The 115,343-nt window shown below is 62.6% G+C and carries 99 protein-coding genes, 5 tRNA genes and 1 riboswitch (2 of these 105 cut by a window edge); of the genes, 34 read left to right on the top strand and 70 right to left on the bottom strand.

What is annotated here, in order from left to right; all coding sequences use genetic code 11:
• The 5 genes from ACIQH5_RS09725 to ACIQH5_RS09705 form a co-directional block, all read left to right on the top strand.
• Nucleotides 1-1,030, top strand: partial view of a PucR family transcriptional regulator gene (locus tag ACIQH5_RS09725; RefSeq protein WP_400402478.1) — the 3' portion only. The gene continues 215 nt to the left of window position 1, outside the view; 1,030 of the gene's 1,245 nt are visible here — the last part of the coding sequence; its start codon lies beyond the left edge, outside the window; the stop codon is at nt 1,028-1,030.
• Between the two features lie 88 nt (nt 1,031-1,118).
• A complete protein-coding gene (locus tag ACIQH5_RS09720) occupies nt 1,119-2,048 on the top strand; it encodes an ACP S-malonyltransferase (protein ID WP_400402476.1) in 930 nt (309 codons plus the stop codon).
• Nucleotides 2,045-3,106 (top strand): beta-ketoacyl-ACP synthase III, encoded by a 1,062-nt coding sequence (locus ACIQH5_RS09715; protein WP_024817140.1) that lies wholly within the window; start codon nt 2,045-2,047, stop codon nt 3,104-3,106. Before ACIQH5_RS09720 ends, ACIQH5_RS09715 begins: the two co-directional genes overlap by 4 nt.
• 116 nt (nt 3,107-3,222) lie before the next feature.
• Nucleotides 3,223-3,468, top strand: a complete 246-nt coding sequence (locus ACIQH5_RS09710; protein ID WP_011692310.1) for an acyl carrier protein — start codon at nt 3,223-3,225, stop codon at nt 3,466-3,468.
• 132 nt (nt 3,469-3,600) lie between these two features.
• A complete protein-coding gene (locus tag ACIQH5_RS09705) occupies nt 3,601-4,836 on the top strand; it encodes a beta-ketoacyl synthase (RefSeq protein ID WP_062069116.1) in 1,236 nt (411 codons plus the stop codon).
• A gap of 136 nt (nt 4,837-4,972) precedes the next feature.
• On the opposite strand, the gene ACIQH5_RS09700 is transcribed toward ACIQH5_RS09705, so the two are convergent.
• The 17 genes from ACIQH5_RS09700 to ACIQH5_RS09620 form a co-directional block, all read right to left on the bottom strand.
• On the bottom strand, nt 4,973-5,476 hold the full coding sequence (locus ACIQH5_RS09700; protein WP_018776197.1) for a DUF3145 domain-containing protein: 504 nt from the start codon (nt 5,474-5,476) through the stop codon (nt 4,973-4,975).
• Between the two features lie 272 nt (nt 5,477-5,748).
• Entirely contained in the window at nt 5,749-6,684 is a 936-nt protein-coding gene (locus ACIQH5_RS09695) for a tyrosine recombinase XerC (RefSeq protein WP_400402474.1), read from the bottom strand.
• A 52-nt stretch (nt 6,685-6,736) separates the two neighbouring features.
• Complete coding sequence (gene dprA, locus ACIQH5_RS09690; protein ID WP_400402472.1) at nt 6,737-7,969, bottom strand: DNA-processing protein DprA; 1,233 nt, start codon at nt 7,967-7,969, stop codon at nt 6,737-6,739.
• Between the two features lie 22 nt (nt 7,970-7,991).
• Nucleotides 7,992-9,533, bottom strand: a complete 1,542-nt coding sequence (locus tag ACIQH5_RS09685) for a YifB family Mg chelatase-like AAA ATPase (RefSeq protein WP_400402470.1) — start codon at nt 9,531-9,533, stop codon at nt 7,992-7,994.
• Nucleotides 9,533-9,898 carry a YraN family protein gene (locus tag ACIQH5_RS09680; RefSeq protein ID WP_400402509.1) on the bottom strand — a complete coding sequence of 122 codons (366 nt, stop codon included), beginning with the start codon at nt 9,896-9,898 and terminating at the stop codon, nt 9,533-9,535. The genes ACIQH5_RS09685 and ACIQH5_RS09680 overlap by 1 nt, the downstream gene beginning before the upstream one ends.
• A 110-nt stretch (nt 9,899-10,008) precedes the next feature.
• Nucleotides 10,009-10,353 carry a DUF2469 domain-containing protein gene (locus ACIQH5_RS09675; protein WP_018776202.1) on the bottom strand — a complete coding sequence of 115 codons (345 nt, stop codon included), beginning with the start codon at nt 10,351-10,353 and terminating at the stop codon, nt 10,009-10,011.
• 66 nt (nt 10,354-10,419) lie between these two features.
• Complete coding sequence (locus ACIQH5_RS09670; RefSeq protein ID WP_400402466.1) at nt 10,420-11,214, bottom strand: ribonuclease HII; 795 nt, start codon at nt 11,212-11,214, stop codon at nt 10,420-10,422.
• A 17-nt stretch (nt 11,215-11,231) separates the two neighbouring features.
• Entirely contained in the window at nt 11,232-12,059 is an 828-nt protein-coding gene (gene lepB, locus ACIQH5_RS09665; RefSeq protein ID WP_400402463.1) for a signal peptidase I, read from the bottom strand.
• Nucleotides 12,060-12,737: a signal peptidase I gene (gene lepB, locus ACIQH5_RS09660; protein WP_400402461.1), complete on the bottom strand. Its 678-nt coding sequence runs from the start codon at nt 12,735-12,737 to the stop codon at nt 12,060-12,062.
• Nucleotides 12,738-12,817: 80 nt separating this feature from the next.
• Nucleotides 12,818-13,171: a 50S ribosomal protein L19 gene (rplS, locus tag ACIQH5_RS09655; RefSeq protein WP_014922079.1), complete on the bottom strand. Its 354-nt coding sequence runs from the start codon at nt 13,169-13,171 to the stop codon at nt 12,818-12,820.
• Nucleotides 13,172-13,437: 266 nt separating this feature from the next.
• Complete coding sequence (gene trmD / locus ACIQH5_RS09650) at nt 13,438-14,238, bottom strand: tRNA (guanosine(37)-N1)-methyltransferase TrmD (protein ID WP_400402459.1); 801 nt, start codon at nt 14,236-14,238, stop codon at nt 13,438-13,440.
• Complete coding sequence (rimM, locus tag ACIQH5_RS09645) at nt 14,239-14,793, bottom strand: ribosome maturation factor RimM (protein ID WP_400402456.1); 555 nt, start codon at nt 14,791-14,793, stop codon at nt 14,239-14,241.
• A gap of 129 nt (nt 14,794-14,922) precedes the next feature.
• Nucleotides 14,923-15,165, bottom strand: a complete 243-nt coding sequence (locus tag ACIQH5_RS09640) for an RNA-binding protein (protein ID WP_011775119.1) — start codon at nt 15,163-15,165, stop codon at nt 14,923-14,925.
• 1 nt (nt 15,166) lies between these two features.
• Nucleotides 15,167-15,589 carry a 30S ribosomal protein S16 gene (gene rpsP, locus ACIQH5_RS09635; protein ID WP_024817151.1) on the bottom strand — a complete coding sequence of 141 codons (423 nt, stop codon included), beginning with the start codon at nt 15,587-15,589 and terminating at the stop codon, nt 15,167-15,169.
• A gap of 237 nt (nt 15,590-15,826) precedes the next feature.
• Nucleotides 15,827-16,264 carry a hypothetical protein gene (locus tag ACIQH5_RS09630; RefSeq protein WP_400402452.1) on the bottom strand — a complete coding sequence of 146 codons (438 nt, stop codon included), beginning with the start codon at nt 16,262-16,264 and terminating at the stop codon, nt 15,827-15,829.
• A gap of 122 nt (nt 16,265-16,386) precedes the next feature.
• Nucleotides 16,387-17,259 carry a VOC family protein gene (locus ACIQH5_RS09625; protein ID WP_400402449.1) on the bottom strand — a complete coding sequence of 291 codons (873 nt, stop codon included), beginning with the start codon at nt 17,257-17,259 and terminating at the stop codon, nt 16,387-16,389.
• Nucleotides 17,260-17,337: 78 nt separating this feature from the next.
• On the bottom strand, nt 17,338-18,420 hold the full coding sequence (locus ACIQH5_RS09620) for an amidohydrolase family protein (protein WP_400402447.1): 1,083 nt from the start codon (nt 18,418-18,420) through the stop codon (nt 17,338-17,340).
• A gap of 82 nt (nt 18,421-18,502) precedes the next feature.
• Nucleotides 18,503-18,610, top strand: a riboswitch (TPP riboswitch).
• Here ACIQH5_RS09620 and thiC point away from each other — a divergent pair.
• Complete coding sequence (gene thiC, locus ACIQH5_RS09615; protein WP_400402444.1) at nt 18,606-20,465, top strand: phosphomethylpyrimidine synthase ThiC; 1,860 nt, start codon at nt 18,606-18,608, stop codon at nt 20,463-20,465. Its footprint overlaps the riboswitch before it by 5 nt.
• Here thiC and ACIQH5_RS09610 read toward each other — a convergent pair.
• Nucleotides 20,448-21,170 (bottom strand): alpha/beta fold hydrolase, encoded by a 723-nt coding sequence (locus tag ACIQH5_RS09610; RefSeq protein WP_400402441.1) that lies wholly within the window; start codon nt 21,168-21,170, stop codon nt 20,448-20,450. The genes thiC and ACIQH5_RS09610 overlap by 18 nt on opposite strands.
• 69 nt (nt 21,171-21,239) lie before the next feature.
• Nucleotides 21,240-22,820, bottom strand: a complete 1,581-nt coding sequence (ffh, locus tag ACIQH5_RS09605; RefSeq protein WP_400402439.1) for a signal recognition particle protein — start codon at nt 22,818-22,820, stop codon at nt 21,240-21,242.
• Nucleotides 22,821-22,988: 168 nt separating this feature from the next.
• Here ffh and ACIQH5_RS09600 point away from each other — a divergent pair, with 168 nt between their 5' ends.
• Nucleotides 22,989-24,389 (top strand): glucose-6-phosphate dehydrogenase, encoded by a 1,401-nt coding sequence (locus ACIQH5_RS09600; RefSeq protein ID WP_400402436.1) that lies wholly within the window; start codon nt 22,989-22,991, stop codon nt 24,387-24,389.
• 87 nt (nt 24,390-24,476) lie between these two features.
• Here the strand turns inward: ACIQH5_RS09600 and ACIQH5_RS09595 are convergent, their stop codons facing one another.
• Nucleotides 24,477-24,815 carry a P-II family nitrogen regulator gene (locus ACIQH5_RS09595; protein WP_011775128.1) on the bottom strand — a complete coding sequence of 113 codons (339 nt, stop codon included), beginning with the start codon at nt 24,813-24,815 and terminating at the stop codon, nt 24,477-24,479.
• Nucleotides 24,812-26,143: an ammonium transporter gene (locus tag ACIQH5_RS09590; protein WP_400402434.1), complete on the bottom strand. Its 1,332-nt coding sequence runs from the start codon at nt 26,141-26,143 to the stop codon at nt 24,812-24,814. Before ACIQH5_RS09590 ends, ACIQH5_RS09595 begins: the two co-directional genes overlap by 4 nt.
• Nucleotides 26,144-26,419: 276 nt before the next feature.
• Between ACIQH5_RS09590 and ACIQH5_RS09585 the strand changes: the two genes are divergently transcribed.
• Nucleotides 26,420-27,658: an MFS transporter gene (locus ACIQH5_RS09585; RefSeq protein ID WP_400402432.1), complete on the top strand. Its 1,239-nt coding sequence runs from the start codon at nt 26,420-26,422 to the stop codon at nt 27,656-27,658.
• On the opposite strand, the gene ftsY is transcribed toward ACIQH5_RS09585, so the two are convergent.
• A complete protein-coding gene (gene ftsY / locus ACIQH5_RS09580; protein ID WP_400402430.1) occupies nt 27,651-28,856 on the bottom strand; it encodes a signal recognition particle-docking protein FtsY in 1,206 nt (401 codons plus the stop codon). The two genes, ACIQH5_RS09585 and ftsY, sit on opposite strands and share 8 nt — an antisense overlap.
• Nucleotides 28,857-28,876: 20 nt before the next feature.
• The gene (gene smc, locus ACIQH5_RS09575; protein WP_400402507.1) at nt 28,877-32,455 is read right to left on the bottom strand and encodes a chromosome segregation protein SMC; all 3,579 of its coding nucleotides are present in this window, start codon (nt 32,453-32,455) and stop codon (nt 28,877-28,879) included.
• A 350-nt stretch (nt 32,456-32,805) separates the two neighbouring features.
• Between smc and ACIQH5_RS09570 the strand changes: the two genes are divergently transcribed.
• Nucleotides 32,806-37,722 (top strand): DUF4082 domain-containing protein, encoded by a 4,917-nt coding sequence (locus ACIQH5_RS09570; RefSeq protein ID WP_400402428.1) that lies wholly within the window; start codon nt 32,806-32,808, stop codon nt 37,720-37,722.
• A gap of 16 nt (nt 37,723-37,738) precedes the next feature.
• On the opposite strand, the gene ACIQH5_RS09565 is transcribed toward ACIQH5_RS09570, so the two are convergent.
• The 8 genes from ACIQH5_RS09565 to coaD all read right to left on the bottom strand — a co-directional run bounded on the left by ACIQH5_RS09565 (nt 37,739) and on the right by coaD (nt 44,150).
• Nucleotides 37,739-38,767, bottom strand: coding sequence for a TolB family protein (locus ACIQH5_RS09565; protein WP_400402426.1), 1,029 nt, complete (start codon nt 38,765-38,767; stop codon nt 37,739-37,741).
• On the bottom strand, nt 38,764-40,005 hold the full coding sequence (locus ACIQH5_RS09560; RefSeq protein ID WP_400402505.1) for an MFS transporter: 1,242 nt from the start codon (nt 40,003-40,005) through the stop codon (nt 38,764-38,766). Before ACIQH5_RS09560 ends, ACIQH5_RS09565 begins: the two co-directional genes overlap by 4 nt.
• Nucleotides 40,006-40,085: 80 nt before the next feature.
• The gene (locus tag ACIQH5_RS09555; RefSeq protein WP_400402424.1) at nt 40,086-40,826 is read right to left on the bottom strand and encodes a hypothetical protein; all 741 of its coding nucleotides are present in this window, start codon (nt 40,824-40,826) and stop codon (nt 40,086-40,088) included.
• A 180-nt stretch (nt 40,827-41,006) separates the two neighbouring features.
• Nucleotides 41,007-41,978 carry a bifunctional DNA-formamidopyrimidine glycosylase/DNA-(apurinic or apyrimidinic site) lyase gene (gene mutM, locus ACIQH5_RS09550; protein WP_400402422.1) on the bottom strand — a complete coding sequence of 324 codons (972 nt, stop codon included), beginning with the start codon at nt 41,976-41,978 and terminating at the stop codon, nt 41,007-41,009.
• Between the two features lie 6 nt (nt 41,979-41,984).
• Nucleotides 41,985-42,695, bottom strand: coding sequence for a ribonuclease III (gene rnc / locus ACIQH5_RS09545; RefSeq protein ID WP_062068954.1), 711 nt, complete (start codon nt 42,693-42,695; stop codon nt 41,985-41,987).
• A gap of 23 nt (nt 42,696-42,718) precedes the next feature.
• On the bottom strand, nt 42,719-42,922 hold the full coding sequence (rpmF, locus tag ACIQH5_RS09540) for a 50S ribosomal protein L32 (protein WP_011775139.1): 204 nt from the start codon (nt 42,920-42,922) through the stop codon (nt 42,719-42,721).
• A gap of 33 nt (nt 42,923-42,955) precedes the next feature.
• The gene (locus ACIQH5_RS09535) at nt 42,956-43,483 is read right to left on the bottom strand and encodes a DUF177 domain-containing protein (protein WP_017199628.1); all 528 of its coding nucleotides are present in this window, start codon (nt 43,481-43,483) and stop codon (nt 42,956-42,958) included.
• Nucleotides 43,484-43,649: 166 nt separating this feature from the next.
• A complete protein-coding gene (coaD, locus tag ACIQH5_RS09530) occupies nt 43,650-44,150 on the bottom strand; it encodes a pantetheine-phosphate adenylyltransferase (protein WP_062068952.1) in 501 nt (166 codons plus the stop codon).
• A 35-nt stretch (nt 44,151-44,185) separates the two neighbouring features.
• On the opposite strand from coaD, the gene ACIQH5_RS09525 reads away from it, so the two are divergent.
• Together ACIQH5_RS09525 and ACIQH5_RS09520 are read left to right on the top strand one after the other, a co-directional pair.
• The gene (locus tag ACIQH5_RS09525) at nt 44,186-45,451 is read left to right on the top strand and encodes an aminotransferase class I/II-fold pyridoxal phosphate-dependent enzyme (RefSeq protein ID WP_400402418.1); all 1,266 of its coding nucleotides are present in this window, start codon (nt 44,186-44,188) and stop codon (nt 45,449-45,451) included.
• Between the two features lie 80 nt (nt 45,452-45,531).
• Nucleotides 45,532-46,242 (top strand): spermidine synthase, encoded by a 711-nt coding sequence (locus ACIQH5_RS09520; protein ID WP_400402416.1) that lies wholly within the window; start codon nt 45,532-45,534, stop codon nt 46,240-46,242.
• A 12-nt stretch (nt 46,243-46,254) separates the two neighbouring features.
• Here the strand turns inward: ACIQH5_RS09520 and rsmD are convergent, their stop codons facing one another.
• From rsmD to ACIQH5_RS09500, 4 genes are read right to left on the bottom strand one after another with little or no spacing between them, the layout of a single operon-like run.
• A complete protein-coding gene (gene rsmD / locus ACIQH5_RS09515; protein WP_400402412.1) occupies nt 46,255-46,821 on the bottom strand; it encodes a 16S rRNA (guanine(966)-N(2))-methyltransferase RsmD in 567 nt (188 codons plus the stop codon).
• A gap of 33 nt (nt 46,822-46,854) precedes the next feature.
• The gene (locus ACIQH5_RS09510) at nt 46,855-49,110 is read right to left on the bottom strand and encodes an ATP-dependent DNA helicase RecG (protein WP_400402409.1); all 2,256 of its coding nucleotides are present in this window, start codon (nt 49,108-49,110) and stop codon (nt 46,855-46,857) included.
• Nucleotides 49,100-50,176, bottom strand: coding sequence for a DAK2 domain-containing protein (locus tag ACIQH5_RS09505; RefSeq protein WP_400402406.1), 1,077 nt, complete (start codon nt 50,174-50,176; stop codon nt 49,100-49,102). Before ACIQH5_RS09505 ends, ACIQH5_RS09510 begins: the two co-directional genes overlap by 11 nt.
• 22 nt (nt 50,177-50,198) lie before the next feature.
• Nucleotides 50,199-51,212, bottom strand: a complete 1,014-nt coding sequence (locus tag ACIQH5_RS09500; protein ID WP_400402405.1) for a thiamine-phosphate kinase — start codon at nt 51,210-51,212, stop codon at nt 50,199-50,201.
• 183 nt (nt 51,213-51,395) lie between these two features.
• On the opposite strand from ACIQH5_RS09500, the gene ACIQH5_RS09495 reads away from it, so the two are divergent.
• Nucleotides 51,396-51,905, top strand: coding sequence for a DUF3515 family protein (locus ACIQH5_RS09495; protein ID WP_400402403.1), 510 nt, complete (start codon nt 51,396-51,398; stop codon nt 51,903-51,905).
• Between the two features lie 27 nt (nt 51,906-51,932).
• Here the strand turns inward: ACIQH5_RS09495 and ACIQH5_RS09490 are convergent, their stop codons facing one another.
• The 6 genes from ACIQH5_RS09490 to leuC form a co-directional block, all read right to left on the bottom strand.
• Complete coding sequence (locus ACIQH5_RS09490) at nt 51,933-53,069, bottom strand: D-alanine--D-alanine ligase family protein (protein WP_400402400.1); 1,137 nt, start codon at nt 53,067-53,069, stop codon at nt 51,933-51,935.
• The gene (locus ACIQH5_RS09485; RefSeq protein ID WP_400402397.1) at nt 53,069-54,121 is read right to left on the bottom strand and encodes an NAD(P)H-dependent glycerol-3-phosphate dehydrogenase; all 1,053 of its coding nucleotides are present in this window, start codon (nt 54,119-54,121) and stop codon (nt 53,069-53,071) included. The genes ACIQH5_RS09490 and ACIQH5_RS09485 overlap by 1 nt, the downstream gene beginning before the upstream one ends.
• Nucleotides 54,118-54,891: a lysophospholipid acyltransferase family protein gene (locus tag ACIQH5_RS09480; protein WP_400402395.1), complete on the bottom strand. Its 774-nt coding sequence runs from the start codon at nt 54,889-54,891 to the stop codon at nt 54,118-54,120. Before ACIQH5_RS09480 ends, ACIQH5_RS09485 begins: the two co-directional genes overlap by 4 nt.
• A gap of 11 nt (nt 54,892-54,902) precedes the next feature.
• Nucleotides 54,903-56,228 (bottom strand): UDP-N-acetylglucosamine 1-carboxyvinyltransferase, encoded by a 1,326-nt coding sequence (gene murA, locus ACIQH5_RS09475; protein ID WP_024817180.1) that lies wholly within the window; start codon nt 56,226-56,228, stop codon nt 54,903-54,905.
• Nucleotides 56,229-56,436: 208 nt separating this feature from the next.
• On the bottom strand, nt 56,437-57,045 hold the full coding sequence (gene leuD, locus ACIQH5_RS09470; protein ID WP_400402393.1) for a 3-isopropylmalate dehydratase small subunit: 609 nt from the start codon (nt 57,043-57,045) through the stop codon (nt 56,437-56,439).
• Between the two features lie 9 nt (nt 57,046-57,054).
• Nucleotides 57,055-58,506, bottom strand: a complete 1,452-nt coding sequence (gene leuC, locus ACIQH5_RS09465) for a 3-isopropylmalate dehydratase large subunit (RefSeq protein WP_400402390.1) — start codon at nt 58,504-58,506, stop codon at nt 57,055-57,057.
• A gap of 123 nt (nt 58,507-58,629) precedes the next feature.
• On the opposite strand from leuC, the gene ACIQH5_RS09460 reads away from it, so the two are divergent.
• Complete coding sequence (locus ACIQH5_RS09460; RefSeq protein ID WP_024817183.1) at nt 58,630-59,349, top strand: IclR family transcriptional regulator; 720 nt, start codon at nt 58,630-58,632, stop codon at nt 59,347-59,349.
• A gap of 1 nt (nt 59,350) precedes the next feature.
• Nucleotides 59,351-59,887: a DUF1697 domain-containing protein gene (locus ACIQH5_RS09455; RefSeq protein ID WP_400402386.1), complete on the top strand. Its 537-nt coding sequence runs from the start codon at nt 59,351-59,353 to the stop codon at nt 59,885-59,887.
• A 27-nt stretch (nt 59,888-59,914) separates the two neighbouring features.
• Here ACIQH5_RS09455 and ACIQH5_RS09450 read toward each other — a convergent pair whose 3' ends face one another.
• The 10 genes from ACIQH5_RS09450 to ACIQH5_RS09405 form a co-directional block, all read right to left on the bottom strand.
• Nucleotides 59,915-61,534 (bottom strand): GTPase, encoded by a 1,620-nt coding sequence (locus tag ACIQH5_RS09450; protein ID WP_400402383.1) that lies wholly within the window; start codon nt 61,532-61,534, stop codon nt 59,915-59,917.
• On the bottom strand, nt 61,531-63,312 hold the full coding sequence (locus ACIQH5_RS09445; protein ID WP_400402381.1) for a dynamin family protein: 1,782 nt from the start codon (nt 63,310-63,312) through the stop codon (nt 61,531-61,533). The genes ACIQH5_RS09450 and ACIQH5_RS09445 overlap by 4 nt, the downstream gene beginning before the upstream one ends.
• A 106-nt stretch (nt 63,313-63,418) precedes the next feature.
• Nucleotides 63,419-63,494, bottom strand: a tRNA-Glu gene (locus tag ACIQH5_RS09440).
• A gap of 127 nt (nt 63,495-63,621) precedes the next feature.
• Nucleotides 63,622-63,693, bottom strand: a tRNA-Gln gene (locus ACIQH5_RS09435).
• 137 nt (nt 63,694-63,830) lie between these two features.
• A complete protein-coding gene (locus ACIQH5_RS09430) occupies nt 63,831-64,559 on the bottom strand; it encodes an HAD family hydrolase (RefSeq protein WP_400402378.1) in 729 nt (242 codons plus the stop codon).
• Between the two features lie 14 nt (nt 64,560-64,573).
• The gene (gene gltX / locus ACIQH5_RS09425) at nt 64,574-66,094 is read right to left on the bottom strand and encodes a glutamate--tRNA ligase (protein WP_400402376.1); all 1,521 of its coding nucleotides are present in this window, start codon (nt 66,092-66,094) and stop codon (nt 64,574-64,576) included.
• A gap of 123 nt (nt 66,095-66,217) precedes the next feature.
• Nucleotides 66,218-66,994 carry a fumarylacetoacetate hydrolase family protein gene (locus tag ACIQH5_RS09420; RefSeq protein WP_400402373.1) on the bottom strand — a complete coding sequence of 259 codons (777 nt, stop codon included), beginning with the start codon at nt 66,992-66,994 and terminating at the stop codon, nt 66,218-66,220.
• 23 nt (nt 66,995-67,017) lie between these two features.
• A complete protein-coding gene (locus ACIQH5_RS09415) occupies nt 67,018-67,818 on the bottom strand; it encodes an MBL fold metallo-hydrolase (RefSeq protein ID WP_400402503.1) in 801 nt (266 codons plus the stop codon).
• Between the two features lie 298 nt (nt 67,819-68,116).
• Complete coding sequence (locus ACIQH5_RS09410; RefSeq protein ID WP_400402370.1) at nt 68,117-69,229, bottom strand: branched-chain amino acid aminotransferase; 1,113 nt, start codon at nt 69,227-69,229, stop codon at nt 68,117-68,119.
• Between the two features lie 118 nt (nt 69,230-69,347).
• The gene (locus tag ACIQH5_RS09405) at nt 69,348-70,400 is read right to left on the bottom strand and encodes a 3-isopropylmalate dehydrogenase (protein ID WP_400402367.1); all 1,053 of its coding nucleotides are present in this window, start codon (nt 70,398-70,400) and stop codon (nt 69,348-69,350) included.
• 125 nt (nt 70,401-70,525) lie between these two features.
• Here ACIQH5_RS09405 and ACIQH5_RS09400 point away from each other — a divergent pair, with 125 nt between their 5' ends.
• The 4 genes from ACIQH5_RS09400 to ACIQH5_RS09385 all read left to right on the top strand — a co-directional run bounded on the left by ACIQH5_RS09400 (nt 70,526) and on the right by ACIQH5_RS09385 (nt 75,806).
• Entirely contained in the window at nt 70,526-71,710 is a 1,185-nt protein-coding gene (locus ACIQH5_RS09400) for a sensor histidine kinase (RefSeq protein ID WP_400402364.1), read from the top strand.
• A 4-nt stretch (nt 71,711-71,714) separates the two neighbouring features.
• Nucleotides 71,715-72,428, top strand: a complete 714-nt coding sequence (locus ACIQH5_RS09395; protein WP_400402362.1) for a response regulator — start codon at nt 71,715-71,717, stop codon at nt 72,426-72,428.
• 111 nt (nt 72,429-72,539) lie between these two features.
• A complete protein-coding gene (locus ACIQH5_RS09390) occupies nt 72,540-73,334 on the top strand; it encodes an ABC transporter ATP-binding protein (protein ID WP_400402360.1) in 795 nt (264 codons plus the stop codon).
• 3 nt (nt 73,335-73,337) lie between these two features.
• Nucleotides 73,338-75,806: an ABC transporter permease gene (locus ACIQH5_RS09385; protein ID WP_400402357.1), complete on the top strand. Its 2,469-nt coding sequence runs from the start codon at nt 73,338-73,340 to the stop codon at nt 75,804-75,806.
• Nucleotides 75,807-75,923: 117 nt separating this feature from the next.
• Here the strand turns inward: ACIQH5_RS09385 and metG are convergent, their stop codons facing one another.
• The 9 genes from metG to ACIQH5_RS09340 all read right to left on the bottom strand — a co-directional run bounded on the left by metG (nt 75,924) and on the right by ACIQH5_RS09340 (nt 89,688).
• Nucleotides 75,924-77,483 (bottom strand): methionine--tRNA ligase, encoded by a 1,560-nt coding sequence (gene metG / locus ACIQH5_RS09380; RefSeq protein ID WP_400402354.1) that lies wholly within the window; start codon nt 77,481-77,483, stop codon nt 75,924-75,926.
• A gap of 35 nt (nt 77,484-77,518) precedes the next feature.
• Nucleotides 77,519-78,274, bottom strand: coding sequence for an ABC transporter ATP-binding protein (locus ACIQH5_RS09375; protein WP_400402352.1), 756 nt, complete (start codon nt 78,272-78,274; stop codon nt 77,519-77,521).
• Nucleotides 78,271-81,081, bottom strand: a complete 2,811-nt coding sequence (locus ACIQH5_RS09370) for an FtsX-like permease family protein (protein WP_400402350.1) — start codon at nt 81,079-81,081, stop codon at nt 78,271-78,273. Before ACIQH5_RS09370 ends, ACIQH5_RS09375 begins: the two co-directional genes overlap by 4 nt.
• Before the next feature lie 209 nt (nt 81,082-81,290).
• On the bottom strand, nt 81,291-82,886 hold the full coding sequence (gene serA, locus ACIQH5_RS09365; RefSeq protein WP_400402347.1) for a phosphoglycerate dehydrogenase: 1,596 nt from the start codon (nt 82,884-82,886) through the stop codon (nt 81,291-81,293).
• Between the two features lie 307 nt (nt 82,887-83,193).
• Nucleotides 83,194-84,219, bottom strand: coding sequence for a ketol-acid reductoisomerase (gene ilvC / locus ACIQH5_RS09360; RefSeq protein ID WP_024817201.1), 1,026 nt, complete (start codon nt 84,217-84,219; stop codon nt 83,194-83,196).
• A 76-nt stretch (nt 84,220-84,295) separates the two neighbouring features.
• On the bottom strand, nt 84,296-84,808 hold the full coding sequence (ilvN, locus tag ACIQH5_RS09355; RefSeq protein WP_011775174.1) for an acetolactate synthase small subunit: 513 nt from the start codon (nt 84,806-84,808) through the stop codon (nt 84,296-84,298).
• A gap of 2 nt (nt 84,809-84,810) precedes the next feature.
• The gene (locus ACIQH5_RS09350; RefSeq protein ID WP_062068894.1) at nt 84,811-86,715 is read right to left on the bottom strand and encodes an acetolactate synthase large subunit; all 1,905 of its coding nucleotides are present in this window, start codon (nt 86,713-86,715) and stop codon (nt 84,811-84,813) included.
• 292 nt (nt 86,716-87,007) lie between these two features.
• On the bottom strand, nt 87,008-88,729 hold the full coding sequence (ilvD, locus tag ACIQH5_RS09345) for a dihydroxy-acid dehydratase (protein ID WP_400402343.1): 1,722 nt from the start codon (nt 88,727-88,729) through the stop codon (nt 87,008-87,010).
• A gap of 38 nt (nt 88,730-88,767) precedes the next feature.
• Nucleotides 88,768-89,688 (bottom strand): LysR family transcriptional regulator, encoded by a 921-nt coding sequence (locus ACIQH5_RS09340; protein ID WP_400402340.1) that lies wholly within the window; start codon nt 89,686-89,688, stop codon nt 88,768-88,770.
• A 181-nt stretch (nt 89,689-89,869) separates the two neighbouring features.
• Between ACIQH5_RS09340 and ACIQH5_RS09335 the strand changes: the two genes are divergently transcribed.
• From ACIQH5_RS09335 to ACIQH5_RS09320, 4 genes are all read left to right on the top strand, one after another.
• Complete coding sequence (locus tag ACIQH5_RS09335) at nt 89,870-90,886, top strand: hypothetical protein (protein ID WP_400402338.1); 1,017 nt, start codon at nt 89,870-89,872, stop codon at nt 90,884-90,886.
• Nucleotides 90,887-90,945: 59 nt separating this feature from the next.
• The gene (locus tag ACIQH5_RS09330) at nt 90,946-92,124 is read left to right on the top strand and encodes a PQQ-dependent sugar dehydrogenase (RefSeq protein ID WP_400402335.1); all 1,179 of its coding nucleotides are present in this window, start codon (nt 90,946-90,948) and stop codon (nt 92,122-92,124) included.
• 117 nt (nt 92,125-92,241) lie between these two features.
• Nucleotides 92,242-92,317 (top strand) — tRNA-Lys (locus ACIQH5_RS09325).
• A gap of 195 nt (nt 92,318-92,512) precedes the next feature.
• Nucleotides 92,513-92,588 (top strand) — tRNA-Lys (locus ACIQH5_RS09320).
• A 94-nt stretch (nt 92,589-92,682) separates the two neighbouring features.
• Here the strand turns inward: ACIQH5_RS09320 and ACIQH5_RS09315 are convergent.
• Complete coding sequence (locus tag ACIQH5_RS09315) at nt 92,683-93,150, bottom strand: MarR family winged helix-turn-helix transcriptional regulator (RefSeq protein WP_400402333.1); 468 nt, start codon at nt 93,148-93,150, stop codon at nt 92,683-92,685.
• An 84-nt stretch (nt 93,151-93,234) separates the two neighbouring features.
• Between ACIQH5_RS09315 and bcp the strand changes: the two genes are divergently transcribed.
• The 7 genes from bcp (at nt 93,235) to ACIQH5_RS09280 (ending at nt 102,293) form a co-directional block, all read left to right on the top strand.
• Entirely contained in the window at nt 93,235-93,708 is a 474-nt protein-coding gene (gene bcp, locus ACIQH5_RS09310) for a thioredoxin-dependent thiol peroxidase (protein ID WP_400402330.1), read from the top strand.
• Nucleotides 93,709-93,771: 63 nt separating this feature from the next.
• Nucleotides 93,772-93,853 (top strand) — tRNA-Leu (locus tag ACIQH5_RS09305).
• Between the two features lie 167 nt (nt 93,854-94,020).
• Nucleotides 94,021-95,688 carry an ABC transporter substrate-binding protein gene (locus ACIQH5_RS09300; RefSeq protein ID WP_400402327.1) on the top strand — a complete coding sequence of 556 codons (1,668 nt, stop codon included), beginning with the start codon at nt 94,021-94,023 and terminating at the stop codon, nt 95,686-95,688.
• A gap of 79 nt (nt 95,689-95,767) precedes the next feature.
• On the top strand, nt 95,768-97,273 hold the full coding sequence (locus ACIQH5_RS09295; protein ID WP_400402324.1) for a malate:quinone oxidoreductase: 1,506 nt from the start codon (nt 95,768-95,770) through the stop codon (nt 97,271-97,273).
• 66 nt (nt 97,274-97,339) lie between these two features.
• Nucleotides 97,340-100,558 carry an efflux RND transporter permease subunit gene (locus tag ACIQH5_RS09290; RefSeq protein WP_400402322.1) on the top strand — a complete coding sequence of 1,073 codons (3,219 nt, stop codon included), beginning with the start codon at nt 97,340-97,342 and terminating at the stop codon, nt 100,556-100,558.
• A gap of 149 nt (nt 100,559-100,707) precedes the next feature.
• Entirely contained in the window at nt 100,708-101,832 is a 1,125-nt protein-coding gene (locus ACIQH5_RS09285; protein ID WP_062068875.1) for an LLM class flavin-dependent oxidoreductase, read from the top strand.
• Nucleotides 101,832-102,293 (top strand): MarR family winged helix-turn-helix transcriptional regulator, encoded by a 462-nt coding sequence (locus ACIQH5_RS09280; RefSeq protein ID WP_400402320.1) that lies wholly within the window; start codon nt 101,832-101,834, stop codon nt 102,291-102,293. Before ACIQH5_RS09285 ends, ACIQH5_RS09280 begins: the two co-directional genes overlap by 1 nt.
• Here the strand turns inward: ACIQH5_RS09280 and ACIQH5_RS09275 are convergent.
• Nucleotides 102,290-103,096: a transglutaminase family protein gene (locus ACIQH5_RS09275; RefSeq protein ID WP_400402317.1), complete on the bottom strand. Its 807-nt coding sequence runs from the start codon at nt 103,094-103,096 to the stop codon at nt 102,290-102,292. The genes ACIQH5_RS09280 and ACIQH5_RS09275 overlap by 4 nt on opposite strands.
• A 70-nt stretch (nt 103,097-103,166) precedes the next feature.
• Nucleotides 103,167-104,033 (bottom strand): hypothetical protein, encoded by an 867-nt coding sequence (locus tag ACIQH5_RS09270; RefSeq protein WP_400402315.1) that lies wholly within the window; start codon nt 104,031-104,033, stop codon nt 103,167-103,169.
• A 54-nt stretch (nt 104,034-104,087) separates the two neighbouring features.
• Between ACIQH5_RS09270 and ACIQH5_RS09265 the strand changes: the two genes are divergently transcribed.
• On the top strand, nt 104,088-104,756 hold the full coding sequence (locus ACIQH5_RS09265) for a DUF1684 domain-containing protein (RefSeq protein WP_400402312.1): 669 nt from the start codon (nt 104,088-104,090) through the stop codon (nt 104,754-104,756).
• On the opposite strand, the gene ACIQH5_RS09260 is transcribed toward ACIQH5_RS09265, so the two are convergent.
• Entirely contained in the window at nt 104,753-105,949 is a 1,197-nt protein-coding gene (locus ACIQH5_RS09260; protein ID WP_400402310.1) for an SLC13 family permease, read from the bottom strand. The genes ACIQH5_RS09265 and ACIQH5_RS09260 overlap by 4 nt on opposite strands.
• A 134-nt stretch (nt 105,950-106,083) precedes the next feature.
• Between ACIQH5_RS09260 and ACIQH5_RS09255 the strand changes: the two genes are divergently transcribed.
• The 3 genes from ACIQH5_RS09255 (at nt 106,084) to ACIQH5_RS09245 (ending at nt 108,157) form a co-directional block, all read left to right on the top strand.
• Nucleotides 106,084-106,674 (top strand): DM13 domain-containing protein, encoded by a 591-nt coding sequence (locus ACIQH5_RS09255; protein WP_400402308.1) that lies wholly within the window; start codon nt 106,084-106,086, stop codon nt 106,672-106,674.
• Nucleotides 106,675-106,774: 100 nt separating this feature from the next.
• The gene (locus tag ACIQH5_RS09250) at nt 106,775-107,653 is read left to right on the top strand and encodes a fumarylacetoacetate hydrolase family protein (protein WP_400402306.1); all 879 of its coding nucleotides are present in this window, start codon (nt 106,775-106,777) and stop codon (nt 107,651-107,653) included.
• Nucleotides 107,654-107,671: 18 nt separating this feature from the next.
• Nucleotides 107,672-108,157, top strand: coding sequence for a GtrA family protein (locus ACIQH5_RS09245; RefSeq protein WP_400402304.1), 486 nt, complete (start codon nt 107,672-107,674; stop codon nt 108,155-108,157).
• 7 nt (nt 108,158-108,164) lie between these two features.
• Here the strand turns inward: ACIQH5_RS09245 and ACIQH5_RS09240 are convergent, their stop codons facing one another.
• The 6 genes from ACIQH5_RS09240 to ACIQH5_RS09215 form a co-directional block, all read right to left on the bottom strand.
• A complete protein-coding gene (locus ACIQH5_RS09240) occupies nt 108,165-109,334 on the bottom strand; it encodes a cysteine desulfurase family protein (RefSeq protein WP_400402302.1) in 1,170 nt (389 codons plus the stop codon).
• Nucleotides 109,335-109,341: 7 nt separating this feature from the next.
• On the bottom strand, nt 109,342-110,214 hold the full coding sequence (nadC, locus tag ACIQH5_RS09235) for a carboxylating nicotinate-nucleotide diphosphorylase (RefSeq protein ID WP_400402300.1): 873 nt from the start codon (nt 110,212-110,214) through the stop codon (nt 109,342-109,344).
• The gene (locus ACIQH5_RS09230) at nt 110,207-112,063 is read right to left on the bottom strand and encodes an L-aspartate oxidase (RefSeq protein ID WP_400402298.1); all 1,857 of its coding nucleotides are present in this window, start codon (nt 112,061-112,063) and stop codon (nt 110,207-110,209) included. Before ACIQH5_RS09230 ends, nadC begins: the two co-directional genes overlap by 8 nt.
• Before the next feature lie 68 nt (nt 112,064-112,131).
• Nucleotides 112,132-113,439 (bottom strand): quinolinate synthase NadA, encoded by a 1,308-nt coding sequence (nadA, locus tag ACIQH5_RS09225; RefSeq protein ID WP_400402296.1) that lies wholly within the window; start codon nt 113,437-113,439, stop codon nt 112,132-112,134.
• Entirely contained in the window at nt 113,436-114,155 is a 720-nt protein-coding gene (locus ACIQH5_RS09220; RefSeq protein WP_400402294.1) for an NUDIX hydrolase, read from the bottom strand. Before ACIQH5_RS09220 ends, nadA begins: the two co-directional genes overlap by 4 nt.
• Before the next feature lie 112 nt (nt 114,156-114,267).
• The gene (locus ACIQH5_RS09215; protein ID WP_014922130.1) at nt 114,268-114,741 is read right to left on the bottom strand and encodes an Lrp/AsnC family transcriptional regulator; all 474 of its coding nucleotides are present in this window, start codon (nt 114,739-114,741) and stop codon (nt 114,268-114,270) included.
• Nucleotides 114,742-114,915: 174 nt separating this feature from the next.
• Between ACIQH5_RS09215 and ACIQH5_RS09210 the strand changes: the two genes are divergently transcribed.
• Nucleotides 114,916-115,343: the 5' portion of an amino acid permease gene (locus ACIQH5_RS09210; RefSeq protein WP_400402292.1), read on the top strand. The gene runs 958 nt beyond the window's last position; the window shows 428 of its 1,386 coding nt (coding positions 1-428); its start codon is at nt 114,916-114,918; the stop codon falls past the right edge of the window.

Below are 115,343 nucleotides of genomic sequence, written 5' to 3'. Positions count from 1 at the left end.
CTTTGTGACATGGTACGAGCGGCCCAGTTCGCCCTCATGGATTCTTACCGACGTGTTCGGCAACGCCCCTACGGAGTTGACGCGCTCCATCAGCCTGCAAAAGGCCCTGCAACTGATCCGGATAGTGGTTGAAGTCGTCGAGGACCAGGTTCCTGTCATTGCGCCGGAATCAGACCAGCCTTCGCTCCGTGAAGCAGTGCTGCGTTACTCGCGGGAAGTGGCTTTCGCGGCTGCCGATGTCTATGCACGGGCTGCGGAATCCCGCGGTTCCTGGGATACACGCCTCGAGGCGTTGATTGTTGACGCAATTTTGCGGGGTGAAAACACGGATGCCTTGCGCTCCAGGATCGCAGCCCTCGGTTGGAAAGCGCAGGAGCGATTCACCGTAATGGTGGGCAATTCGCCCTCGGAACCGAGCGCCAGTTACGTCAGCGAACTGCGCCGGACCGCCGGACGTTTTGCGGAGGACGCCTTGGTGGGCATTCAGGGCGATCGCCTGATTCTGATCCTCGGTGGCGTCAACGACCGCGATTCCGCCTACGTCAAACTCAGTGAGCTCTTTGCCCCCGGGGCCGTGGTGTACGGCCCGGAAGCAAGCTCTTTGTTGGAGGCGAGCAGTTCCGCGCAGGCTGCGTTCGCTGGGCTCACAGCAGCCCGGGCATGGCCTTCCGCACCCCGACCCGTAGCTGCCGACGACCTACTCCCGGAGCGTGTTGTTTCCGGTGACGACGCGGCCCGCAGATCACTGATCAAAAACATTTACAGGCCCCTGCTGGCGGCCTCGAATGGGCTCGTTGAGACCCTGGGGACATACTTGGAGCTCGGCCACTCGCTGGAGGCTACGGCGCGCGAATTGTTCGTCCATGCCAACACTGTGCGCTACCGTTTGAAGCGTGTCTGCGACGTGACAGGCTGGGATCCGCTCCTCCCTCGGGAGGCGTTTGTGCTGCAAACGGCGTTGGTGGTGGGCCGCCTTTCAGCCCAACCGAAAGCCGCTCCCGAACGTCACACGTCACGTTCGCAGAACTGAACCGTTGTAGACTTCCTACAAACTGACCCAGTGAGCTTGGTGTACCAAAACACCAGTGGATCACGCGGCAATTTGGAAAGCTGGATACGTGCTTGCAATCGTCTGCCCTGGACAGGGCTCCCAGACCCCCGGATTTTTGGCCCCTTGGCTGGAACTCCCCTCCGTCGAAGGCCAATTGGCCGCACTAAGCGAAATCGCAGGCATTGACCTCAAGGCCCACGGAACCACTTCCGATGAGGAGACCATCAAGGACACTGCCGTGGCGCAGCCCCTGATCGTCGCTGCCGGCCTGGTTGCTGCCAAGTCCTTGTTCGATGTGGAACTCAGCACCCTTCCCGTCATCCTCGCCGGGCATTCCGTTGGCGAAATCACGGCTTCAGCCCTCGCCGGTGTCCTCACCGAGCCGGAGGCCATGGCTTTCGTTCGGGAGCGCGCCAACAGCATGGCCGCAGCAGCCGCCGTAACGCCCACGGGCATGAGCGCAGTTGTGGGCGGAGACCCCGCCGAGGTCCTGGCAGCCATTGAGGCCGCGGGCGCTACTCCAGCCAACGTCAACGGGGCCGGACAAACAGTAGCCGCGGGAACGTTCGAACAGCTCAAGGCTTTGGCGGACAACCCACCGGCGAAGGCACGCGTCATCCCCCTGAAGGTCGCCGGCGCCTTCCACACTTCGCACATGGCACCAGCAGTCAGCGCCCTCGAAGCTCTCAAGCCGTCCTTGTCGCCGCAGAACCCGGCTGTTCCGCTGTTGTCCAACTTCGACGGCAAGGAAGTGACCGCAGGTACTGCCGCGGTGGAAAGCCTGATCGCGCAAGTCTCACGGCCCGTCCGTTGGGATCTGTGCATGAAAACGCTGGTTGAGCGCGGCGTCACCGGCGTCATTGAACTGGCACCCGCCGGCACACTCGCAGGGCTCGCAAAACGCGGCATGCCAGGCGTCAGGACTGTTGCCGTCAAAACCCCGGATGACCTGTCCGCGGCACTCGCGCTCTTCGCAGAACTGGAGGGACAGGCATGAGCACTCCCGTGTTGAACAAGGCTGTTGTCAACGAGAATGCCCGCATCCTGGGCATCGGTGCCTACCGCCCGGACGTCATTGTCACCAACGACGACGTCTGCCAGTGGATCGACTCCTCGGACGAATGGATCCGCCAGCGCACCGGGATCATCACCCGCCACCGCGCTGCTGCTGACGTCAGCGTCATCGACATGGCAGAAGGTGCTGCACGCGAAGCTCTCAAGCAAGCCGGGATCGAGGCCTCCCAACTGGGCGCCGTGATCGTGTCCACCGTGACGCACCCGTACGCGACGCCGTCGGCTGCTGCTGCACTCACTGACCGTTTGGGCGCGACGCCGGCACCCGCCTTCGACATCTCGGCCGCCTGTGCAGGGTACTGCTACGGCGTGGCACAGGCTGACGCCCTGGTCCGTTCAGGTGCAGCCCAGTACGTCCTGGTAGTCGGTGCGGAGAAGCTCTCCGACGTCATCGACAACCACGAGCGCACCATCTCCTTCCTGCTCGGCGATGGCGCAGGTGCCGTTGTGGTTGGCCCGTCCGACACTCCCGGCATCGGCCCTTCGGTCTGGGGCTCGGATGGCAGCAAGTGGGACGCCATCGGCATGACCCACTCCCTCGAGGACGTCAAGAAGCTGGGCGAATCCGCGCGGCACTCCGACGAAATCGACGATCCCGCCATTCTTTCGGCAACCCAGGATGTTTGGCCCACGCTTCGGCAAGACGGTCAGACAGTGTTCCGTTGGGCCGTCTGGGAAATGGCCAAGGTAGCCCAGCAGGCCCTGGATGCCGCGGGCATCGAAGCCAGCGACCTCGCTGCCTTCGTTCCCCACCAGGCAAACATGCGCATCATCGACGAGATGGTCAAGAAGCTCAAGCTTCCCGAATCTGTTGTCATCGGCCGCGACATCGCCCAGGCAGGAAACACGTCCGCGGCATCCATCCCGTTGGCAACACACCGCTTGCTTCAGGAGAACCCTGAGCTCAGCGGCGGCCTGGCTCTGCAGATCGGGTTCGGCGCCGGACTGGTCTTCGGTGCCCAGGTAGTGGTTCTGCCGTAGACCGGGCCTCTCCCGGCTACCAACAACCAACTGAATACGACTTACAAACCCAAGCCGCAACCCGCGGTTTGCCCCCTTTCCGGCAGTAGCCGGTCCAACAAGAAAAGGAGCCAACAATGGCTAGCAACGAAGAGATCCTGGCCGGCCTGGCTGAAATCGTCAACGAAGAAACCGGCCTCGCCACCGAAGCTGTGGAGCTGGACAAGTCCTTCACCGAGGACCTGGACATCGACTCCATCTCCATGATGACCATCGTCGTCAACGCTGAAGAGAAGTTCGGCGTACGCATCCCGGACGAAGAGGTCAAGAACCTCAAGACCGTCGGCGACGCCGTCAGCTTCATCGCCAACGCACAGGCTTAGTCCTGACACCAGCTGTGCCGGGCCGGGATTCTTATCCTTGCGCCCGGCACAGCCGCAGTAACACCCATAGATTTTCTTGCCTCCCCCTGTGAACCGCGCATGCGGGACGGCTATCCGACAGAGAGTGATCGCATGGCACGCAAAGTAGTCATAACCGGTCTGGGGGCCACCACTCCCATCGGCGGCGACGTACCCACAATGTGGCAGAACGCGCTGAAAGGGGTCTCCGGTGCCCGCACGCTCGGCGATGAGTGGGTGGCCAAGTACGACCTCCCCGTCCACTTTGCTGCCCGGGCCTCGACGCCGGCACTTGAGGTCCTGAGCCGCGTAGAGGCGAAGCGCATGGACCCCTCCACGCAGTTTGGCGTCATCGCAGCCCGCGAGGCCTGGTCTGACTCGGGGATTGAAGAGATTGACCACGACCGGCTCGCCGTAGCGTTTGCCACCGGCATCGGTGGCGTCTGGACACTCCTTGATGCGTGGGACACGCTCAGGGACAAGGGTCCCCGCAGGGTCCTGCCCATGACCGTTCCGATGCTCATGCCCAACGGTGTGGCAGCGGCGGTCAGCCTCGACCTCGGTGCCCGTGCAGGGGCACACACGCCTGTTTCGGCGTGCGCGTCCGGCACCGAAGCCCTGCACTTGGGCTTGGACCTGATCCGTTCCGGCAAGGCAGACGTTGTGGTGTGCGGTGGTGCTGAAGCCGCCATCCACCCGATGCCCTTGGCCGCGTTCTCCTCCATGCAGGCGTTGTCCCGTCGAAACGACGAGCCGGAGCGGGCCTCCCGCCCGTACGACATCGACCGTGACGGCTTTGTCATGGGCGAAGGCGCCGGCGCCCTGGTCCTCGAGGCCGAGGAACACGCGATCGCACGAGGCGCGCGCATTTACGCCGAACTCGCCGGAACATCCGTGACGGCTGACGCTTACCACATCACAGCACCGGACCCCGAGGGCCTTGGAGCCACCCGCGCCCTCAAGGCGGCAATGTTCGATGGCCGAATCCAGGCGGAGGACGTGGTGCACGTCAATGCGCACGCCACCTCGACCCCAGTTGGAGACAAGCCCGAGTACACGGCCTTGCGCGCCGCCCTGGGGACCCACGTGGACAACGTGGCGGTATCCGCCACGAAGTCGCAGATGGGCCACCTCCTGGGCGCTTCAGGGGCTGTTGAAGCTGTGCTGACCGTGCTGGCCGTCTACGAACGCAAAGCGCCGGTCACCATCAACCTCGAGAACCAGGATCCGGAGATCCCCCTCGACGTGGTGACCTCCGTTCGCGATCTTCCCGCGGGAGACATCGTGGCACTGAGCAACTCGTTCGGCTTTGGCGGCCACAACGCTGTCATCGCAGTCCGTAACGTCTGAGCCGGACTCCTGCCGCCAACCATGGAGGCACACGAGTTCAGACAAAGAGAAGGGCCCCACCAGCAGGTGGGGCCCTTCTCTTTGCTATGGGGAGACGCTGAGTCAGTACTGACGAGCAATACTGCTGACGGGGGCGCTAACCAACTTGGTGCAACCAGCGCACCGGAGCACCTTCAGCTGCATGGCGGAAGGGCTCGAGTTCCTCGTCCCACGCTTCACCCAACGCCAATGAAAGCTCATGGTAAACAGCTGAGGGGTCTCCCGCACCGGACTCGTAGGCGTAGCGGATGCGATCCTCGGTCACCATGATGTTGCCGTGCACATCAGTGACGGCGTGGAAAATGCCCAACTCGGGGGTGTGTGACCACCGCGCACCATCCACCCCTTGGCTGGGTTCTTCGGTCACCTCGTAGCGCAAATGAGCCCAGCCCCTGAGAGCGGACGCCAATTGGGCCCCCGTGCCGGGAGCGCCGGTCCACGACAACTCCGCCCGGAACATTCCCGGCGCGGCAGGTTGAGGGGTCCACTCAAGATCGGTTCGCTTATCCACGACCGATCCAATGGCCCACTCAACGTGCGGGCAAAGTGCCGTTGGGGCCGAGTGCACGAACAAGACACCGCGGGTTGTTGCAACAGACATTCCATCCTCCATAGCTGTAGGTACGTCTTCCCCAACGACCTCTGCCTGGATGGTGCTTCTGCTGCCGGGTACCGCGGAACTCAGCGGCCCTTTCAGGCTATTTAGTTGTGTGAACACTACTGCGTTTTGTGGATACTACTTAGTTCTGCGGGCATTACAACCGATACTGACACAGTTCTAACCCTCAACCGTGAATTGAAGGTTTCCCCCGTGGTGCTTTCATTTTGCCGTACCCTGCCCGTTTCCGCCAGTATGGCATGTGCCGGGCACCCTCAGGCCCTTGGGTGCGCTTGCTGGTAGCTCTTGCGGAGGCGGTCCACCGAGACGTGGGTGTATATCTGCGTGGTTGCCAGGCTGCTGTGACCGAGAATTTCCTGTACAGCGCGCAAGTCCGCTCCCCCGTCCAACAGGTGGGTGGCCGCGCTGTGCCTGAGCGCGTGCGGCCCTGTGGCAGATGTATCGCCCAACGCTTGCAAGAGTTCGCTGACCACAGCCCGGACCTGGCGCGGATCAACCCGGTTGCCGCGCACTCCCAGGAACAGGGCCGGCCCACTCGTGGCCGTCACCACTGCCGGCCTCCCCCGCCTGAGCCAATCATCCACGGCCACAGCTGCCGGAACACCGAATGGAACAGTGCGCTCCTTGTTGCCCTTACCCAACACGCGGAGTGTGCGTCGATCCGGGTCGAGGTCATCGATGTCCAGCCCCGCCAGTTCACCGACGCGGACTCCGGTTGCATACAAAAGCTCCACCATTGCCCGGTTGCGCAAGGCCATGGGACCACCGTCAGCTGCCGCATTGTTCAGATCATCCACCATTCGGGAGACCTGCTGCTGCTGAAGGACCCCCGGCAGGGACTTGTCCCGCTTGGGTGCCCGCAAACGGACTGCGGGGTCCGTCCCGATGAGTTCTTCCCGGAGCGCCCATCCCGTGAAGGACCTTGCCGTTGCGGCCCGGCGCGCCAGCGTGGCCCGCGCCATACCCGACTCGCTTTGCGCTCCAAGCCAGCGCCGTAAGGTGCCCAGCTCCAGGTCACCAAGTTCCTGAACGCCTTCCAATGCGGCAAAGCCGAGGAGACTCTCAACATCGGCAAGGTAGGCACGAACGGTGTGCGCCGATCTGGCACGTTCGCCCTCCAAGTAGCGCCGAAAGCCGTCGACCGCATTTTGAAGGGGAGCTGGCAATGATTGACCGTTCACCCTTCCCACTGTGCCAGCCCTCGTTGCAAACAAGGAGCATCAACATGCTTCCTTTGCGGGGCTAGGACGTTTTGGCCCGTTTCCACGCACCCCGTTCGGAGCTGGCCAAACCCATCAGGCCCAGCCGGCCGAGGCCCGCGCGCACAGCATCCGTGCTCAGTCCAGCCACCACTGTCAGCTTCTCCACCGAGCTGGTGGATCGAAGCGGCAATGCATCCAGAAGAATGAGATCTTCCAAGGAAAGTCCGTCGTGCACGGCGGCACCGGCGTCCCTATCCTCACTGATGCTTTCACCTATGGCGCCGGCCAGCTCGGCTATCTCACCGACATCTGTGACACAGACCGCTCCCCCGTCACGGAGGAGGCGGTGGCATCCTGCTGAGTTGGCACTGTGAATGGATCCAGGGACAGCGGCAACTACCCTTCCGATGGTTTCAGCATGATGGGCCGTGTTGAGGGCTCCCGATCTCCATCGCGCCTCCACAACCACGGTTACTGATGCCAAGGCTGCGATGATCCGGTTCCGTTGAAGGAACCTGTACCTGGTGGGAGCGGACCCGGGTGGGACCTCTGACAGGACAGCCCCCTGAGTGGATACTGCCCGAAGGAGGTCACCGTTACCCGATGGGTAGAAACGATCCACACCTCCAGCCATGACGGCGATGGTGGGCATACTGGCTACTCCGCCGCTCAATGCCCCGCGGTGGGCATGGGCGTCAATGCCGTACGCCCCGCCGGAGACCACGGTAAATCCGCGTTGCGCCAAACCGTAGGCTAAGTCGCCTGTGACGGAGGCTCCGTAGCTGGTGCTGTCCCTTGATCCAACCAAGGCGACGGTGTGCTCGACGGACGGCAGGGGCTGTTCCCGTCCCCGCCACCACAGGCAAAGAGGTTCCTGGAGTCCCAAGCCTTCCAATTGTTCGGGCCACAGCTCATCGCCTGGGATGATCAACCGCCCTCCCAGCCTGTTCATGGTTTCCAGGTCCCGGTCCGGCGCGAGATCAGCAATTCGGGGTGCCCATCGTCGAAGGCTCGCCGGTAGCCCTGCCCATGACGAAGGTCCCCCTCCTTCCATCAACAGCTCTGAGATCTCCCGCTCGAGGTTTGGCCCTGCACGCAGTTCACCGGTTGCGACACCCAGAGCATCTATTGCACCTGCTGCCCGCACCAGTGCCAGGCCTACAGAGTCCTGGGGCTCCATGAGCCTGGCCAATGCCGCCCTGGCAATTCGTTCTCTCTCTTGCTTCCCTGCACCAGTCATGGCTGTGAATCCTTTCGCGTCTCTCTTACTCATGTGCCAGTCGCAGCTTGATGACTCATGTAGCAGTCGCAGCTTGGCGCAGGCCCAAAGCCTGACCAATGTGGTCGATGTCCGGCGCATCCCTGTGCCCCAGATCTGCCAGCGTCCATGCCAGCCGAAGGACGCGATCGTAGCCGCGTGCAGTGAGGGTGCCTCGCTCGAGTGCAGTGTCCAGAATCCGGGTGGTCCCTGGGGCCAGCCGCAGCTCACCCCGAAGGGTGCGCCCCGGCACCTGCGAATTGGTCTCCAGCCCCATCTCCACCAGACGCTCAAGTTGCCTCTCCCTGGCCGCCAACACCCGTGCAGCGACAGCGCGTGTGTCTTCTTCCTTGCCGGCATGGCCAAAGTCAGCCAAAGACACCCGCTCAACCTGCAACTGAATATCCACACGATCCAACAGAGGCCCCGAGATGCGACCAAAATATCTACGGCGCATCATGGCAGTGCATGTACAGTCCATGCCCTTCCCGGACGCTTTGCCGCACGGACATGGATTCGCGGCAAGTACGAGCTGAAACCGGGCGGGGTATGCAGCCGTCCCCGCCGAACGGTGGATGACCAGCTCCCCGCTCTCCAGAGGCTGCCTGAGGGCATCCAGGACCCGGCGCTCATATTCCGGAGCCTCGTCAAGGAACAAAACGCCTCGATGTGCACGCGACGCAGCCCCGGGTCTGGGAAGTCCCGAACCTCCACCAATGATGGCGGCAGAGGTGGCGCTGTGGTGGGGATTTTCAAAGGGAGGCCTGCGGATGAGCCTCACAGCTGTTGACTGGACAGCGGCCAGCGAGTGGATGGCCGTCACCTCCATGGCCGCTGTGTCGGCCAAGTCCGGGAGCAGGCCCGGCAAGCGCTCTGCCAACATCGTTTTTCCTGCCCCAGGCGGCCCTGTCAGCAACATGTGGTGGCCGCCGGCAGCGGCTACCTCCAAGGCGCGGCGTGCCTCGCCTTGGCCCGACACGTCACAGAGATCCGGCATCAACGGCCCGTTATCCGCGTCATCCTCAGGAACATCGACGTCCACAGGGTTGTAGTCGAGGGCGAGGTCTTTGGGGTCCGCGCCGAAGTCAAAAGCAAGCCGGGCAAGGGTCTTGTAGCCGCGAACCTTCGCTCCCGGGACCAGCGACGCTTCCTCAGCGTTGGCGTCAGCCACCACGACGTCCGGGTAACCCGCCTGAACAGCCGCCATGACAGCAGGGAGGATGCCACGTACCGGCCTCAATCGTCCATCAAGTCCGAGCTCCGCAATAAACACGGTTCCGCCAATTTCGCGGATGTCGTCGGCAGCACGGAGCACCGCCATGGTGATGGCGAGATCAAATCCGGAGCCCCGCTTAGGCAGGGATGCTGGGATGAGGTTAGCCGTGATCTTGCGCCTGCTCAGGGGAATACCCGAGTTTTGGGCGGCCGAACGAATGCGCTCCTTAGCCTCATTCAGAGCGGCATCGGGTAAACCCAGGATGACGAAGTTCGGGAGCGTCTGGCCAATGTCAGCCTCCACCTCCACGATGTAACCGTTAAGCCCCACCAGGGCAACGCAGTAGCTGCGCCCAACCCCCATCAGCCGACACCGCGCAAATGCTCAAGTTTCGGCTCACCGACGCCGCTGTCAATCACGGAAACAACATCGATCCGCGTGCGCAGAGCAGCAAGATCATGCTCGCGGCACCACGACGACGAGAGACGATGAAGACGCGCGAGCTTGGCGGCACCCACCGCCTCAAAAGGATGACCGTAGTCCAGGCTCTTCCGGGTCTTTACTTCGGCAACAACCAGGATGTCGCCCTCGATCGCCACGATGTCGATCTCACCGTCCGGGCACCGCCAATTGCGATCGACGATCCGCATTCCCTGGTTCTCCAGAAAATCGGCCGCCAGTGCTTCACCGTTGCGGCCAAGCAGGTCTTTTGCTCTCATGACCACCACCTCCAAGCACCAGTTTTCAGGCTGGCCGGGAGCGGCGGCAGGGGGTCAATGCGCTATGTGGGTAAAGGTGAAGAAGTCACTGCTGTGGAGGAATACTGAAGAGCGCCGGATTAGTTTCCGAGATCTCCCAGATCACCAAGGCCGCCATCCTTCGGCAGAGCCAGGTCCTCGCTGCGCGGCAGTTCCTCCACGTTGACGTCCTTGAACGTGATCACCCGGACATTCTTCACGAAACGCGCAGAACGGTAGACGTCCCAGACCCAGGCATCCTGCAAGGTGAGGTCAAAGTAGACTTCGCCGTCCGCACTGCGGGCCTGCAGGTCCACGTGGTTGGCCAGATAGAAACGCCGCTCGGTTTCCACTACATAGCTGAACAGACCGACAACATCCCGGTACTCGCGGTAGAGCTGAAGCTCCATGTCGGTTTCATAGTTCTCAAGGTCCTCGGCGCTCATAGTTCCATCTTGCACTATCAGCCGGGCAGCCCGCGCCACATGGGGTGGCAGCGCGGGTCTGAGGCATCAAGCCAGATCAGGACCGGTGAGGTTCCAGCTTGTCCGGTGATGGACACTGGGGCCTTGCGAGCGAATGACATCACGGTGGGCAGAAGTGGCGTAACCCTTATTGACGTTCCAGCCATAGGAGGGGATTTCCGAATGCAGGTCAACCATAATCCGGTCTCGGGCAACTTTGGCCAGGACACTGGCGGCCGCAACACTGAGACAACTCATATCCGCTTTGATCCTGGTATGCACTGGCGCCTCGCACCAAGGGCCGGGGTCGGGACTGTCGAAGAGCGAGGCCTGAACGTCCGGCGAAAGCCAGTTGTGGCTGCCGTCCAACAGCACAATATCCGGAGTGATGCCGCCTTCAAGGATTTCAAACCAAGCCCGGGTTCCGGCCAGCCGCAAGGCGGCGATGATGCCGATTTCGTCAATCTCCCGGGACGATGCATGCCCGACGGCGGAGGCCACAGCCCACTCTCGAACAAGGGGCTCCAGTCTGTCGCGGTCCTCGGGCTTGAGCAGCTTGCTGTCCCTGACGTCAGCCAGCAGACCATGCTCCTCCAGGTTCACCACAGCAATGCCAACACTGACCGGGCCTGCCAAGGCTCCCCGCCCAACCTCATCCACTCCGGCAAGTAAGCGCACGCCGGAGGACAAGTAGGACCGCTCGATGTCCAGGGTTGGGAATCCCACGGGGCTCTTGGCCTTTTTGGTGGGTTTAGCCTGCGTCTTAGCCGAGGCCTTCGCCGCAGCCTTGGCAGGAGTCTTGGCCGGAGCTTTCCCTTTGGAACTGGTAGCCATGGATGCCATTACTTTTCCCAGGTGCCTTACTTAGCCGGGGTACCTTCAGGGACGTCACGGAAAACGTCCTGATAGTTATCGAGGATGGTCCATCGGTTAATCGGCCAGGCAATGACGGTGGCTTTGCCTTCAACATCCTCGATGTTGATGAAACCCCCGTTGACTTCCTGGTGCATCCGGGAATCCTCGGAGTGGTTGCGGTTGTCGCCCATCACCCACACTTTTCCTTCCGGAACAACAATATCGAAGGTCTTCGGCTGCGGCACCTCGGCCGGGTTGATATAGGTTTCGTTCACCGGCACCCCGTTGATGGAAAGACGGCCCTCTGCATCACAACAAGAAACCCTGTCCCCCGGGAGGCCGATGATGCGCTTAACCAGGTGCTGATCATTGTTATCAGGAGCCAAACCAACGAACTCCAGGCCGTCTCCCACCCAGTCCATGGGTCCGGCCGGCTTCGTCGCCACGGGCGGCAGCCAAGCCTGGGCATCCCTGAAGACCACAACATCCCCGCGTTCGAGGTCGAAGGGGCCAGGCACCAGGAGATTGATGAAAATGCGATCGTTGACGTCCAGAGTGCTTTCCATGGACTCGGACGGAATGTAGAACGCCCTGAACAGGAAAGTCTTGAGAAGGAAGGACAACACCAGCGCAATCGCCACTACGGTGACGATCTCCTTGACCCATACAAGCACCGGGTTTTTACGGGGTTTCTCAGCTGCGTGGGACCCGCCCTCGGACGGTGAGCCGTCAACCGGGCGGGGCTCAGCCATGCCGGCGGCACTGGCCGTTCCATCCGAGAGCCGGGCGCCATCGGGGTACCGCTCGGGGTTCTCTGGAGCTTTGTCCGGCATTTACTGTCCGTTCTTCGGTGGTGTTTCGGCCTGCGCTGAGCGAGGCATTTCTGCAAATCTATCAAGTGGCCAGACGATCCGGACCGGTTGGCCTATAACGCGCTCGACGGGCACCATGCCGCCGCCGGGGGCGCCCAGAAGCCCACGCGAATCAGCAGAACGCGAACGGTGATCACCCATGAGCCAGAGGCGGCCGTCAGGAACCACGACATCGAATTTCTGTTTGCTGGGTTCGTCCCCCGGATAAAGGTAGGGTTCCTCAAGAACCTGACCGTTCACCGTGAGGTGCCCTGCCGTGTCGCAGCACTGGACGTGGTCGCCCCCCACCCCTATGACACGCTTCACGTACGTGGTGTCGCTGCCGGTGAGCCCGAACCATTGGCTGGCGGCGGACACCGCATCAACAAAAGGACCCTGTCCACTGCTCAGGGGGTCGAAGGAACCGCGGCCGTCGAAAACCACAATGTCCCCGCGGCGAATCGGTTCAGAGACGAAAGCCGTCCGAGAGACCAGGATCCGGTCCCCTTCTTCAAGAAGGGGTTCCATGGACTCGGAGGGAATGTAGTAAACATCCAGCCATAAGGACCGGACCAGGCCGCTGATCGCAACGGCCAGCACCAGCGCGAGCAAAACAAAACGCCAGCCCTGTTTCCGGGGCTGGCGTTCTGATGTGTCCATGACTCGTATCCCTGTTGCGTTGCGGATTGCTCCGGAACAACCGGGCACGAATCCTGGACCCGTTATGTAAGTCGGAGGACTTACTTGGCGAAGTCGCGCTTTTCCTTGATCTTCGCAGCCTTACCGCGCAGTGCGCGCATGTAGTAAAGCTTGGCGCGGCGGACGTCACCCTTGGTGACGACCTCGATCTTGTCGATGATCGGGGAGTGTACCGGGAAGGTACGCTCTACGCCGACACCGAAGGAAACCTTGCGCACGGTGAAGGTTTCGCGAACGCCGTCACCCTGGCGGCCCAGGACGAAGCCCTGGAATACCTGGACACGGGAGTTCTTGCCTTCGATGATGTTGACGTGAACCTTGAGGGTGTCGCCCGCGCGGAACTCCGGAACATCGTTACGCAGCGAGGCTGCATCTACGCTATCGAGGATATGCATTAATCCACTCCTGGTGAACGCCACAGGTCATTCACTTTGGGTTACGGCAGACAAGCCCGGGGCACGAAGGCCATCCGGAAATCTCCGCCGAAGTTTCTTAGTGTCCAGCTCTGCCACTGCTTGGCATCGCCGGGTTGTCCGACTGTTGGCTGAACTCCCCCTGTGGCAGGTGTCAGCCCAGCGGACACAAGGGTTAATTCTGCCATAGTCGCCACCATCCGGCCAACTGTCCGGCTCACTGCAACTTTCGACGGCGGGAAGTGACGTTAGTTTTCGGCCTTGCCGCCGGGCCGGGCACGAAGGCGACCATCAACGACGTCGTAGCCGAGGTCCGCGAGGGCCTGCCGGTCAGCGCGACTCAACACGCTGGCGTCGAAACCTTCCATAAGATCCGGCCTGCGTTCAGCCGTCCGGCGGAACTGCTCGTGGCGCCGCCACTGGGCAATCTTGCCGTGGTTGCCGCTGAGGAGGATGGGAGGGACGTCGTGGTCCCGCCACGCTGAGGGCTTGGTGTACACGGGATACTCCAAAAGGCCATCCGAGTGCGACTCTTCAACCAGGGATTCCGGGTTGCCAACCACACCGGGAAGGAGGCGCCCGATCGCTTCGACCATGGCCAACACAGCCACCTCACCGCCATTGAGGACGTAGTCGCCGAGGCTGACGGGCCGGACCGTGAAATGATCCTGTGCCCAGTCAATGACTCGCTCGTCAATGCCTTCGTAGCGGCCGCAGGCGAAGACGAGTTGATCTTCCTCGGCCAGCTCGTAAGCCAGGGCCTGGTTGAACTTCTCCCCCGCCGGCGAAGGAACGATCAGAATCGGTTTGGATCCTTCGCGGGCCGCCGCGACCGATTCCAGGGCTTGTGCCCAGGGTTCTGGTTTCATGACCATTCCGGCGCCGCCACCATAGGGGGTGTCATCCACCGTGCGGTGTTTGTCCGTAGTGAAGGAGCGCAGATCGTGGACGTTCAGTTCCAGCAATCCGTCCTGGCGGGCCTTGCCTATGAGTGATAGCTCCAGCGGAGCGAGGTACTCAGGAAAGATACTGACAACATCGATCCTCATTCAGGCATCATCCCCGGCGCCATCCTTGGGCTCCTTGGGATTCTCGTCGTTGATTTCGAAGAGGCCCGACGGCGGAGTGATAAGGATGTAGCCATCCTCTATGTTGACCTCCGGAACGATTTCTTCAACGAAGGGAACGAGGATTTCCTTGCCGTCGGGAGCCTTGACCGTCAGGAGGTCCTGGACGGGCAAGGTTGTGAGCGCGGCGACTGTGCCCACTACCTGCGAACCAACCCGGGCCTCCAGACCCACCAGCTCGTGCTCGTACCAGCCTTCGTCGTCGTCTTCGTCGTCGAGTTCCTCGGTTTCGATGAAGAGCTTCGCTCCCCGGATGACCTCGGCGGCGTTACGGTCCGCGATTTCCTCGAAGCCCAGCAGGAGGATGTCCTTGTTCCACCGGGCACTGCGGATGGTCAGCGGGCCGGCCGAAGCCGGCTCCACCACAAACTCGGTTCCAGCGACGAATCGCTCGGAAGGCGCGTCGGTGAGTACCTGCACCGTTACCTCGCCGCGAATACCGTGCGGTTTGCCGATCCGGGCCACCTGGAGCTGCATGGATTCCTCTGAATTCTTATGTACCGCGCCGCCGGGCAGCCACGGTGATGAAATGGTGGATAAAGCAATCCGGCCCCTCCACCATATTCGGTGAAGGGGCCGGATCTAAGACAAGTAGTGCTGAGCGCGTTACCGGCGACGGTCGGTGTCGACGACGTCGACCCTGACCTGCTCGCCACCAGCCAAAGCTGCAACCACTGTGCGCAACGCGCGTGCGGTGCGTCCTTGACGGCCGATCACCCGTCCGAGGTCCTCCTGGTGAACACGCACCTCGAGGGATTCCCCGCGGCGGTTGTTCTTGGCACTGACCTTGACATCCTCAGGGCTGTCAACGATCCCACGGACCAAGTGCTCGAGCGCTTCTGCCAGCAACTTACTCAGCCTCGGTGGTCTCTGCTTCAGCCTCGGCCGGAGCCTCAGCAGCTTCGTCCTTCTTGGCCTTCTTGGTGATGGCTTCCGGAATGATGACGGAACCCTTCTCCGGAGCTACGAAAGCTTCCTTCGGAGCTTTGGTCTTCAGGGTGCCTTCCTGGCCCGGGAGGCCCTTGAACTTCTGCCAGTCACCGGTGATCTTGAGGATCGCGGCAACCTGCTCGGTCGGCTGGGCGCCAACGGAAAGCCAGTACTGGGCACGCTCGGAAGCGACCTCGATGTACGACGGCTCTTCAGTGGGGTGGTACTTGCCGATTTCTTCAATGGCACGGCCATCGCGCTTGGCGCGGGCATCCATGACGACGATGCGGTAGTACGGTGCGCGCATCTTACCGAAGCGCTTAAGGCGAATCTTTACGGCCACTTTTGTGGTCACTCCTGTTTCTGAAACGAGGTTGAACCCGACGTTCTGCACCCGTGGGGCGGGCCATACTTGACGGTTCGAAGGACAAGATACGAGCACGGAGAGAGGGGCCGCACCGATCGAGTACCTGTCTATTGTGCCAGATGCCCGGAATAAATACGACTTCCGCCACGTCGGCCCGTGTGTTGTTGCTCACCAGCAGGGTGCAAATGCGTACCCAAACCCGGGCCGGTGGCCTTATTCGGACCAGACGTAGAGCCCTGAACGCTCCACCTTTTCAACGTCCGTCGCCAAAGCTGCCAGTTGCTGGACGTACTGGCGCGCCTGGGCTGCATCGAAGGGCATGTCGTCCTGCGCAGCCCAAGCGGCAGCGACGTCGTCGAGGACATTTGCGTCACCTTCGCTCTCGTACGTCAGCAGTTCGGCCAGCGCCCTCACCATGGCCTCAGGGACGCCCAGGAGCGCATCACTGGTGACGTCAACCAAGGCGAGCTCGTAGTCGGCACCCGCTGCATGGACGGCCTGGCCGGCGAGGTCACCCAACTGTTCGACTTCAAAGTCGGTAATGCCGTCAATCCGGACGCCCGGGCCGGTCACATCCGCCCCCTTGTCCAAGGCTGCTGCCCGCTTGAGTGCTTCATCGTGGGTGGCTACAAAAATTTCGGCAAAGCCCATGGAAAGTACTCTCATTCCTTCGTGCTGACGGGGCGGCGGCACGGAATCCGAAAGGCTCCGCGCCGACTCCTTCCAGCCTAGTGCAGCACAGCGGACGTACGGGCAACCCGACAGGCACAGCTTTAGCGGACCGCAACCCGCAGCTTGTTGCGCCAAGGGTCCTCAAAGTGCAGCTCTGCTCCGGTGTGATGATGCTGCACCCCCGCAACCTTGAGGCGGTCGGCCAGCGCTCCGACATGGTCATTTCCAGGGACTTCGATCAGCACCTCGCCCAAACCCAGGGTGTCCTTTCGGGGCCCGGCTCCGCGACTGTTCCAGACGTTCATGGCCATGTGGTGGTGATAGCCTCCGGCGGAAACGAACAGCGCCTGTCCATGCCACCCCGCGGTCCGCTCGAATCCGAGCGTCTCAACGTAAAACTTTTGCGCAGTCTCCACGTCCCCCACCTGCAGGTGAACGTGCCCGATGCCGGCAGCGGCCTCGAGCTGCCCTGTCACGGCAGCTTCACTCAGGTGCTGCTGCAGGAACCGCTGGGGCGGGAGGGCAACATTGTCCATGACCACGTTCTTGCCATCCCACTGCCACAGTTCACGGGGCTTGTCATAGTAGAGCTCAATGCCATTGCCCTCAGGGTCGGTGAAGTAGAACGCCTCACTGACCAAGTGATCGGCGCTACCCGCAAAAGCGCGGGGTTCATACTCCGCGGCAGTGGCAATTGTGGCGGCCAAGGAGGGCTGGTCCTCGAACAGGATGGCCGTGTGAAACAAGCCGGCCTCGCCCCGTCCTGGAATCTGCAGTCCCGCCGCCGGAGCAAGGTGAACCACCGGCTTGCCGACTCGCCCCAGATACAGCCCGCCATCCTGCTCGGCAACCACCTTCAGGCCCAGGGCGCGCTGGTAGTAGTCGCTCATGACCTTCATGTCGCCAACCTTGAGCATGACGGTGCCCATGGTGAGTTCGGCAGGCAGAAGATCCTGACTGGTTGAAATGGTCATGTGAAGCTCCCGGTTCTGAGGTGGCCGCGCATCGGCATCCTTCTACCCTTATAAATTACTTGAAGCTTCAATTTATTCCTAACGGACGACACGTCCTCCAAGGACTACGTGTTTGAGGTCAGTGACCGTGGCCAGGCGGCGTCGAGGGTCGTCACTGCACAACACGACGTCGGCCCGGGCACCCTCGCTGATGCCCTCGGCTCCCAGCCATGCCCGGGCACCCCACGCGGCGGCCTCCAGGACAGCGGCAGGCGGCAGGCCGGCGTCGTGCAGTTCCATCATTTCGTCCGCAATCCTGCCGTGTTTGATGACGCTTCCCGCATCGGTCCCGGCATAGATCGCAACGCCTGCCTCAAATGCTTCCAGCACGCGCTCCCGCCGGCGCTCCCACAGGCGAGTCATATGGACTGCGTACTCGGGAAACTTTGGCCCTGCCTGCGCGGCGATATCCGGGAAAGTCGCGATGTTGACCAAGGTGGGCACGATCGGTACGGACTGCTCAAGCAACCGCGGAATGTGCCGAGGCAAGAGGCCGGTGGCGTGCTCGATGCAATCGATATTGGCATCGAGCATGTCGTCGATGGTGTCCTCGGCGAAGCAATGAGCCGTAACCCTGGCACCTTCGTCATGCGCCGCCGCGATGGCGTCCTTCACGGTCTTTGCCGGAAACGATGCGGTGAGATCGCCAACGCCACGATCTATCCAGTCGCCCACCAGTTTCACCCAGCCATCACCGTCCCTGGCTTCCTTTCGGACGGTCTCCACCAGCTGCTCCGGTTCAATCTCGTGGCCCAGGCCGCGGAGGTAGCGCCGGCTCCTGGCAATATGCCGGCCTGAACGGATGAGTCGGGGCAAGTCAGACCGCTGCTGGACCCAGCGCGTGTCGCTGGGCGATCCGCAATCGCGGATCAGCAGCGTTCCGGCGTCGCGGTCCGTGTGGGCCTGAGCCAGGGTGGTTTGCTCGTCAACCGCTCCCCCTGCCCCTAGTCCGATGTGGCAGTGGGCATCCACCAAACCAGGCAGAACCCACCCCTCCAACACAACGTCCGGCATGACCGTGGGGCGCTGGAAGGTCAGAACTCCATCCACGGACCACATCCCCTGGCGCTCCTCGTTCGCCGAGACGAGCACAGGTCCAATGAATTCGATGATGGTGGCCATGGTAAAAGCGTAGCGGGGCAGCGCGACAGAGCCCGTTGCCAGCATGTGACTGGGCCGCTGTTCAGAGCTGTGGTAGCTTCGTCTACGACCACACGGGGGCCCCTGCAGGGGCTGAGATCGGACTGACGCAGTCTGCGACCGTTGAACCTGTCCGGGTAATGCCGGCGAAGGAAGTGAGTATTCCCTTGAGCACCACAGAAACACAGCACAGCCCTGCCCAAAACGGAAAGAACGCGGGCCAAAACGGGACGAACGCGGGCCAAATCGAGTCCATCACGCAGTCGTTGAAGTCCCACTCGCTGGCCTGGTTGGAGGATCCCCACCATGGCATTCGGGTCCCCGTTACGGAGATCGCGTTGGAACCCTCCCCCAATGGCCTGGCCAACCCGCCTCTGCAGGTTTACCGGACAGCAGGCCCGGGCAGCGATCCCGTGGTAGGTCTGGAGCCGTTCCGTACCCCATGGATTGAAGCCCGTGCAGACACTGAGGCGTATTCGGGGCGCGAACGGAACCTGCTCGATGACGGTAAATCCGCAGTTCGGCGAGGAGCATCTTCAGCGGAGTGGAAAGGCGCGCGGCCGGTGCCGCGCCGCGCCGTCGACGGTAAGACCGTCACCCAGATGCACTACGCGAAACAAGGCGTCGTGACTCCGGAGATGCACTTCGTCGCATTACGGGAGAACTGCGATGTTGAGCTCGTCCGCAGCGAAGTTGCCGCGGGAAGGGCGATTATCCCGAACAACATCAACCACCCCGAATCCGAGCCGATGATCATCGGCAAGGCCTTCTTGGTCAAGATCAACGCCAACATCGGCAACTCGGCAGTCACCAGTTCCATTTCCGAGGAAGTGGACAAACTGCAGTGGGCGGCGCAGTGGGGTGCTGACACAGTGATGGATCTCTCCACAGGAGATGACATCCACACCACGCGTGAGTGGATCATTCGCAACGCGCCCGTTCCTATCGGAACAGTCCCCATTTACCAGGCGCTGGAGAAGGTGAACGGCGAGGCCAACCAGCTGACGTGGGAGATCTTCCGCGACACCGTGATCGAGCAGTGCGAGCAGGGCGTGGACTATATGACCATCCATGCGGGCGTTTTGCTCAGGTACGTGCCGTTGACCGCCAACCGGGTCACGGGCATCGTATCCCGCGGCGGCTCCATCATGGCCGGGTGGTGCCTTGCTCACCACCAGGAGAATTTCCTCTACACGCACTTTGACGAGCTCTGCGAAATCTTTGCCCAGTACGATGTGGCGTTCTCCTTGGGAGACGGGCTGCGTCCCGGATCCATTGCCGACGCCAACGACGCCGCGCAGTTCGCCGAGTTGGATACACTCGCGGAGCTGACACAGCGGGCGTGGGAGTTTGACGTCCAGGTCATGGTGGAAGGTCCCGGACATATTCCCTTCCATCTGGTGCGGGAGAATGTTGAGCGCCAGCAGGAGCTGTGCAAGGGTGCGCCGTTCTACACATTGGGTCCACTGGTTACCGACATCGCCCCCGGCTATGACCACATCACCTCAGCCATCGGCGCCACGGAAATTGCACGCTACGGCACCGCGATGCTCTGCTATGTGACCCCGAAGGAGCACTTGGGGCTTCCTAACAAGGACGACGTCAAGACTGGCGTCATCACGTACAAAATCGCGGCGCACGCGGCAGACCTCGCCAAGGGACATCCGGGAGCTCACGAACGTGATGATGCGCTGTCCAAGGCGCGGTTCGAGTTCCGCTGGAGGGACCAGTTCGCCTTGTCCCTGGACCCTGTCACCGCGGAAGCGTTCCACGACGAGACACTGCCTGCAGAACCCGCCAAAACCGCCCATTTCTGCTCCATGTGCGGACCTAAGTTCTGTTCGATGCGCATCAGCCAGGACATCCGCGACGAATACGGTTCGGCAGAATCCCAGGCTGCAATCGCAGGAATGTATAACGGGATGCGCCAAAAGAGCGACGAGTTCCTGGCTTCAGGGGGAAAGGTGTACCTGCCGGAGCTTCAGGTCCCCGCGAACCAAGGCAGCAGCTCAGGAGGCCTGAACTGACATCGCCCGGCCCACATCCGCGATGAACGAGCGGATAGCCTGATCGCCGTCAACGGAATCCTGGGGCCGGTGTCCGCCCGCTGCCACGCGGCGGAGGGCACCGGTTTCCTGGAGGTAGCCCGCAATTTCCTCGTAGAGGGGTTCCCAACCGCCGGTGAGGACCAAGGTGGGGACCCCTGGAACGATCTGGAGCGGCGCCTCCCATGGCGGTGCCTGGAGCCGGAGCCTGCGGGCGGAACGCCGGGCTTCTGCAGTGTCCAGCCCACCCGTTTCAGCAGAGAAAGCCCGACGGAAATATTCACGCTGGTAATCGGCGTCATTGAGTTGCGTGCGGGCGTCGAACAGCGGTTCCATGAGTGCCCGGTGGGAACCCGTAGCCGGAAGCTCAGCCGTCAGGGACAAACATGCGGGCTCCACCAAAGTGAGCGAATGCACCAGCTCGGGACGTTCGATTGCTGCCAGCATGGCGGAGATGGCGCCTTGCTCGTGTGCCACGATGTGGCCCCCACCGGAATCAATCAAGGCATTGATCACAATGGCAACGTCCGCCGCCACATTGGATTCCGTTGGTTCGGCGACGGCGTCAAAGCCGTGCCGCCGAAGGAAGAGGGCATCATAAGCGAGGGCCATGCCATGTTGCTTCGGCCACGCCGCAGCACCGAAACTGCCCAGGCCGTGGACGAAAACTACGCGCTGCTTATGCATTGATTCAGCCTATTCCACGGCTCTGACATCCTAAGGAACCGGGAGGCCCGGCTCCTTAGGACGCAATATCTACTTTCCGAGGAACTTGTCAAAGCCCTTGGGAAGATTGAGCGATGACGGATCGAAGTCCGCTGCACCCTGACCAAAAGCCGCTCCAGTAGGGGCTGCCGAGGCAGCGTTTGCCCGCTTGGCTTCGGCATCACGCAGCTCCTGGGCTGCCTTGGCAGGGTTGCCCGAGCGAGCCTTCTTCTTCGGGGCGTTCTTCCCGTTCTTGCGTCCGCCGCCGGGGCCTCCGAGGCCAGGCATCCCGGGCATGCCCGGCATGCCACCGCCCTGGGCCAGTTTCTTCATCATCTTCTGCGCCTGAGCGAACCGCTCCAGCAGGCCATTGACTTCAGAGACGTGCACACCGGAGCCCTTGGCGATACGGGCACGGCGGGAACCGTTGATGATTTTCGGAGCCACCCGCTCGTGCGGGGTCATGGAGCGGACGATTGCCTCGACGCGGTCGATCTCTTTTTCGTCGAAGTTCTCAAGCTGCTGGCGGATGTTCTGCGCACCCGGCATCATCATGAGCATCTTCTTCATGGAGCCCATGTTGCGGATCTGCTGCATCTGGGCCAGGAAGTCGTCCAGGGTGAAGTCTTCCTGGTCGGCGAACTTCTTCGCCATCCGGGCAGCTTCGTCTTTGTCCCACGACCTCTCGGCCTGCTCGATCAGTGTGAGGACGTCACCCATGTCCAGGATGCGCGAAGCCATGCGGTCCGGGTGGAAGAGCTCGAAATCATCCAGTCCTTCACCCGTGGAGGCAAACATCACCGGCTTGCCAGTCACGGACGCGACCGAAAGTGCGGCACCGCCGCGGGCATCGCCGTCGAGCTTGGACAGCACGATTCCGGTGAAGTTGACGCCCTCATCGAACGCCATCGCCGTGTTGACAGCGTCCTGGCCGATCATGGAGTCAATGACGAAGAGGACTTCGTTGGGAATGATCGCCTGACGGATGCGGCGGGCCTGATCCATCATCTCGGCGTCGACGCCAAGGCGGCCGGCGGTGTCAACAATCACGACGTCGTGCAGCTTCTGACGCGCTTCCTCGACACCGGCCTTGGCGACGGCCACGGGATCGCCGGCAGGGTGCTCGAGCTCGGACGTGGCGCCGGGGTGCGGAGCGAACACGGGAACGCCGGCACGCTGCCCCACAACCTGGAGCTGGGTCACTGCATTGGGGCGCTGAAGATCACAGGCAACCAGCATGGGGCTGTGCCCCTGGGACTTGAGCCACTTGGACAGCTTGCCGGCCAGGGTGGTCTTACCGGCACCCTGGAGGCCGGCGAGCATGATGATGGTGGGGCCGGTCTTGGCCAAACGGATGCGGCGGGTTTCGCCACCAAGGATCTCCTTGAGTTCCTCGTTGACGATCTTCACGATCTGCTGGCTCGGGTTCAAGGCTCCCGAGACTTCGGCGCCCAAGGCACGTTCACGGATACGGCCGGTGAACTCGCGGACCACGGATACTGCAACGTCCGCGTCCAACAAGGCACGGCGAATCTCCCGAACGGTGGCATCGACATCAGCCTCGGTGAGGCGGCCTTTGCCACGAAGGTTCTTGAAGGTTGCTGTCAACCGGTCAGAGAGTGAATTGAACACGCGCCGTGCACTTCTTTCGATGGTCTACGAATGGCGGCCAATGCGGCACGCCATAGTCCTGATCATTCTTGCCCCGGCAAATAGCTCTCAGCCAACAAATCTGTTTCGACTACGGGACTCGACTATCTAGGGTACCAAGTCGCACCTGCAAGATGGCATGCTGGCACAGTGACCAGCAAAACAACTGTAAAAACGTTGCTCATCCTCGGCGCGTCCGGGGACCTGACAGGCAGGCTGCTCCTGCCGGGCCTGGCCGGCCTACTGGCTTCCGGCCGGGCGCCCGGACTTCGATTGGTGGGGGCGGGCTCTGACCCGTGGTCCCCTGAACAGTGGCAGGAACGGGTCACCGGTGCCTTCGCTGCGGCGTCAAGCGCGGCTGACACCGACGGCCGCACTGTGCTGGCTGCCGTCGCCGAATCCACTGAATACCATCAGGTGGACGTCACCGCTGACGGACCGCTGGCCGGGCTTTTGGCCCAACTGGAAGGGCCGGTGGCCATCTACTTCGCCTTGCCGCCCCACGTCAGCCAGAAGGCCTGCGAGGTTCTCCACCCGGATCAGCTGCCCCCGGGAACGCGGTTGGTGATGGAAAAGCCGTTCGGCTCCGGGACAGAATCTGCGCACCAGCTCAACAAGACACTCGCCGCACTGGTGCCCGAAGACCACATCCACCGCGTGGACCACTTCCTGGGCAAAGCCACGGTACTGAACATCCTGGGTCTTCGTTTCGCCAACAGGTTCCTGGAGCCCGTGTGGAACCGGGACCACATCGAGAAGGTGGAGGTCATCTTTGATGAGGACCTGGCCCTTGAGGGCCGGGCCCGGTACTACGACACTGCCGGCGCCCTTCGCGACATGATCCAGAGCCATCTCCTGCACATCATGGCATTCCTTGCGATCGATGCCCCGGCCACCATCGAGGAACGGGATCTTCGTGACGCCGTGGCTACGGTCCTGCGTGCCAGCAGCATCAAAGCCCCGTACAGCGGCTCCACACGCCGCGCCCGATACACCGCGGGAACGCTGGGGGAACGGACGGTGCCGGACTACGCTGCCGAGGAAGGCGTGGACCCTTCCCGCAGCACCGAAACCCTGGCCGAAGTGCGGGTGGAGATCGACAACTGGCGGTGGAAGGGTGTCCCGTTCATCCTTCGCTCCGGCAAGGCCCTGGGACACCGGCGCAAGGAGGCCGTGATCACCTTCCGCCCTGTCCCCCACCTGCCCAAGGGATTCTCCGGCGTGGACTCTCCCAACCAGCTGCGGATCGGCTTCGGTCCGGATGTACTCCAACTCGACGTCGATGTGAACGGCCCCGGCGACATCTTCACGTTGGACCGCGCAAGTTTGGTGGCCCAGCTCAACGCTGCCGGAATGCTTCCGTACGGTGAAGTGCTGGAGGGCATCCTCAACGGCGATCCCCTGTTGTCAGTTCGGGGTGATACTGCCGAGGACTGCTGGCGGATCATCGAGCCGGTCCTCCGCGCCTGGGAGGCCGGTGACGTCCCGCTGGAAGAGTACGACGCCGGCAGCGGGGGCCCGGCGGGCTGGCCCACCGACGTCGTGGACTAAAGACGGTGGCGCATCGAAAACGCCGCTGACACATCAAGTGGGCCGGGTACCTTGACTGGTACCCGGCCCACTTGATGATTGATGGACTTAGATTGCGGCTGCGCCGCGCTCCCCGGTCCTGACCCGGACTGCTTCGTAGACATCCACTGTCCAGACCTTGCCGTCACCGGCGCGGCCCGTATTTGAGCTGGCGATGAGGACATCCAGGATGTCGTCTGCCTGCTCATCCGTGGCGAGGACCTCGATCCGGATCTTCGGCAGAAGATCGACGTTGTACTCAGCTCCCCGGTATACCTCGGTGTAGCCGCGCTGGCGGCCGTAGCCGCTTGCCGCGCTGACCGTCAGGCCCTGGACCCCGTATGATTCGAGGCCTTCCCGGACTGCTTCAAGCTTTTCGGGACGGACGATCGCTGTGATGAGCTTCATGCCTGGACACTCTCCTTGCCTTCAGCGGGCGTCTTGGTTGCAGCGGGGTCGGACTTTCCTGTCACGGCATTGTGCAGTGGCTGGAAGCTGCCACCGTGGCCGTTGACTCCGAACTCGTAGGCCGTCTCAGCGTGGAGGCTGAGGTCGACGCCAACGTTCTCCTGCTCCGTGGAGACCCTGAAGCCCATGGTCTTGTGGATGGCGAAGGCAATGATGGCCGTCATGATGGCCGAGAAGGCAATCGCGATACCGGCTGCTGCGAGCTGTGCCCACATCTGGGTCATGCCACCGCCGTAGAAGAGGCCGCCGCCCACTCCGTCAGTGGACTTGGCGATGAAGCCCAAGGCCACCGTGCCGATGATGCCGGAGACGAGGTGGACGCCTACAACGTCCAAGGAGTCATCGAAGCCCCAACGGAACTTCAGGCCGACCGCCAAGGCGGAGGCAACACCGGCGACTACACCCAGGCCAAGGGCACCAATGGGGTCCACGTTTGCGCAGGCCGGAGTGATGGCTACGAGGCCGGCTACAACACCGGATGCTGCGCCGAGCGACGTCGGGTGGCCGTCACGAATGCGTTCGGTGATGAGCCAGCCGATCATGGCTGCCGCGGGGGCTGCCAGGGTGTTGATCCAGATCAAGCCCGCCTGCTCAGCGGTGGTAGCTGCGCCACCGTTGAAACCGAACCAGCCGAACCAGAGGATTGCAGCGCCGAGCATCACGAAGGGGATGTTGTGCGGGCGGTGGTTCGGGTCCTTACCGAAGCCGCGGCGGTTTCCAATGATGAGAACCAGGACGAGTGCCGCCACACCGGCGTTGATGTGCACCACGGTGCCGCCGGCGAAGTCGATGGCCGGGCCAAGGGCCTTGCCGATTGCGCCTTCGGGGCCGAACAAGCCGCCGCCCCAGACCATGTAGGCCAGCGGGCAGTAGACCAGGGTTACCCAGACAGGAACGAAGATGCTCCAGGCGCCAAACTTGGCGCGGTCGGCGATGGCGCCGCTGATGAGGGCGACGGTGATGATGGCGAAGGTGGCTGCGTAGCCAATCTTGATCATCGCGTCCGGGGTGGTTTCAACTCCGATAAGGCCGAAGGAAGCGAACGGGTTGCCCACGATCTCCAAGAAGCCTTCGCCCGAGCTCATTGATGCGCCCCACAGCACCCAAACAACCCCGACGATTCCAATGGAGATGAAGCTCATCATCATCATGTTCAGGGCTGCTTTGGCGCGTGTCATGCCGCCGTAGAAAAATGCCAGACCAGGTGTCATGAACAGCACAAGCGCCGCCGCCACCATGACCCATACGTGACCTGCGGTAAGTTCCATGGTGCACGTTCCTCTCTTGCTAGATCTGCGGTTCAACCGCTGTCCTGACGCCGTTTGCGTCCTGCTTAAGAGTTTTGTGCCGCCGTGTTTCACCTGCGCGGGTTTTACATTGCGGGCTGGTTACAACAACCTCCCCAACGTAAATGGTGCATATCCCCAGTGTTACGGATATGTTTCAGGCGTCGGACTTCACCGGAAATACCCGGTTTTGGACCACATGCACCTCTACAGCCCCAGAAGTATCACCGAGAATCTCACCTGAAGGACCAGCACCGTATGACCGAGTCGCCCAGATCCGTCAAAGCCCCAAGGATCAGGCCGGAGAAGACTCCCCTTCCGCGCGATATCAAGGTGATGTTGGCTGCGGCGTTCCTGATCGCGTTGGGCTTTGGCCTGGTGGCCCCGGTCCTGCCGCAGTTCGCCACCACCTTCGACGTCGGCGCCACTGCTGCCGCCGTCATTGTGAGTATCTTCGCGTTCATGCGATTGGTCTTCGCACCTGCAGGCGGCGCCTTGATCGGACGGTTCGGCGAGCGGAATGTCTACGTCACCGGTTTGCTGATCGTTGCAGTCTCCACGGCGGCATGTGCCTTCGCGCAGGACTATTGGCAACTACTGATCTTCCGGGGTCTCGGTGGTGCCGGCTCGGTGATGTTTACAGTTGCCGCTATGGGACTGCTCATCCGTCTCGCACCGCCCGAGCGCCGGGGTCGCGTGTCCGGTGCCTACGCCTCGGCATTCCTGATAGGAAGTGTTCTGGGTCCGGTAGTGGGTGGGTTACTGGCGGGCTTCGGCCTCCGGGTACCCTTCCTGGCCTACGCAGGAGCGTTGTTGGTGGCCGCCCTGGTGGTGCGCACCATGCTCAGCGGTGAAGGAAATGCAGCACAAGAGACTGCACCTGCCCCGGCCATGACCCTCAAGGAAGCCTTAGCGGACTCTGCCTACCGCGCCGCCATATTCTCAAGCTTCGGCAACGGCTGGGTGACATTCGGCGTCCGGATGGCCACCATCCCGCTGTTCGCCGTTGCTGTCCTGCAGTCAGCGCCTGAGACCGCAGCATGGGCGCTGGCCATCTTTGCCGTGGGCAACGCCCTTGCCCTGACCTTCAGCGGGCGGCTCGCCGACGCGTGGGGACGTAAGCCACTGCTGATCCCCGGTTTGGTCATCACGGGCGCGGCCACCGGCGTCATCGGGCTCACCACTGATCTGACGGGATTCCTCATCGCTTCCGCGGTGGCGGGTTTCGGCTCTGGATTGCTGGGCCCGGCACAGCAGGCCGCCGTCGCCGATGTCATTGGCCGCGGCCGCTCGGGAGGGAAGGTACTGGCGATCTTCCAAATGGCGGCTGATACCGGGGCGATCGTTGGTCCGATCGTGGCCGGGCTGCTTGCCGACCGCCTCGGCTACGGCTGGGCGTTCGGCATCACCGGAGGCGTGCTCCTCCTCACCGCCGTAGCCTGGCTGCCGGCGCGGGAGCCTTCTAAGCACTCCCCCGCCGGCCACAACGCTAGTTGAGCAGGGCGTCCACGAAGCTTTCGGCGTCGAACGGTGCGAGGTCGTCCGGGCCTTCGCCCAAGCCAATAAGCTTCACGGGGACACCCAGCGACTTCTGGATGGCCACAACAATGCCGCCCTTGGCGGTTCCATCCAGCTTCGTCAGCACGATGCCGGTGATGTTCACTACCTCCGCGAAGACCCGGGCCTGGTTGAGGCCGTTCTGTCCGGTGGTGGCGTCCAGGACCAGCAGGACCTCGTCCACTTCGGCCAGCTTCTCAATGACCCGCTTGACCTTGCCGAGTTCATCCATCAGCCCGGTCTTGTTTTGCAGGCGTCCCGCCGTGTCCACCATGACTACGTCGACTTCCTGGTCGATACCAGCCTTCACGGCCTCGTAGGCCACGGAAGCGGGATCGGCTCCGTCGATGTCGGACTTGACCGTGGGCACACCCACGCGCTGTCCCCACGTGGCCAACTGCTCGGCGGCAGCGGCGCGGAAAGTATCAGCGGCGCCCAAGAGGACGTCCTTGTCTTCAGCTACCAGCACGCGTGCCAGCTTGCCCACTGTGGTGGTTTTGCCAACGCCGTTCACCCCAACAACAAGCACGACGGCGGGACGGTCGCCTTTGCGCTCAACGTTCAAGGAACGGTCCATCCCTGGATCAACCAGCTTGATGAGTTCCTCACGGAGCATCGCTTTGACGTCCTCCGGGCTCCGGGTACCCAGCACCTTGACGCGCTCACGCAAGGCGTCCACCAACTGCATGGTGGGTTCAGTGCCAAGGTCGGCCAGCAGGAGTGTCTCTTCTACCTCGTCCCACACGTTTTCGTCGATCTTGTCGCCCGACAACAAGGCCAGGAGACCCTTGCCCAGGATGTTGTTGGACTTGATCAAGCGGGCACGAAGGCGGGTGAGCCTGCCTTCCACCGGCGCTGGAGTGTCGATGGCGATTGTTTCGAGCCCGGCGGCGTCATCCGGGACATCCGTGTCCTCCACCGTCCCGTCGAAGGTGGGAGCCGGCGCCTTCACCGCATCCGGACGGTCCTCCACAAGCGTTCCGCCGCCTGCTGCCGATGACTGGACGGGATCGTTCGCGTCGCGTGTTCCGGGGTATTTTGCGCCGGACTTCCGGGCTTTCAACAGTACCGGCACGAGTCCGCCGACCACTACGAGCGCAGCGAGAATGGACAGAATTATGGGTAGGAAATCGTTCACTCCCCTACCTTCTCATAAAGCTACGCCCCGGCACCGAGCCTCTGGCTGATGACGGTTGAGACGCCGTCGCCCCTCATCGTCACTCCGTAAAGGGCATCTGCCACTTCCATGGTGCGCTTCTGGTGGGTAATCACAATCAACTGGCTGGACTCACGCAGTTCCTCAAAGATGGTGATGAGCCGGCCCAAGTTGGTATCGTCCAACGCCGCCTCCACTTCGTCCATGACATAGAAGGGCGAGGGACGTGCTTTGAAGATGGCCACCAACAGCGCCACTGCAGTGAGCGAGCGCTCCCCGCCGGACAGCAGCGAAAGCCTCTTGATTTTCTTGCCCGCTGGCCGTGCCTCCACTTCAATCCCGGTATTGAGCATGTCGTCAGGGTCCGTGAGAACCAACCTGCCTTCACCGCCGGGAAAGAGCCTGGCAAAGACGTGGTCGAATTGGGCTGACGTGTCAGCAAAGGCCTCGGTGAAAACCTGCTGGACACGGTTGTCCACCTCTTTGATGATGTCCAATAGGTCCTTACGGCTGGACTTGAGGTCCTCAAGCTGCGAGCTCAGGAACTGGTGCCGTTCTTCCAGGGCGGCAAACTCTTCCAAAGCAAGCGGGTTCACTTTGCCCAGAGCGGCAAGCTCGCGCTCGGCCTTCTTCAGCCTCTTCTCCTGCTCTGCCCGGACGAACGGAATCCCCTCAATGATGGCGTCGCCGTTTTCATCAACGGGCGCCCGGAGTTCAGCCCACTTATCTGTGGTGGTTCCAGGGGGCAGGGGAACTGGTTGATCGGGGCCATAATCGGCAATGAGTTGTTCAGCTGAGAGTCCCAGCTCGTCAATGGTCCGAGATTCCAAGGCCTCGATGCGTAGCCGCTGCTGCGTCCGCGCCATCTCATCCCGGTGCACCGAGTCTGTCAGTTCGGCAAGCTCCCGCGCCAAGGCGTCGTTGCCGGAGCGGACCTCGGCCAGTTCTTTCTCCAGCTGCTCCCGCTTCTGTTCGGCGAGGTCACGATCATAGCCGGCCAGTTCCACTGAAACGTCGATGAACCTGAGTGCCTGCTCCACTGCTGAAGCGACCGCCGCCGCGCGCTGCCCCTGCGCGCGTCGGCGTTGCGCGCGTCGGGCGGCCTCTTCACGGGCCCGGCGTTCTGTAGCTGCTGCCCGCTCAAGGGATGCCGCCCTGTTGCTGATGGCGCCCAGCTGCTCCTCGGACGTCCGGAGGGCAAGCCGGGCCTCGGTTTCCAGGGCCCGGGCAATCCTGGCTTGGGCAGCAAGTTCGTCCCGCTGATCCGTGGACGGTTCCTCGTCCGGTGCTTCCTGGGCGGCGGCGAGGCGTTCCGCGGCGACTTCAAGGTCAAGCTGGGCTTCTGCGATGTTGGCTTCAGCCTTGGACATGGACGCAGCGAGCCTTTCACTTTCGCCAACGGCGCTGCGAAGAACGGAGTTGAGATGACCGAGTCGCTCAGCTACGGCGGCAAGGCGGGCATCCGATTCATGCAGGCGTTCCAACGCGGCGTCTGCGCGATCCTGTGCCTCGGCACGGCGAGCTTGAGCCCCCGCCAGGGAGAAGCGTCCACGTTCCAAACGGGCCGTGACCTCCTGGAGCCGGGTAACGGCGTCGTCCACTGCCGCCTGAACTTCCAGCAGCGACGGCGCGCTGGCCGAGCCACCGGTGACTGTCAGGGAGGTGAGGACGTCACCTTCGCGGGTAACGGCCCTGACGTCGGGCTGTTCGGCGAGGAGCGCTGCCGCAGCCTCCACATCATCAACGACGGCGGTACGGGCCAGGAGCCCCAGCGCGCCCTGGGCAGCTGGATCAGTAATCCCGACAACGTCGGCCGCCCAACGACTACCTGCGGGCAGCGCGGGGTTCGCACCAAGGTCCTCTCGTGCGGCGGCGCTTCCGGCAAGAAGCAGTGCTGCCCGCCCGGCGTCGTCATCCTTCAGGCGGCGGATTGCTGCCAGGGCGCTTTCGGTATCGGCAACCACCAGCGCGTCCGAGGCGCTCCCCAAGGCGGCAGCCACGGCAGCCTCGTATCCCGGCTCAATGGTCACCAAGGCAGCCAAAGGTCCGAGGACGCCTTCGGCCGTCAAGAGACTCCCCGACCCGTCCTTGCGGTTGAGCCCAAGTTGAAGGGCATCGCGTCGAGCCACCAGGGCGTCCCGCTCACGGACAGCTTCCCGTTCAGAGGCCTTCAGCTCCTCGATTTCCCTGATGACTGCATCCAGGACGTCGTTGGCATTCTCGTACTCGGCGTCGAGGCTTTCTTCGCCGTCTTCGACGCCGGCCACTTGTGACTCCAGTGCAGTGAACTCGCTCTGGGCCTTGCGACGCCGATCATCACCGGCAGCCAACGATTCCCTGAGGCGACCACGTTCGGCCTCGGCAGCTTCAGCCCGGGATCTGGCCGCGGCCACCTGGCCCGCCAATTTGGCCAGCCCTTCCCTCCGGTCGGCGGCAGCCCGCAACATTGCGGTGAGGCGCTTGTCCTCCGCAGCGGCGAGCGCCTCGGCCGAGTCCTTCGCGACCGTTGCCTCCAGGAGAGCCGCCTGCTTGGCGAGGATGTCGTATTCAAGGGAGGCCTGTTCCTCACGAACCCGGGCAGCCTGGCGCTCGAGGTGTTCGGGGTCCCGTCCGGTATCCGGTGTGGCTTCCGCGGAACCCAGAAGCCTCCTGCGTTCGGTGGCCAGGGATCCGAGTGAGCGGAGCCGTTCCCGGGTTGCTGAAAGCTGGTACCAATCCTCGCGTGCGGCGTTGAGTCGCGGGGTTGCTTCGGCGGCCTGATGCTCCAGTGCAGCTTGGCGTCGCCTCCCCGTGCCAAGCCCTGCCTCAACCACTAGGCGGCGCTCTTTGAGGGCAGCTTCGTCAGCAACGTCCTTTTCAAGCGTGGTTGTCAGGTGAACGAGGTCGTCCGCCAGGAGCCGGGCGCGGGCATCCCGGACGTCGAACTGGACTGTTTGGGCGCGGCGGGCTATTTCCGCCTGCTTGCCTAACGGAGTCAGTTGCCGCCGTATCTCGGCCGTGAGGTCTCCGAGCCGCGCGAGGTTTGCCTGCATCGCTTCGAGCTTGCGGACAGTCTTTTCCTTGCGGCGGCGGTGTTTGAGGATTCCCGCCGCTTCTTCGATAAAGCCGCGGCGGTCCTCGGGCGTCGCATGGAGCACGCGGTCCAGTTGGCCCTGTCCCACAATGACGTGCATTTCCCGGCCCAAGCCGGAATCGGAGAGGAGTTCCTGGATGTCCAAGAGCCTGCAGGGTGCGCCGTTGATGGCGTATTCGGACCCGCCCGTGCGGAAGAGGGTCCTGGAGATGGTCACTTCGCTGTACTCGATGGGGAGCGCGTTGTCTGCGTTGTCGATGGTCAAGGCAACATGTGCCCTGCCCAGGGGTGGCCTGCCCGAGGTACCTGCGAAGATAACGTCTTCCATCTTGCCGCCGCGGAGGGTTTTGGCACCCTGTTCTCCCATGACCCAGGCCAGGGCATCCACGACGTTGGACTTGCCCGATCCGTTGGGGCCGACGACGGCGGTGACGCCGGGCTCAAAGTCGAAGGTCGTGGCCGACGCAAACGACTTAAATCCTCGGACAGTCAAACTTTTCAGGTGCAAGGCGCTTCGGTTCTCCTGGATGGCCCGGGTGTCTGTATCCACTAAATCTACTGCGGTTTGCGCGAAATCTGCGGATCTGAAAGCGGAAGCCCTTGCGGGCGGCATGCCGCACCCCTACACTCCTGCCAAGGGTTACTTGGCGGATTCGTTCCTGTGGTCCGGCTTCGGCTTGAACTTGTGTTCGGTCATTGCCGGGTCCGGTCCCGATCTTGGGAACGTCCATCCGCGCCAACCCTAGAGTTTCACAACTGAAGATCTTGGTTTGACCCTGGCTGGGGAGCGGCAAGCAGGGGTTGCGCTTAATTGCGCGGCCCTGTCTTAGCAATCGGCGTACCACTCCAGGAGTTCTCATGCCCGGTCCTTCAGCTACCCAACCGCAGCGGGTCTTCAAAGGCTTCCTTGTGCCTTTGGTGCTTGCCATGGTGGCGGCCCTGCTGCCCCTCTCAGCACCGGCAGCAGTTGCGGCAGGGCCGTGTGATCCTGTGGTGAACCTTGTGGCGTGCGAGAACTCCAAGGCCGGAAGTCCGCCCTCCGAGTGGGACATCAGCGGCGCCGGTGATGACAGCATCCAGGGCTTCTCTACCGAGATCAGTGTGAACGCGGGGCAAGCTATCCGCTTCAAGGTGGATACGAGCGCACCCAGCTACACCATCGCGATTTACCGCACGGGCTGGTACGGCGGCCTGGGCGCACGCAAAATCGCCGATGTGACGCCGTCGGTCCTCCGGCAGAATCAGCCCGCGTGCCGTAGTGACCTCACGACGGAACTGTATGACTGCGGCACCTGGGCAGTGTCCGCAACATGGCAGGTACCGGCTACCGCCGTCTCAGGGGTCTATGTCGCATTACTGAAGCGCCCCGATACCGGCGCGAAGAGCCACATCACGTTCATTGTCCGCAACGACGGCAACCGTTCCGCCGTGGTGTTCCAAACCGCGGACCAGACCTGGCAGGCCTACAACACCTATGGCGGCTCCGACTTCTATCAGGGTGCAGCCAACGGCAGGTCCTACAAAGTCAGTTACAACCGTCCCATGGCAACGCGTGGCGGGCCGGGAGGCAGGGACTTCTACTTCTCCAACGAGTACCCCATGGTGCGCTTCCTGGAGCAGAACGGATACGACGTCAGCTATATCAGCGGCCTTGATGCGAACAGCAATGGCGCCGAGCTGCTGAACCACAAAGTATTTCTGTCCGTAGGCCACGACGAATACTGGTCAGGTCCGCAGCGGGCCAACGTCACCGCTGCCCGGGACGCCGGCGTTAACCTGCAGTTCCTCTCCGGCAACGAAATGTATTGGCGCACCCGTTTTGAGCCTTCCACGGTGGACGGCGCAGCAAACCGTACCCTGACGTGCTACAAGGAAACCTGGGCGCATGCCAAGATCGACCCCAGCGCGCAATGGACAGGGACATGGCGGGATCCGCGCTTCGCTTCACAGGCCAATGGGGGCGGTCTGCCGGAGAACGGACTGACCGGGACCCTCTACATGTCCAACCACTCAGACCTTCCGGTGACGGTGAACGCCGAAGAAGGAAAAACCAGGCTATGGCGGAATACCTCCCTGGCCTCCTTGCCAGCTGGTTCATCAGCTGCCCTTGCACCGCACACTGTGGGCTATGAATCCAATGAAGATCTGGATAACGGCTTCCGGCCCGCCGGCCTGGTCCGGCTCTCCACAACTGTGGGAAATGTTCCGGAATACCTCCAGGACTATGGCAACACGGTGGCCCCGGGAAGCACCACGCATAACGTGACGCTATACCGGGCAGCAAGCGGCGCCCTGGTCTTTTCTGCCGGCAGTGTCCAGTGGACCTGGGGCTTGGACCAAGAGCACGACGGCGATGGCGCGCCGGCCGATGTCCGCATGAGGCAGGCGCAGGTCAACCTTCTTGCAGATATGGGTGCCCAACCTGCCACACGGGCCGCCGGCCTGGTCGCCGCGGCACCCAGCACCGATACCACCAAACCCACCACAACCATCTCTGCCCCGGCCAACGGCGCCACGGTACCGCACGGAAACAGCGTCACCGTGACGGGAACTGCCGCTGACGTTGGCGGCGTAGTGGCCGGCGTGGAGGTTTCAACCGATGGTGGCACCACCTGGCACCCGGCCCAAGGCAAGCAGAACTGGACCTACACGTACATCCAAAAGGGCCTCGCCACAGCAACAATCCAGGCCCGGGCCATCGACGACAGCGCCAACATCGGAACAGCCACCGTCAGGAACCTGACCCTTAGCGGTCCCTACAGCGTCTTCGGCCAGGCAGTTCCCACTGTTAAGGATTCCGGGGACGGAGGCGCCTACGAGATGGGCCTGAGGTTTACGCCTTCCACTGATGGATTCATCACAGGCGTCCGGTTCTACAAGAGCGCAGCCAACACCGGAACACACACCGGGTCCTTGTGGAGCTCCACAGGCGAGCGCCTGGCCACGGTCACCTTCACGAACGAGACGGCGTCGGGGTGGCAGACCGCACTCTTCACCCAAGCTGTGCCTGTAGCGGCCGGACAAAAGTACACCGTCTCCTACTGGGCACCGAACGGCCACTACTCCACCAAGGACTATCAGTGGGCGAGCTTCGGATCCACCGACGCCCCGCTGAAGGTGGCCGGTGGCTTCGGGGCCGAACCGGCCGGCGTCTACGGAACATCCCAAGGCTTCCCCACCACGAGTTACAACGGCGGTAACTACTTCGCCGACGCCCTGTTCAGCACGGTGGACAGCTCGCCGATGACCGTATCAGGCCATACACCGATTCCTTCGTCCTCGAGCGTTTCCGTCAATACCAAGGTGAGCGCAGTCTTCTCCAAGCCCGTCACCGCGGCCAGTGTCCAACTGACCCTGCAGTCGCCTTCCGGGCCGGTGGCAGGCACCACGGCGTACGACGCTGCCACGCGGCGGGCGACCTTCACGCCGTCGAACGCCCTTGCCTTCAGTACTCAATTCACAGCCACTTTGTCCGGCACGGATTCGATCGGTGGGCCGGTCACAGCTGGAGGGACGTGGACCTTCACCACGGCGGCAACGCTGCCCGTTCCGGGTGCCTGCCCCTGCAGCCTCTTTGATGACTCGGTCACTCCCGGTATCGCCGAACTGCGGGAAGGGGTGCCCTTGACGCTCGGCGTCAGGTTCTCCAGCGTCTCTGCCGGTGAAGTGCTGGGCATCCGCTTCTACAAGTCGGCAGGCAATACGGGCACCCACAATGGCGCGCTCTACTCAGCCACGGGCCAGCAACTGGCAACAGTCGCTTTCACGAATGAAAGCGCCTCCGGCTGGCAAACGGCAATGTTCAGCCAACCGGTGCAGATGGCTGCGAACACGGACTACATCGTGTCCTACAAGTCGCTGACCGGAACGTATTCGGCCACGTCCAACGGATTTGGTTCCGGTATGAGCGTGGGTCCGCTCCGGGCTGCTTCTGATGCCGGCGCCTACACATATAGCGGTGATTTCGCCTCCGCACGCTCCACCACCAGCTACCTGGTGGACGTAGTGGTCAACGTTCCCAACGCGCCGTTCACTGTCGGCTCACACTCGCCGCTGCCCAACGCGTCCAGTGTCCCCCTGAGTTCTGCGGTCAGTGCAGTGCTTTCCGAGGCAGCAGTCGCTTCCAGCGTCACACTGGGGCTCAAAGTCACCGGCGGAGCTGCAGTGGCAGGATCCACCACCTACGACCAAGCCACCCGCAAGGTCACATTCACCCCCGCTGCCCCGCTGGCCGCAGGGACTTCGTACACGGCAACAGTTACTGCAACCGCTGTGTCAGGGCAGCCGATGTCAAGCGGTGGCACCTGGACTTTCACCACCGTTCCAGCTCCGCGGACGCCCGGGGTCTGCCCCTGCACGCTCTTCCAGGACACAGTGACTCCAACCACTCCGGATGCGAACGATGGCGTGCCGTTGTCCCTGGGAGTCCGGTTTGCCAGTGACACCGCCGGGCAAGTCACCGGGGTGCGGTTCTACAAGGCGGCCGGCAACACCGGAACCCACACCGGCTCGCTCTACACAACCACCGGGCAGCTGCTGGCTACGGTTACCTTCGCCAATGAATCCAGCACCGGCTGGCAAACGGCTACGTTCAGCCAGCCCGTGAGCATTGAGGCGGATACGGAGTACGTGGTGGCCTACAAGTCTCCCACCGGCAAATACTCCTACAGCGCCGGTGGATTTGGTGCCGGCCTCACGAGTGGTCCGCTGCGTGCGGCCCCGGATTCCGGAGCCTTCGCCTACAACAGCGACTTCCCCAATGCTTCCTCCACAGCCAACTACCTGGTGGATCTGGTGTTCACGGTGACCACACCACCGCTGACTATTTCGGAGCAGGTTCCGGCGCCAGGTGCCACCGGCATACCGGCGGACGTCAAGCCGTCCATTACCTTCTCATCAGCCATACGGACAGGCGCTTCGTTCACCCTGACGGCCAACGGCAGCCCGGTTGCCGGGACGGCGGCCCTTTCCGCCGATAGCCGGAGCGTGACGTTCACTCCCACGGCGGCGCTGCCTGCCAGCACCGTGATTTCCGCAAGCGTGACAAACGTTGTGTCCCAGCAAGGGCAGGATTTCCCCACCACGGCCTGGCAATTCACCACTGCGGCGCCAGCGGTGCAACTATCCACGATCTTTGGATCGCTGGTTCCACAAGTTGCCGCGAACTCTGACTTCCTGTCAGTGGAACTGGGCACCGCCTTCACGGTGTCCCAAGCCGGAAATGTGACCGGCATCCGCTTCTACAAGGGGGCAGGCAACACGGGAACCCACGTAGGGTCGCTCTGGAACTCCGCCGGCACCCGCCTGGCGCAAGTGACCTTCACCAACGAGACAGCCACAGGGTGGCAAACCGCCACCTTGGCAACACCCGTGGCACTGGTCACCGGCCAAACCTACGTGGTGTCCTACAGGGCACCGAACGGCCGATACTCCTCGACGGCGGGCTTCTTCAACCAGACCTGGAACAGCGGGGTCTTCACCGCCACCGGCCCCAACAACGGTCGGTACCGGTACGGCTCGGGAGGCGTGATGCCCACGAGCTCCTGGAACGCTACGAACTACTTTGTTGACGTGGTGTACTCCACCACGGCTCCGGCCCAGCAGCAAGCTGCGCCGACGGCCACAGCAACTCCAACGGCCACACCCACCGCCACCGCGACACCAACAGGGACGGCCGCACCGAGTCCCAGTCCAACGCCGACGGCGACGCCCAGTCCGTCACCGAGTCCCACCCAGTCCGGCGGATTGCTCTGCGGCTTGTTGAGGGTCTGCTGACGCTATTGGGGTGCCATCAGCGAACGACGCTGGGCGACCACGCATGGGCGATGAACAGGCTGGGTTGGGAACCGGGTTCGGTTCCCAACTTCCAGATGTTGCTGTCTCCGTCGGTGGATTCGTCAGCTAAGCCATAGAGAAGGTTTTGGTTATCCAGCCATTCGATCTGGTCATCAACGCTGCGCTTCTCTGCCAGGACGGTTTCCTGTCCCGTAGCGAGGTCCAGCACAGCGACGTTCCAATGAACTGCCAGCGCGCCGCCGTCGTTCTTCTTGTACGCAATCCGTTGACCGTCCGGCGAGATGGACGGACACTCCACATTGTCGTGAATGGCGGTCAGGGTCTTTGCGGACAAACTGCCCCGGACCAGCCAGATGCGTCCCGAGGAAGCGGCCGTGGCGTAGAAAACATCACTCTGGCCGGGCGCGAACGTCACACCCCAGATGTTCCTGTCCGTGGCAAGAAGCCGCTCGCCGTTTACCATCAAGGCAAAGTCCTCCAGATTGCCGGAGGTGCCGTCCGGGAGGCTGATCTCGGTGGCCGTGGAAAAGCCGGACGTGGCGTACGAGTGGCCCGAGACGAATACCGTGGTGGCAATCATGGATCCGTCGGCGCTGACGCGGGTCCTGCTGGGTATCCCAGGAACCGGCCAGGCCCGTTCCCGGTTCCAGTTGCGGTCCAGGACCGCAGCTTCAAACGCTGTCACCAGGCCCCTGTTGGTTTTTAAGCACACTACTTTCTCCGGCGTTCCGTAAACGCGATCGCACTCCTGCCCGCTCACGGCCCGGGATCCGCCGGGAGCCGACAACGGGACGGTGGCGGCGTTTCCGTAGCCCTGGCCCGACGCCGTGTTCCGGAAGAGGACGAATGAGCCGGCCGGAAGCGGCTGGCTCGCTGTGACGCCCACGGACGACGCCGCATTTCTGCTCTCTTCGAATCGCTGGTACGCCCCCACCGCGTAAATACCCGCCGCCACCAACACCAGGGCCGTGACGGCCAGAAGGGCACCCCACCGCAGCTTGGTTCCAGCGAGCGCACCGCTCATGCGTCATTACCCGGGTCATTGGGGTCACTTACGTCCAGTGCCGGGGCAACCCGGGCGCCTCGAAGTATGAACGCGACAGCCACAACAGCACAGGCAAGCAATCCACCCGCCACCACCATGGCCGTTGGTGCACCAACTGCGTACCAGAGGACACCGAAACCTGCCGATGCGATCATCCTGGTCAGGGCGACGACCGTCTGTGCCGAAGCGATGCCCGTGGCAAGTTTCCCCGGCGGTGTCAGTTGGCTGGCCAAGGCGGCCAGGACGCCGTCAGTGGCTGCGTAAAACGCTCCCAGAAGGACCAAGCAGCCGATGGTCGCCCAAAGGCCTCCGAACGGCGCCGCTGCGAGGAGGTAGGTTGCCAGCAGGGCAAGGTGGCCACCCACGAACACGGGAATTTTCCCCACCCGGTCCGCGAGCCGGCCCAGTGGAATGGCGAACGCCAGGAACACCACATTGGTGCCTACGAACAACAGGGGAAACCACTGGACAGCGAAAGAGTCCCGTGCTTGGAGTACCAGGTAGATGAAGCCGTCGCCAATGGTCACCAAGCCCAAGAGTCCCGCGGCAATCAGCAGCTTGCCAAGCCCAGGCTCCTTCAGGTGGCTCCAGGAAAAAGCGAAGAGCCGCCTGCCCTCTCGGCCCTCCACGCCCTGGAGGCCGCGTGCCTTAATGTCCGGCACCACCAAGGCGAGGACGGCGACACCAATGACCGCGAAGGCCAGGGACACCACAAACACCGTGCTGAAACCGTTGGGAATCATCAACAACACGAAGAAGGCAATCAACGGCCCGGCTGCAGCGCCGATGTTGTCCAGCATCCTGTGCACGCCAAAAGAGCGGGCCAGATGTTCAGGCTGCGCAGACACCGAGATGAGGGCGTCCCGCGGAGCCGTGCGGATGCCTTTGCCGATTCTGTCGCCGGTGACTATCGCCGTGATGGCCCAAAACCCGCCGGCAAAGAGGAAACCTATCCTGGCGAGCATGGATAAGCCGTAACCAGCCAAAGCTATCCGTTTGGGGTGACCGCTGCGGTCGGCAGCCCAGCCGGCAGCGATCCTGACGATCGCGCTGGCCCCTTGATTGATGCCGTCGATGAAACCGAAAGCGATGGTGGAGAGCCCCAGGAAACCAGTCACATATAAGGGCAGGATCGCCGTGACCGACTCAGAGGAAACATCGGTCACCATACTCACAATGCCCAACCACAGAATGACCGGAGACAAACGGAACGGCACTTCGCTCGATAGTGCCGTTCGTGTTCCCTCCGGCTTGTCCCGTTTCCCGCGGTCCGAGAGTGAAATGTACATCGCTGCCCCTAGTCCGCCGCCGTGCGCAGACTGCCCAAAAGCTGGAATCGTGAGTTACCCGTACCTGTAGTCGACACCGATACCGTCACCGTATCTGCGCCTCGCACGAACCGTTCGGCCATCGCTCCGTCCGCAGCTGGCGCCGCCTCGGACCAGAATCCATGGGCCACCAAGGACTGGCGGAAGGAGGCCAGGACCTCGGCTTGCGGCTTGGCAATGATGCCATCTGCGGCGACCTGGAGGACATTACCGGACGTCGAGACTGACGTGGAACCGATTGTTGTACCTTCGGGCAACGTCAGGACCCCGCCCGGCCACCCGTCCACCACTTCACCGGACGCGCTGTCCGGCTGAGGCAAAGTGCCGGTAATCAGTGGCGCAGGCGCGGAGGGTTCGGGCAAACCGGTGGGCGTTGCCGTTACGGGCGGCAGGACCTCCAGGGGTTTCGCCGCGGATCCGCCGTCACCGCTGCTGCCTTCGGCGCTGTTTCCACTGCCGCTGCCTTCGGCGCCCGACGTCGGGTTGCCGGTTGCCGTGCTTCCGGTTGCCGCGCTCCCGGACGGGGGATTGCCGCCCGGGGTCGCTCCCCCTGTAGCGGTGACGTTGGAGCCTGGGGTCGGAGCGGATGTTGATGTGCTTTGGGCGGCAGAGGGCCCCGGCCTCCCAGCCATCTGGTCCAGGATGATGGCGACGGCGGCGATCAGCACAGCGAGGCAAATGCCTGCAAGTACCAGCCGCCGCGCCATCATGGCGTATCCGAAGTGGTTGAGTTGACGGGTGGTTGCCAGGCCGTTTCAGGAAAGACGACGGGTAGAACTGACGCCACCCGCAGTGTGGTGGCGTTGACGTGTGCGATGGCGATTCGGAACGCCAAGCTGTTCATGGGGACAGTCTGCCATTGCCACCCCGATTCCGGAACAGTTTTGGACCTACCAACGTCCATTCCGCGGCCGCGGTTGGCACACCGGGCAGGTATAGGAGGAACGGTTCATGAACTGTTCCCGTTTGATGATGCTCCGCAGGCCTATCGCCTCGCAGCGTCCGCACAGTTCACCAGCACGTCCGTAGGCATTCAGAGACCGGGCAAAGTAGCCGGAATCGCCATTGACGTTCACGTAAAGGGAGTCGAAACTTGTGCCCCCGGCGTCAAGGGCGGCGTTCATGACATCCCGCGCAGCCTCCACCAGCCGCTCCGCGTCCGCCCTGCGAAGTGTGTCCGTTGCCCTGGCGTAGTGGAGCCGGGCACGCCACAGGGCTTCGTCCGCATAAATGTTGCCGATGCCGGAGACTACCGATTGATCCAGAAGCGCACGCTTAAGGCCCGTCTTGCGGCCTTTGACTTTCCGATAGAAAGCGTCGAACGAGAAAAAGGGGTCCAGCGGATCCCTGGCAATGTGGGAGGCTTCCTCGGCGATCTCCGGCAGGGGTGTCTCGCCCAGGCCGCCAGGGCCGCCGTCGACTGTTGGCACCAGGGACGTCACGAACAGGCCGCCGAAGATTCTCTGGTCAACGAACCGCAGTTGTTCGGGCATATCGGCAACGGTACTGAGCCTGATTCTGACTTTGAGGTGCTTTTCATCAGCAACCTCCGGGTCCTGCATCAGGAGCTGGCCGCTCATTCCCAGATGCGCCATGAGCGCCACCTTCGGGAGGTCTCCCGGGTTGATTCCGGGGTCAACATCCGGCGAGCCCGGCATGGCAAGGGGCATCCAGAGGAACTTCCCCCGGCGCACAACGTCGAGCACGGTGGCGTCTACAAGATTGCCGATGAAGTCCTCTGTACCCAGGGTGTGCCGGCGGATGGACCGTGGATCCAGGACGTCGACGCCGGTGATGGTGCGTCCACGAACCCAACGGGCCAGGCCGCGGCGGACCACCTCTACTTCGGGAAGTTCAGGCATAGGGGTTTATGAGGTAGCGGGACCGGCGGTGGTGGAGTCCAAGGCGGTCAGGGCACGCCAGGCATCAGCAGCGGCTTCCTGTTCCGCTTCCTTCTTGGAATGACCCGAGCCCCGGCCGAAAGGTGTGCCGCCAATATTCAGCACTGCCTCGAACGTCCGGGCGTGATCCGGCCCCGAGCCTTCAACGGCATAGTGGATGGCGCCCAGTTGCCGGCTCGCGGTTAGCTCCTGGATGCTCGTTTTCCAGTCAGTTCCGGCTCCAAGTGCACCGGCATCCTTCAGGAGCGGGCCCACCAGGCGCATGACCAGTTGACGTGCAGTCTCGATATCGTTCGAGAGATACGTGGCGCCGATCAGGGCCTCCATGGTGTCAGCCAGGATGGAGGCTTTGTTCTTGCCGTCGGTCAGCTTCTCGCCTTGCCCGAGGTAAATGAACTCACCAACGCCGATCTCCCGGCCAATTCCGGCCAAGGCACGCGTACTGACGACGGCGGAACGCCGCTTGGCGAGCTCGCCTTCGGGCAGTGAGGGGTTCTCACGGTAAAGAGAATCGGTGACGGAAAATCCCAGGATGGAGTCGCCGAGGAACTCGAGGCGCTCGTTGGTGGGAATCCCGCCATTCTCATACGCATATGAGCGATGTGTCAGAGCAAGACGAAGCGTCTCGGTGTCAATCGAGACACCGAGACGCTTCAGAAGCTCTTCAGTTGAAGACATCCTTAGTCAGCCTGTACGGCAGATTAGGCGTCTGCGACCTTGCGGCCCTTGTATTCAAGGAACAGCGCGGTGCCGGCAGAGTCAGTAACGACCTTTGCCTGGTGCGGCAGGCTGTAGGTAACCTGACCGTTTTCGATGGTCTTGACCAAGTTGGGGGCAGTTGCCTTCCACTGGGCACGGCGGGCGCGTGTATTTGCGCGAGACATTTTCCGCTTGGGAACAGCCACGGCTATCTCATTTCTCTCTTAGACGAACACTTACTAATCGGTTTGCCGGTCAGTCTTAGCCAGATCAGCTAGGGCAGCCCAGCGAGGGTCAATGACCTCGTGGTGGTGCCCCGGCTCGTCTTCCAGGCGCGCTCCGCATTCGGAACACAGGCCCTGGCAGTCTTCCCGGCACACCGGCTGGAACGGCAGCATAGTGACAACTGCGTCCCGCAACACCGGCTCAAGATCGATTAGATCGTACTCGACTCGACGTTGCTCTTCATCGTCTTCTTCGCCTGAAAGCTCAACGCCTTCATAGAAGAAAAGTTCTTGCACATTGACCTCAAGGTCATACGCAAGGGGATCCAGGCATCGACCGCATTCGCCGGTTACTTCGACGACGACGGTTCCGGATACCAGAATTCCTTCGTGTACGGCCTCAAGACGAAGATCCAGCTCGATATCCGAGCCTTCCTTTACGCCAATGAGCGCCACACCAAGGTCACTTGGCGCAGGTACATGCTCGTTGAGTGTCCGCATGGTCCCTGGACTACGTCCAAGGTCCTTGACTACCAGCGCCAAGGGCGAACTTGCATCTCGCTTAATGAGAACTCCTGTAGAACATATGACCGACGTACCATCTTAGCCTGATCACGCTTGAGGACTCAAACCGACGCCGGGCGCAGGTAAATACGCGGTGGTTTCAGCTTGGGGAACTCGGCGCAAAGGCGCAAGGTACCTGTCAAGCCTACCCCTTGCGAGGCTGTTCCGTTGGCGGCTCGCCAGCCAGAAGCCTTTTCAGCACGGATTTGGGGACGAAGTCGGAGATGTCCCCACCGAGGACGTTGATTTCTTTGATCAAGGTGGAGGAAAGGTGCAGGTAGTGCGCTTCTGCAGGCAGGAACACAGTTTCGACGCCGGTCAGCTGGCGGTTCATGGTGGCCATGGGCAGCTCGTAGTCGAAATCCGAGGATGAACGCAGGCCCTTGACTATGGCTGAAACACCCCGGTGCCGGCAGTACTCAGCCAACAGCCCCTCCCCCATGGGCTCAACAATGATGCCCCGTAGGGAGGCCAGGGTTTCACGGGCCATCTCCATGCGGTCCTCAAGGCTGAACCTGTACTTCTTGGCGTAATTTGTGGACACGGCCACAATGACTTCGTCGAACAGGCCGGCAGCCCGGGCGATGACTTCGAGATGTCCGTTGTGGATGGGGTCAAAGGATCCAGGGCATACCGCGCGTCTCATGAGACGAACCTACCCCATGACTTTGCCGGGATACCATGGCTGACATGGCATCCGCAGGCAGCAGCCCTTCCCTGAATTTGAGCGCAGACACCACCGAGGACGCCCGGCCGGCACCGTGGCAGCGGGCCGCCACAGGAGCCAATTTGCTCTCCCCCGAAGGAAATCTGGGAGTCACAATCTTCGAGGAAATGACCACTTTGGCGTTGTCCACCGGTGCCATCAACCTCGGCCAGGGGTTTCCGGATGAAGACGGCCCTGCAGAGATCAAAGCCGCTGCCCGGTCCGCAATCGCCTCAGGTGCCAACCAATACGCGCCCGGCAAAGGCGATCCCGCGCTTCGCGAAGCCATTGCCTCACACCAGCAACGTTTCTACGGGCTGACCCCGGATCCCGACACCGAAGTCCTCGTGACAACAGGCGCAACAGAGGCCATCGCAGCCACCCTGCTGGCTTTCATCCAACCCGGCGACGAAGTCCTGACCTTCGAACCCTTCTACGACTCGTACGGCGCCATCATCGGCATGGCCGGAGGCAAGCACGTTACGGCTCCCCTGCTTGCCCCGGACTTCCTCCCCGACCTCGAAGCTTTGGAAAGCTCGTTCACCAGCCGCACCAAAATTGTCCTTCTGAATAATCCGCACAACCCCACAGGCGCCGTTTTCCCGGAGCCCGTCCTGGCCAGGATTGTGGAATTGGCGGCAAAGTACGGTGCCATCATTGTCAGCGACGAAGTGTACGAGCACCTCACCTTCTCAGTAGCGCACATCCCGATCACGTCACTGCCTGGCGCCGGCGAACGCACCATCACCATTTCCTCTGCCGGTAAAACCTTCTCCTTCACCGGCTGGAAGATCGGCTGGCTCACCGGACCGGAACACCTGGTAGCTGCTGTGCGCACCGTCAAGCAGTTCCTGACCTACAGCTCCGGCACCCCCTTCCAGAGCGCCATTGCCGTGGGCCTGGGCCTTCCCGATGAGTTCTATACAGGCATTGCCGCTACCCTCGGCCACAAACGCGACATCCTCGCCGAGGGCCTTCGCGCTGCCGGATTCGGCGTGTACAACCCGAGCGGCACCTACTTCATCAACGTCGACACAGCACCCCTGGGCATCCTCGACTCGGTTGACCTTGCCAGGCGCTTACCGGGGCTCGTTGGCGTAGCAGCCATCCCCGTCCCGGTGTTTTGCCATCCGGAAGGAGCCGAGCGCACACGCAGCCTGCTGAGATTCGCCTTCTGCAAGAAGACCGATGTCCTTGAAGAAGCCGCCAAACGCCTCGCCACCCTGAAGGACAGGCTCTGAACGCCGCGGGCTCCGGCCGGCATCTGGCAACACGTTTCCTCCGAACCACAGGACAGCACGCCACGATCGAGGCCGATACTTTGGTTGAGGGCGGCTTCATCCTCAGCATCGGCGGCGCCGAACAATCACACGTGAACCTGGCCGAGCCCTCGGACATCTTCTACGAATACCTGCGCAGGATCGGCCATGTGGTGGACTTGGCGGCCGAGCCTGGAAAACCCATCAACGCCCTCCATCTTGGCGCGGGCGCGCTCACCCTGGCGCGCTACATCCAGGCAACCCGCCCGGGCTCGGAACAGCATGCGGTTGAACTTGAGCGCGAACTCCTGGACTTCGTTCTTCAGAAGCTGCCCATGCCTGCCGGAACAACGTTGACCACGCACATCGGCGATGCCCGCGACTCGTTGGCTGAGCTTCCCGCCCAGGTGATGTTCGACGTCGTGATTCTGGACATCTTCTCCGGGCCGGAGGCCCCTGCCCATATCGCCTGCCGCGGGTTCTATGAAGAAGCAGCGGCGCGGCTGCGGCCCGAGGGCATGCTGATCATCAACGTGGGCGATGAACCTGCACTCACGCTGGTGCGCAGCCAAGTGGCTGCACTGCGCCAGGCCATGCCGGACGTCGCCGCCTTCGCCGAAACAGGAATGTTCGCCGGCCGCTACCCGGGCAACATCATCCTGGTGGGTACCCGCAGGCCGTGGTCTCCGGAGTGGACAGCACAGTTACTGGCCCGCGGCCCCCACCCCGCCACCGTCCTCACAGGCGTTGAACTGGACCGGATCACGGCCTAGCGACCCCGGGGGTCACGCCGGTTCAGCGAACCACAGTTTGGTCTCGCCATACTTCTTGTCGGCAAAACACTCCAAGGACTTGGGCCACGCCGGTTCCGGGCTCCGTGAGCTCCGTTCCACCACCACGACGGCTCCGGCGTCCACGTGCGGCGCCAACTTTTCAAGCACAGCACTCAACGCCGGCTCATCCAGGGGGTACGGCGGATCAAGAAAGACCAGGTCCCACATGTCGGCGTCGCCCGCACGCTCCAGGAACGACTCCACCTTGGAACGGTGAACGGAGACCCTCTTGCCGCCCAGCAGCTGGTTTACCAAGCCCGCATTGCGCTGGCAAACGTCGCTTGCCTTGGCATCGAACTCCACCAGATCCACGCTCCGGGCACCCCGGCTGGCACTTTCGATGCCCAAGGATCCGGAACCTGCGTAGAGGTCCAAGACCCGGGCGTCGTCAATGACGGCCAAGGATTCCAACCGGGAAAACAACGCCTCCTTGACCCTGTCCGTGGTTGGACGCGTGGCCGTTCCGGGGACGCTGGTCAGCGGATTACCACCACCGACTCCGGCGATGATCCGGCTCACAGGGAATCTCCACGCGCGAGCAACCGGGGATCTCTAACCGCGCTCAAGGAACGCCTCCTTCTCAGGGTTCAAATATTCATCGATCGCAGCGGCCAAAGCCGGCTGATGGTCCAGGGCCGCATCTTCCGACACCAGGCCTTGGGCGTCAGTACGTGCACGGGCAATGATGTCCTCGTGGTCAAGTACACGGAGCAACTTCAACGTGGAGCGTCCGCCGGATTGCGAAGCACCCAGGATGTCTCCTTCCCTGCGGAGCTTCAAGTCCTCCTGGGACAGCTCAAAACCGTCGGTCGTTGAAGCAACAGCTTCAAGCCGCCGACGACTCGGATGCCCCGGTTCCAAGGTAGTCACCAGCAGGCAAGTGCCCGGCAATCCCCCACGCCCTACCCGGCCGCGCAACTGGTGGAGCTGCGAGATGCCAAACCGGTCGGCATCCAGGATCACCATGAGCGTGGCGTTGTGAACGTCCACGCCCACCTCAATGACGGTGGTGGACACCAGCACTTTGGTGCTGTTGGCGGCGAACGACGCCATGGTCTCGGACTTCAGCTGCGGATCCTGCCGCCCATGAAGCGGTGCCACGGGGACTCCAGCCAGTGCGGGTTCCTGCAGGAGGGCGTCGACGACGGCGGTCACCGATGCCAATTCCCGCGCCGGGCCTTCGTCCGCAAGGTCCGCATCGCTGGGTTCCGCTTCGCCCGGGCTGAAGTCGCCGTCGTCGTCCGATCCGATCTTGGGGCACACCACGTAGACCTGATGACCCGAGTCCACTTCTTCACGTGAACGCTTCCATATGCGGTCCACCCATCCCGGATTTTCCGCGAGCCCCACCACGTGCGTCGAAATCGGAGCGCGCCCCGCAGGAAGCTCGTCAAGGATGGAAGTCTCAAGATCACCGAACACCGTCATCGCCACCGTGCGGGGAATAGGCGTGGCCGTCATGACCAGCAAATGCGGGGGCCGCTGTGCCTTGGCCCGGAGTGCATCGCGCTGCTCCACGCCAAAACGGTGCTGCTCATCCACCACAATCAATCCGAGATCCTGGAAACTGGTTTTGTCGCTCAGCAGGGCATGGGTGCCAATGACGATGCCGGCATTTCCCGAGGCAGCGTCCAGCATTGCCTGCTTGCGTGCAGCCGTGGGCATGGAACCAGTCAGGAGTGTCACCTGCACGGCTTCCTGAGCCGGGTCGCCGCCCAGCATGCCCGCGCCGCCAAAGATGTGGTCACGGGCCAGCGCTCCCAGAGTCTTCCGGATGGAGTGGAAGTGCTGGGCCGCAAGGACCTCCGTGGGTGCCAGGAGTGCGGCCTGGCCGCCTGCGTCCACCACCTGCAACATGGCCCGCAGAGCCACAATGGTCTTGCCCGAGCCAACCTCTCCCTGCAGCAGCCTGTTCATGGGAGTGTCGTGCCCGAGCTCTTCAGCCAGCGTCTTTCCGACGGCGGATTGGCCGGCAGTGAGAGTAAAGGGCAGGTTTTGATCGAATGCGCTGAGCAAGCCATCCACCCGCCGCCGACGCGCAGTGGCTTCCTCTGCTGCAAGTTGGGCGCGACGCCGCGCCAGGGCCGTTTGCAGCACCAGGGCTTCCTGATACCGGAAGCGCTCCTGGGCGCGTTGCCAATCCTTGGCAATCTCGGGCGAATGGATCAAACGGTACGACTCAGCCACGCTCAGCAGCCCGTCCCTTCGGACGATGCTTGCCGGCAGTGGATCCTGCAGGGAATCAAGGTCCATGGTCTGCAGCAAGGCAGTGATCACCTTGTGGATGGACCAACTTGTCAGCTTAGCCGTTGCAGGATAGACAGGAATGGGCATGGCGGCGAGCTTTTCGGGATCCACGGACCCCTCGGCTTCAGGGTCCTCGTCCAAGAGAAGGAAGTCCGGGTTGGTCAGGCCAAGGGACCCGCCGTAACGGGACACCTTGCCCGAGAACATGGCGCGTCGACCTGCCAGTAGTTCTCCCTTCGCCCGGAACCCGTTGAAGAAGCTGACCTTCAACGTCCCCGGGACGCCGCTGCCTCCGGCTTCGTCAGTGACCACCACATCCGTGATGGAACCGCGCCGGGCCCGCATCTGGCGCGTGCTGTTGGACAGTACCCGGGCAATCAGTGTGACTTCCTCATCCAGCGGAAGGTTACTGATGGGCGTCAGTTCCCCCCGGCTCAAATACCTGCGAGGGAAGTAGTTCAGCAAGGATCCGGTGGTTTTGAGGCCCAAGTGCTTTTCGATGACAGCCGCGGAGCGCTTGCCGATCCTGCGTTCGAGGGGCAGTTCCAGCTCAGAATTCATGCCGTGACTGGCCTGGAACGTTGAAGGCTTCGTTGATGCTGCCGGACTCGCTGCGGGAGGATTCCTGGGTGGCCGGCTCTTGCCCGTTGTCACGGGGAATCGCCAACTGGCTTACTGCGATGTCCGTAGGCTCTCCCAAAGAACGAATGAGTGCGACAGCCGGCTCAGGATCAGGAACATGCACGTGAACGCGCCACCTGTAGCTCACTTCCACGCCGGATTCGTCGTCCTCATCATCGTTGCCCTGCGCACCGCCAACCTGGCTCATGATGACGGATTCGCCCATCTCGTCCAGGCGTTGCCGGAGAATGGCCGCATTCAAGGGCGAAAGATTGATGGTGCACATGACTTCCACACCGTCGTCGGCGGGCATGTGCTCATGAATGTGGGGATCCTGCAGCTTGTAGCCGTGGAGGCCGTCGAGCAGTTCATCCTGGAGTTCCTCACCCAAGACGGCGGAGCGGAGGCAATCGAGCACCAGCAGCATGCCCACGCCCCCTGCATCCACAACACGTGCTTCATGCAGCTGTGCGAGCTCGTCCTCGGTCCGGACAACCGCTTGGTAGGCGGCATCCACTACGGCGTCGAGCGAGAGTCCCAACGCATGGTTGCTGTCGTCGCCACTCTGGTTCGCGTCCACCTCTTGGGCAGCATGAGCGGCGGCTTCCAGGACCGAAAGCATAGTGCCGGCCACAGGTTCGCTCAACGCCGACCAGGCCCGGATCTGTGCCCTGTTCAACGCTGTGGCAAGCAGCGGTGCGCTGAGGCGGGATTTGCCAACCAGGGGCTCTGCGGCGGCGCACAGGAAGACGGCAAAAAGTGTGCCCGAGTTGCCCCGTGCTTGTTCCATGGCCGCCTGCCCGGCGCGGGACAGCAACGCCCCGACGTCATTGCCGGTTTCCGTAGCGTCAGTCGCAGTGCCGCCCAAGGAAGCCACTGCGGCCCGGACGGTGAGATAAAGGTTGGTTCCGGTATCGCCGTCGGCGACAGGAAAAATGTTGATCGCATTGAGACGGTCGCTGTGGTTGCCGAGGACCACCTCCGCCTTGCCGAGCCAACGTTTCATGGCGTGCGCATTCGCGGCGATCTTAGTCTGCAAAGTGATCCCATCCAACAGTGTCAGCAGTTTGCCCGGAAATCCGGACGCCACTGCCTGGCGGCTCGACAACGGCTTGCACCGAGCCTATCGCAGTGAAGCCCTGCGGTAACTGAATACTTGCCGGGAACGTGGCAAGCAAACCGTGGTCTTCTCCCCCGCCCAGCACCCATCGCATGGCATCTTCACCAAGCAATTCAGCCGCAGGTTCCAACGGGACTGCGTAGTTCTCCAAGGCAGCGGGATCGAAATCCAAAACCACACTGCTGGCGCCGGCCAAGCGGCTTCCATCACGCATCAGACCATCGGAAATATCCATCATGGCCGTGGCACCCGCACGCGCAGCCAGGGGGCCGGCGGCCAGTGGAGGCTGCGGCCGGCACTGATTTTCCACCAAGCTCCGCAGTTCGCCCGGCAGGCTGCCCAAGGGAATCTCGCTTTCCAGCAGCGCCCAGCCGGCAGCTGCCCTCCCCAAGGTTCCCGAAACCGCCACGATGTCCCCAGGGTTGGCACCGGACCTCAGGACCGGCGCCACACCGGAAAGAGTACCGACGACGGCGACAGTCACCGCCAGCTCGCGGCCCCGGCCGAGGTCTCCACCGGCCACGGAGCAGTCCGGGGCACCCAGGCCAACGATCGCCGCAGTGAGGCCATCGGCAAAGTCTTCCACCCATTCGACGGGCGTGGTCGGTGGCATGGTGAGGCTCACCACGAGACTCGTGGCGCTGCCGCCCATGGCGTTGATGTCGCTCAGGTTTTGCGCCGCGGCCTTCCAACCGACGTCGAATCCGGTGGTCCTGTAGCCGTTGGGCCACTCAAGCCTGAAGTCCTGATCCTGCGTCTGAGTGTCGATGGAGATGAGGGTCCGGCCATCCGGTGCTGCAATCAGGGCAGCGTCGTCTCCGGGTCCCAGCAGAACGCCGGGGCTATGGTGCAGTCGCGGGAAGATCCTGGCAAGGAGGGCGGACTCCGACAGATCCTGGACGGTCAACTGTTCTACTGGCACTGCACTCAATTCTTCTCTTGGCACGACGCTCGGTTTTTTAGTGGCCGGCTCTTCTCAAGCACAGCCTTACGCTATCGCTACCCACCGACAGAATACTGTGGCAGCCTCCCACGGCGTTCCACCGGGAATGTGACCCGGGCAACGCGAATCTTTCAGCCAGCGCGTGCGGGATAGGCTGGATGGATGCACCGAAAGACCCTCCGCCGGACTGCTCTGGCCATCGCACTGGCCTCCGCGTCCGCCACCGCTTTGTCGGCCTGCGCCCCCGCCGTGGACGTCACGGCCGCCGCAGACGCCGCCAATCCTGCCTGCGCACCAATGATGGTGGCCCTGCCCGATCAGATCGGTGATGCTGCCCTTCGCAAGACCAACAGCCAGGCGACAGCAGCCTGGGGAGATCCTTCCCAGGTCATCCTCCGCTGCGGCGTAAACGTTCCCGGCCCCACCACAGACCGTTGCGTCAGCGTCAATGACATCGACTGGGTCATCAAGGAAGGCGATCCCGTGTACACCTTGACCACCTTCGGTCGGGAACCAGCCACGGAAATCCTGATTGATCCGGTCAAACTGGAGGCAGCGAACATTAGCTCGGCTACCGTGCTGACCGAGCTGGCAGCCGCGGTTGGCAAGATCAAGGCATCCGGAAAGTGCGTCGGCCAGGAAGACCTTCAGAACCTGCCGTCCGCGCAGTAGGGACCTCCGGCGAGGTTAGCGGCGTGGTTAGCGCAGTCCCGTCTTGCGGGTCAGCGCCAGATGGATCAATTCATCGATCAGGTCCCCGTAGGCCAAGCCGGATGCTGCCCACATCTGCGGGTACATGCTCTTGGGCGTGAAGCCAGGCATCGTATTGATCTCGTTGATGACCAGCTCACCTGCCGGGGTGTAGAAGAAGTCCACACGGCTGAGGCCTTCTGCTCCGACGGCGTCGAAAGCGACAGCGGCGAGTTCGCGCACCCGCGCGATTGCCTCATCCGGCATATCGGCCGGGCAGCTCAGGGCTGCGGCCCCGTCCTCAACATACTTGGCGGCGAAGTCGTAGAACTGATGCTCTCCTTCTGCCACGGCAATTTCACCCGGCATGGAGGTACGGGGAGCATCGGTGCCACGTCCTTGAAGGACCGCACACTCGATCTCGCGGCCCACAATGCCGGCTTCGATGACCAGCTTCAAGTCGTGACGGCGGGCCTCCTCGATCGCGGCGTCCAGCCCATCGATCGAGTCCACCTTGGAAATACCCATGGACGAGCCTGCGCGGGCAGGCTTGACGAACACGGGGAATCCCAGCTTGTCCACCCGCTTACGAACGGACTCGGCGTCAGTGGTCCACTCGCGGTCCGTGACAGCCACGTAGGGCCCCACGCTTAGTCCTGCGGATTCGAACACCACTTTCATGAAGTGCTTGTCCATTCCCACGGCCGAGGCCAGCACTCCGGCCCCTACATAGCGGGTGTCCGAGAGCTCGAGGAGACCTTGGACGGTACCGTCCTCGCCCCATGGTCCGTGCAGCAGGGGAAAGACAACGTCCACAGCACCCAATTCCAGGGGTACGGCATTGGGCTCGGTCACGATGAGCTGATGCTCGCCGCCAACCTCGGCCAAGGTGACGGTCTTGCCCGACGGCGCCACCTCGGGAAGCGCTGCCGAGCTCAAGGACCAATCGCTGGTGTCGCCCGATGCGAGAACCCACTGACCCGATTTGGCGATGCCGATTGGGATGACCTCGTACTTGTTCTTGTCGATCGCGCCCATGACACCAGCGGCGGTGACGCAGCTGACGGCGTGTTCGCTGGAGCGCCCGCCAAAGAGAATCGCTACACGGGGACGGCCCGTTACAGGGGTGGAGTGGTCAGTCACCATCAGTAGTCGCCTTCGGACTTCAGTGCCCGGGCCAGCAGTCGCGGCCCCAGGTCATCAACGGACATTCTGCCTTCAAGCACCGCCACAACGGCGGCCGTGATGGGCATTTCAACATTTAATTTGCCGGCGAGCTCATGAACAGCCGGGCCTGATTTGATGCCCTCTGCTGTCTGTGTCATGTGTTCGGCAACTTGCTCAAGGCTAAGGCCTTCGCCAAGCAACCTGCCGGCTGTGTGGTTGCGTGAGAGGGCTGAAGAGCACGTGGCCACAAGATCCCCTAGACCGGCCAGGCCGGCCATGGTGTGAGCTTCTCCGCCAAGGGCCAGCGCAAGCCGGGAGGTCTCCGCAAGCCCGCGTGTGATCACCGAGGCCTTGGTGTTATCGCCCATCTGGCGGCCTTCGCAAATGCCCACGGCGAGGGCAATCACGTTCTTGACGATCCCGCCGATTTCCACCCCCACAACATCTGTGCTGGTGTAGGGCCGGAAGTACGGTGCCGTGCAGCACAGCGCAATGGCAGCAGCGGTGTCGGCGTCACTGCAAGCAACAACGGACGCGGTTGGTTGCTCCCTGGCAATCTCCATCGCCAGGTTGGGGCCCGAGACCACTGCTACGCGAGACGCGGGAAGACCCAGCTCCTGGGCGATCACTTCGCTCATCCGGGCGTCCGTGCCCAGTTCCAAGCCCTTCATCAAGGAGACAACCACGGCGTCGGGGGCTAGAAACGGCTTCCACTCCCCCAGTTGCGGACGCAGGGACTGGGCGGGCACAGCGAGTACCACCAGCGTGGCATCCTTGAGCACCTCCTCCACATCCGTGGAAGCCGTGACTGACACCGGGAGTTCGATGTCCTTAAGGTATTGCTCGTTGCGGTGCGAAGAGTTGATCTGCTCCACCACTTCGGCCCGGCGTCCCCAGATCCGGATGCTGCGCTCAGATCCGGTGGCCGCAGCCGCGTCCGCCAGGACCTTGGCAAAGGTGGTGCCCCAGGATCCCGCACCCAAAACTGCCACGATGTCCGGCGTGTTGACGGTGACGTGCTCTGTTGTCATTTGCCGCCATCCCCTTCTTGGGCATCAGGAGATCCACCCTCAATGAAACGGCCGTGCCGGGACTGTTTGTGGACAGCCGGATCCCAACGCTCAGCAGGAGCAACTTCACCTCGAAGGGTTTCAAGCAGTTCCGTGATGGCGTCCATGATGACGTCAGTGGCAGCGGTCAGTGTTGCCCGGTCCATCGGCCGGTCGCTGAATGCACTGAGATCAACCGGCTTGCCAACAAGCACGCGGACAGTTTTGCGCGGGAAGATATGGAACCGCTTGGCGTACCGCGGGAAAACCTCCTGCGCACCCCAGTGCGCCATGGGTACAACTGGGGCTCCAGTCTGCAAGGCAAGCCTGGCCGCGCCCGTGTGGCCCTTCATCGGCCACAGATCGGGGTCGCGGGTGAGGGTTCCCTCGGGGTAAATGATGATGGCCCCTCCGGCATCCACCACTTCCTTGGCCACCTGCAGGGAGCGGTTCGCTCCCGCCGTCGAGCGTTCAACCGGAATCTGCCGTGTTGCCTTAAGCAAGGACCCCAGCACCGGGACCTTGAAGAGGCCCGTCTTCGCGAGGAAGTGCGGGGGCCGTTTCTGGTTGTAGACCATGTGCCCGATCACGATGGGGTCGATCTCGGTGCAATGGTTGGGTACTGCGATGAAGCCGCCGGGTGGAAGGTTCTCCATCCCTTCCCACTTTTTGGCCATCAGGAGGTTCATCAGCGGACGCGCGAGACCGGCCAGCAGCATGAATGTTGCACGGCTCTTAGCCGATTCCTTCAAAGGAGCCCCCGCTACTTGGTGGTGGTGATATCGAAATCGGCGCCCAGGCCGGCCAGCTTCTCGGTGAAGCGCTCGTAACCGCGATTGATGATGTCGATGCCCGTCACGCGTGAAGTACCCGTGGCAGCCAGCGCTGCGATGAGGTGGCTGAAGCCGCCCCGGAGATCGGGGATGTCAATGTCCGTGCCCCTAAGCGGCGTGGGACCGGAAATCACTGCTGAGTGCAGGAAGTTCCGCTGTCCGAACCGGCAGGGAACGCTACCCAGGCATTCGCGGTGCACCTGGATGTTCGCACCCATGCGTGCAAGGGCCTCGGTGAATCCGAAGCGGTTTTCGTACACGGTCTCGTGCACTATGGAGACGCCCTCGGCCTGCGTGAGCGCAACCACCAATGGCTGCTGCCAGTCCGTCATGAAACCGGGGTGGACGTCCGTCTCCAGGACCAGCGGGGAGAGCTTGCCGCCCTGGTGGTAGAAGCGGATGCCGTCGTCGCCGATGTCCATGCCACCGCCCACTTTGCGGTAGGTGTTCAGGAACGTCATCATGTCGCGCTGCGAAGCGCCCTCTACGAAGATGTCGCCTCGCGTCACCAAGGCAGCAGAGGCCCAGGACGCGGATTCATTGCGGTCCGGGAGCGCGCGGTGGTTGTAGCCGCGCAAGTCCTTGACGCCTTCAATCCGGATGGTCCGGTCCGTCTGGACGCTGATGATGGCGCCCATTTTCTGCAGGACGGCAATGAGGTCGATGATCTCTGGTTCAGTGGCCGCACCAATGAGTTCGGTAATGCCTTCGGCACGAGTTGCACTCAGCAGCACCTGCTCGGTGGCGCCCACCGAGGGGTACGGCAGCGAGATTTTAGCTCCGTGCAGTCCGTTCGGGGCAGAAATGTGGATGCCGCCCGGGCGCTTTTCCACCACGGCGCCGAACTGCCGCAGGACGTTCAGGTGGTAGTCGATGGGCCTGTCGCCGATCTTGCAGCCACCCAGGTCTGGAATGAACGCCTCGCCGATCGCGTGGATCAGCGGTCCGCACAGCAGGATGGGAATCCGCGAATCACCTGCGTGGGCATCAATCGCCGTGCTGGAGGCCGTCTTTGCATCCTTGGGATCCAAAGTGAGGTCTCCCGATTCGGGATCCTTCACCACGGTCACACCGTGCAACTGCAGCAGGCTGGTGACAACCTCTACGTCCTTGATTTCCGGCACATTCCTCAGCACCGATGGTTCGCTGCCCAGCAACGCCGCCACCATGGCCTTGGGCACCAGGTTCTTGGCACCGCGAACGGTCACTCGTCCAGTTAACGGGACGCCACCGCGGATTGTCAGAACACTACTCATCTATACCGGTTTCCTCACGACTACTCGCCCCCCAAACTTACAAAGGCTCCAGCTAAGCATAGAAGCTCGCTTTACCGATCCGAAATGGAACCGCCCGAGGCCCCGCTGATCAGCCCTCAGAGATCCGGGGACGAAAAAGGACCGGCTGGCCCATCCCAGGGGGGCCCGCCGGTCCGTTATCCGCAAGGTTGCGGCCTCTTATCAGAGGCTAGAGCGCGTCAACTTTCGCTGGCAGCGTCTTCGGTTTGAAGGACGGGCGTGTTGCCTCGTACGCCGTGATGTCCGCCTCATGCTGAAGGGTCAGGCCGATGTCGTCGAGGCCTTCCAGGAGGCGCCAGCGGGTGTAATCGTCAATTTCAAACGGTGCCACCACGTTGCCGCACTCCACCGTTTTGGAGACCAAGTCCACCTTGATCTCCGTACCTGGGTGGTTCTCCAGGACCTTCCAGATCAGTTCGATGTCGTCCTGGGCAACCTGGGCGGCCAGCAATCCCTGTTTTCCGGAGTTTCCCCGGAAGATGTCAGCGAAGCGTGAAGACAGAACGGCTTTGAAACCATAGTCCTTCAACGCCCAGACAGCGTGTTCCCGGGATGACCCCGTGCCGAAATCGGGTCCGGCAACCAGCACGGAGCCGGCGTTGAACGGGGCCTGGTTCAGGATGAAGGACTCGTCCTTCCGCCAAGCAGCGAACAAGGCATCTTCGAACCCGGTGCGGGTGATGCGCTTGAGGTACACAGCGGGAATGATCTGGTCCGTGTCCACGTTGCTCTGGCGCAGGGGAACGCCGATGCCGGTGTGGGTTGTGAAAGCTTCCATGGGATCCTCCTAGACTGCGATTCCGGTCAGTGTGCCTGCGGCAGCGGACTCAAGGTCCGACGGCGAGCTCAGCGTGCCTCGGACAGCCGTGGCCGCGGCCACCACCGGCGAGACAAGGTGCGTGCGGCCGCCCTTGCCCTGGCGTCCCTCAAAGTTGCGGTTGGATGTTGAGGCGCAACGCTCTCCCGGCTCCAGCTGGTCCGGGTTCATGCCCAAGCACATGGAACAACCAGCGAAACGCCATTCAGCGCCAAAGTCCTTGAAGACCTTGTCCAGGCCCTCCGCTTCTGCCTCCAACCGGACACGGGCAGATCCCGGGACCACCAGCATGCGGATGTTGGGGTCCTTTTCACGGCCACGAATAATGTCTGCAGCTGCGCGCAGGTCCTCAATACGGGAGTTGGTGCAGGATCCCAGGAAGACCGTGTCCACACGGATGTCCTTCATGGGGGTGCCGGCTTCCAAGCCCATGTACTGCAGGGCACGCTCGGCAGCTGCCTTGGCATTCTCATCACCGAAGTCTTCCGGCGAGGGCACCTTGGCGGACAGTGAAACGCCCTGGCCCGGGTTGGTCCCCCAGGTCACGAACGGCTCCAGAGTGTCAGCGTCCAGGTCAACTTCGACGTCGAAGGTCGCGTCGGCGTCGGTGTTCAGCGTGTTCCAGTACTCGACCGCGGCATCCCAGTCTGCCCCTTCCGGCGCGTGGGGGCGGCCCTGCATGTAGTCGTACGTGGTCTGGTCCGGTGCCACCATCCCGGCGCGGGCGCCGGCTTCAATGGACATGTTGCAGATGGTCATGCGCGCATCCATGGACAGCGCACGGATGGCCGAGCCGCGGTATTCCAGCACGTAGCCCTGACCGCCGCCGGTCCCGATCTTGGCAATGACCGCGAGGATGATGTCCTTGGCGGTGACGCCGGGACGCAGGGTGCCTTCAACGTTGATGGCCATGGTCTTGAACGGCTTCAGCGACAGGGTTTGGGTGGCCATGACATGCTCTACCTCGGACGTGCCGATGCCCATGGCCAGCGCACCGAAGGCGCCGTGGGTTGACGTGTGCGAGTCGCCACAGACCACGGTCATACCGGGCTGTGTCAGGCCCAGCTGCGGACCCACCACGTGCACGATTCCCTGTTCCTTGTCGCCGAGGGAGTGAAGGCGGACGCCGAATTCCTTGCAGTTGGCGCGCAGCGTCTCAATCTGCGTGCGGCTTGTCAGGTCCGCAATTGGTTTGTCGATGTCCAGCGTGGGAGTGTTGTGGTCCTCGGTGGCAATGGTGAGGTCCACGCGTCGCAATGGCCGGCCGGCCAGGCGCAGGCCCTCGAAAGCCTGCGGGGACGTTACTTCATGGACGAGGTGAAGGTCGATGAAGAGAAGATCGGGCTGGGCATTGGCTCCTTCGCCTTCACCCTTGCGCACTACGTGCGCGTCCCAGACTTTCTCGGCCAGTGTCTTTCCCACGGCCTTGCTCCCTTCACTGCGATTGGTTTGTTGCGTTGTTCTTGTTCCACTGAAGCAGCCCGGCGTCAAAATAGGCCAGTGAAACAACTTGCATCTCAGATATTGAGACGGCAATATCATTACATGGACAATTCTAGTGGAGTCGGTGTCATTGATAAAGCGGCCCAAGTACTCGATGCCCTTGAGGCCGGGCCCACCACTCTTGCGCAACTTGTGGCAGCCACGGGCCTTGCCCGGCCCACCGTTCACCGGCTCGCGCTGGCCCTTGTTCACCACCGTTTGGTGAGCCGCGACATCCAAGGACGCTTCGTCCTGGGCAGCCGACTGGTGGAACTCGCATCAGCTGCCGGCGAAGACCGGCTCATCGCCTCCGCTGGCCCCGTTCTCATTCAACTCCGTGACGCTACGGGTGAAAGCGCGCAGATCTTCCGCCGCCAAGGCGACTGGCGCGTCTGCGTAGCCTCAGCCGAACGGCCCATCGGCCTGCGCGACACCATTCCCGTGGGCACCCAGCTCTCCATGAAGGCTGGCTCAGCCGCGCAGGTATTGCTGGCGTGGGAAGACCACGACCGACTCCTGGAGGGGCTGCAAAACGCGCGCTTTACGCCCACCGTCCTGGCAGGGGTACGACGCCGGGGCTGGGGTCAGAGCCTTGGCGAACGCGAACCCGGGGTCGCCTCGGTTTCAGCGCCGGTTCGCGGACCGTCCGGAAGGGTCATTGCGGCAGTGTCCATTTCAGGTCCGATTGAACGCCTCACCCGCCAGCCGGGGCGCCTCCACGCTGAAGTGGTCTGCAACGCCGCCCGGCTCCTGACCGAAGCCCTGCGCAAGAACAATGACTAGCGTGAACAGCTACGCCGTTTTCCTTCGCGGCATCAACGTGGGCGGCATCAACATCAAGATGGCCGATCTCACCTCTGCACTGAAGGTCTACCCGTTCAGCAAGGTCAAAACCCTGTTGGCCAGCGGGAACGTGGTGCTGCAAAGTGAACTCAGCGCCAAGGACGTCAAAACACAGTTCGAGAAATGCCTGCGGGAAACCTTCGGTTACGACGCCTGGGTGGTTGTCCTCACCGCTGCAAGGGTCGACGAATTAGTGGCCGCGTGCCCGTATCCGGCGGACGACAAATCCACGCACAGCTATATCACCCTTGCCTCCGATACTGCGATGCTTGATGAACTCTTCCAGGCCGGCGAAGCGCTTGGCGGCGTGGAACAGGTGCGGCTCGGCCCGGAGGCCTCCGCTTGGCTGGCCCCTGCCGGCGGAACACTGGACAGTCCCTTCAGCAAACTCTCGGCCAGGGCACGCTACAAAGCCAGCACTACTACCAGGAACCTGCGCACCCTCATCAAAGTCAGGGATGCAGCCGCGTCCCTTTAGGCTCTGACTTTTGATGTTGGGGACCGTCTAGCCCGGGCGTGCGGCCTTGAGGGCTGCGTTGAACGCTTTCAAGCGGGTGATCTCCACTTCGACGGGCTCCACAATCCGCTGCTCGGCAACCCCTGCCACGGCTGCCTTCAACCGCTTCGCTGCCCTCGAAGCCCTGGCACGCGCCGCCCATCCACCAAGAATCCTCCCGGTGATGGCAAGGGCGATTCCCAGCACCACTCCCCCGGCAACCATCAGGGTTGGCCATGGCCACCCTTCTGTTCGGGGCACCTCAGGCACTGGCATTTGGAAGTAGCCGAGCGCGGCCAACACACCCAGCCAGCCCAGGCCCCCTGCTGCGAGCACAAGCGCGATCCATTGGAGGGTATTGAAAAGAAGCCACCACAGGGGACGTTTGCCCGCCAACAGGTCAGTGCCTGCAATCGCTTGATCCAAGGCGTCGGGCAGCTCCTCCCGCCCGTCCCTTGCCGCACTGCGGATGGCCGCACGCCAAGGACCCGGGGCGCCCGCTGAAGCCTCGTCCGCAAAATCCCGCACCGCTGCGTCCGTCCTTGCCCTCTCGGGTGCCCCGGCAGGTGGCAGGGATGTTCTGTTCAGTTCCGGCCTGGTGTCGTCCCTGCCCAGGTTCAGCCGCCGCAGCGGGTCGGGCCGGAAACGCAAAAGCCACCGGGTGACGGGCCATCCTGTCCTCTTGGCTGACTCCCGCTTAAAAGATCGGTGAACGGCGTCCACAACCACCGGAACATTTGCCGCCGTCGACAATTCAGACGCGAGGCGGGCTTTCGTTCCACCCTTGACGCCCCTGGCTTCGCCCTCGCCGGAGGCTTTGGCAAGTTCCGCGGCGGCCTTCGCAACGTCCGCTGCCAGGCGTTCTGTTGTGGCCTCCCGCTGAACCACCACCTTCCTGATCACCGCGCGGAGGCTTTGGACGCCGTCGCCCGTTAGCGCTGAGGCGCCAAGGACCCGGACCTTCCCCAAGCCGTCCTGTGCAAGGATCCCTTCCAAAGACTGCATCACAGCGGCTGCGTCGGATGCGTTGAGTTTGTCGATCTGGTTCAGGACAACCAGGGTCACCGCCCCATGAGAGGCCATGGGGCGAAGAAAATCATGATGCACCGCAGCGTCGGCGTATTTCTGCGGGTCCAGAACCCACACCAGGACATCAACCATGCCCACCATTCGCTGAACGATCTCCCGATTCTCCAGTCTGGTGGAATCGAAGTCCGGCAGATCCAGCAGCACCAAGCCGGTGTTCTCCTCCGCGAGCCCTGGAACCGGTGGCAGCGTATGCCGTTCTTTGACGTCCAACCAGTCAAGCAGCGGCCCGCTGCCTTCCTCGCCCCAAATGCCCGCCAAAGGTGCCGACGTCGTGGGACGCCGGGCAGTGGCGGTTGCGAGACTGCTGTCCGAAACAGCATTGAACAAGGAGGATTTTCCGCTGCCTGTCGCCCCGAAGAATCCCACCACCGTGTGATCAGCCGACAGTGACCGCCGCGAGGTGGCCCGTTCCAAGACCTCGTACACGGATTGCAGATCAGGATCCGGGAGGACACCCTCAGCCAGTTCCCGTGCAGTATTGAGGGATTCAAGCCTGCGCTGCAGCAGCGACGACTCGCGAACCTGTCCGTGGCGGCTCATGCGGCCCCTGCCAGATGGCGCAATGCTTGGGCATACCGGGCGAGGTCGTCCCCGGAGCTCGGATGGGCTGCCTCAAGGCGGCCAAGGAACCGCTCTCTCTCATCGTCCAGGAGCCGTTGGCATTGAGTATGAAGGTCATCCCTGGCCTGCTGGGCCAAACGACGTACGGCGTCCTCACCGAACACCGCTTCAAGCAGCTTCTGGCCAACGACGGCCGTTCCGCCTGCAATGCCGATCTCCAAGCCACTCAGGCCGGCAGTCATGGAGAACACCACCACCATGAGCGCAGCCCCGAGCCCGTTAACGCCAAAGGACAACCAGCGGGCCTGGGTCCGTTTGCCCTGGCCTTGGGTACGGATCATCTCCATCAGACCCTCCTGCCAGGAACGGATAGCTGCTGCGGCCTTCGCGTCGAAGCCCTCGCTGGTACCCGAAAGATCCTCCGTGCCCAGGAGATCCCGGCCGGCAGCATCCGAGCGCCAGTGCCTGTCCACGTTTTCGGCTGCATTCGCGGCCTCGTCCAGGATCACCGCCTGCAGCCCGGTCTCAATGGCGGTTTCAACCTTCACAGCGGGAGCCGGCTCGCCGCGGAAGAAGGCCCCTACCCGGTCCCGCATCCGCCCGATATTCTGTTCAAGCGCCCGGAAAAATTCACCTGTTCCCACAAAATCCTGCCACCGCGCCAGCACTTCGCCGCGGAGCAAAGCACCGTCCTTGGTGGCCTCCAGGATGCGCGAGAGCGCCTGCTCATACTCAGCAACGCACGTCACCCGAAGATCGTGGGCAGCGGCATCCTGGGCGGCAGCGGCACCCGCGACTCCGTCCAACCTGACACTGACGGCCTTGACAGCACCATTGAGTGTTCGTCGGGCCACCTCCGCCCGTCCGGCTGCATCAGCGGCCAAGGCACCCAGCCACTGGCGCAAGGGAATCACGGACTCCTCCGGAAGCATCCCCAGTTCGTTGAGGGCACTTTCAGGAACAACGAAGAGTTTCGCCTCGGCCAAACCCTGCCGGTCCAGCATTGCCTGGAGGTCAGTCCTGACTTCCTCTTCCGCGGCAGCCGGCACACGGTCCAGGACCACGGCTACGGTGATATCCCTGGACGCCGCGTCCAGGAGCAGCCGCCAGGGTACGGCGTCGGCGTAGCGGTTTGCGGTGGTGACAAACACCCAAAGGTCAGCGGCGGCAAGCAGCTGGCCGGCTAGCCTGCGGTTGTCATCAGAGATCGAGTCGATGTCGGGTGCATCCAGGAGCGCTATTCCCTGGGGAACAGCCTCGTGTCCCACCAGGACCAAGGACGTAATGGCCTGCGCATCGGGGGTGGCTCCTGCCTGATGCGCCGGCAAAGGGCTGTCTGAGACCGTGCCCCGGATCCTGTCCAGGCCCGGAAGAATCCGATGGCCGTCAAACCACTCCGCGTCCAGGGGATGGTGGAGGAGGATGGGCTGGCGCGTGGTGGGCCTGATGGCGCCGGCACGCGTGACCGGGTAGCCGATCAACGCATTGACCAGGGTGGACTTCCCTGCACCAGTGGATCCGCCGACAACCGCCAGCAGCGGAGCGTCCAGGCTCCGGTAGCGGGGAATCACGTAGTCGTCCAGCTGTGCCAGTGACTCTCGAATCCACTGACGGGCTTCCCGGACTTCCGGTACGGCGAGCGGAAGGGTTGTGGCCGCAAGTTCCGCGCGGGCCGCTTCCAAGGTCTCGACGGCGGCTGCCGCACCAAGGGCTGCTTGGCTGGCCCGGGGTGTTCTCTCATCATCATTAGCGGTCACAGCATCATCATGCCAGTCCAATCCCCGTGACAGGGGCGCCGCAAGCATTGAGGACAAAACCGGAGAAAAAAGAAATCCCCCGGAACCGTGGTTCCGGGGGATTTGTTGGTGACCCCAGCGGGATTCGAACCCGCGTTACCGCCGTGAGAGGGCGGCGTACTAGGCCGCTATACGATGGGGCCTTGCACTTTTTATCACCGTTTCCGGCGATCAAGCTGAATGAGTATTTCATACTTTCAGCTTCGCTCCAAATCGACTCAGCGATCTGAAACATCTGATTTTCCAGCGTGTTGACGCGGATTTTCAGAGCTGGGATACCAGGACTCGAACCTAGAATGACGGTACCAGAAACCGTAGTGTTGCCAATTACACCATATCCCAAAGTGACTTTCGGACCGGAGTTCAACGCTTTGGTTTCCCTCAGCTTTTCCCTCCGTGCCCCTCAGCACGAGTAATGACTCTACCGGAGTCTCGCCACCTGCACAAATCGGAAAGCCGTTACCTGCATCACATGATTCTTACGCAGCGGTAGGAGCCGTCACCAGCAGCCGCGACAGCGAGTCCACTTGGCGTCCGGTGAACTCTTCCACCACTTCCCCGGTCCTGTTCAGCCATACGCCAATCAGCCCTGCTGCCGTTGCACCGTCAGCATCAAGCAGCCTGTTGTCGCCAACATACAAGGTCTCCGCCGGCCCTGTGCCCAACAGGCGCACGCCTTCGAGGTAAATCGCCGGGTCCGGTTTTGGCACACCTACGGTGTCCGTACCCACGAGGATCTTGATCCTCGACAGGCCTGCACCGTCCAGCTTGGCCCGCTGGTAATCATGCACGTTGTTGCTCACGGCGCCGTAGGGAATTCCTGCGGCATCGAGGGCGTCGAGTACGCCTTCAACGTCGTCAAAAGCCCGCACATACGCCGTCTGGCGTTGATGGTACTCGGCCACCCAGGCTTGGGATTCTTCGCCCTCCTGAAGCTCCACGCCAAAGTGTCCCAAAGCAGCCCTGCCCCGCAGGAGCCGCTGCTCATTGAAAGTCAGCTCCCCGGCCAGATAGCGGTCGTAGAAGTGCGTGGTCTCGTGTGTGAAGATGCGGCCGAACTTCACCCACCCGGCCTGGTCCAGGCCGGGCAGGAGATGCTCGCTGACATCGCGGAGTGCCGTTGTCATGGCGTACTCAAGGTCCACCAAGGTGTCGTCAATGTCGAAGAGGACACCACGGACGGTGCCGAAGGAACGTGAGATGGCCATGACTGCTTCTGCTGCTAGCCTCGGAAGGCGCGGACACGGGCGAGCGAGGAATCCTTGCCAAGGATCACCATCGACTCAAACAAGGGCGGAGAAATGCGGCGTCCTGAGATGGCCGTACGCACCGGACCGAAAGCTGCCCGTGGCTTGATGCCAAGATCCTCAACCAAAGCCTGCTTGAGCGCGGCCTGGATATTCTCAGCCGTCCACTCACCGATCGGTTCCAGCGCTGCCAGGGCAGCATCGAGTACTTCCTCCAGGTTCTGCGGAAGTCCCTTGCGGGCATCGTCGGCAACGTCAATGGCGTCATCGGCCTTGAACAAGAAGGCCAGCATCTCCGGAGCTTCTCCCAAGAGAGTGATGCGTTCCTGTACCAGAGGAGCAGCCTCTGCGAGGATCTCTTCTTGCCGCGGCGTCAGGATTTCACCAACGAAACCAGCAGCCCGGAGGTAAGGAACCAAGCGTTCCTTGAAGTCCTCCGGCGCAAGCATCCGCACGTGGGTTCCATTGATGGCTTCAGCCTTCTTGATGTCGAAACGGGCCGGGTTGCCCAGGACGTCGTGGATATCGAAGTTGGCTACGAGCTGCTCCACGGTGAAGATGTCCTCGTCCGCGCTCAGTGACCAGCCAAGGAGCGAGAGGTAGTTGAGCAGACCCTCGGGGATGAATCCACGTTCACGGTGCAGGAACAGGCTGGACTCGGGGTCGCGCTTGGAAAGCTTCTTGTTCCCCTGGCCCATGACATAGGGCAGGTGGCCGAACTCCGGCATGTACTCGGCCACGCCGATCGCGTAGAGGGCGCGGTACAGCGCAATCTGACGCGGAGTGGAGCTCAGCAAATCCTCGCCGCGAAGGACGTGGGTGATGCCCATAAGAGCGTCGTCCACAGGGTTCACCAGCGTGTAAAGCGGAGCACCGTTGGCGCGCACAACAGCAAAGTCGGGAACCGAACCGGCCTTGAAGGTGATCTCGCCGCGGACCAGGTCATTGAAGGTCAGGTCCTCGTCCGGCATGCGGAGGCGAAGGACGGCCTCGCGACCCTCGGCTTTGAATTGTGCCAGCTGTGCATCCGTCAGGTGCCGGTCGAATCCGTCATAGCCCAGCTTGGGGTCGCGGCCCGCCGCCTTGTGGCGTGCTTCGATCTCGTCAGGCGTTGAGTAGGACTCGTAGACGTGTCCTCCGGCTTTGAGCTTGGCGATGACATCCTGGTAGATATCGCCGCGCTGCGACTGCCGGTACGGCTCGTGCGGTCCGCCAATTTCCACGCCCTCATCCCAGTTGATGCCGAGCCATTTCAGGGCATCCAGCAACTGGTGGTAGCTCTCTTCGCTGTCGCGGGCCGAGTCTGTGTCCTCGATGCGGAAGATCAGCTTGCCGCCGGTGTGGCGTGCATACGCCCAGTTGAACAGGGCAGTGCGGATCAGGCCAACGTGCGGTGTTCCCGTGGGCGACGGGCAAAAACGGACGCGGACCGGAGTCTCGGCGTTGACGGCAGGGATGGCGCTGGAGGCAGCGTTCGACGCAGAAGCAGTAGTCATAGTGGTTCCAACTTTACCGCTTGGCGACGCTTCGGTTTCCCGGCTGGAAACGCCCGACGGCGGCTCTTGCCTTCCGCGCGAAAGGCAAGAGCCGCCGTCGGTCTTCAACGACTGGCTGGGAGCCTAGCGGCGAACCACCGGGTTGGAGAGACGGCCGATGCCTTCGATCTCCACTTCAAAACGGTCGCCCTCATTGACCAGGCCCACACCGGCAGGGGTGCCGGTCATGATGACATCGCCTGGAAGCAGCGTGAATGCGTGCGAAACGATCGAGACAAGCTCGCGTACGCCACGGATCATCTGGTTGGTGCTGCCATCCTGGCGGAGTTCGCCGTTGAGGCGGCCTTGGATGGCCAGGTCCTCGTGGTCGAGATCGGTTTCGATCCACGGGCCCAGAGGCGCGGACGTGTCGAAACCCTTGGCCCGCGCCCACTGAAGGTCCGTCTTCTGAACGTCGCGGGCGGTGAGGTCGTTGCCGCAGGTGTAGCCGAAGATGACGTCGTCCACGCGGTCCTCGGGAACGTCCTTGCAGATCCGGCCGATCACTACGCACAGCTCAGCCTCGAAGGAGACCTCCTCTGAGAACGAGGGAAGGATGATGGGATCGTTCGGGCCGATCACGGAGGTGTTGGGCTTCAGGAACAGCAGCGGCTGCTGGGGAACCTCGTTGCCAAGTTCTGCAGCGTGCTCGGCGAAGTTCCGGCCGACGCCAATGACCTTGCTACGGGGAATGATCGGAGCGAGGAGCCGCACGTCCTCGAGCTTGTGCTTCACGTGGGTACGTTCAACGCCATTGAAGAAGGGGTCGCCGTTGATGACAGTGATTTCCTCACTGCCGGGCTCGCCTTCAACAACGCCGTAAAGGGGATCAGAATCAACTACAAACCGGGCGATACGCATGGGCTCAAGCCTACAGTCCGGGCCTAGCTTCGGAGGTAATCCAACTGGGCGGCGACGGAAGTCTCGGCCGCCCACCTGACGGAAGGGTCGACGTCGGGATAAACGGCATCGGTGACAGCTGGTATTGATGCATCCTGTCCCAGGTTTTTCAGCGCCGCCCTGATCTGGTCAAGCCGCTGCTCACGGTGGTCCCGGTACTCGCGGCACTTCTGATCCAAGGCGGGCAGCACCGGACCGTGGGCGGGGAGGAGGGTTGCCGGCCCCAGCGCTTCGAGCCGGTCCAAGCTTGCCAGGTAATCCCCCAGCCGACCATCCGGGTAATCCAGCACAGTGGTTCCACGGCCCAGGATGGTATCGCCGGTCAGGACGGATCCGGTGGGGCCGTCATGAGGGAGATGGAAGCAGAGGGAGTCGGACGTGTGGCCCGGGGTTCCCACCACGCGGATCTCCACGCCACCGGCAATCAGCACTTCCCCATCCTGGAGCGGCTCACCACCGTGGCAATGCTCCGGCAACGCAGCGCGGACCGGCGCCCCGGTGATCTGGTGGAAACGCGCTGAAGCCTCGGTATGGTCCGCATGCCGGTGAGTAATGAGGACCACGTCCACAACACCAGCCGATGCCAGCGCAGCCAAGTGGTTTTCGTCGTCAGGGCCGGGGTCCACCACCGCGACGTAGGGCGAACCCGGGGCGCCAATGACGTAAGAGTTGGTGCCGTCCAGGCTCATCGGGCCCGGGTTCGGAGCCAACCGGAAGCGGGTGAGCTCGCTGCTGCGCTGCAAGGAAGAGGAGTGGCCAGCGGATGAATTACCCGAAGTCCCCATTGATTCTGAAGTCACAGTCCCATCTTGGCACTGAACCCACGCTCTCTCACATCCCGCGCCTTCCCACCAACCCTCTCTCACATCCCGCGCCCTCTCTCACATCCCGCACCCTTCCCAGGCTCGACAGCGTTAGAACGCCCCGAAGGAACTGCGAGAGGGTCCGACGCAAACCCGAGGGAACTGCGAGAGGGTTCGGCGCAAACCCGAGGGATGTGATCGAGCGTCCGGGGAAGCAGAACGGCGGCCCCTCCGCTTGAAACCAAGTGGAGGGCCGCCGTCGTGTGGTGAGTTACGGGGTTTAGACCAAGCGGGTCAGCCAGCCGTGGGTGTCCTCGACGGTGCCGGTCTGGATGCCCAGGAGCTGCTCACGGATGGCCATGGTGGTTTCGCCCGCCTTGGCATCCTCGGCGCCGATGAACTCGGTGGCATCCTTGAGCACACCGATCGGCGTGATGACTGCTGCGGTGCCACAAGCGAAGACCTCGGTGATCTCGCCGGAAGCGACGCCGTCGCGCCACTCGTCCAGGGTGATTTTGCGCTCGGTGACCTGACGGCCCATGTCCTTGGCCACCTGGATGACGGACATGCGCGTCACGCCTTCCAGGATGGTGCCGCTGAGCGCGGGAGTGACCAGGGAACCGTCCTTCATGACGAAGAAGACGTTCATGCCGCCCAGTTCTTCCACGGCGTCGTCGTTGAAGTGGTCCAGGAAAAGCACCTGCTTGCAGCCGTTTGCTTCGGCTTCCTGCTGTGCGATCAGCGAAGCAGCGTAGTTGCCGCCGCACTTGGCCGCACCCGTTCCGCCGCGGCCCGCACGGGCGTATTCGCGGGAGATCCAGATGGAGACGGGTTTGAGCTCGCCCCCGAAGTAGTTGCCGGCGGGTGAAGCGATAACCCGGAAGGAAACTTCGCGGGCAGCCCGAACTCCGAGGAATGCCTCGGTGGCAATCATGAACGGACGCAGGTACAGGGCTTCGCCGTCGCCGGACGGAACCCATTCCCTATCTGCCTGTACCAGTTCCCGGATGGCGCCCAGGAAGTACTCCTCGGGCAGCTCAGGAAGGGCCAGGCGGCGTGCCGACTTGTTCAGGCGTGCGGCGTTGGCTTCGGGCCGGAAGGTCCATACGGATCCGTCGGCGTGGCGGTAGGCCTTGAGTCCTTCGAAGATCTCCTGGCCGTAGTGCAGGACCGCAGCCGAGGGGTCCAGGGAAATGGGTCCGTAGGGCTCGATCCGGGCGTTCTGCCAACCGCCATTGCCATCGGCGTCAACTTTGTAGTCGACGACGGCGGTGTGGTCGGTGAAGTAGTCGCCAAATCCCGGGTTCGCCAGGACGGCTGCACGCTCCTCAGCAGATTTCGGTGTTTCCGAAAGCTGCTGGCTGAATTCGACGCCATGGGCAGTCTGAGTCATGTTTCCTCCACAGTCAGCTACCTGGCAGGGCGAACCGGGCCCAAAAAGGGTGTGGTTCAGCGATGGACCAGGGAAGCAGGTAAATAATTCAAGACAAGCTTACGCCTGCGTATTGGGCCTAAAGTGCGGCCGCAATAGCGTCGCCAATGGCAGCTGTGCTGCGTGGCTCGCCGGTGCGGCTCTCGACGTCGGCGACTACTGCCGCTTCGATCTTTCGGGCCGCCGTGGTGTAGCCAAGGTGGTCCAGGAGAAGCACTGCGGAGAGGATGGCCGCGGTGGGATCGGCTTTCTGCTGTCCGGCGATGTCCGGAGCGGAGCCGTGGACGGGCTCAAACATGGACGGTGCTGTGCGGTCCATGTTGATGTTGCCTGATGCCGCCAGGCCAATGCCGCCGGTAACGGCTGCAGCGAGGTCGGTGAGGATGTCGCCGAAGAGGTTGTCGGTGACGATGACATCAAAGCGGGAGGGCTCGGTCACCATGAAGATGGTGGCCGCGTCGATGTGCAGGTAGTCGTGGGTGACCTCGGGGAATTCCTGGGCCACGGCCTCGACAGTCCGCTTCCAGAGGTGCCCGGCAAACACGAGCACGTTGTGCTTGTGGACAAGGGTGACGTGCTTGCGGGGACGCTCGCTGGCACGGCGGAAGGCGTCACGGACAACGCGCTCCACACCGTGGGCTGTGTTGAGCGAAACTTCGGTGGCGACCTCGTGCGGCGTACCGCCACGCAGCGTGCCACCGTTGCCCACGTACGGGCCCTCGGTACCTTCCCGGACCACAACGAAATCGATGGTGCCGGGGTTGGCCAAGGGGCTGCCGACTGTGCCATAGAGGCGGGACGGGCGCAGGTTCACATAGTGGTCAAGGCTGAATCGGAGCTTCAGCAACATCTCGCGTTCAATGATGCCGGACGGGATGCGGGTGTCGCCCGGCGCAGCGCCCACTGCACCAAAGAGGATGGCATCGCGGGTACGCAGGTCTGCCAGAACCTCGTCCGGGAGCGTCTCGCCGGTCTCAAGCCAGTGCTGGGCACCGAGCTTGTAGTTGGTCAGTTCAAGGGCGACGCCTTCGGCGGCGACGGCCTTTTCGAGGACCTTGACGGCTTCGGCGATGACCTCTGGGCCAATGCCGTCGCCAGGGATGACAGCGAGATTGATGGACGTTGCACTCATAGCTCTATCTAGCCAAGCAATCCACATGCTGGTCAAAATCGTCTCATTCTGCGAACACTCAACGTTGTGCCGATTCAGACCACGGCATGATGCCCGCCTCCGGACCAAGAGCATAGAGTCGTAGCGTGGACAGAAGGCACGCAGTATATGAATGGTTCCGGATCAACCGCTTCAAAGTGGATATGACGGCGACGTCCTTGCTGATACTCCTTTTTGGTCCGGTCTATCTCCTGGCCTCACGGCCTTGGCTTTTTGTCCTTTCCTGCAGCCTGCTGCTTCCGCTGGCGTGGCGACGCACGCGCCCGGCCGTTGCGGCCGGCGTCGTGATCCTGGTGTGCCTGATCCAATGGGCGGTGGGTTCCGAGCCCGTAGCCGGCCAGATCGCAGTCCCCCTGGTCATCTACGCAACCGCGGCTTACGGCCCGGCGTGGGCAAGCCGCACAGTCCTGGTGGCCGGAATGCTGGGCGGCATTATGCTGACGACGCGTGAGTACTCCAGCACTGCCGAGTCGGGCATTATGGGGCTCACTATCGGGGCCCTCTACACGGTGTTGATTTGGATGCTGGTGCTGGTGAGCTGGACCTTGGGCGACCTCACCAGGGTGCGCCGGCTCCAACTTCAGGCACTGGAGGACCGGACCCGAAGGCTCGAGGTGGAGCAGCAGCAGGAGCGCCAGCTGGCCGCGGCCGACGAACGCTCGCACATCGCGCGGGAAATGCACGACATCGTTGCCCACTCGCTGTCCGTCATCATCACCCAGGCGGACGGCGCACGCTACGCGGCCGCGGCAAAACCGGAGCTCGCCACCGAAGCGCTGGCCACCATCGCGGCCACGGGCAGGGACTCGCTGGGTGAAATGCGGCGGCTGCTTGGCGTCCTCCGCTCCGACGACGAGTCCCCTACCCGCCCGCAACCGCGGTTGTCGGACCTGGACGAACTCCTGCTGGGCTTCCGCGCGGCCACGCTCCAGGTCACCTTCGACCAGATCGGAGCAGCCCGCCGGGCGCTTCCCGCCGGCGCCGAACTAACGGCCTACCGCATCATTCAGGAAGCCCTCACCAACGTCATGAAACACGCTGGCCCTAAAGCTGTGGCCAGTGTGACGCTGACCTGGCAGGCCCGCGGCCTGCAACTGGACATCGTCGACGACGGCCGGGGCGCCGCCGCTGATCCGCCGTCGGCAGGAGGCGGCAACGGCCTGAGGGGAATGGGTGAGCGCGTCTCCCTCTACGATGGTTCCTTGGCCGCAGGCCCTGAACAGGGCGGCGGTTTCCGTGTGTCCGCTTTCATCCCCTACTCGGAGGCCTAAACCCATGTCTGACGTTCCTGCACCCATCCGGGTGGCCCTGGTTGATGACCAGCACTTGGTCCGTTCGGGTTTTGGCATGTTGATCAATTCACAGCCGGACCTTGAAGTGGTTGCCGAGGCCGGCAACGGAATTGAGGCTGTCCAAGCACTCAGCGCCACCGCAGCCGATGTGGTCCTGATGGATGTCCGCATGCCCGGGATGGACGGCATCGAAGCAACCCGGCGGATTCTGGAGCAAGCATCTGCCCAGCCCTCGGGTTCCCAGCGGGCCGAGATCAAGATTGTGGTGCTGACCACCTTCGACCTCGATGAGTACGCCCTTGCCGCAATCCAGGCAGGTGCCAGCGGGTTCCTCCTGAAGGATGCACCACCCGAGGAACTCCTTGAGGCCATCCGCACCGTTTACCGGGGGGACGCCGTGATCGCGCCGTCCACCACGCGCCGCCTGCTGGACCACGTGGCGCCGCTTCTCAGAACACAGACTCCCGAGCAAAGTGAGCACGCCGCGGCAGTGGAACGCCTCACGGCCCGCGAGCGCGAGGTATTCCAGCTGATCGCGCAGGGCCAGTCGAATCCCGAGATCGCGGCGGGGCTGTTCCTTTCCGAGGCAACGGTGAAGACCCACGTGGGCCATATCCTGGCGAAGCTCGGCGCACGGGACCGGGTGCAGGTAGTGGTGATCGCGTATGAGACTGGGATTGTGTCCCCCGGGACCTAGGCTGCTCATACCGGCCGGCCTCCAAACTCAGACCACGGTATGAGCAGGGCTTCCTGACAATGGGCCCGCAGCCCGATCCCGCCGGGCAAGGCTGAAACATAGCGTGGAAACATGACAACTTTCACGTCCCTCCCCCACCCGTCAGGATCCGGCCGGCCCGCAGGATCGAATGGCACCACTGCCCGTCCGGCCGTCGAGGCTCATGAGCTGACCAAAAGCTACGGGCGGGCCGATACCAGCGTCACTGCCCTGAACAAGGTGTCCGTGAGCTTCGACGCCGGAAAGTTCACTGCCATCATGGGACCCTCCGGTTCCGGCAAATCAACGCTCATGCATTGCCTTGCCGGCCTGGACAGTGCCGACTCAGGACGTATCGTCTTGGGCGGCACGGAACTCACGGGGCTCAACGACCGCCAACTCACGGCGCTCCGGCGGGAGCGGATCGGGTTCGTCTTCCAGGCCTTCAACCTGGTGCCGACCTTGACTGCCGAGCAGAACATCACGCTTCCGCTTGCCTTGGCTGGAACCACCGCCGACGCCGGATGGCTGGACACCGTGGTCAGCACCCTGGGGCTGAAGGACCGCCTGAAGCACCGCCCGCATGAGCTCTCCGGGGGCCAGCAGCAGCGTGTGGCTGTTGCCCGGGCGTTGCTGACCCGGCCGGACGTCGTGTTCGGAGATGAACCTACCGGCAACCTGGATTCGAAGGCCGGCGGAGAAGTCCTGGCCCTCCTGCGCAGGAGCAGCCAGGAGATGGGCCAAACCATCATCATGGTGACGCACGATCCCGTCGCTGCCAGCTATGCGGACCGCGTGGTGTTGATGAGCGACGGCGGACTGGTGGGCGAGATCCACAACCCCACCGCCGACTCTGTCCTGACCGCCCTCGGCAAACTGGGGGCCTGAGGCATGTTGCGTGTTGCCCTTTCCCAATTGACGACGCATTTCCGGCGGTTCGTTGCCATCGGCCTGGCCGTGATGCTGTCTGTCATGTTCCTCTCTTCCACGCTCATGGTGGGCGCGAGCACCAACGCATCGCTGGGTGCGAGCATCGGAGAGGCGTACCGGAACGCCGACCTCGTTGCCACGTCCAAGAACGGTGAAGCTTTTACCCAAGCTGCAGTGGATGCTGCAGCTTCGTCCCCTGCAGTGGAAGACAGCTATGCGGAACGATCCACGTATGTGACGTTCGAGGCCGGCGGTGGAGAGCAGTATGGCCGTCTCCGCAATGTGGCGCCCACTTCCTTGGAAGGTGCCGTCCTCTCCTCGGGATCCATGCCTTCACGCGCCTTGGACGCAGCAGTCGATGTGAAAACTGCCGCGCACTTGGGTCTCTCCGTCGGCAGCACTCTGGAGTTGCACGGTGCCGGGCCGGTCAAGAATGCCAAGGTGACCATTACGGGCCTGATCCAGTCCACCAACGATCCCTTCTCGTCGTCGGCTGCCCAGTTGATTGCTTCCGAGTCAGTGCTGAACGCGGTCCAGGATGCGGGGGCCGGCTTCGCTGGCCTCCAATTCGCGCTGAAGCCCGGAGAAGACGTGTCTGCGGCCAAGGAGTACATCGCGCACCGCATGGAATCCGCGGGCGCGGTTGACCCCGTGGTGGAAACTGCGCAAGAAAAGGTCACCTCCACCGTGGCCATGCTGAGCGCCGGTCAGGACCAGCTGACGGTTGTCCTGCTTGCCTTCGCCGGCGTCGCGATTCTGGTCTCCACCCTGGTGGTGGCCAACACCTTCTCAGTCCTGGTGGCGCAGCGGACCAGGGAACTGGCGCTCCTGCGCTGCCTGGGTGCCGGGCGGTCGCAGATCCGGGGATCTGTCATGCTCGAGGCACTCGTGGTGGGATTCGTTTCCTCGGTACTGGGCGTCCTTGCAGCCACCGGCCTGATGACCGGGCTGATTGCCTGGGCCAAATCCCAACCCGAGCAAGCCTTCGCGACGTTGGCGGTGCCGCCGTCGGCCATCATTGCCGGCCTGGTGGCCGGAACCTTGCTGACCGTTGTGGCGGCGCTGGTGCCCGCCAAGGCCGCGACCGCCGTCGCACCCCTTGCCGCCTTGCGGCCTGCCGATGACGCATCCGTGCGGAACCGTCGCGGCAGATTCCGCTTAGTACTGGGCCTCATCGCACTGGCGGGTGGTTCTGCGCTGCTGGTGTACGGCAGCATGAAGGTGTCGCTTCCCCTTGCACTGCTGGGCGGTGCGGCCTCGTTCGTTGGCATCCTGCTCTGCTCAACTCTGTTCATCCCCACCGTTGTGTCGCTGGCCGGGCGCTTGGCCGCTCCGGCCGGTGTTCCGGGCAAGCTCGCCGCTGTCAACGCCACCCGCAACCCCGCCCGCACTTCGGCAACCGCTGCTGCGCTGCTGATCGGTGTCACCTTGGTGTCCTTGATGATGACAGGCGCGGCCACCTCCCGGCAGGCGTTCAACGACACCCTGGCCGAAAACTATCCGGTGGACCTTTCCGCGCAGACCGCCGTGGACGGTGGACGCGACCCCGGCGATGGTGTCAGCCGAATCAAAGCCCTCGACGGCGTGAGCGCTGCGGTGCTGCTCCAACCGGTGGGAACGCTGACTGATGCCACCACGCCCGATGGCGGCAGCACGATTTACAGCCTCAGCGCCACAGATGCCGGCTCGGTCCTCCGCGACAACCACCTCAAGCCCGCTCCGGGAACGGTCTACCTGCCTGAAGACTCCCCTGAGGGCCCTGCCACCATCAAGACGGCGTCCGGCAACGTATCGCTCGACGCTAAGGTTCTGCGGACCCGCCACGTCCCGGGCTTCGTGGAAAGCACCAGTATCTCCTCAGCCCCACTGCCGGGAACACCTGCCATGGTGTGGGTGAAATTGGACGACTCCGTGTCAGCAGACCGGGTTCAGGCCATCCAGAAAGAAGTTGCCGCAGCGTTGGGAGTGCAGGAACGCACCGTCAGCGGAGCTGCGATAGAGCGGGTGACCTTCAACAGCATCATCGACGTCCTGCTGCTGGTGGTTACGGGGCTGCTCGGTGTGGCCGTGGTTATTGCCCTGATCGGTGTGGCCAATACCCTGTCCCTTTCCGTCTTTGAACGGACACGGGAAAACTCGCTCCTCCGGGCGCTTGGCCTGACCAAAGGCCAACTCCGCGGGATGCTGGCCATCGAGGCTGTGCTTGTCGCAGGCGTGGCAGCGATCATGGGAGCCGGCATGGGCATCGTTTACGGATGGCTTGGAGCGCAGGCAACCCTGGGCGGCGTGGCCACTGTTGTTCCGGCTGTGCCGTGGCTGCAGTTGGCGGCAGTCTTCGGCGTCGCGGTGGTGGCCGGGCTCCTGGCATCGATGATTCCTGCCCGGCGGGCGGCACGATTGTCGCCCGTCGAGGGGCTCGCTACCGCCTAAGCCCCCGACGCTCTATCAGCTAATCACCCTTAAACAGAAACGCTCTCTCACCTCCCCGGATAGACCGGAAGGAAGTGAGAGAGCGTTTCTTGTTTACGGCTGTGATGTGAGCGAGGGTTATGCCTCGGCGGGTTCTTCGTACCGCGGGAAGACCGGCGCAGGCGCCGGCAGTGCTGTCCCTGCTACCAAAGGCGTTGCGATTGCGGCGAACTGGCGGGCCTCACCCTCCGGCTGGCCGAGAACCTCAAGGAACTTGGCCGACGACGACGGCATGACCGGCTGTGCGAGGAGCGCCACGATCCGGACAACCTCCAGGGTGACGTAAAGGACCGTGTTCATGCGGTCGATGTCCGTCTTGCGCAGTACCCACGGAGCTTGTTCGGCGAAATACGCGTTGGTGTCGCCGAGGACAGTCCAGATGGCTTCCAAGGCCCGGCTGAATTCTTGCTTGTCGAACGCTGCGCGGGCAGTTTCCAGCAGCGCACCGGCCTGTGCCAGCAAAGCGTCATCCTCTGCCGTGAATGCGCCGGGCACGGGAACCTTGCCCTCGCAGTTCTTCGCCACCATGGACAGCGAACGCTGGGCAAGGTTACCGAAGTTGTTGGCAAGATCCGAGTTCATGCGGCCCACGATGGCTTCGTGGTTGTAGTTGCCGTCCGCACCGAACGGAACTTCGCGGAGGAAGAAGTAGCGGCACTGGTCCAGGCCGTACTGTGCCACGAAGTCCTGCGGAGCCACCACGTTGCCCAATGACTTGGACATCTTCACGCCGTTGTTGGTGAGGAAGCCATGGATCATGACGCGCTTGGGCAGCTCGAGCCCGGCGCTCATCAGGAACGCCGGCCAGTAAATCGCGTGGAAGCGGGAAATATCCTTGCCAATGACGTGGACGTCCGCCGGCCAGAATTTCTTGAACGATTCCGACTCGATGTCCGGGTAACCCACACCGGTCAGGTAGTTGGTCAGGGCGTCAACCCAGACGTACATGACGTGCTTCTCATCGCCCGGGACGGGAACGCCCCAGTCGAAGGTGGTGCGGCTGATGGAGAGGTCTTCCAGACCACGACGGACGAAGCTGATGACCTCATTGAAGCGGGATTGGGGTGCCCCGAACTCGGGGTACTCCTCATACAGAGCGAGGAGTTTCTCCTGATAGTTGGAGAGCCGGAAGAAGTAGCTCTCCTCGGCAGTCCAAGTGACAAGGGTGTCCGTCTCCTTGGAATAGCGAAGCCCGTCCTCCTTCACCACGGTGTCGTCCTCGACGTAGTATGCCTCGTCGCGGACGGAGTACCAGCCCTCGTATTTGGACAGGTAGATATCGCCGTTGGCTTCCATCTTCTTCCAAATGGCTTGGGAAGCGGCGTAGTGGTCCTGGTCCGTGGTGCGGATGAAGCGGTCGTGGGAGATCCCCAAGTCCTGGCTCATCTGCTTGAAGGCTGCCGAGTTGCGGTCAGCCAGCTGCTTGGCAGTGATGCCTTCCTTCTCGGCCGACTGCTGCATCTTGAGTCCGTGCTCGTCCGTTCCTGTCATGAAGAACACTTCATGGCCATCAAGGCGCTTGAAGCGAGCCATGGCATCAGTCGCAATGACCTCGTAAGCGTGGCCAATGTGCGGCACGCCATTGGGGTAGCTGATTGCGGTGGTGATGTAGAACGGGGATTTCTCTGGAGACGTCACTCTAAGAAGTTACCTCTATTTGGGATGAAATAGCTTTAGTTAAGTTCGGTCAGCGTATCGCTGAGCCGCACCAGCTCGTGGTCGTGGGAGGCAACCAGAACGGCAATGCCATCGCTGGTGGTGTCCTTCAGAATGCCGATGATCCGGTTGGCTGCCGCGCGGTCGAGGCTGGCCGTGGGCTCGTCCACTACCAATACGCGCGTTCCCAGGATCAGGGCACGGGCAATAGCCACGCGCTGCCGTTCACCACCGGAAAGCTGCGCAGGACGGTGCCGCATGCGGCGCCCGAGTCCCACCAGGTCCAAGAGGTCCTTGGCCATCTCGGTACGCTGTTCCACTTCGCCATCCGGCACAGCGGGGAGCAGGACGTTTTCCAGCGCGCTCATGCCGTCGATCAAGGCGCCGCCTTGGTCCACGTATCCGATCAGCGCCCGGCGGCGGTCCGCGATCTCGTCGTCGCCCATGCTGTCCAGGGGCTGGCCCTCCCAGAGGACCTTGCCCGACGTCGGGAGTGTCAGCCCGGCACTTACCGTCAGGATGCTGGTCTTACCGGAGCCGCTTCGACCAGCGATACAGTGCATCTCACCGGAATGGAGGGTGAGGTTGAAGTCATCCACCACATCGACTTCTTCGGCCCCGCCTTTGTCGCCGCCGTAGTGAATGGTGACCCGGCTCAGTTCCAAGGGTGTTGCGTGATCCGTGGCCCTCACGATGGTATTGGCGCGGGTCTGCAATGACTCTTCCGCGGATTCCGGGGTGGCCGTCCGCTCGGGGTTGAGGTTGTCAGTCATTTGACTACTTTCGTTGCAATCGGAATCCAGCAAATTACGGCCAGCAAACCGGCCAGCCCGGCCCAAAGAGCCGCGTAGGGAGCCAGGAGCAATCCCAGCCCCAGGGCGCCGAGGACACCCAGGGGAAGTGCCACCGTGCCCACAAGTGCGTTTTCAAAGAAGCGGACCTGGCCCAGCATGTCCGGGTTCCACCCCATGGCACGCAAAGTACCGAGGTACTCCCGTTTGGCATGGAGTTCGAAACGGCCGGTGACCAAAGTCAGGAGCAGGCCAACCACCACACCGAAGACGGCGAGGATGACGCTCGGCAAGGCGATGCTTGCCGCGGCAAGACCGCTCAAGGCACTGGCGCCGGCTGCCCGGGGAATGTCGATCAGGAGCGCAATGAGGGCACCCACCGCTGCTCCGAACACACCCACTGCCACTGCAAGGGAAATCGAGTTGAAGCGGTTGGTGGTCAGTTGCCTGTTGGCGAATGTCAGGGGCGAGTCGACTGTCACCAGGCGCTCGTCGTGCTGCGGTTCCTGATCAATCACCACGCGGTGACGCAACTGCTGGGCGGCCAGCAATGCAGCACCGCTATAGATGACAAGCATGGTCACCGAGACGATCACGGTGGCTATGTTCCAGCTCAGCAAGCTCAGAATCACACCGGCCGCAGCGAGGGCTGCGGCGCCCACGGCGAACTCTTCCAACACCCAGGAACGGATGCGTTTCTGTGTCCAACCCATGGCACGAAGGATTCCGGCTTCACTCCTGCGCTGACGGATATAGCTCACGGTGGAGGCACCCGTCAGGAGCGTGGCACCAAGAAGCGTGAGGAACAGCAAGGTGACGTTGGTTCCGGTGAGGGAACCGGACACGGCATCGGCGGCGTCCTGGCGCACCCACGACTGCTGGACGGTGCCCAGCGGTGACTCCTTGCCGGCGTCGTCCTTGCTGTAGCCGGGGACGAAGATGTTGGCGTCTTCACGGGCGGAACCGGCCACCACGGTGGCCTCAAGGCCAAGCTCACGGATCTGGGTGGCAAGTTTCTCCACCTCGGGCTGTGCGGTCTTCCAGTTGCCGCTTGCTGAGGCCTTGACCCGGATGGCGTCAATGACGTCGGCGTTGCTGTCGTAGCCACGCGCTGCTGCCAGGCCGTAGTAGTCGGTGATGGCACCGGCGGACTGGCTGACCAGGCCCGTAGCACTGAGGGAGGGCTTCAATTCCGTGCCCTCAACCTCTTTGCCCTCAGCGTCCTTGCTCAGGGTCATGGGGGTGGGATCATAGCCGCCCAGCGGGAGCTTGTTGACGTCGCCGGCAGCAGCCTTAACTGCGGCAGGGTCAAAGGTTCCGTACACCATGGGCAGCGGCGTTGCCGGCTTCTTACCTGTTTCCAGGTCTTCGCGGTATGAACGCTCGTCAACCGGTTTGCGTTGGGTCTGGTCCACGGCTGCGCCGAAGGAGGACTTCTCAGGCAGGCGGTTGACCGTTACCCAGTCCCCCGGCGTGGCGCTCTTGTCCGTTGCTCCGTTGGCGGCTTCATCGCCGTCCTGATACTTCGGAGCCGCAGCAAATGCGGTGCTCCAGGTGGCCGGGTTGTACAAGCCCTGGCTGAAGGAAGCCGTGCTGCCCAGCAGTTGGCTGTGGTCAGTGGATCCCGGCCATTCGAGGGCGAACGGGGATTTGGACACGAACGGGAGGTAGTCCTTGTCCAAGGACCGCGTTGCGGTGCCAACCTCCTTGACCACCTTGCCGCTTGCGTCAAGTTCCTCGATCTTCACCGAGTACTGAAGATCAAGGGAAGTGCCGGAACGAACAATCAGCGGAATAGCTTGGGAATCATCAGTCAGCAGGCCGTCACGCTTGGCCTGCTGGTATTGGGTCATCAGGGGCGCCCAGTACTTGAGCTTGACGCCCAGGAAGTCCGGGCCCTCTTCCAGCTGGTCCATGCTGAGGCCAGTGGTGAAGAGGCTTTCAAAATGGCGTCCAATGGCACCGGCGTCACGAGCGTCTGCCGGAGGAGCCTTCTCCAGCGGCGCAAGGAAATCTCCTGCGGAGCCCAGCAGCGCCCGCTCAGCGGCGGGATCAACGGCGACGACGGATTCTGTCACCTCAGGCGCCAGGGGAAGCGCCACGGAGAGATTGAAGAGATTGTGTTCCGAGCCCAGTGCGGGGGCCGGGAACTTGACCCCGGTCTCACCCTCAGGACCGGCGATCCGGACGTTGGTGCCGCCCGCAGCCTGCTCCTGAATCAGGCGGCCCTTGCCCAAGGTACCTTCAGCACTGGTCTTGAACAGCGTCTGCTGGTTCACGCCGTCAGAGCTCGTGGCAGAGGCAGTCAGACGGTACTTCTTGGGGGAATCGGACAGCACGGATTCCGCTGCAGGCCACTTGCTGGAATCCATGGCGGAGGGATCCCCCGCAGTTACTGCGCCGGCGAGTCCTGCGTTGTACCCCAGGTAGTCCATGGCATTGAGGCGTGGCGCCTCAAGGTTCTGCGAGACACGCGAGACCAGGCTGATGGGCGCAGCCACGGCCGTTTGGCCCATGGTCCGGATCTTCTCAAGCTGTTCAAAGCTGATGCCGCCTTGGCCGTTGGCGATTTCCGGCTGGATCAATGCACCGCCGTCGCCATCTTGTGACTGATCAGGCTTGGCCTGGACCAGGATGTCGTAGAGTCCCCGCGAGTTCTCATCCACTGTCCTGTTCAGAGCGGCCTGCGACTGGCTCTGCACGAGGACGGATAAGCACATGGCGACGATCAAAATGGCCGCGGTCAGCAGCAGCACACGGCTTCTGATGAACCTTTGGACGGCGTTCATTGGGCTCCCTGAGACCTTGATTGCGGGCGCGCACACATTCTCCGTGATTCCTCAAAAGACACAGAGGAATACCGGGCTGTGTGTGCAAAAAGTTGTGGCCGGCCTGCTGCCGGGTCCGAATCCCGGACCCAGCCATTGTAAGCAGACCGGCCACTCCTGCGTGCCAAGGTGTGTCGCCGGCACGCGAACCTAACTGATGAGAATCAGTGCTAGTCCTCCAGGTCCACTTCACGGACCATCTCTGCGCCGATACCGGCCTTAATGGCTTCCAGCACCTGCTGCGGAACGGAACTGTCGATGGTCAGGAGCGCCAGAACCTGGCCGCCTTCGGTCTGGCGTGCCACCTGCATCCCACCGATGTTGATGTTGTTCATGCCCAGGATGTGGCCGATGGTGCCAATCACGCCCGGACGGTCGGCGTAGGCCACAACAACCAGGTGTTCGCTGATGGGAATCTCGACGTCGTAGCCGTTGACTCCTACAAGCTTTTCAACCTGTTTGGGACCCGTCAGCGTTCCGGCAACGGAGATCTGGGAACCATCGCTGAGCGCACCACGGATGGTCAGGACGTTACGGTAGTCCTCAGCGTCCGGGGTGGTGATGAGGCGGGTGTTGATCCCACGCTGTTCGGCGATCACGGGAGCATTGACGTAGGAGACCTGCTCGGTGACCACATCGGCGAAAACACCCTTCAGCGCGGCAAGCTCGAGCACCTTGACATCAAGGGCGGCAATTTCACCGGCCACCTCCACGTCGATCTGCGTCAAGGAAGCGTGGGTCAGCGCAGTGAAGATACGCCCCAGCTTCTCGATCAGCGGGATACCCGGGCGTACGTCCGGAGCGATGACCCCACCGGCAACGTTCACGGCGTCCGGTACAAGCTCCCCGGCAAGGGCGAGGCGCACGGACTTGGCAACGGACACGCCTGCCTTCTCCTGTGCTTCGTCAGTGGATGCACCCAGGTGGGGGGTCACAATGACGTTGTCGAACTCGAAGAACGGCAGATCCGTACTGGGCTCCTTGACGAAGACGTCAACGCCGGCTCCGGCAATCTGGCCTTCCTTCAGCGCAATGTGGAGTGCTTCCTCGTCCACGAGGCCACCGCGGGCCACGTTGACCACGTATGCCGTTTCCTTCATCTTGCGGAAAGCATCGGCGCCGAGCATCCCCACGGTTTCAGGCGTCTTAGGCATGTGAATGGTGATGAAGTCCGAATTTTCCAGCAGCTCATCCAGGGTGACCAGCTTGACGCCCAGCTGCGCTGCGCGGGCGGACGTGATGTAGGGGTCGTACGCCAGGATCTGAGTGTCGAAACCCTGGAGGCGTGCAGCCACCAAAGCACCAATGCGCCCCAGGCCGATGATGCCGATCTTCTTCTCAAAAAGTTCGATTCCGGTGTACTTGGAACGCTTCCACTCGCCGTTCTTCAACGCAGAGCTGGCCTGCGGAATGTGGCGGGCGAGGCTCAGGATGTGCCCAACCGTGAGTTCTGCGGCTGAGACGATGTTGGACGTCGGGGCGTTCACCACCATGACGCCGGCCTGGGTTGCGGACTTGATGTCCACGTTGTCCAAGCCCACGCCGGCACGGGCGATGACCTTGAGGTTCTTTGCCGCGGCAATGGCTTCGGCATCCACTTGGGTAGCCGAGCGGACCAGGATGGCATCGACGTCGGCAATGGCGGACAGCAGCTGGGAACGGTCGGCGCCGTCGGTCTGTCGGATTTCAAAGTCCGGGCCCAATGCCTCAACTGTGGCGGGCGAAAGTTCCTCGGCGAGGAGGACGACGGGTTTGCTGGCTGACACGGGGAGGCACCTTACTTTGGACAACTTTGGACAGAACTGGACAAGGAGCGGATGCGTGGCCCGGGGCACGGCGCCGGGACCAGCCCAGAATATCGAATCCGGGCGGGGATTCCTGTGCCGGGGAGGGATGTTACGGCCACACCGGCAGCGGTTGTGAAGAAGTTCACAGCCCACGCGACTGTGCAAATCGCTGGAGGAGACTGTGCAAATCGCTGGAGAAATAGCGGTTGATATGCGACGACGCCCGCCCGGCTGTAATGACCGGACGGGCGTCGTAGTGCGCAGCCGTTAGGCCGGCACCGAAGGATCAGCGGGCTGCGGAACCTTCGACGTAGTCAGCGTCCTGCTGCTGCCAGGAGAACAGGGAGCGCAGTTCGCGGCCAACCTCTTCGATGGGGTGCTGCTCTGCCTTGGCGCGCAGCTCCTTGAACTCGGTGCCACCGTTGTCCTGATCGTCGATGAAGCGCTTGGCAAAAGCACCGCTCTGGATGTCCGCGAGGACAGCCTTCATGTTTTCCTTCACCTCGGGGGTGATGACGCGCGGGCCGGAGACGTAGTCGCCGTACTCTGCGGTGTCGGAAACGCTCCAGCGCTGCTTGGCGATGCCACCTTCCCACATGAGGTCAACAATGAGCTTGAGCTCGTGGAGGACCTCGAAGTAGGCGATCTGCGGCTGGTAGCCGGCTTCGGTCAGGGTCTCGAAGCCGTACTGGACCAGCTGGGAAACGCCGCCGCAAAGGACGGACTGCTCGCCGAAGAGGTCGGTTTCGGTCTCTTCGGTGAAGGTGGTCTTGATGACGCCGGCGCGGGTTCCACCGATTGCCTTGGCGTAGGACTTCGCCAGGTCCCAAGCGGAACCGGTAGCGTCCTGCTCTACAGCGATGATGTCCGGGATACCGCGGCCGGCTTCGAATTCGCGGCGCACAGTGTGACCCGGAGCCTTCGGGGCGATCAGGATGACGTCAACGCCGGCGGGAGCTTCGATGTAGCCAAAGCGGATGTTGAAGCCGTGTGCGAACGCAAGTGCCTTGCCCTCGGTCAGCTTGTCTTTGATGGAGTCGTTGTAGATCGAGCGCTGGTGCTGATCCGGTGCCAGGATCATGATGACGTCGGCCCATTCGGCGGCGTCAGCTACGTTCTTGACAGTGAAGCCTGCGTCCTCTGCCTTGGCGGCCGACTTTGAGCCGTCCTTCAGCGCGATAACAACCTCGACGCCGGAATCGCGGAGGTTCAGTGCGTGGGCGTGGCCCTGCGAGCCGTAGCCAACGATTGCTACCTTGCGGCCCTGGATGATCGACAGGTCTGCGTCGTCGTCATAGAACATTTCAGTCACTTGCGTAACTCCTCTTGAGTGGTTTTTCTTAGATATTGATAGTGGTGCTGCGGTACTGGGCTCAACCAATGGCGATTCACGCCGAACGGAGCGCCCTGTCACTCATGGAGCGGGATCCCCGTCCAACGGCCAAGGTGCCGGACTGCACGATTTCACGGATGCCGAACGGCTCGAGCACTGACAGCAGCGCAGCGAGCTTCTCGGGGGTACCGGTTGCCTCAATCACCAACGAGTCTGTGGACACATCGACGACTGCGGCACGGAACAGGTCTGCAGCTTGGGTAACCTGCAGACGTGTCGCGGCATCCGCACGTACCTTGACCAGGATGTGGTCACGTTGTACGGAAGATTCGGAAGTCAGCTCCACAATCTTGATCACGTTGACCAACTTGTTGAGCTGCTTGGTGACCTGCTCAATGAGGTCGCCGTCGGCATCGACGACAACCGTCATGCGGGACATGCCTGGAACCTCGGTGGGTCCCACAGCGAGGGAATTGATGTTGAACGCGCGCCGGGCGAAGAGACTGGCCACGCGGGTCAGCACGCCGGGCTTGTCTTCGACCAGAACGGACAGTGTGTGACGGCTCATGCCTAGTCCTCCTCTTCCCATTCCGGGGTCATGTTGCGGGCAACCTGGATCTGGTCATTGCTAACGCCCGAAGGCACCATCGGCCACACCATCGAATTGGGGCTCACAACGAAGTCGATGACCACCGGGCGGTCATTGATTTCCAGCGCCTTCTGGATGGTGGCGTCAATGTCTTCGTCGCGCTCACAACGCAGTGCTGCGCAACCGTAGGCATCAGCCAGTTTCACGAAGTCCGGAATCCGGACGGTGTCGTGGCCTGTGTTCAGATCCGTGTTCGAGTAACGGCCCTCGTAGAACAGTGTCTGCCATTGGCGGACCATGCCCAGCGAGGAGTTGTTGATGATGGCGACCTTGATAGGGATGTTGTTGATGGCGCAGGTGGCCAGTTCCTGATTGGTCATCTGGAAGCAGCCGTCCCCGTCGATGGCCCAGACCACACGGTCCGGTTCACCCACCTTGGCGCCCATGGCTGCCGGAACCGAGTATCCCATGGTTCCTGCGCCACCGGAGTTCAGCCAGGCGTGGGGGCGCTCGTACTTGATGAACTGCGCAGCCCACATCTGGTGCTGGCCAACGCCGGCTACGTAGATTCCTTCCGGACCCGTGAGCTCGCCGATGCGCTTGATCACGCGCTGGGGAGCGGTGAGGCCGTCTTCGGGCTCGGTCCATCCCAGGGGGTAGGTGTCGCGAAGGTTGCCCAGGAAGGCCCACCAGGCGTCCAGGTCCGGGGTCCCACTCAATTCAAATTGCGTCTTCACGGCCTCGGTGAGTTCCGGAATGATTTCCTTGACCGAACCAACGATCGGGACATCGGCAGTGCGGTTCTTGGAGATTTCCGCGGGGTCGATGTCTGCGTGGATGACTTTGGCGAAGGGGGCAAAGGTCTTCAGCACGCCGGTAACGCGGTCATCGAACCTGGCACCGAGGGTGATCAGGAGGTCGGCCTGCTGCAGGGCAGTGACGGCGGAAACGGAACCGTGCATGCCGGGCATGCCCACGTGCTGGGGGTGCGAATCCGGGAAGGCACCACGGGCCATGAGGGTGGTGACCACGGGCGCGCCGGTAGCCAACGCGAGCTCCATGAGCTCTGCAGAGGCGTGGCCCTTGACCACACCACCGCCCACGTAGAGGACCGGCTTGCTGGAAGCAGCGATCAGCTTGGCAGCTTCACGGACCTGCTTGTTATGGCCCCGCACCACGGGACGATATCCGGGCAGATCCACCTTCGGCGGCCAGGAGAAGGTCATCTGGCCAACCTGGGCGTCCTTGGCGATGTCCACCAAAACGGGGCCCGGACGGCCCGTGGACGCCAAGTGGAAAGCCTCTGCCATGACGTGCGGGATGTCATTGGGGTCAGTGACCAGGAACGAGTGCTTGGTGATGGGCATCGTGATTCCCACGATGTCCGCTTCCTGGAAGGCATCGGTGCCGATGACTCCACTGGAAACCTGTCCAGTGATGGCCACCATCGGCACGGAGTCCATGTGGGCGTCCATGATGGCGGTAACGAGGTTGGTGGCACCGGGTCCCGAGGTGGCGATGCAAACGCCAACCCGTCCGGTAACCATGGCGTAGCCTTGCGCGGCGTGGCCGGCTCCCTGTTCGTGACGGACCAGGATGTGATTCATGCTGGAAGCCATCAAGGGGTCGTAGGTGGGCAGGATCGCGCCACCGGGCAAACCGAAAATATCGTCCACGCCGAGTTCTTCGAGCGAGCGGACAATTGCTTGCGAGCCGGACATCACCGTTGGGGGTACAACGGTGTTCGGCCCAAGTACAGGAGAGAGAGGTGCAGCAGCGTCGACGACGACGGCCTCAGCCGTACGGTCGATCTTTTCCGGAGCTTTGTGGGCTCCAGCGGACTTTGCAGCCATCAGCGAGGGGCTGATCGGCGATCCTTTGCTCATCGGACTCTTCCTTAGTGGATCTTCATTAGATGGGTCTTGCTTCGGGGAATAAAAAAACCCCTCAGCCTTCCGGCTCTTCGAGGGGTTTGCGCGTGACGGTTCGTTACCAGTCGGGCTAAGCCACGCGCTTGGTAAGGACGACGACGCCGACGGTAACGAATGTGATCATGCGTTCAGTGTTCCCTCTAAGTGAGATACGTGTCAATTGACGACTATCGTATCTCACTATTTGGACAGTGATGTCCGCCTGCCGGACGCCGGCTGTCTTGTGACAGCCGGCGTCCGGCAGGAATTATCCGCAGTAAGCCCCGGTGGAGGCACTGTGAACAAGCTTGGCGTACTTGGCCAACACGCCCTTGGTGAACTTGGCAGGCAGTGGCTCCCAGCCCACCTTGCGGGCTTCGAGTTCGGCATCGTCCACCAGGAGGTCGAAGGAACGTGCGGCGATGTCCACGCGAATGCGGTCGCCGTCCTTCACGAAGGCAATAGGACCGCCGTCTACGGCTTCAGGAGCAACGTGGCCAATGCACAAACCTGTTGTGCCACCCGAGAAGCGGCCATCGGTCAGCAGCAGCACATCCTTGCCAAGGCCTGCGCCCTTAATAGCTCCGGTAATGGCCAGCATTTCGCGCATGCCCGGGCCGCCCTTGGGGCCTTCATAGCGGATGACCACGACGTCGCCCTTGCTGATTTCCCCGTTATCCAACGCGCTGAGTGCGCCCTGCTCGCGCTCGAAGACCCGGGCCGTTCCCTCAAAAACGTCCGCATCGAAGCCGGCGCTCTTCACTACTGCGCCTTCGGGGGCCATGGAACCGTGAAGGATGGTGATGCCACCGGTCTTGTGTATCGGGTTGTCCAAGGCCCGGAGGATCTTGCCATCAAGGTCCGGCGGGTTGATCGAGGCAAGGTTTTCAGCGAGGGTCTTGCCGGTAACGGTGAGGCAGTCACCGTGCAGCAGTCCGGCGTCGAGCAGTGCCTTCATGATGACCGGCACGCCGCCAATCTTGTCGACGTCAGTCATGACGTAGCGGCCGAAAGGCTTGAGGTCCCCCAGGTGCGGGATTTTGTCGCCGATGCGGTTGAAGTCGTCCAGCGTCAGCTCAACCTCGGCTTCGCGGGCGATCGCGAGCAGGTGCAGCACGGCGTTGGTGGAGCCACCGAACGCCATGGTGACGGCAATGGCGTTCTCGAAGGCTTTTTTGGTCATGATGTCGCGGGCCGTGATGCCCAGGCGCAGCAGGTTTACCACCGCTTCGCCGGACTTGCGGGCAAAATCATCACGACGACGGTCTGCCGACGGCGGGGCGGCTGAACCCGGGAGGGACATGCCCAGGGCCTCACCGATGCAAGCCATGGTGTTGGCCGTGTACATCCCGCCACAGGCGCCTTCGCCGGGACAGATGGCCTTTTCGATACGGGTAAGGTCTTCCATGCTCATTTTGCCGGCGGCACAGGCACCCACCGCTTCGAAGGCATCAATGAGGGTGACTTCCTTCTCCGAGCCGTCTTCAAGCTTGACCCAGCCAGGCATGATGGAGCCTGCGTACAGGAAGACCGATGCGAGATCCAGGCGGGCAGCAGCCATGAGCATGCCCGGGAGGGACTTGTCACAGCCGGCCAGGAGCACCGAGCCATCGATGCGCTCGGCCTGCATCACGGTTTCCACGGAGTCCGCGATCACCTCACGGGAGACCAAGGAGAAGTGCATGCCCTCGTGGCCCATGGAAATGCCGTCTGAGACCGAGATGGTGCCGAACTGCATCGGGAAACCGCCGCCGGCATGAACGCCTTCCTTGGCGCCCTGGGCAAGTCGGTTCAGGGAAAGGTTGCAGGGGGTGATCTCGTTCCACGAACTGGCGACACCAATTTGGGGTTTGGCGAAGTCGTCGTCGCCCATCCCCACCGCGCGGAACATGCCACGGGCCGGTGCAGCGTGAATGCCGTCGGTCACCACCCGGCTGCGGGGTTTGATGTCCGGCGTGTTATCTGTCGCAATCTGGGTGGTGTCACTCATGGTCCAAAGTCTATGTCCACCGGGCAACTACCAACGCTCTATGACTCGTTGAGTTCCTTGGCGATGGCCGCAGCCTCACTCTTAAGCATGTCCAGGACGATGGCGATGGTGCCTCGGGCGGCGACCTCCTGCCGGGACAACGCCACGATGCTTCTGCTTGCTTTGACCTCATCGAGAGGCCGAAGAACGAGCCCCCGCCGCGCGCTGGCCCGGGCCGTATACCGCGGCAGGAGGCAAATACCGTGCCCTGCTCCCACCAAGGCCTCAAGCACCCTCAGGTCCGGGTACCGCTGCCCCCTCAAGGCTTGCCTGCCGGCGTGGAGTTCGATTTGGCGAAGCACTGTATCGAAAGGGAATCCCTCCGGTACGCCGATCCACGGGTAGTCCACAACATCCTGGGGGCTGAGCCGGGCCTTGGCGGCCAGGGGATGACCAGCGGGCATGGCAACATCCAGCGCTTCCTCCAGAAGCGGCACCACCGTTAGGCCCCTCCTGGCAAAAACCTCCGGCCCGTCCACGCTGTGCGCCAGCACGATGTCGTAATCCGCCACCAGCGGGGCGAAGTGGGCGGTTCCCGGGTCCTCGAAGTGAGCATCGAAACTCAGCCCGTCCACGGAGGCAACCCGGTGCAGCACACCCGGAAGCAGCATTTCGGCGGCACTGGGAAAGAAGGCCGCGGAGACCCGTGTTTGCCAGCCACTCCGGTAGGTGTCAATAGTGGACTCCGCCCTGGCCATGGCCGTAGCGATGTCCGATGCCGCCGCCGCCATGGCCAACCCCGCTTCGGTCAGCTGAACGCCGCGGCCCACCTTCTCCACCAGCACCACGCCGATCTCTGCCTGCAGTGTTTTGAGCTGCTGCGAAACCGCCGAGGCCGTGACATTCAAGGCCTCGGCGGTGGCGCCAACACTTTGCCGGTCCGCCAATTCGCGCAGAATCTGCAGCCTTTTGAAGTCCATGGAGCCAGACTAAGCGACTCGAAGAAATTACCGGCACCGGAATTATTCCCGGGCACCACATAGACAGGAAGCTGATAATTTTCGTGCGAAGCGGCAGGTCAAACGCTGGACAGCCCATTAGCAGGCACGTAACGTCGGGATTACCACGAGCTGCACCCCTGTGAGCAGAAGGGCATCCACCATGGACTGGATAATTTGGGTCATTGTCATTGTTTTGGTCGTCGCGATTGTTTGGTGGCTAATGAACCGCAACAAGACGCGGAATACCGATTCCACCTCAAGCCAAACCACCGCCGAAGATCGCACCGGAGCGCTTTCCGGCACTACTCCCCCGGCGGCGACGGCCCCCAGCAACTCTGCCTCTGTGCCTGATGCCGGTGTGGTTGCAGCAGGCGTGGCAGGTTTGGCGGGTGTGACCAACCTCGGTAAGGCAGCCGCCGAGGGCAGCGGCCCGAAGGTCGACGAACCTGACGCCAACGAACCCGATGCCGAAGAACCCACCCCTTCAGCACCCGCCGCTTCCGAAGGAACCCACGACGCCTCCGCCGCCACGGCTGATGTGGAGGCAGAGCCACGAACCGCCGTCGACGACGCACCGGCAGTAGTCGCCTCTGATGTTCAGCCGGCTTCAACACCAGGATTGACCGTTGCGGAACCCGTTATCGCAACCCCCACAGTGGCCGAACCTGTGATCGACGAACCAGTGGTGGATGAGCCACGAGTGGACACTGAAGCAAAGGTCCATGCAGCCGACGCCGGCGATGTTGACGACTGGGACGCGGGTTCCGCTGCGGCAACCTCCGAGCCCACGTCCACTCCGGCAGTGGCCAGCGAATCATCAGGCACGGATGCGGCAGCGGATAAGGCCGAGTGGGAATCATCGTGGACCGATGCCAGCGGCACCCCGGTCCATCACCACGAGTACACCGACGCCCATTCACCCACCCTTCCGGGCGCCGAGTCCGCTGCGGCCGAAGATTCGGCGGGTTCAGGTCATCTTGCCGTCGAGCACCCTTATGGCACGGGATCTTCCAGCGCGCCAGGGGACGCCTATCCCGTCAAGGCCAGCGCATCTGCCATGACGTACCACGACGAAGACACTGCGGGCTATGACGAGGCTGATGCTGATGTGTGGTTCGAATCGTCTGCGCACGCCGAAGCTGCCGGTTTCCGGCCACCCCGCCGCAGCAGGCACTGAGTCCCAGCGAGCGGCAGGAAGCCAGCAGTCAAGAAAGTTCGGTCAAGAAGGCAGCAGTCATGGACACAGGCAGGCACCCTTCGGAACGGCCCGGGCACCCGATGCGTGCTCCTGCATTTACCCTGCTCGCCGTGATGCTTGTCCTGACCGGATGCACCGGTAGTCCGTCGTCGCCCGGCACGGCGGCAACACCTGGGGCATCAACGAGCCAGGGAGGGCCAGCCGCGCCAGGGTCCCCCTCCACGGGAGCCGTGCAAACGGCGCCTGCGTCGCCGCAGATTCCGGAAGTCGTCCGGAAGCTCGACGCCGGACTGCAGCTGCCGTGGTCGGTGGTCTTCCTGCCGGATGGCACAGCTGTGGTGTCCGAGCGCGACTCCGCCCAGGTCAAGAGCATCCGAAATGAGCAAACCACCACCGTAGGCGAGGTGCCCGGCGTCGACCCCGGCGGGGAAGGCGGACTGTTGGGCTTGGCCCTCTCGCCCGACTTCGCAACGGACCGCTGGCTGTATGCATACTTCACAGCCCCCGGCGATAACCGGATTGCCCGCATGAAACTCACCGGGGATACAGGCGGCTCGCTTGCTTTGGGCGAGGCTGAGGTGATCTTCTCCGGAATGCCCAAAGCCTCCACGCACAACGGCGGCCGGATCAGGTTTGGCCCGGATGGGTTCCTCTATGTAGGCACCGGTGACTCCCAGCGCCGGGAACAACCGCAGGATACGAACGCCTTGGGTGGCAAGATTCTTCGGCTCACTCCGGAAGGGCGTCCGGCGCCGGGAAATCCTTTCGGCAACAATCCCGTGTACAGCTACGGGCACCGGAACGTGCAGGGCCTTGCCTGGGACAGTGACGGACGGCTCTGGGCAAGCGAGTTCGGCCCGGACGTGGATGACGAATTGAACCTGATCATTCCGGGAGGCAATTACGGTTGGCCCACGGTGACCGGCGCGCCGGGACGCAGCGGCCTGATCGACGCGAAGGTCGTCTGGCCGTCAACGTCGGACGCCTCACCCAGCGGGCTCGAAATTGTGGATGGCGTTGCCTACACAGGAGCGCTTCGCGGCCAACGCTTGTGGGCGGTTCCCCTCGATGGGGAGACCGCAGGCGCCCCTGTGGCCTACTTCACAGGACAATATGGGCGCCTGAGGGACGTGGCCCGCGCCCCCGACGGCACGCTGTGGGTCATCAGCAACAACAGAAACCCTGATTTTGCGCTGATTCTGAGGGTTACGCCGTGAAGCCAGAGGCGAAGAGCTGCGGATTTCACACTTCGGCGGAAGTCGTGTAGAGTTACATGTCGTTGCGGAGATCGCCGGGGAAATAAAAGCTCCCGGGTGAGATCGAAATCAACAGCTGCACCTCTAGCTCAACTGGCAGAGCAATTGACTCTTAATCAATGGGTTCCGGGTTCGAGTCCCGGGGGGTGCACCAAGGAAAAGGCCTTGGAGTGAATTTCACTCCAAGGCCTTTCTTGTTTTTTAATGCCGCCCTAGAAGAGCAACCACATGGCGTTCATCACGCATGGCCCTTTATGGTCCGTGGCCGCAAAAAAGTGGTGTAGAGTTATTTGTCGTTGCGGAGGTCAACGGGGAATGCGAATTCCTCGAATATGCCGAAACAATAGCTGCACCTCTAGCTCAACTGGCAGAGCAATTGACTCTTAATCAATGGGTTCCGGGTTCGAGTCCCGGGGGGTGCACCACAAAGCTAAAGGCTCCGGATCGTAGATACGATCCGGAGCCTTTAGCGTTTCCATGCCGGGGCTTCCTGAAGGAAACCCCGGCCACATGCTGAGGTCAGGCTTGGGGCAAGTCGGTGTCGATCTCGTGGGCTTCCTGCTCCGGCTCCGGCAACCCGGCCAGGCCCCGGACAACAATCCGAAGTTCCTCGCGCAGCCGGACGGTATCCACGGCTACGGGCGACAAAACATCCTGTTCGAGCTTTACTGCTTCAGCTAGAGCTTCAATGCCGGCGTCAGTAAGGGTTACCACGTGACTTCGGCGGTCTGAATCACTGCGTTGCCGGGTGACATGCCCGTGCAGCTCAAGCCTTGCGAGCGTGGTACCCATCGTCTGGGCCTTGACCCGCGCGACTTCGGCCAAAGCTGCCTGGGTGATGGCACCCTTGGCAGCCAACACTTGCATGGCAATGACACCGGCGTGGGTAAGGCCGATGGACTTCAATTTTTCGTTCCACGAGATTTCCACCAAGCGCGCGGCTGTCGAAAGCAAACGGGTGGTGGGCCATCTCTCCATATCTGGCATGCCGACAGTATATGCGTCGAAGGGGTGAGGGCGCGGCTTCTCCCACTAAACTGGAAAATCGCGAACACTGGCAAGGAGAACATTTTGGCTGAACGACTTATCCCGGGGGACGTCGCCCCGGACTTCACACTTCAGGATGAAACCGGTAAAAGCGTGAGCTTGTCGGACCTCCGCGAACGTAAAACCATCCTCTATTTCTACCCCGCTGCTTCCACGCCCGGGTGCACCAAGGAAGCATGCGATTTCCGCGACACACTGGGATCCCTGCAGGCTGCCGGATACGAAGTTGTGGGCGTCTCCCCCGATCCCGTCAAGGCACTCGCCAAGTTCCACGAAGAAGAACAGCTGAGCTTCCGGTTGCTCTCGGACGAGGACCACGCCGTCGCCGAGGCATATGGGGCCTGGGGCGAGAAGAAAAACTACGGGCGCAGCTACATGGGATTGATCAGGTCCACCTTTGTGGTTGATCCCGATGGAAAGATTTCCCTTGCCCAATACAACGTGCGCGCCACCGGGCACGTGGCCAAGCTCCGGCGGGATCTCAAGCTGGACAAGTAGCGGGTACACTGGAGGCCGGTATATGGCAGTCACCGTCCATTCAGGCGGTCGGATTGCCTGCCAGCGCGAGTGGTGAAATTGGCAGACACGCAGGATTTAGGTTCCTGTGCCTTCGGGCGTGGGGGTTCAAGTCCCCCCTTGCGCACAGTTAGATGAATACCCCCGGCTGCAGGCCGGGGGTATTTCTGTCCTCAAGCAGCCGGGGACCTCCTGAAAGTGCGCTGGGAAGGGCACTCAGGACGTTCAACTAGACTGGAATGCGGTCTGGCCGAAGCCGGCCACAGCACTTCCAACCGGCTTGAGGGGACACGAGTGGCAAGCAGCAAAATGCGGCGCCTGGGCATGCAGTTCGGAGCGGCCGTCCTGGCTTTGGGGCTGGCAGGGTGCACCGGAACCCCGGGCCCGGCACCGTCGTCGTCCACCGGCAGCTCCCCCGCGGTTGAACCGACGGCAACCTTCAATTTCGGCACAGCGTCCATGCCTTTGGGCCTGGATCCCGCCATGACCGCGGATTCCGAGTCCTACCGCGTCACCCGCCAGGTCCTTGAAGGTCTGGTGGGGGTGGATGGAGAAACAGGGCAAACGACTCCCCTCCTCGCCACGGAGTGGAATGACAGCAACAACGGGCTGAGCTACGACTTCACGCTCCGCTCCGGTGTGACCTTTCACGACGGCACTCCTCTGGATGCAGCCGCAGTATGCGCCAACTTCAACCGATGGTTCACCTTTCCAGAGGAACTCCGGAACCAGGCACCCGGCATTTCCTTCCAAAGTGTCTTCAAGGCTTACTCGGACCAACCAGTGTTCTCCATCTTCAAGGACTGCAAGGTGGTCTCGGCCAGCGACGTCCAGATCAATCTGACGCGCCCCTTCACCGGATTCCTCCAAGCGTTGACTCTGCCGGCCTTCGCAATATCTTCCCCGGCTGCCTTGGAGGCACAAAAAGCCAATGTCCTCAACCAGGTACGGAACGGCCAGGCCATGTCCACCTACGCCGGCCATCCTGTGGGCACTGGCCCGTACGAATTCACCGCGTGGGACGAGACAAAGCTCACCTTGTCCAGCTACAAGGGCTACTGGGGCAACCGGGGCCAGATAGCAACCATCAACTTCGTTCCCTACGATCGCGCGGAAACACGCCAACAGGCCCTTCTTGACGGCAAGATCGACGCCTATGACCTGGTGACCTCAGGGACGTTTGACCAATTGGTCAAAAAGGGTGTGCAGATCATCCAGCGCGATCCCTTCTCGGTGATGTACTTGGGGATCAACCAGGCTGTTGCACCACTTGAAAAGCCCGAAGTGCGCCAAGCGATCGAGATGGCGATCGACAAAGAGACGTTGATCCGCAAGTTCTTCATCGACAACACGGCGCAGGCCTCACAGTTCGTGCCGCCCAAGCTCAGCGGCTTCAATAACAACGCTCCTTCCCTGGGATACAACCCGGAGAAAGCCAAGGAGCTTTTGAAGAAGGCCGGCTACAAGGGTGAAGAGCTGAAGTTCTACTACCCGCTCAACGCCACAAGGGCTTACATGCCCACACCGGAAAAGATCTACGCCGAGCTCAGCCGCCAACTCGTCGCTGTCGGCTTCAACATCAAGCCAGTTCCCATCGACTGGGAGGATGGCTACCTCCAAAGAGTCCAGTCTGCCGGGGACCGGGGCCTGCATCTGCTCGGCTGGAACGGCTCCTACGCGGACGCAGACAACTTCCTGGGACCCCTCTTCGGCGAAACCCGCGCCGAGTTCGGATACGCCGATTCAGAGGTGTTCCACAAGATCGAACGCGCAAGGGCCATGCCGGACGGCGATGACCGCAATGCCCAGTACCAGGCCATCAACGCAGAAATCGCGGCGTCGGTACCGGCAGTGCCCATCGCCTTCCCCATCTCGGCGCTGGCGCTGTCCAACAAGGTGGAAAGCTACCCGGCTTCCCCGGTCCTCAACGAAGTTTTCACAAACGTCCGCCTAAAGCCTTGACGATTCCCCGTAATTTCAGTATTGAGTCTGCGCGGGGATATTCTGTGACAGCCAGTGCCGCCGCTAACGGAGATTGATCGTGACCTTCATTTCCAAGACCCAACATGCTGACGTCGTCCTTATTGGCGGTGGAATCATGAGTGCCACCCTTGGTGCGTTCATCAAGCAACTTGAACCCACCTGGACCATCTCCCTGTTCGAACGACTCGACGAAGCAGGGCTCGAGAGTTCCGGACCCTGGAACAACGCCGGCACGGGCCATGCTGCGCTGTGTGAGCTTAACTACTCCCCCGCAGCAAAAGACGGTTCCGTAGACCCGTCCAAGGCCCTGCACATCAACGAACAGTTCCAGCTGTCCCGCCAGTTCTGGTCCCATCTTGTGGACAGCAAAGTCATCGGGTCTCCCAAGGGCTTCATCAACACCGTTCCGCACATGAGCTTCGTCATTGGCGATGACCACGCGAACTTCCTCAAGACCCGGTACGAGGCCCTTAAGCCCAACACGCTGTTCCGCAGCATGGAATACACCGAGGACCAGGACCAGATCGCCAAGTGGGCCCCGTTGATCGTCAAGGGCCGTGACCGCAAGCAGCGTGTGGCAGCAACCCGCGCGGCTGAAGGCACCGACGTCGATTTCGGCGCCTTGACCCGTGAACTGACGGGCTACCTGCAGAGCAGCGGCGCCGAGGTCAACTATGGACACGATGTCACCAACATCCACCGTGCAGCAGGCGGCGGATGGGATCTTTCCATCAAGCACCCCAGGTCCGGCGAGCACGGCCGCATCCACGCGAAGTTCGTCTTCGTAGGAGCCGGCGGCGGTGCACTTCACCTGCTCCAGGCATCCGGCATTCCTGAAAGCAAGGGATACGGTGGTTTCCCCGTCTCAGGCCAGTTCTTCCGCTGTACAGACGACGCCGTCACCTCCCAGCACAGCGCAAAGGTCTACGGCCAGGCGTCGGTGGGCGCACCGCCCATGTCCGTCCCGCACCTGGACACCCGCTATGTGGACGGCAAGCGCTCCCTCCTCTTCGGCCCGTACGCCGGTTTCTCCACCAACTTCCTGAAGACCTCCAGCTACCTGGACCTTCCGTTGTCCATCCGCCCGGGGAACATCATTCCCATGCTGGCTGTGGCCAAGGACAACATGGACCTCACCGCCTACCTCATCAAGGAGGTTGCCAAGCGGCACGAGGCCAAGGTTGAGGCCCTGCGCGAGTACTATCCGGAAGCTTCCGGCGGCAATTGGGAACTGATCACGGCGGGCCAGCGTGTACAGATCATCAAGAAGCACCCACAGAAGGGTGGCGTCCTGCAGTTCGGCACTGAAGTCATTGCCTCCCGCGATGGTTCAATCGGCGCGCTGCTGGGCGCTTCTCCGGGCGCTTCCACCGCCGTGCCCATCATGATCGAACTGTTGCAGAAGTCCTTCCCGAAGAACTTCAAGGGTTGGCAGTCCAAGCTCAAGGACATGATGCCGGGCTACGGCGTCAAGCTCAATGAGAATGCCGACCTTGCAGCCGAGCTGGAAGCAAGCACCGCCAGCTCTCTTCAATTGGAAGTGGCCACCGCCATCCAAAGCTAGGCCACACCCGGGGCTGCGGCCGGTTCCCTCAGCCGAATCGTTACGTAGACCGCAGGAGTCAATGCAATGTTCCGCTTGGCCAGACTGTCCCTGGGAAACCGGGCCCTGATCGCGCTGATCACCGTCTTTGCGGCGGTGTTCGGCGTGATCACCATGGGTTCGCTCAAGCAGGAACTTATTCCCTCCATCGAGTTCCCGCAGATCACCGTGGTGACCTCCATGCCGGGCGCTTCTCCGGAGGTTGTGGACAAGCAGTTGAGCCAGCCGCTGGAAACAGCTCTGAACAGCGTCGAAGGGCTTGAGTCCACCACGTCGACGTCCCGCAACGGCGTTTCGCAGATCACCATGGTGTTCACGTACGGCTCCAACCTGGACCGGGCGCGCAACCAGATTGACCGGGCCATCTCGAATGCCAAGCGGGTACTGCCGGCCGACGTCGAACCCCAGTCAATCGCCGGCAACATCAGCGACTTCCCGATTGTCTATTTGGCGGTCTCCTCGGACAAACCGCTGAGCGAACTTAACGCTGACCTCCTGCGTCTCAGCGTTCCGCGCCTGCAGAAGATCGACGGCGTTCGTGGTGCCGATGTGACCGGCGGCTCCAGCCAGCACATCCTGATCCAGCCCCGCCCTGCGGATCTGGCAACGTCAGGCGCCTCTGTCCAGTCCATCAGCACTGCCCTGAAGAACAATGGCACCTTGGTTCCTGTCGGCACCATCGAGGATCAGGGCAAGACTCTGTCCCTCCAGCTCGGCAGCCCGGTGGATTCGTTGGACATCATTAAGGGACTCCCCTTGGCTGGCGCTAAGAATGCCGCCACCATCGGCGCCGTCGCCGATGTCAGCATCGAGGACGACGCCGCCACGTCCATCACGCGTACCAACGGTAAGCCCACGTTGGCCCTGTCCGTCACCAAGAAGCCGGAGGGCGATACGGTGGCGATCTCGCACGCCGTCAGGGACGCCGTCGGGCCCATGGAAGCGGAACTCGGCAATAACGCGACCTTCACGCCGGTCTTCGACCAAGCTCCGTTCATTGAGAAGTCCATCAAGGATCTCACCACCGAGGGGCTTCTTGGCCTGGGCTTCGCGGTGGCTGTGATCCTGGTTTTCCTGATGTCCGTCCGCTCCACGTTGGTCACGGCCGTCTCCATCCCGCTGTCCTTGCTGATCACGTTCATCGGCATCTCCGCCACGGGTTATTCGCTGAACATCCTGACCTTGGGTGCCCTTACCATTGCGATCGGGCGCGTGGTTGACGATTCCATTGTGGTGATCGAGAACATCAAGCGGCATCTGAGCTACGGCGAACATAAGCTGACCGCCATCCTGACTTCCATCAGGGAAGTTGCCGGGGCCATCACGGCTTCCACCTTGACTACCGTGGCCGTGTTCCTCCCCATCGCTTTCGTGGGTGACCTCGCCGGTGAGCTGTTCCGGCCCTTCGCCTTGACCGTAACCATCGCGCTGTTGTCATCACTGCTGGTTTCCCTGACAATCGTTCCGGTCCTGGCCTATTGGTTCCTTTCCTCACCCGGAAAGGGCGCAGAGGCACAGGCATCCGCCAAGGAAGCCGCCGAGAAGGCCCGGGAAGCCGAACAACGGAGCCGCCTCCAGCGCGGCTACCTTCCGATTCTTGCCAAGACGCAGAAACATCCCGTCATCACCTTGTCCGCCGCGGCATTGATTCTGGTGGCCACCATCGCCGTCTCGCCTCTTCTTGCCACTGATCTTTTGGGCCGCTCCGGCGAGAACAGCATGACAGTGCGCCAAGTCCTTCCGGCGGGCACCAGCCTGCAGGCCACCAGCGATGAAGCTTCCAAGGTTGAGGAATCCCTCAAGGGCATTGAAGGCATCAAGGACGTGCAGGTCACTTCCGGAAACGCTCAGACCGGCTTCGCTGCACTCACCTCCACCGGTTCGTCCAACTCGACGTTCACCATTGTCACCGATGAGAAAGTGAACCAAAGCAAACTCCAGGATGAGGTTCGCGCCAAGCTTGAAGGGGCTGCCGGGAAGGTGACGGTGGGATCGCAGCAGGGCGGATTCGGCACGTCCTCAACGGTGGACATCACCATCAGGGCCGCGAACTCCGCTGACCTGCAGACGGCAAGCGATGCCATGGTCAAGGCCATGGAAGGCGTTCCCGGCAGTACGGAAGTGGCCACTAACCTGGCCTCCAAGCAGTCGGTGGTCCAGGTCCGCGTCGACCGGGCCAAGGCAGTGGCGGCAGGCCTGACTGAAGAGCAGGTAGGAGCCTTCCTTGCCTCCACGGTCAGCCCCGTTCCTGCCGGTACCGTCCGGATTGAGACCAACGATTACCCTGTGCAGATCGGCGAAGGTACACGCTTTACCAGCATCGCCGCAGTACGTGCGCTCCAGCTACCCACAGCCCGCGGCGGAGTGGCACTGGAGTCAATTGCCGCCGTCGAGCAGGTTGACACCCCGGTGTCCATCACCAGCAGCAATGGGCAGCGGACGGCAAGGGTGACAGTGACGCCGTCCGGATCCAATCTGGGCAGCGTCAGCGCAGCCGTGCAGGAGCGGCTGGCCGGAGTGGAATTGCCCGCGGGGGTGACCGCCACCATCGGTGGTGCCACGACGCAGCAGGCTGAGTCCTTCCGGCAACTTGGCCTGGCTCTACTGGCGGCAATCGCGATCGTCTATGTGATTATGGTGGCCGCCTTCAAGTCACTCATACAGCCACTCATCCTGTTGGTCTCCGTACCGTTCGCGGCGACGGGTGCGGTGGGTCTGCTGTTGGTCACCGGAGTTCCGTTGGGACTGCCGTCACTGATCGGCATGCTGATGCTGGTGGGAATCGTGGTCACCAACGCCATTGTGCTGATCGACCTCATCAACCAGTACCGGAAGCCCCATGACGGCAGTCCGGGCATGAACGTTGCCGACGCCATCACCCACGGTGCCCGCCAGCGGCTCCGGCCCATCCTGATGACGGCCCTGGCCACCGTGTTCGCCCTGACTCCCATGGCGCTGGGCCTCACAGGTGGAGGCGGGTTCATTTCGCAACCCTTGGCAATTGTGGTGATCGGCGGACTGGTTTCGTCCACTGCGCTGACGTTGGTCCTGGTGCCGGTTCTCTACAAACTTGTGGAAGGCCGCCGGGAGAAGAAGGATCTGCTGAAGGCGCTTCAGGACAAGCCCCAGGCTTCTCCCGGCCCTGGATCCGGCGGCAGTTCCGCATCGGACGATTTCCAAGACTGGACCACTGGCATGGTTCCCCGGGTTACGGGCCGCCGCGCCGCCCATAATCCGGCAGAATAGCGGCTTTCCTACAGAGTCACCCTTGATGGACAGGCCCGGGAACAATTCCCGGGCCTGTCCTGTTACAGGTATCGATACATGCAAATGCATCTAGTTTGAGGTACACTGTTTACAGAGCCCGGGACCTCGGGCAGGGAGAAAGGCACACCATGCAGATCGGCGTATTCAGCGTCAGCGACATCACCACTGACCCCACCACGGGCCGCACGCCCACGGAAAACGAACGCATCAAGGCCTCCGTTGCCATCGCCAAGAAGGTCGAAGAGATCGGCATGGACGTGTACGCCCTCGGCGAGCACCACAACCGGCCCTTCTTCTCTTCCTCCCCCACCACTACTCTGGCCTACATCGCAGCCCAGACCGAGCGCATCACGCTCTCCACTGCCACCACGCTGATCACCACCAATGATCCGGTCAAGATCGCCGAAGACTTCGCCATGCTCCAGCACCTTTCGGATGGCCGCGTGGACCTGGTCCTGGGCCGTGGCAACACAGCGCCGGTATACCCCTGGTTCGGAAAGAACATCCAGGATGGCATAGAGCTCGCCATCGAGAACTACAGCCTCCTCCGCAAGCTGTGGGATGAGGACACCGTCAACTGGTCCGGCAAGTTCCGTACGCCGCTGCAGAACTTCACCTCCACGCCACGGCCGCTCGACGACGTCGCCCCCTTCGTATGGCACGGCTCCATCCGCACGCCGCAGATCGCGGAAGTCGCCGCCTACTACGGGGACGGTTTCTTCGCCAACAACATCTTCTGGCCCAAAGAGCACTACCAGCAGCTGATCGGTCTGTACCGTGAGCGCTACGAGCACTACGGCCACGGCAAGGCCGATCAGGCAATAGTCGGCCTTGGCGGTCAGTTCTTCATGAGGAAGAACTCCCAGGATGCCGTGAAGGAATTCCGCCCGTACTTCGACAACGCACCTGTCTACGGACACGGACCGTCCTTGGAGGACTTCACCTCGCAGACTCCGCTGACCGTGGGCAGCCCGCAGGAAGTCATCGAGAAAACCCTGACATTCCGCGAGGCTTTCGGTGATTACCAGCGGCAGCTATTCCTGATTGACCATGCCGGCCTGCCGCTGAAGACTGTCTTGGAGCAGTTGGACCTCTTCGGCGAAGAAGTCTTGCCCGTACTTCGTAAGGAATACGCCGCCATGAAGCCTGCGCACGTGCCGGACGCACCGACGCACGCCTCGCGCGTTGCCGCCGCCTTGGAAGCCAAGGTCAGCGAAACCGCTACCGCTGGTGCTGCGGGGCAGGACGCCTGATGTCCAGTCCCTCGGCGTCCTCCGCCGTTCGCCTCGCCGCCGAAACCTGGGAGTCTCTGTTCCGCTCCCAGGTGGCGGTGATGCGGAAGCTTCAGTCGGGACCTGCGTTCAAGACGCTCCCGGTCAAGGAGTACGACGTCCTCTTTACGTTGTCCAAATGCCCGTCGGGCCAGCTTCGCCTGAACGAGATCAATGACAAGGTGCTGCTGAGCCAGTCCAGCCTGAGCCGCTTGGTGGACCGTTTGGAGAAGCGCGGTTTGGTGGAACGAACAACAGCTCCCGACGACGGCCGCGGAGTCCTGCTCTCACTCACCGAGGCCGGCAGTGACCTCCAAAAAACCATCGGCCGCGAACATGTGCGGGACATTGCCAACTTGGTGGCGCCCGCACTCACGGCCGAGGAGCAGAAGGAGCTTCTGCGGCTGACGGAGAAACTCCGCGCCTCGGTGGCCGCACACTAACGCAAGCTGATGAGCTCCCGGGGGTCCTCCACCGGGAGCTCGCCGTTAACCACCGCACTGACCCTGAGTGTCTTCAGGGTCAAGCTGCCGCCCACGGTAGACAGGAACGCAGTATCCGAGGAGTCCCGCCCTGCAGTGATGCGGAGCATGGACTCGCGGGGTGCCAGTCCGGTGGGGTCAATGATGTGCCAGGCGCCGTTGATGTATGCCTCGGCAACAGCATGGAAATCCATGGGGCTCAGCCCGGGGGCATACACTGCCGCCAGCCGCGCAGGAACATCCTTGGACCGCAAGAGGGCAATGGCAAGGTGGGCGAAGTCCCGGCACACACCTTTCCGGTGAAGCAGGGTTTCCACTGCGCCGTCAGTCCCCCGGGAGGATCCGCTGACGTAGCGCAGTTCCCCGTTGACCCAATTGCGGACAGCATGCAGCAGCTCTGCACCGTGGAGGTTTCCGAACTCGGCGTAGGAGGTGGGCAGCAACCTGTCCGATTCCGCATACCGGCTGGGCCTGACATATCTGATGAGTTCCATCGGACTGGCCGTGTCCGGCTCTCCCAAGCCATGAACTGTTGCCCGGTACTCCACTGTCACCTCGCTTGGCTCGGTGAACTCCAGGTAATGAAAGCGGCCTCCATGGTGGTCGGTGAGTTCGGCAAAAGGAACCTCGGCACCGTCACTGGTGATGGACAGGTTTTCCGTCACTGACTGGTAACCACGATTAGTGGCCACGGCTATGGCCATGGCCACCTTGGTGTTGGCTGCGGTCTTGAAAACGAGCGAGGCAGCAACATTGCGTTCCATTGATCTCCGAGGTGGGTTGCGGCGGACAGCCCCCATCGCTGCCGTGTGTGTGGATCAGCCAATCGCAGGGCTACAGATTGACCTTCAGAGACAGTAGCATCCGCTGGACATTGGCGAATTCAGAACCATGGACCGCATACTTCGCAGCCAGGTCCAAGGTATCGAAAGCCTTGGCCGGGGCCACCTTCTCATCAGCGGCAAAGGCGTGGATCGCCGGAACATCCCCAAAGGAGATATCCCCCTTTCCTGCAGGGCCCTGAACCCGGTTCCGCAGTTCACAGGACTGCCCGTCCACACCCGCCACCATGTTGGTGATGCCGTAGGACCCAAAGAATTTGTAGCCCTGGACCACGCGGAAAACCACCCGCGGATCAATGGTGTCCTGGCCATCCGAGTGCGGGATGTCCAAGGGCACGCTGCTGATCACCACATAGGGGCGCGCCTGCCCGGCGGGGCAGGAAACAGGCGCTGCCGTCGGCAATCCGGTGTGGAGCGTGGCGATGTACCGCCCCTCAGCATCCTTGACCTCCACCTTCACAGCGTGGGCCAATGCCCCCGCCTCCGGCGTCACCGACTGGGCTATCCACTCCTGCGGCAGCTCGAAGCTGACGGTTTTGGCGGCGTCCGTGTACGTCTTCCAAGGCACTGCCGTCGCCACCGGGGACGGCCCGGGGCTGGCCGAACTGCTACCGCCGGCGCCTGTTGTTTCGCCGGGTGCTGCGGACGGCGAGCCTGCCGCGGAGCCAGTTGCCGGCGTCGTGCTTTCCGGTGTTCCCGTTCCCGATTCCGAACTGTTGGGCTGGGAGCCGGCCGTGGGGGTGACTTGCGGACCCTTGTACTCAGCGGAGCAGGCCGCTGTGCCGGCGAGGACGGTGACCGTCAGCGCCAGCGCGGCGAGCCGCATCGGACCGCAGCGCAGGTTCAGGATGCCCTTCATGACCACAGCCTATCGGCGGCAGTCCCGCGACACGCACAGGACTAGGCTGAGGGTATGGCTCCCGATCAGCAGGATTACTTCGAGGACAACATCCCCGCCATGTCAGCAGTTGATATTGCCGACTGGCGCTTGCGGACGTTCGCTCTCTACGACAAGGTGCGTCAACTCGCAGCCACCAACCCGTTCGACGCCCATGTGTTCTGGCGGCAGGAACGGGACCTGATGTTCGCCACGCATCCTGCTTCAGCGCTGACGGCCGATATGAAGGGCTCATTTTCCGGACTTCGAACTGCTGACTATGACCCCTCCTTCCGGAGGTACGCTGCCCTGTCGCCCGAGGGAAGCGGACAGGAGATGAACGTCGAAACGGGGACCGACGGCGTAGTGCCCTTCACCAGGATCGGCACCTTTGAGTTGCCCGGGCTGGGTTCGTTGGCTGCATGGCGGCTACGGAGCTACGGCGGCGGCATCTTTGTGCCCTTCCGGGATGCGACGGCCGGCAAGAACGGCGGAAGCTACGGAGCAGGCCGGTATCTGCTGGACACGGTCAAAGGCTCATTTCACGGAACGCGAGGATCCGGCGCCGAACAAGAGTTCGTCCTGGACTTCAACTTTGCCTACAACCCGTCGTGCGCCTACAACGAAGCCTGGGCATGCCCGCTGGCCGGACCAGCCAACCGTCTGGCTGCCGAGGTGCCCGTGGGCGAACTCTATCTGGGCTAGCCAAACAACCCTCCGGGGCCAACAGCCACGAGAGCTGCTATGGCCGCCACTATTGTCAGCGGAGCCACTATCAGGCCGAAGACCGCATATCCCTTCCACGTGATCAGCACGTTCATCCGCACCAGCCTGTCATGCCACAACAGGGTGGCCAGCGAGGCCCACGGCGTAATCAACGGCCCTGCGTTCACTCCTACCAACAGCGCTGCCATTCGCACCGGACTTCCGGCCAGCGGCTCGGCCAGGAGATACGCCGGCAGGTTGTTGACGACGTTTGAGCCGAGTGCTCCCGTCATGGCCAACCTCAGCAGTTCAACAAACCCGCCTCCTTCACCAGCCACCTGTCCAAGCAGAAGCGAAGCACCCAGGTATTGGGTTGCCTCAACCACCAGGAAAAGTCCACAGGTGAACAGCAACAGCGACCAGGGAATCAGCGTCACCTTGAGTACTTTGGGGCGTCGGATGGCGAATGCGACCGCCAGGATCACGGCTGCCGCGGTGGCGGGAATCCAGATTGCCGCGCCGGATACCAGTGCCGGAATGAGCAATACCAGGACAACGGCACTGGCCCCGAGCAGAACCTTGTCAGTTCCTGCCCTGGATGAGGGTACTTGCGCTGGACGGGCGGAATCCAGGGCGTAGGTCTTGCGCAGTTCGCGCCGGAAGACCACGGCAATGAAGGCCAGGGGAACCAGAACGGCGGCTAATGACGGCGCCCACATCAACTGAGCGAACTGTGCGGGACTGATGCCGCCCAGATTGTGTTGGGCCAAGAGGTTGGTCAGGTTGGAGATGGGAAGCAGCAAACTGGCCGTATTGGCCAGCCAGACAGTGGTCAAGGCGAACGGCAGGACGGGGAGGCCCGCTTGACGGGCGACGGTAACCACTACAGGCGTGAGGAGCACCGCCGTCGTATCCAACGACAGGAAAACCGTGCTCAACGTGGCAAACAGGGACAACAGCAACCACAGCAGGACGCTGCGGCCACGCCCCCAACCGCGCACGTGCCGGGCAATCCACTGGAAAGCGCCGGCTTCACTGACGAGCTCGGTCACCACGGTCATGGCAACCACAAAGCCCAGTATGGGTGCCACCCGTTCTACGAGGACCGCCACTTCCTGCCAGGGCAGGACACCCGTGGCCACGGTGATCCCACCAGCCACGAGGAGGACCAACCCGATGATCGCCAGACGCATGGAACGGATTCTAAGCCCCGGCCCTGTGTTCTTCCTCCACAGGGGTTCTACCTGCACGACGGGTGGACTAAGGCGTCACCATCCTGTAAGTAATGGAACCCCCGCGACGCTCCTGTGAAGCCTAGCCTTGGAGCATGAATACACCGCGGAGCCTGAACAGCCTGCGTAGTGCGCACTGGCTGATTAGCGTGATCCGGACCCACAAAATCCTTGCGGCTGTTGCAGGGGTAGCGGTCCTTTCAATGGTGGTTGTGGGGGCCGCCCTGTTTCAGCCCTGGCGCATCTTTACCAGTAGCAGCGTCTACGAAGCCCTGCCGGCCACGCCCGGTTCCGCGAGCGCACCGGCTCCCGCAACAGCGACTCCCCCACCAGCAGCTCCAGTGACACCGGTGATTCTCAGTTCTGGCACTTTCCTATCCCAGGAACATGAGACCACTGGTACTGCCCGGTTGGTGAAACTCCCTGATGGCAGCCATCTGCTGCGGCTCGAGGACCTGGCCAGCAGTGACGGCCCGGACGTCAAAGTCTGGTTGAGCAGCCTTCCGGCCGGGGGCGACTGGTTCAAGTACCGGTCTGGCCGATACGTCGACCTCGGGGCTGTCAAAGCCACGCACGGCAATCACAACTACCTCGTTCCGGCCGGAACGGACATCGCAGGGCTGACATCCGTGGTGCTGTGGTGTGACCGCTTCAGCGTCGCTTTCGGATCCGCGCCTCTCACCTGATGCGTTGTGAGGCCCGCCCTGCGCGCGAAGAACGTGTCGCGGGACGTAAAGCGGGCCTCACATCACAGAGCATCACCCAGGGAGGACGTAGGATGTCATCATGACTTCGCCTCTTTCCCGTCGCATTGCCCGTGTCCGGCCTGTCCCGGCATCGTCTGACGCAGCCCTAACCTCAGCCCGCCAGTCTCCTGCCGAGCATTTCTTTGTGGCCAACGACTCCCCCGATTTCGACTCAGTGGACGGCAAGCGGTGGACCGTGGTGGAGTCCCCTTTCCCGGCGTCGAGGGCCAATGCCAACAGCCCCGCCAGGGAGGGGTGGGAGCTCGGGGCGGTGGTCGGCCAAGAGACTTTTACTTTCCTGGCGCCGTCAGTACCTGTGAACGTCTTCGGCATGGCGCACAACACCGGGCAACCTGGCCGGGACCTGCCGCCCCAGGCCTTCCACAAGGCGGCGTCCAGCGTGATCGGCCCCGGGGAGGCCATCCAACTCAGCTCCACCGTCGGTTACGTGGATCCGGAAGCGGAACTGACCGTCGTCGTCGGCCGTCCTGCCCGGGGCTTGACGCTCGAAACGGCGCGGTCGGCAATTCTGGGCTACACCATCGGCAATGATGTCTCAGCGCGCGACCTCCAGAAAACCGACGAGCTGTGGATCAGCGCCAAGAGCCAGGACACGTTCACCCCCGCGGGCCCCTGGATGGTCACGGACCTGGATGATGCGGACCTCTCCATCGGGATCATCCACAACGGCACCGAACTGAAAACGGCGAGTTCCGCAGACCTCGGCTGGAAGGTGGACGAGATCCTGGTGTACCTGACCTCCTTCATGACGCTGCAGCCCGGCGACCTGGTGCTCACGGGGTTCCCCGCAGAGTGCGCACGCATCCAGCCCGGAGACACAGTGGTGTGCCGGGTGGAAGGCATCGGCGAACTTCACAACCCCGTCACTGGCGCTTCATGGGAGGAACTGCCCGGGTAATGTGTCAGGCTTAAGGGCATGGAGACAGCCGCGGACGCCACTGAGCTGCGCCCGTCTCCGCCCCGGAAGCCCTCACGCAAACGGCACCGCGGCGTCCTCAAGTACCCGGTAGTGCGGCAATTGATCCGCTTCACGGGCGTTGGAGTCGTCTGCACCGCGAGTTCGCTCGCGATTTACGCCTTGCTGCGTCCATGGATCGATCCTCAGCTCGCCAACGCTGTTGCCCTCATTGTGACGTCGTTGATGAACACGGCCCTGAACCGGCGGCTGACCTTCAAAATCACGGGCCGTAAGAAGCGGGCGCAGGACCACCTTAGCGGAGTGATCGTGATCGCCATCGCGCTGATCATTACCGGCGGTAGCTTGGGTGTGTTGCATCTTCTGCGGCCCGAAGCCACCGTCACCGAGGAGCTGTGGACCACCACACTGTCCGGCTTCGTGGCCACGGCGGTCCGGTTTACCCTGCTACGGCATTGGATCTTCCGGCGCGCACGGCACGTGTAACTGGTGGCTAGTCCCGCTGTTGCGGGGCAGCCAGGTTCCGCACGCGTCCGACGGCGGTTTCCACGGCGGCGGCTGCCTGCTCCAGTTCGGCGTCGGTGACAGTTGAGGTGAAGCTGAAACGCACCGCCGTTTGGGCCGTTTCAGGGGCGATACCAAGGGCCACCAGGACAGGCGAGGGCGCGTCGGATCCCGCCGCGCAGGCCGAGCCACTGGAACACACCACGCCGAGCCGCTCCAGCTCAAGCAGCACAGACTCGCCGCTGGTTCCGGGGAAGCAGAAAGACGCCACCGAGGGCAGGCGTTGAACTCGGTGTCCTGTCAGCAGGGCATCAGGTACGGTGGCGATGATCCGCTGGATGAACTGATCCCTGAGATCCGAAACACGGGCTGCTTGATGGGGCTGTTCAGCGTCGGAGAGCGTGAGCGCCGTGGACAGCGCAACAGCCCCGGCCACGTTCTCTGTGCCGGAGCGCTTTGCCCTCTCCTGGCCGCCACCGTGCACCAGGGGCTCCACCCGAAGACGGCCCTTGGTGAACAGGACACCGGATCCTTTGGGAGCCCCAAGTTTGTGTCCGGAAATACTCATGGCGTCCACACCCAGCGCCTTGACGTCCAGCGGCAACCATCCAGCGGCTTGCACTGCGTCCGTGTGGAACGGCACTCCGTGGTCCCGGGCCACTGCGGCCAAGGCTGCAATGGGCTGGACAGTTCCCACCTCGTTGTTCGCGTACATCACGCTCACCAGGGCGGTTTGGGGTCCTATCACCATTCGCAGGCCATCAACGGAGACCAAGCCTTCCCCGTCCACGGGGAGAACGTCCACGGCGAATCCGTGCACTCGCTCCAGGTAGCGGGCTGATTCTTCCACTGCGGGATGCTCGATCGCACTGATCACTACACGGTTCAGCGAAGGATCAGCCGCCAGCCGGGCCAGCGCAATGCCTTTGACGGCCAGGTTGTCCGCTTCGGTGCCACCGGAGGTGAACGTCACCTCACCGGCTCGGCATTTGAGGACCTTCGCGACGCCGGAACGGGCTTCTGCAAGCGCAGCGGCTGCCGTTTCGCCCAGGCTGTGGTGGCTGGAGGGGTTGCCGAACTCGCCACTCAGGTAAGGCCACATGGCTTCAAGGGCCTCACGGCGTACCGGAGTGGTGGCGGCGGCGTCGAGGAAGATCATGGGGTGGTCAGGCAGTCTCTAGAACAACGTCGAGCCCGAGATCGAGGGCGCTCACGCTATGGGTCAGGCCTCCTATGGAGATGACGTCCACGCCCGCCGAAGCAATCTCGGTGACGGTGTTGATGTTCACATTGCCACTGGCTTCCACGATGGCCCGGCCGTCCACCTGCTTAACCCCGGCCCGGAGCTCGTCCATGGAGAAATTGTCAAGCATGATGGTGTCCACGCCTGCCGCGAGGACCGGTTCGATCTGCTCGGCACGGTCCACTTCAACTTCGAAGTGCGTCGTGTGGCCAAGCTGGGCTTTGGCGGCAATCAACAGCTCGGTCAGCTTGCTGGAGTCGCCTCCGGTCATGACGGCCAGGTGGTTGTCCTTGGCCAGGACGGCGTCTGAGAGGCTGTAGCGGTGGTTCGCTCCCCCACCGCAGCGAACCGCGTAGCGTTCCAGAACACGAAGGCCGGGCGTGGTTTTGCGGGTGTCGGTGATGCGCGCATGCGTGCCTTCAACCAAGCTCACGAACTCCGCGGTCTTGGTAGCAATGGCACTCATCCGTTGCACCAGGTTCAGGCCTACCCTTTCGGCAAGCAGCACCGAGCGGGCGCTGCCGCTGACCCGCGCGAGGTGGGTTCCGGCGTCGAACTCTTCACCGTCGGCGAGCAACAACTCAACCTCAGTGTCCGGGTCCACGAGCTTCATGGCATCGCGGAAAACTGTACCGCCGCTGAAAACACCCGGGACGCGCGCGTTCAGCACCGCAATTGCACGGGCGTCTGCGGGAATCAGCAGCTGCGAGGTGATGTCGCCGCTGGGTGCGTCCTCCGCGAACGCCCGTTCCAGGATGTCCCGGACGGGGGCTGCGGGGAGGGTCAGGTTAGTCATGGACGAGGCTCACTTTCCGGCTCATGGTGTAACGCTTGTCAAAATCTTCGACGGCGGTTGGTTCCGTCAGGCTGTCGCTGCGGTAATGCGCCCCCAAGGACTCCCGCCGTTCCCGGGCAGCATGTACGAGCAACTGCGCCGCCAACAAGAGGTTGGAGTCCTCATGCTCCCGGATATCCAAGGAATCAGGCACATTCAGTGGAAGCACGTCCTCTGCCCAGGCAGCCAACGCCACCCCGGCCTCACGAATCAGCACGCCATCACGCAAAACCCCGGCCTTGGCAGTCATCAAACGCCGCAAAGTCCCCCGCGAAAACACCCCCGCATCCGCCAAAGAAACCTCCCGAGCCCCCGGTCCAGGCAAAGACTCAAACTCCCAGGAAACAGGAGCAGGCACCGGATCCAACACCAACGCCCAACCGCCCGGATTAGTCGACAAGTCCTCTTCCAGCGGCGCCGGAGGCCCCGACAGCGCCGTTGTCGCGTGAGGGCCCGAACCAGCCGCCGAGCTAGCGAGGCGATCGCCGGTACGAGGCGCGAGCGCAGGCGCCAAGGGGCCTGTGGCGCCGCGGTCACCGTAGAGGAACGCTTCAACGGCTCGCCGCCCGAACACGAGGCCTTCGAGGAGGGAGTTGCTCGCCAAGCGGTTGGCGCCTTGCACCCCGGTACAAGCCACTTCGCCGGCAGCCAGGAGCCCGGGAACGGAGGTGCGTCCGTGGAGGTCGGTCACCACGCCGCCCATCCAGTAGTGGGCGGCCGGCGCGACGGGGACGAGCTCTGTTGTCCAGTCAACTCCGGCTTGGCGGGTGCGTTTGCTGAGGGTGGGGAAGCGCTTGGCCAGGAAGCCCCGGCCCCGCTGTTCTTCGATCACGGTGGCGTCGAGGAATACGTGGCCGTTGGGGTCCCCGAGTTTTGCCAGGTGCAGGGCGATGGTGCGTGAGACGACGTCCCTGGGTGCGAGTTCGGCATCCGGGTGGTAGTCGGGCATGAAGCGGTGACCGGTGGCGTCTACCAGGATGGCGCCTTCGCCCCGCACTGCTTCGGAGATCAGCAGGGGGTCATTGTTGCCCTCGGCTTCGCGGGCTTCCTCAGGAAGCACCATGCAGGTGGGGTGGAATTGGAAGAACTCAAGGTCGGCGACGGCGGCACCCGCACGCCATGCGAGCGCCAAGCCATCTGCTGTTGCCACAGCCGGATTGGTGGTTTGCGCGAAGAGTTGTCCGGCTCCGCCGGTGGCGAGCAGGACGGAGTCACCGTGGACGCCGAGGTGGCGCCCTTCGTGAAGGAAATTGGCCCCCACCACACGGCCGCCCTGCTCTCCGCCCAGGGAGAGCGATGTTACGTGGGCGTGCCCGATCACCTGGATCTTTCCTGCGGCCTGGAAGTCCAGGACGGTCCTGATCAGTGCGGCCGCCACCCCGGCTCCTGTGGCGTCGCCGCCGGCGTGCAGGATGCGGGGAGCTGAGTGGGCGGCTTCAAGACCCAGTGCGGGATCACCGTCGCCGTCGAGGTCGAAGCGGACGCCGAAACGCCCCAGCCCTGCGATGTCCAGCCGCGCCTCGGTGCACAACACCCGTACCGCTTCTTCGTTGCAGTGGCCGGCCCCGGCTCTGAGCGTGTCCGCGATGTGGGCTGCCACGGTATCGCCGGGGGCTGGATCGTCCAACACAGCGGAGATCCCGCCTTGGGCGTAGTAGGTGTTGCTGTCCGCGAGTGCGCCTTTGGTCAACAGCACCACTTCCGCGCCGGCTTCGGCAGCCAGCAGGGCTGAGTACAGCCCTGCTATGCCGCTTCCGACGACGACCAGCCGTTGGGGTGCCTGCCCGCCAGTAAGGCTCTCTGTAGTCATGTGGGGCTCAATTCGGCTAGTCGGGTGTTATGCCCGGATAGTGATGCCGGCTTGGTGGTGCCGGTTGCTTAGGCAGGCTTGGCTGCCAGCATGCGTTCCAGCGCAATCTTGGCGTTGTCCTGCACGGAGTCGTCAACGGTGATGCGGTTGACGATGCGTCCTTCCACGAGTTCCTCCAGGACCCAGGCGAGGTAGCCGGGGTGGATGCGGTACATGGTGGAGCACGGGCAGATGACGGGGTCGAGGCAGAAGATGGTGTGCTGCGGGTTTTCGGCGGCGAGCCGGTTCACCATGTTGATCTCGGTGCCGATGGCGAACGTGGTGGGTTCGGTGGCGGCGGCGATGGCCTTCTTGATGAAGTCGGTGGATCCTGCGGAGTCCGCGGCGTCCACTACCTCCATGGGGCATTCGGGGTGGACAATCACGTTGACGCCCGGGAAGTCTTGCCGGGCTTTCTCGATCTGGCCCACGTTGAAGCGCTTGTGGACTGAGCAGAAGCCGTGCCAGAGGATGACTCGGGAGTCCTGCAGTGTTTGTTCGTCGTTTCCGCCGAGTTCCTTGCGGGGGTTCCACATGGGCATCTGCTCAAGCGGGACGCCCAGTGCCTTGGCGGTGTTCCGGCCCAGGTGCTGATCGGGGAAGAAGAGGACCCGCTGCCCGCGTTCGAAGGCCCATTCCAGCACCACTTTGGCGTTGGAGGAGGTGCAGACAATCCCGCCGTTCCGCCCACAGAACGCCTTCAGCGCCGCCGAAGAGTTCATGTAGGTGACGGGGATGACCGGTGCCCGTCCGGAGGCATCCGGTTCCGTGCCGAAGATTTCTTCAAGCTGCTCCCAGCATTCCTCCACGGAGTCTTCATCTGCCATGTCCGCCATGGAGCATCCTGCGGCGAGGTTCGGCAGGATGACGGCCTGTTCCGGCGTGGAGAGGATGTCCGCTGTCTCAGCCATGAAGTGGACGCCGCAGAAGATGATCGCTTCGGCGTCGGGCTTGGTCAGGGCAGCATTGGCGAGCTGGAAGGAGTCGCCTACGAAGTCCGCGTATTGGATGACTTCATCGCGTTGGTAGAAGTGACCCAGAATGACGGCGCGGTCCCCGAGTGTCGCTTTGGCCGCGCGGATGCGGGCGTCCAGTTCGGCGTCGGTGGCCTTTTTGTACTCTTCGGGCAGCTGGCCCTGGCGCGGAGTTGCTTTGGGAGCGACGTCGTCGATGGAGGCACCCGGGCCATAGGCGGGTTCCCCGGCGAGGGATTCGGCAAGGTCGTATTCCCAAGGGCCCCTGGCCAGGGCCGGGCTGCACGTGGACCCTGCGCGGGAGAGGCCCTTCTCGGCTTCTTCGCGAGTGATCAGCTGGACGGCAGTGTTGACGCTGCTCATGGTGTACTCCTGTTATCTGGCCCGAGGCCGGGCGTGCCGGTGAAGCGGTAGAGGCGTGGCGGGCGGTGTTTCCCGCCTTGAAGGTATTCACCGGTTTCTTCGATTTCCGGTGTCGCCTTGACGTGCCTGCGGAAGTTGGCGGGATCGAGCTGGCGATCCAGCACGGCCTCGTAGACTTCGCGGACCTGGGCGAGGGTGAAGAACTCGCCCAGCAGGTGGTAGGCGATGGACCCGTAGGCCATCTTGTTGCGGAGCCGCCACAGGGCGTAGTCCACGATTGCGTTGTGGTCGAAGGCAAGTTCGCCGAGCCTGTCCGCCCTGAACCAGCGCACATTCTCTGATTCGTCAGCGAGGGCAGCCTCGGTGGGTTGTACCAGGGCCCAGTACACGATGGAGACCACCCGCTGGGTGGGTGACCTGTGGAGGCCGCCGAAAGCGTAGAGCTGCTCGAGGTAGTGGGGCGTCAGGCCGGTGGTTTCGCGGAGGTTCCGTGAGGCCGCGTCCTGGAGGGACTCGTCATGGGCCAGGGGGCCGCCGGGAAGCGCCCACATTTCCTTGTAGGGTTCACGGATGCGCCGGACCAGAGGCAGCCACAGTGTGGGTCGCCCGGAGGTCTCGCTGGGGCGGAGCGCGAAAATCACCGTTGAAATAGCCAACGACGGCGGTGCGAGCCGCCGCTCGGCAACGTTGGCTGAGTTGGTGTTCACGGCGTTCACCTCGCTTCGTCGCCGTCCGGAACGCTCTCCAGTGAAGTTGGAGCGTTAGTTAAAGTCATCTTGACTAGAACTAATGGTACGACTCAACGGGCGCTTGGCAAAATGCTTTACGTCACACTGGCTTCGCAGCGGCTTCCATCAGCGGCAGCGTGCGCCCCTGGATGTGACTGTTCAGGACGATGACCGAAGAGCACCGGACCACAGACTTGGTGGCGATCATGGCGTCAAGGACTCGCTGCATATCCGGGTTGGACCGCGCCGCAATCCTCACCATCAGATCCGAATTACCTGTGACCGTGTGGACCTCGATAATTTCCGGGATGGCACTCAGGCTTTCAATGATCGCGTCATGGCCGATCTCCTGGGTGATGGTGACGGAACAGAACGCCACCACAGGAAAGCCGAAATTGGCCGGATCAGGTTGCGGAACCCAGGACCCGATGACCCCGTTCTCGATCATGCGATCGATCCGGGACTGCACCGTAGCCCGGGCAACCCTGAGCACGCGGGAGGCCTCCAGCACGGAAGATCGCGGCGAATCCGTGAAGAAACGTACAATTTTTGCATCAAGCGCATCGACCAGCATCAAAGTTCCTGTCCCCGGGGATCCGTACCCATCACATCGCTACAGCAAAAAGTGATGTATCTTACAATCTGCGAGAATTATTCCACGGCTCTTGCTGCGTCGTCGACGCCCGCGTGCCAAGCCCATGAGGCCAACACGCCAAACCAGCATGTAATCCATAGAAGGTAGACACGTATGACAACGAAGTCCATCGCGGCTCCTGCCCCTACATCCGGCCTCGGCCACTCCCTCAAGCCACGCCAGCTCACCATGATGGGCCTGGGCAGCGCGATCGGCGCAGGCCTTTTCCTCGGCTCGGGAGCAGGCGTTCAGGCTGCCGGACCGGCGGTGCTCATTTCTTATCTCGTGGCCGGCACCCTGATCATCCTGGTCATGTGGGCCCTCGGCGAGATGGCGGCCGCCAACCCGAACAGCGGCGCTTTCTCCGTGTACGCGGAGAAAGCCATGGGCAAGACCGCCGGTGGCACCATCGGCTGGCTGTGGTGGTTGCAGCTGGTAGTGGTGATTGCCGCCGAAGCCATTGGAGCGGCCGGGCTCCTGTTTTCCATCTGGCCAGTGATCCCCGTATGGGTCCTTGCACTGGTGTTCATGGTGGTGTTCAC

Source organism: Paenarthrobacter sp. NPDC091711 (genome assembly GCF_044756605.1).
In the GTDB taxonomy this organism is placed as follows: Bacteria; Actinomycetota; Actinomycetes; order Actinomycetales; family Micrococcaceae; genus Arthrobacter.
Note: the sequence above shows the minus strand (reverse complement) of the source record. Positions and strands in the feature narration are given on the sequence as shown.

What these genes read in the sequence shown, in the direction of transcription:
- ACIQH5_RS09715 (WP_024817140.1), top strand. Translation starts at nt 2,045, where the DNA reads ATGAGCACTCCCGTGTTGAACAAGGCTGTTGTCAACGAGAATGCCCGC.
- ACIQH5_RS09710 (WP_011692310.1), top strand. Translation starts at nt 3,223, where the DNA reads ATGGCTAGCAACGAAGAGATCCTGGCCGGCCTGGCTGAAATCGTCAAC.
- ACIQH5_RS09705 (WP_062069116.1), top strand. Translation starts at nt 3,601, where the DNA reads ATGGCACGCAAAGTAGTCATAACCGGTCTGGGGGCCACCACTCCCATC.
- ACIQH5_RS09700 (WP_018776197.1), bottom strand. Translation starts at nt 5,476, where the DNA reads ATGTCTGTTGCAACAACCCGCGGTGTCTTGTTCGTGCACTCGGCCCCA.
- dprA (WP_400402472.1), bottom strand. Translation starts at nt 7,969, where the DNA reads ATGAGTAAGAGAGACGCGAAAGGATTCACAGCCATGACTGGTGCAGGG.
- ACIQH5_RS09685 (WP_400402470.1), bottom strand. Translation starts at nt 9,533, where the DNA reads ATGGGGGTTGGGCGCAGCTACTGCGTTGCCCTGGTGGGGCTTAACGGT.
- ACIQH5_RS09675 (WP_018776202.1), bottom strand. Translation starts at nt 10,353, where the DNA reads ATGAGCGCCGAGGACCTTGAGAACTATGAAACCGACATGGAGCTTCAG.
- ACIQH5_RS09670 (WP_400402466.1), bottom strand. Translation starts at nt 11,214, where the DNA reads ATGGCATCCATGGCTACCAGTTCCAAAGGGAAAGCTCCGGCCAAGACT.
- lepB (WP_400402463.1), bottom strand. Translation starts at nt 12,059, where the DNA reads ATGCCGGACAAAGCTCCAGAGAACCCCGAGCGGTACCCCGATGGCGCC.
- lepB (WP_400402461.1), bottom strand. Translation starts at nt 12,737, where the DNA reads ATGGACACATCAGAACGCCAGCCCCGGAAACAGGGCTGGCGTTTTGTT.
- rplS (WP_014922079.1), bottom strand. Translation starts at nt 13,171, where the DNA reads ATGCATATCCTCGATAGCGTAGATGCAGCCTCGCTGCGTAACGATGTT.
- trmD (WP_400402459.1), bottom strand. Translation starts at nt 14,238, where the DNA reads ATGAGGATCGATGTTGTCAGTATCTTTCCTGAGTACCTCGCTCCGCTG.
- rimM (WP_400402456.1), bottom strand. Translation starts at nt 14,793, where the DNA reads ATGCAGCTCCAGGTGGCCCGGATCGGCAAACCGCACGGTATTCGCGGC.
- ACIQH5_RS09630 (WP_400402452.1), bottom strand. Translation starts at nt 16,264, where the DNA reads ATGGGCTTTGCCGAAATTTTTGTAGCCACCCACGATGAAGCACTCAAG.
- ACIQH5_RS09625 (WP_400402449.1), bottom strand. Translation starts at nt 17,259, where the DNA reads ATGACCATTTCAACCAGTCAGGATCTTCTGCCTGCCGAACTCACCATG.
- ACIQH5_RS09620 (WP_400402447.1), bottom strand. Translation starts at nt 18,420, where the DNA reads ATGGCCACCATCATCGAATTCATTGGACCTGTGCTCGTCTCGGCGAAC.
- ACIQH5_RS09610 (WP_400402441.1), bottom strand. Translation starts at nt 21,170, where the DNA reads ATGCATAAGCAGCGCGTAGTTTTCGTCCACGGCCTGGGCAGTTTCGGT.
- ACIQH5_RS09595 (WP_011775128.1), bottom strand. Translation starts at nt 24,815, where the DNA reads ATGAAGCTCATCACAGCGATCGTCCGTCCCGAAAAGCTTGAAGCAGTC.
- ACIQH5_RS09590 (WP_400402434.1), bottom strand. Translation starts at nt 26,143, where the DNA reads ATGGAACTTACCGCAGGTCACGTATGGGTCATGGTGGCGGCGGCGCTT.
- ACIQH5_RS09585 (WP_400402432.1), top strand. Translation starts at nt 26,420, where the DNA reads ATGACCGAGTCGCCCAGATCCGTCAAAGCCCCAAGGATCAGGCCGGAG.
- ACIQH5_RS09570 (WP_400402428.1), top strand. Translation starts at nt 32,806, where the DNA reads ATGCCCGGTCCTTCAGCTACCCAACCGCAGCGGGTCTTCAAAGGCTTC.
- ACIQH5_RS09565 (WP_400402426.1), bottom strand. Translation starts at nt 38,767, where the DNA reads ATGAGCGGTGCGCTCGCTGGAACCAAGCTGCGGTGGGGTGCCCTTCTG.
- ACIQH5_RS09555 (WP_400402424.1), bottom strand. Translation starts at nt 40,826, where the DNA reads ATGATGGCGCGGCGGCTGGTACTTGCAGGCATTTGCCTCGCTGTGCTG.
- mutM (WP_400402422.1), bottom strand. Translation starts at nt 41,978, where the DNA reads ATGCCTGAACTTCCCGAAGTAGAGGTGGTCCGCCGCGGCCTGGCCCGT.
- rnc (WP_062068954.1), bottom strand. Translation starts at nt 42,695, where the DNA reads ATGTCTTCAACTGAAGAGCTTCTGAAGCGTCTCGGTGTCTCGATTGAC.
- coaD (WP_062068952.1), bottom strand. Translation starts at nt 44,150, where the DNA reads ATGAGACGCGCGGTATGCCCTGGATCCTTTGACCCCATCCACAACGGA.
- ACIQH5_RS09525 (WP_400402418.1), top strand. Translation starts at nt 44,186, where the DNA reads ATGGCTGACATGGCATCCGCAGGCAGCAGCCCTTCCCTGAATTTGAGC.
- ACIQH5_RS09510 (WP_400402409.1), bottom strand. Translation starts at nt 49,110, where the DNA reads ATGAATTCTGAGCTGGAACTGCCCCTCGAACGCAGGATCGGCAAGCGC.
- ACIQH5_RS09505 (WP_400402406.1), bottom strand. Translation starts at nt 50,176, where the DNA reads ATGAAACGTTGGCTCGGCAAGGCGGAGGTGGTCCTCGGCAACCACAGC.
- ACIQH5_RS09495 (WP_400402403.1), top strand. Translation starts at nt 51,396, where the DNA reads ATGCACCGAAAGACCCTCCGCCGGACTGCTCTGGCCATCGCACTGGCC.
- ACIQH5_RS09490 (WP_400402400.1), bottom strand. Translation starts at nt 53,069, where the DNA reads ATGGTGACTGACCACTCCACCCCTGTAACGGGCCGTCCCCGTGTAGCG.
- ACIQH5_RS09485 (WP_400402397.1), bottom strand. Translation starts at nt 54,121, where the DNA reads ATGACAACAGAGCACGTCACCGTCAACACGCCGGACATCGTGGCAGTT.
- murA (WP_024817180.1), bottom strand. Translation starts at nt 56,228, where the DNA reads ATGAGTAGTGTTCTGACAATCCGCGGTGGCGTCCCGTTAACTGGACGA.
- leuD (WP_400402393.1), bottom strand. Translation starts at nt 57,045, where the DNA reads ATGGAAGCTTTCACAACCCACACCGGCATCGGCGTTCCCCTGCGCCAG.
- ACIQH5_RS09460 (WP_024817183.1), top strand. Translation starts at nt 58,630, where the DNA reads ATGGACAATTCTAGTGGAGTCGGTGTCATTGATAAAGCGGCCCAAGTA.
- ACIQH5_RS09450 (WP_400402383.1), bottom strand. Translation starts at nt 61,534, where the DNA reads ATGAGCCGCCACGGACAGGTTCGCGAGTCGTCGCTGCTGCAGCGCAGG.
- ACIQH5_RS09430 (WP_400402378.1), bottom strand. Translation starts at nt 64,559, where the DNA reads ATGGCCATCTCACGTTCCTTCGGCACCGTCCGTGGTGTCCTCTTCGAC.
- gltX (WP_400402376.1), bottom strand. Translation starts at nt 66,094, where the DNA reads ATGACTACTGCTTCTGCGTCGAACGCTGCCTCCAGCGCCATCCCTGCC.
- ACIQH5_RS09420 (WP_400402373.1), bottom strand. Translation starts at nt 66,994, where the DNA reads ATGCGTATCGCCCGGTTTGTAGTTGATTCTGATCCCCTTTACGGCGTT.
- ACIQH5_RS09415 (WP_400402503.1), bottom strand. Translation starts at nt 67,818, where the DNA reads ATGGGGACTTCGGGTAATTCATCCGCTGGCCACTCCTCTTCCTTGCAG.
- ACIQH5_RS09410 (WP_400402370.1), bottom strand. Translation starts at nt 69,229, where the DNA reads ATGACTCAGACTGCCCATGGCGTCGAATTCAGCCAGCAGCTTTCGGAA.
- ACIQH5_RS09405 (WP_400402367.1), bottom strand. Translation starts at nt 70,400, where the DNA reads ATGAGTGCAACGTCCATCAATCTCGCTGTCATCCCTGGCGACGGCATT.
- ACIQH5_RS09395 (WP_400402362.1), top strand. Translation starts at nt 71,715, where the DNA reads ATGTCTGACGTTCCTGCACCCATCCGGGTGGCCCTGGTTGATGACCAG.
- ACIQH5_RS09390 (WP_400402360.1), top strand. Translation starts at nt 72,540, where the DNA reads ATGACAACTTTCACGTCCCTCCCCCACCCGTCAGGATCCGGCCGGCCC.
- ACIQH5_RS09385 (WP_400402357.1), top strand. Translation starts at nt 73,338, where the DNA reads ATGTTGCGTGTTGCCCTTTCCCAATTGACGACGCATTTCCGGCGGTTC.
- ACIQH5_RS09375 (WP_400402352.1), bottom strand. Translation starts at nt 78,274, where the DNA reads ATGACTGACAACCTCAACCCCGAGCGGACGGCCACCCCGGAATCCGCG.
- ACIQH5_RS09370 (WP_400402350.1), bottom strand. Translation starts at nt 81,081, where the DNA reads ATGAACGCCGTCCAAAGGTTCATCAGAAGCCGTGTGCTGCTGCTGACC.
- ilvN (WP_011775174.1), bottom strand. Translation starts at nt 84,808, where the DNA reads ATGAGCCGTCACACACTGTCCGTTCTGGTCGAAGACAAGCCCGGCGTG.
- ACIQH5_RS09350 (WP_062068894.1), bottom strand. Translation starts at nt 86,715, where the DNA reads ATGAGCAAAGGATCGCCGATCAGCCCCTCGCTGATGGCTGCAAAGTCC.
- ilvD (WP_400402343.1), bottom strand. Translation starts at nt 88,729, where the DNA reads ATGAGTGACACCACCCAGATTGCGACAGATAACACGCCGGACATCAAA.
- ACIQH5_RS09340 (WP_400402340.1), bottom strand. Translation starts at nt 89,688, where the DNA reads ATGGACTTCAAAAGGCTGCAGATTCTGCGCGAATTGGCGGACCGGCAA.
- ACIQH5_RS09335 (WP_400402338.1), top strand. Translation starts at nt 89,870, where the DNA reads ATGGACTGGATAATTTGGGTCATTGTCATTGTTTTGGTCGTCGCGATT.
- ACIQH5_RS09330 (WP_400402335.1), top strand. Translation starts at nt 90,946, where the DNA reads ATGGACACAGGCAGGCACCCTTCGGAACGGCCCGGGCACCCGATGCGT.
- ACIQH5_RS09315 (WP_400402333.1), bottom strand. Translation starts at nt 93,150, where the DNA reads ATGCCAGATATGGAGAGATGGCCCACCACCCGTTTGCTTTCGACAGCC.
- ACIQH5_RS09290 (WP_400402322.1), top strand. Translation starts at nt 97,340, where the DNA reads ATGTTCCGCTTGGCCAGACTGTCCCTGGGAAACCGGGCCCTGATCGCG.
- ACIQH5_RS09285 (WP_062068875.1), top strand. Translation starts at nt 100,708, where the DNA reads ATGCAGATCGGCGTATTCAGCGTCAGCGACATCACCACTGACCCCACC.
- ACIQH5_RS09280 (WP_400402320.1), top strand. Translation starts at nt 101,832, where the DNA reads ATGTCCAGTCCCTCGGCGTCCTCCGCCGTTCGCCTCGCCGCCGAAACC.
- ACIQH5_RS09275 (WP_400402317.1), bottom strand. Translation starts at nt 103,096, where the DNA reads ATGGAACGCAATGTTGCTGCCTCGCTCGTTTTCAAGACCGCAGCCAAC.
- ACIQH5_RS09270 (WP_400402315.1), bottom strand. Translation starts at nt 104,033, where the DNA reads ATGAAGGGCATCCTGAACCTGCGCTGCGGTCCGATGCGGCTCGCCGCG.
- ACIQH5_RS09265 (WP_400402312.1), top strand. Translation starts at nt 104,088, where the DNA reads ATGGCTCCCGATCAGCAGGATTACTTCGAGGACAACATCCCCGCCATG.
- ACIQH5_RS09260 (WP_400402310.1), bottom strand. Translation starts at nt 105,949, where the DNA reads ATGCGTCTGGCGATCATCGGGTTGGTCCTCCTCGTGGCTGGTGGGATC.
- ACIQH5_RS09255 (WP_400402308.1), top strand. Translation starts at nt 106,084, where the DNA reads ATGAATACACCGCGGAGCCTGAACAGCCTGCGTAGTGCGCACTGGCTG.
- ACIQH5_RS09250 (WP_400402306.1), top strand. Translation starts at nt 106,775, where the DNA reads ATGACTTCGCCTCTTTCCCGTCGCATTGCCCGTGTCCGGCCTGTCCCG.
- ACIQH5_RS09245 (WP_400402304.1), top strand. Translation starts at nt 107,672, where the DNA reads ATGGAGACAGCCGCGGACGCCACTGAGCTGCGCCCGTCTCCGCCCCGG.
- ACIQH5_RS09240 (WP_400402302.1), bottom strand. Translation starts at nt 109,334, where the DNA reads ATGATCTTCCTCGACGCCGCCGCCACCACTCCGGTACGCCGTGAGGCC.
- nadC (WP_400402300.1), bottom strand. Translation starts at nt 110,214, where the DNA reads ATGACTAACCTGACCCTCCCCGCAGCCCCCGTCCGGGACATCCTGGAA.
- ACIQH5_RS09230 (WP_400402298.1), bottom strand. Translation starts at nt 112,063, where the DNA reads ATGACTACAGAGAGCCTTACTGGCGGGCAGGCACCCCAACGGCTGGTC.
- nadA (WP_400402296.1), bottom strand. Translation starts at nt 113,439, where the DNA reads ATGAGCAGCGTCAACACTGCCGTCCAGCTGATCACTCGCGAAGAAGCC.
- ACIQH5_RS09215 (WP_014922130.1), bottom strand. Translation starts at nt 114,741, where the DNA reads ATGCTGGTCGATGCGCTTGATGCAAAAATTGTACGTTTCTTCACGGAT.